This window comes from Pseudomonas sp. IT-P258, assembly GCF_949767825.1.
GTDB lineage: Bacteria > Pseudomonadota > Gammaproteobacteria > Pseudomonadales > Pseudomonadaceae > Aquipseudomonas > Aquipseudomonas monachiensis.
This window is the reverse complement of the sequence record NZ_CATKPU010000013.1, coordinates 56,837-168,710: the sequence shown is the minus strand read 5'-3', so window position 1 is coordinate 168,710 and position 111,874 is coordinate 56,837. Positions and strand designations below refer to the sequence as shown.

107 protein-coding genes and 1 pseudogene (2 of these 108 cut by a window edge) are annotated in these 111,874 nt (G+C 60.4%); 55 read left to right on the top strand and 53 right to left on the bottom strand.

The genetic code is table 11. The annotated features are described in order from the left end of the window. The 6 genes from ACM6G4_RS03265 to ACM6G4_RS03240 all read left to right on the top strand — a co-directional run. Window positions 1-611 carry the 3' portion of an ABC transporter substrate-binding protein gene (locus tag ACM6G4_RS03265; RefSeq protein ID WP_414913041.1) on the top strand. It extends 166 nt beyond the left edge of the window, so the window shows 611 of its 777 coding nt (coding positions 167-777); its start codon lies beyond the left edge, outside the window; it ends in the stop codon at window positions 609-611. Window positions 612-716: 105 nt separating this feature from the next. Beyond that, window positions 717-1,406 (top strand): ABC transporter permease, encoded by a 690-nt coding sequence (locus ACM6G4_RS03260; RefSeq protein WP_414913040.1) that lies wholly within the window; start codon window positions 717-719, stop codon window positions 1,404-1,406. 13 nt (window positions 1,407-1,419) lie between these two features. Beyond that, entirely contained in the window at window positions 1,420-2,118 is a 699-nt protein-coding gene (locus ACM6G4_RS03255; protein ID WP_046040453.1) for an ABC transporter permease, read from the top strand. Window positions 2,119-2,127: 9 nt separating this feature from the next. Continuing rightward, window positions 2,128-3,240, top strand: coding sequence for a succinylglutamate desuccinylase/aspartoacylase family protein (locus ACM6G4_RS03250; protein ID WP_056722968.1), 1,113 nt, complete (start codon window positions 2,128-2,130; stop codon window positions 3,238-3,240). 18 nt (window positions 3,241-3,258) lie between these two features. Beyond that, window positions 3,259-4,023, top strand: a complete 765-nt coding sequence (locus ACM6G4_RS03245) for an ABC transporter ATP-binding protein (protein WP_056722970.1) — start codon at window positions 3,259-3,261, stop codon at window positions 4,021-4,023. Window positions 4,024-4,150: 127 nt separating this feature from the next. Beyond that, window positions 4,151-5,059 carry a MurR/RpiR family transcriptional regulator gene (locus tag ACM6G4_RS03240; protein ID WP_046040448.1) on the top strand — a complete coding sequence of 303 codons (909 nt, stop codon included), beginning with the start codon at window positions 4,151-4,153 and terminating at the stop codon, window positions 5,057-5,059. Window positions 5,060-5,081: 22 nt separating this feature from the next. On the opposite strand, the gene ACM6G4_RS03235 is transcribed toward ACM6G4_RS03240, so the two are convergent. Further along, window positions 5,082-5,996 carry a universal stress protein gene (locus tag ACM6G4_RS03235; protein ID WP_414913039.1) on the bottom strand — a complete coding sequence of 305 codons (915 nt, stop codon included), beginning with the start codon at window positions 5,994-5,996 and terminating at the stop codon, window positions 5,082-5,084. A 340-nt stretch (window positions 5,997-6,336) separates the two neighbouring features. On the opposite strand from ACM6G4_RS03235, the gene ACM6G4_RS03230 reads away from it, so the two are divergent. Then, a complete protein-coding gene (locus ACM6G4_RS03230) occupies window positions 6,337-6,765 on the top strand; it encodes a potassium channel family protein (RefSeq protein ID WP_056722975.1) in 429 nt (142 codons plus the stop codon). 151 nt (window positions 6,766-6,916) lie between these two features. Then, window positions 6,917-7,663 carry a fumarate/nitrate reduction transcriptional regulator Fnr gene (fnr, locus tag ACM6G4_RS03225; RefSeq protein ID WP_056722977.1) on the top strand — a complete coding sequence of 249 codons (747 nt, stop codon included), beginning with the start codon at window positions 6,917-6,919 and terminating at the stop codon, window positions 7,661-7,663. A 33-nt stretch (window positions 7,664-7,696) separates the two neighbouring features. Here fnr and ACM6G4_RS03220 read toward each other — a convergent pair whose 3' ends face one another. Further along, entirely contained in the window at window positions 7,697-8,596 is a 900-nt protein-coding gene (locus ACM6G4_RS03220) for a universal stress protein (RefSeq protein WP_056722979.1), read from the bottom strand. Window positions 8,597-8,786: 190 nt separating this feature from the next. Between ACM6G4_RS03220 and ACM6G4_RS03215 the strand changes: the two are divergent. Continuing rightward, window positions 8,787-8,908, top strand: a pseudogene (locus ACM6G4_RS03215) (GNAT family N-acetyltransferase); the annotation flags it as partial. Window positions 8,909-8,963: 55 nt separating this feature from the next. Here ACM6G4_RS03215 and ACM6G4_RS03210 read toward each other — a convergent pair. Both ACM6G4_RS03210 and ACM6G4_RS03205 read right to left on the bottom strand, forming a co-directional pair. Further along, window positions 8,964-9,887, bottom strand: coding sequence for a universal stress protein (locus tag ACM6G4_RS03210; RefSeq protein ID WP_414913038.1), 924 nt, complete (start codon window positions 9,885-9,887; stop codon window positions 8,964-8,966). A 46-nt stretch (window positions 9,888-9,933) separates the two neighbouring features. Next, window positions 9,934-10,158, bottom strand: coding sequence for a hypothetical protein (locus ACM6G4_RS03205; RefSeq protein WP_056722983.1), 225 nt, complete (start codon window positions 10,156-10,158; stop codon window positions 9,934-9,936). Between the two features lie 292 nt (window positions 10,159-10,450). Here ACM6G4_RS03205 and ACM6G4_RS03200 point away from each other — a divergent pair, with 292 nt between their 5' ends. Further along, window positions 10,451-11,377: a universal stress protein gene (locus ACM6G4_RS03200; RefSeq protein ID WP_414913037.1), complete on the top strand. Its 927-nt coding sequence runs from the start codon at window positions 10,451-10,453 to the stop codon at window positions 11,375-11,377. A gap of 66 nt (window positions 11,378-11,443) precedes the next feature. On the opposite strand, the gene ACM6G4_RS03195 is transcribed toward ACM6G4_RS03200, so the two are convergent. The 3 genes from ACM6G4_RS03195 to kynU all read right to left on the bottom strand — a co-directional run bounded on the left by ACM6G4_RS03195 (window position 11,444) and on the right by kynU (window position 15,605). Beyond that, window positions 11,444-12,853, bottom strand: a complete 1,410-nt coding sequence (locus ACM6G4_RS03195) for an amino acid permease (RefSeq protein WP_056722987.1) — start codon at window positions 12,851-12,853, stop codon at window positions 11,444-11,446. 85 nt (window positions 12,854-12,938) lie between these two features. Further along, complete coding sequence (locus tag ACM6G4_RS03190) at window positions 12,939-14,252, bottom strand: OprD family porin (RefSeq protein WP_414913036.1); 1,314 nt, start codon at window positions 14,250-14,252, stop codon at window positions 12,939-12,941. A 102-nt stretch (window positions 14,253-14,354) separates the two neighbouring features. Then, window positions 14,355-15,605: a kynureninase gene (gene kynU / locus ACM6G4_RS03185; RefSeq protein WP_414913035.1), complete on the bottom strand. Its 1,251-nt coding sequence runs from the start codon at window positions 15,603-15,605 to the stop codon at window positions 14,355-14,357. Between the two features lie 209 nt (window positions 15,606-15,814). Here kynU and ACM6G4_RS03180 point away from each other — a divergent pair, with 209 nt between their 5' ends. Then, on the top strand, window positions 15,815-16,288 hold the full coding sequence (locus ACM6G4_RS03180) for an Lrp/AsnC family transcriptional regulator (protein ID WP_056722993.1): 474 nt from the start codon (window positions 15,815-15,817) through the stop codon (window positions 16,286-16,288). Between the two features lie 15 nt (window positions 16,289-16,303). Here ACM6G4_RS03180 and ACM6G4_RS03175 read toward each other — a convergent pair whose 3' ends face one another. Beyond that, window positions 16,304-17,317 carry an AraC family transcriptional regulator gene (locus ACM6G4_RS03175; protein ID WP_056722997.1) on the bottom strand — a complete coding sequence of 338 codons (1,014 nt, stop codon included), beginning with the start codon at window positions 17,315-17,317 and terminating at the stop codon, window positions 16,304-16,306. Between the two features lie 458 nt (window positions 17,318-17,775). Between ACM6G4_RS03175 and antA the strand changes: the two genes are divergently transcribed. Genes antA through antC form a run of 3 tightly spaced genes read left to right on the top strand, consistent with a single transcriptional unit; the run spans window position 17,776 to window position 20,699 of the window. Further along, the gene (antA, locus tag ACM6G4_RS03170; protein WP_414913034.1) at window positions 17,776-19,167 is read left to right on the top strand and encodes an anthranilate 1,2-dioxygenase large subunit; all 1,392 of its coding nucleotides are present in this window, start codon (window positions 17,776-17,778) and stop codon (window positions 19,165-19,167) included. After that, entirely contained in the window at window positions 19,167-19,658 is a 492-nt protein-coding gene (antB, locus tag ACM6G4_RS03165) for an anthranilate 1,2-dioxygenase small subunit (protein ID WP_056723011.1), read from the top strand. Before antA ends, antB begins: the two co-directional genes overlap by 1 nt. An 18-nt stretch (window positions 19,659-19,676) precedes the next feature. Continuing rightward, window positions 19,677-20,699, top strand: coding sequence for an anthranilate 1,2-dioxygenase electron transfer component AntC (antC, locus tag ACM6G4_RS03160; protein WP_414913033.1), 1,023 nt, complete (start codon window positions 19,677-19,679; stop codon window positions 20,697-20,699). Window positions 20,700-20,737: 38 nt separating this feature from the next. On the opposite strand, the gene kynB is transcribed toward antC, so the two are convergent. Continuing rightward, window positions 20,738-21,400, bottom strand: coding sequence for an arylformamidase (kynB, locus tag ACM6G4_RS03155; protein WP_056723141.1), 663 nt, complete (start codon window positions 21,398-21,400; stop codon window positions 20,738-20,740). Window positions 21,401-21,668: 268 nt separating this feature from the next. After that, window positions 21,669-22,772 (bottom strand): hypothetical protein, encoded by a 1,104-nt coding sequence (locus ACM6G4_RS03150; protein ID WP_414913071.1) that lies wholly within the window; start codon window positions 22,770-22,772, stop codon window positions 21,669-21,671. 358 nt (window positions 22,773-23,130) lie between these two features. Between ACM6G4_RS03150 and ACM6G4_RS03145 the strand changes: the two genes are divergently transcribed. From ACM6G4_RS03145 to ACM6G4_RS03135, 3 genes are all read left to right on the top strand, one after another. Continuing rightward, a complete protein-coding gene (locus ACM6G4_RS03145; RefSeq protein ID WP_223542282.1) occupies window positions 23,131-23,616 on the top strand; it encodes an adenosine-specific kinase in 486 nt (161 codons plus the stop codon). A 322-nt stretch (window positions 23,617-23,938) separates the two neighbouring features. Next, on the top strand, window positions 23,939-24,748 hold the full coding sequence (locus ACM6G4_RS03140) for a glycosyltransferase (RefSeq protein ID WP_056723018.1): 810 nt from the start codon (window positions 23,939-23,941) through the stop codon (window positions 24,746-24,748). 83 nt (window positions 24,749-24,831) lie between these two features. Further along, window positions 24,832-25,635 (top strand): 2OG-Fe(II) oxygenase, encoded by an 804-nt coding sequence (locus ACM6G4_RS03135; RefSeq protein ID WP_409079312.1) that lies wholly within the window; start codon window positions 24,832-24,834, stop codon window positions 25,633-25,635. A 92-nt stretch (window positions 25,636-25,727) separates the two neighbouring features. On the opposite strand, the gene ACM6G4_RS03130 is transcribed toward ACM6G4_RS03135, so the two are convergent. From ACM6G4_RS03130 to ACM6G4_RS03110, 5 genes are all read right to left on the bottom strand, one after another. Further along, on the bottom strand, window positions 25,728-26,486 hold the full coding sequence (locus ACM6G4_RS03130) for a hypothetical protein (protein WP_414913032.1): 759 nt from the start codon (window positions 26,484-26,486) through the stop codon (window positions 25,728-25,730). Window positions 26,487-26,588: 102 nt separating this feature from the next. Further along, the gene (locus ACM6G4_RS03125; protein ID WP_414913031.1) at window positions 26,589-28,220 is read right to left on the bottom strand and encodes a DUF5666 domain-containing protein; all 1,632 of its coding nucleotides are present in this window, start codon (window positions 28,218-28,220) and stop codon (window positions 26,589-26,591) included. Beyond that, window positions 28,217-29,059 carry a DUF6502 family protein gene (locus ACM6G4_RS03120; RefSeq protein WP_414913030.1) on the bottom strand — a complete coding sequence of 281 codons (843 nt, stop codon included), beginning with the start codon at window positions 29,057-29,059 and terminating at the stop codon, window positions 28,217-28,219. The genes ACM6G4_RS03125 and ACM6G4_RS03120 overlap by 4 nt, the downstream gene beginning before the upstream one ends. A gap of 198 nt (window positions 29,060-29,257) precedes the next feature. Further along, on the bottom strand, window positions 29,258-29,830 hold the full coding sequence (locus ACM6G4_RS03115; RefSeq protein WP_056723030.1) for a hypothetical protein: 573 nt from the start codon (window positions 29,828-29,830) through the stop codon (window positions 29,258-29,260). A gap of 13 nt (window positions 29,831-29,843) precedes the next feature. Then, window positions 29,844-29,975 (bottom strand): hypothetical protein, encoded by a 132-nt coding sequence (locus tag ACM6G4_RS03110; protein WP_263291783.1) that lies wholly within the window; start codon window positions 29,973-29,975, stop codon window positions 29,844-29,846. 181 nt (window positions 29,976-30,156) lie between these two features. On the opposite strand from ACM6G4_RS03110, the gene ACM6G4_RS03105 reads away from it, so the two are divergent. Then, window positions 30,157-30,963 (top strand): glycosyltransferase family 2 protein, encoded by an 807-nt coding sequence (locus ACM6G4_RS03105; protein WP_414913029.1) that lies wholly within the window; start codon window positions 30,157-30,159, stop codon window positions 30,961-30,963. Window positions 30,964-31,038: 75 nt separating this feature from the next. Here the strand turns inward: ACM6G4_RS03105 and ACM6G4_RS03100 are convergent, their stop codons facing one another. The 3 genes from ACM6G4_RS03100 to mqo form a co-directional block, all read right to left on the bottom strand. Continuing rightward, complete coding sequence (locus tag ACM6G4_RS03100; protein WP_056723034.1) at window positions 31,039-31,686, bottom strand: c-type cytochrome; 648 nt, start codon at window positions 31,684-31,686, stop codon at window positions 31,039-31,041. 10 nt (window positions 31,687-31,696) lie between these two features. Continuing rightward, entirely contained in the window at window positions 31,697-32,956 is a 1,260-nt protein-coding gene (locus ACM6G4_RS03095; RefSeq protein WP_223542278.1) for a molybdopterin-dependent oxidoreductase, read from the bottom strand. Between the two features lie 306 nt (window positions 32,957-33,262). Then, complete coding sequence (gene mqo, locus ACM6G4_RS03090; RefSeq protein ID WP_414913028.1) at window positions 33,263-34,909, bottom strand: malate dehydrogenase (quinone); 1,647 nt, start codon at window positions 34,907-34,909, stop codon at window positions 33,263-33,265. Window positions 34,910-35,302: 393 nt separating this feature from the next. On the opposite strand from mqo, the gene ilvD reads away from it, so the two are divergent. Next, complete coding sequence (gene ilvD, locus ACM6G4_RS03085; protein ID WP_056723040.1) at window positions 35,303-36,985, top strand: dihydroxy-acid dehydratase; 1,683 nt, start codon at window positions 35,303-35,305, stop codon at window positions 36,983-36,985. An 83-nt stretch (window positions 36,986-37,068) separates the two neighbouring features. Here the strand turns inward: ilvD and ACM6G4_RS03080 are convergent, their stop codons facing one another. After that, on the bottom strand, window positions 37,069-37,719 hold the full coding sequence (locus ACM6G4_RS03080) for a DUF2238 domain-containing protein (RefSeq protein WP_056723042.1): 651 nt from the start codon (window positions 37,717-37,719) through the stop codon (window positions 37,069-37,071). Between the two features lie 157 nt (window positions 37,720-37,876). Between ACM6G4_RS03080 and ACM6G4_RS03075 the strand changes: the two genes are divergently transcribed. After that, window positions 37,877-38,308: a nuclear transport factor 2 family protein gene (locus ACM6G4_RS03075; RefSeq protein WP_223515445.1), complete on the top strand. Its 432-nt coding sequence runs from the start codon at window positions 37,877-37,879 to the stop codon at window positions 38,306-38,308. A 135-nt stretch (window positions 38,309-38,443) separates the two neighbouring features. Here ACM6G4_RS03075 and ACM6G4_RS03070 read toward each other — a convergent pair whose 3' ends face one another. Continuing rightward, window positions 38,444-39,259: a cupin domain-containing protein gene (locus tag ACM6G4_RS03070; RefSeq protein WP_414913027.1), complete on the bottom strand. Its 816-nt coding sequence runs from the start codon at window positions 39,257-39,259 to the stop codon at window positions 38,444-38,446. 133 nt (window positions 39,260-39,392) lie between these two features. Here ACM6G4_RS03070 and ACM6G4_RS03065 point away from each other — a divergent pair, with 133 nt between their 5' ends. Continuing rightward, a complete protein-coding gene (locus ACM6G4_RS03065) occupies window positions 39,393-39,911 on the top strand; it encodes a carboxymuconolactone decarboxylase family protein (protein ID WP_414913026.1) in 519 nt (172 codons plus the stop codon). Between the two features lie 100 nt (window positions 39,912-40,011). On the opposite strand, the gene ACM6G4_RS03060 is transcribed toward ACM6G4_RS03065, so the two are convergent. Both ACM6G4_RS03060 and ACM6G4_RS03055 read right to left on the bottom strand, forming a co-directional pair. Continuing rightward, the gene (locus ACM6G4_RS03060; protein ID WP_056723050.1) at window positions 40,012-41,100 is read right to left on the bottom strand and encodes a polyamine ABC transporter substrate-binding protein; all 1,089 of its coding nucleotides are present in this window, start codon (window positions 41,098-41,100) and stop codon (window positions 40,012-40,014) included. A 54-nt stretch (window positions 41,101-41,154) separates the two neighbouring features. After that, a complete protein-coding gene (locus tag ACM6G4_RS03055) occupies window positions 41,155-42,456 on the bottom strand; it encodes an NAD(P)/FAD-dependent oxidoreductase (protein ID WP_414913025.1) in 1,302 nt (433 codons plus the stop codon). A 160-nt stretch (window positions 42,457-42,616) separates the two neighbouring features. Here ACM6G4_RS03055 and ACM6G4_RS03050 point away from each other — a divergent pair, with 160 nt between their 5' ends. After that, window positions 42,617-43,516: a LysR substrate-binding domain-containing protein gene (locus tag ACM6G4_RS03050; protein WP_414913024.1), complete on the top strand. Its 900-nt coding sequence runs from the start codon at window positions 42,617-42,619 to the stop codon at window positions 43,514-43,516. Window positions 43,517-43,637: 121 nt separating this feature from the next. On the opposite strand, the gene ACM6G4_RS03045 is transcribed toward ACM6G4_RS03050, so the two are convergent. The 3 genes from ACM6G4_RS03045 to ACM6G4_RS03035 are packed head-to-tail and all read right to left on the bottom strand — an operon-like array spanning window position 43,638 to window position 46,611. After that, entirely contained in the window at window positions 43,638-45,146 is a 1,509-nt protein-coding gene (locus ACM6G4_RS03045) for a tripartite tricarboxylate transporter permease (protein ID WP_414913023.1), read from the bottom strand. Window positions 45,147-45,161: 15 nt separating this feature from the next. After that, window positions 45,162-45,644, bottom strand: coding sequence for a tripartite tricarboxylate transporter TctB family protein (locus tag ACM6G4_RS03040; protein ID WP_414913022.1), 483 nt, complete (start codon window positions 45,642-45,644; stop codon window positions 45,162-45,164). 1 nt (window position 45,645) lies between these two features. Continuing rightward, the gene (locus ACM6G4_RS03035; RefSeq protein ID WP_414913021.1) at window positions 45,646-46,611 is read right to left on the bottom strand and encodes a Bug family tripartite tricarboxylate transporter substrate binding protein; all 966 of its coding nucleotides are present in this window, start codon (window positions 46,609-46,611) and stop codon (window positions 45,646-45,648) included. A 312-nt stretch (window positions 46,612-46,923) separates the two neighbouring features. Here ACM6G4_RS03035 and ACM6G4_RS03030 point away from each other — a divergent pair, with 312 nt between their 5' ends. After that, window positions 46,924-49,329, top strand: a complete 2,406-nt coding sequence (locus ACM6G4_RS03030; RefSeq protein ID WP_414913020.1) for a DUF3772 domain-containing protein — start codon at window positions 46,924-46,926, stop codon at window positions 49,327-49,329. A 105-nt stretch (window positions 49,330-49,434) separates the two neighbouring features. Here the strand turns inward: ACM6G4_RS03030 and ACM6G4_RS03025 are convergent, their stop codons facing one another. From ACM6G4_RS03025 to feaR (ACM6G4_RS03010), 4 genes are all read right to left on the bottom strand, one after another. Continuing rightward, entirely contained in the window at window positions 49,435-50,925 is a 1,491-nt protein-coding gene (locus ACM6G4_RS03025; protein ID WP_414913019.1) for an aldehyde dehydrogenase family protein, read from the bottom strand. A 48-nt stretch (window positions 50,926-50,973) separates the two neighbouring features. Beyond that, window positions 50,974-51,363, bottom strand: a complete 390-nt coding sequence (locus tag ACM6G4_RS03020) for a c-type cytochrome (RefSeq protein WP_414913018.1) — start codon at window positions 51,361-51,363, stop codon at window positions 50,974-50,976. 328 nt (window positions 51,364-51,691) lie between these two features. Then, entirely contained in the window at window positions 51,692-52,024 is a 333-nt protein-coding gene (locus tag ACM6G4_RS03015; protein ID WP_223542451.1) for a hypothetical protein, read from the bottom strand. Window positions 52,025-52,478: 454 nt separating this feature from the next. Next, window positions 52,479-53,387 carry a transcriptional regulator FeaR gene (gene feaR, locus ACM6G4_RS03010; RefSeq protein WP_056723069.1) on the bottom strand — a complete coding sequence of 303 codons (909 nt, stop codon included), beginning with the start codon at window positions 53,385-53,387 and terminating at the stop codon, window positions 52,479-52,481. 281 nt (window positions 53,388-53,668) lie between these two features. Between feaR (ACM6G4_RS03010) and ACM6G4_RS03005 the strand changes: the two genes are divergently transcribed. After that, a complete protein-coding gene (locus tag ACM6G4_RS03005; RefSeq protein ID WP_414913017.1) occupies window positions 53,669-54,991 on the top strand; it encodes a hypothetical protein in 1,323 nt (440 codons plus the stop codon). 239 nt (window positions 54,992-55,230) lie between these two features. Here ACM6G4_RS03005 and ACM6G4_RS03000 read toward each other — a convergent pair whose 3' ends face one another. Together ACM6G4_RS03000 and hpaC are read right to left on the bottom strand one after the other, a co-directional pair. Next, window positions 55,231-55,482: a DUF6124 family protein gene (locus ACM6G4_RS03000; RefSeq protein WP_414913016.1), complete on the bottom strand. Its 252-nt coding sequence runs from the start codon at window positions 55,480-55,482 to the stop codon at window positions 55,231-55,233. Between the two features lie 176 nt (window positions 55,483-55,658). Then, entirely contained in the window at window positions 55,659-56,168 is a 510-nt protein-coding gene (hpaC, locus tag ACM6G4_RS02995; protein ID WP_414913015.1) for a 4-hydroxyphenylacetate 3-monooxygenase, reductase component, read from the bottom strand. 259 nt (window positions 56,169-56,427) lie between these two features. On the opposite strand from hpaC, the gene ACM6G4_RS02990 reads away from it, so the two are divergent. Continuing rightward, entirely contained in the window at window positions 56,428-57,057 is a 630-nt protein-coding gene (locus tag ACM6G4_RS02990; protein WP_008046301.1) for a response regulator transcription factor, read from the top strand. Window positions 57,058-57,209: 152 nt separating this feature from the next. Here the strand turns inward: ACM6G4_RS02990 and feaR (ACM6G4_RS02985) are convergent, their stop codons facing one another. From feaR (ACM6G4_RS02985) to ACM6G4_RS02945, 9 genes are all read right to left on the bottom strand, one after another. Next, entirely contained in the window at window positions 57,210-58,130 is a 921-nt protein-coding gene (gene feaR / locus ACM6G4_RS02985) for a transcriptional regulator FeaR (RefSeq protein ID WP_414913014.1), read from the bottom strand. Window positions 58,131-58,282: 152 nt separating this feature from the next. Beyond that, window positions 58,283-59,233, bottom strand: a complete 951-nt coding sequence (locus ACM6G4_RS02980) for a PDR/VanB family oxidoreductase (protein WP_414913013.1) — start codon at window positions 59,231-59,233, stop codon at window positions 58,283-58,285. 156 nt (window positions 59,234-59,389) lie between these two features. Beyond that, complete coding sequence (locus tag ACM6G4_RS02975) at window positions 59,390-60,130, bottom strand: SDR family NAD(P)-dependent oxidoreductase (RefSeq protein ID WP_414913012.1); 741 nt, start codon at window positions 60,128-60,130, stop codon at window positions 59,390-59,392. Window positions 60,131-60,140: 10 nt separating this feature from the next. Further along, window positions 60,141-60,641 (bottom strand): aromatic-ring-hydroxylating dioxygenase subunit beta, encoded by a 501-nt coding sequence (locus ACM6G4_RS02970; protein ID WP_223542136.1) that lies wholly within the window; start codon window positions 60,639-60,641, stop codon window positions 60,141-60,143. Further along, window positions 60,638-61,921: an aromatic ring-hydroxylating oxygenase subunit alpha gene (locus ACM6G4_RS02965; protein WP_409079421.1), complete on the bottom strand. Its 1,284-nt coding sequence runs from the start codon at window positions 61,919-61,921 to the stop codon at window positions 60,638-60,640. The genes ACM6G4_RS02970 and ACM6G4_RS02965 overlap by 4 nt, the downstream gene beginning before the upstream one ends. Window positions 61,922-61,944: 23 nt before the next feature. Next, complete coding sequence (locus tag ACM6G4_RS02960; protein WP_414913011.1) at window positions 61,945-63,093, bottom strand: amidase; 1,149 nt, start codon at window positions 63,091-63,093, stop codon at window positions 61,945-61,947. Beyond that, a complete protein-coding gene (locus ACM6G4_RS02955) occupies window positions 63,090-63,560 on the bottom strand; it encodes a nuclear transport factor 2 family protein (protein WP_223542134.1) in 471 nt (156 codons plus the stop codon). The genes ACM6G4_RS02960 and ACM6G4_RS02955 overlap by 4 nt, the downstream gene beginning before the upstream one ends. Before the next feature lie 3 nt (window positions 63,561-63,563). Next, window positions 63,564-63,935, bottom strand: a complete 372-nt coding sequence (locus ACM6G4_RS02950; RefSeq protein WP_056723091.1) for a hypothetical protein — start codon at window positions 63,933-63,935, stop codon at window positions 63,564-63,566. 31 nt (window positions 63,936-63,966) lie between these two features. After that, window positions 63,967-65,130 (bottom strand): acyl-CoA dehydrogenase family protein, encoded by a 1,164-nt coding sequence (locus ACM6G4_RS02945; protein WP_056723093.1) that lies wholly within the window; start codon window positions 65,128-65,130, stop codon window positions 63,967-63,969. 321 nt (window positions 65,131-65,451) lie between these two features. On the opposite strand from ACM6G4_RS02945, the gene ACM6G4_RS02940 reads away from it, so the two are divergent. The 7 genes from ACM6G4_RS02940 (at window position 65,452) to ACM6G4_RS02910 (ending at window position 71,437) form a co-directional block, all read left to right on the top strand. Further along, window positions 65,452-66,933, top strand: a complete 1,482-nt coding sequence (locus ACM6G4_RS02940; RefSeq protein WP_414913010.1) for an ATP-binding protein — start codon at window positions 65,452-65,454, stop codon at window positions 66,931-66,933. 223 nt (window positions 66,934-67,156) lie between these two features. After that, window positions 67,157-68,305 (top strand): amine dehydrogenase large subunit, encoded by a 1,149-nt coding sequence (locus ACM6G4_RS02935; RefSeq protein WP_414913009.1) that lies wholly within the window; start codon window positions 67,157-67,159, stop codon window positions 68,303-68,305. Between the two features lie 11 nt (window positions 68,306-68,316). Next, window positions 68,317-68,856 (top strand): MauE/DoxX family redox-associated membrane protein, encoded by a 540-nt coding sequence (locus ACM6G4_RS02930; RefSeq protein ID WP_414913008.1) that lies wholly within the window; start codon window positions 68,317-68,319, stop codon window positions 68,854-68,856. A gap of 5 nt (window positions 68,857-68,861) precedes the next feature. Continuing rightward, the gene (mauD, locus tag ACM6G4_RS02925) at window positions 68,862-69,488 is read left to right on the top strand and encodes a methylamine dehydrogenase accessory protein MauD (RefSeq protein ID WP_056723101.1); all 627 of its coding nucleotides are present in this window, start codon (window positions 68,862-68,864) and stop codon (window positions 69,486-69,488) included. Between the two features lie 18 nt (window positions 69,489-69,506). Next, entirely contained in the window at window positions 69,507-70,028 is a 522-nt protein-coding gene (locus tag ACM6G4_RS02920; protein WP_008050506.1) for a methylamine dehydrogenase light chain, read from the top strand. Between the two features lie 103 nt (window positions 70,029-70,131). Continuing rightward, window positions 70,132-70,653: a cytochrome C gene (locus ACM6G4_RS02915; RefSeq protein ID WP_414913007.1), complete on the top strand. Its 522-nt coding sequence runs from the start codon at window positions 70,132-70,134 to the stop codon at window positions 70,651-70,653. 112 nt (window positions 70,654-70,765) lie between these two features. Beyond that, complete coding sequence (locus tag ACM6G4_RS02910) at window positions 70,766-71,437, top strand: class I SAM-dependent methyltransferase (protein ID WP_414913006.1); 672 nt, start codon at window positions 70,766-70,768, stop codon at window positions 71,435-71,437. A gap of 163 nt (window positions 71,438-71,600) precedes the next feature. On the opposite strand, the gene metE is transcribed toward ACM6G4_RS02910, so the two are convergent. Then, window positions 71,601-73,889, bottom strand: a complete 2,289-nt coding sequence (gene metE, locus ACM6G4_RS02905; protein ID WP_414913005.1) for a 5-methyltetrahydropteroyltriglutamate--homocysteine S-methyltransferase — start codon at window positions 73,887-73,889, stop codon at window positions 71,601-71,603. A gap of 298 nt (window positions 73,890-74,187) precedes the next feature. Between metE and ACM6G4_RS02900 the strand changes: the two genes are divergently transcribed. The 5 genes from ACM6G4_RS02900 to ACM6G4_RS02880 all read left to right on the top strand — a co-directional run bounded on the left by ACM6G4_RS02900 (window position 74,188) and on the right by ACM6G4_RS02880 (window position 78,217). Next, complete coding sequence (locus ACM6G4_RS02900; protein ID WP_056723108.1) at window positions 74,188-75,225, top strand: FecCD family ABC transporter permease; 1,038 nt, start codon at window positions 74,188-74,190, stop codon at window positions 75,223-75,225. Continuing rightward, window positions 75,225-75,992: a heme ABC transporter ATP-binding protein gene (locus ACM6G4_RS02895; RefSeq protein WP_056723110.1), complete on the top strand. Its 768-nt coding sequence runs from the start codon at window positions 75,225-75,227 to the stop codon at window positions 75,990-75,992. Before ACM6G4_RS02900 ends, ACM6G4_RS02895 begins: the two co-directional genes overlap by 1 nt. A gap of 18 nt (window positions 75,993-76,010) precedes the next feature. Beyond that, window positions 76,011-76,895 carry a ChaN family lipoprotein gene (locus ACM6G4_RS02890; protein WP_414913004.1) on the top strand — a complete coding sequence of 295 codons (885 nt, stop codon included), beginning with the start codon at window positions 76,011-76,013 and terminating at the stop codon, window positions 76,893-76,895. A gap of 205 nt (window positions 76,896-77,100) precedes the next feature. Beyond that, window positions 77,101-77,706 (top strand): SCO family protein, encoded by a 606-nt coding sequence (locus tag ACM6G4_RS02885; RefSeq protein WP_056723114.1) that lies wholly within the window; start codon window positions 77,101-77,103, stop codon window positions 77,704-77,706. Window position 77,707: 1 nt separating this feature from the next. After that, a complete protein-coding gene (locus tag ACM6G4_RS02880) occupies window positions 77,708-78,217 on the top strand; it encodes a copper chaperone PCu(A)C (protein WP_414913003.1) in 510 nt (169 codons plus the stop codon). Window positions 78,218-78,334: 117 nt separating this feature from the next. Here the strand turns inward: ACM6G4_RS02880 and ACM6G4_RS02875 are convergent, their stop codons facing one another. Together ACM6G4_RS02875 and ACM6G4_RS02870 are read right to left on the bottom strand one after the other, a co-directional pair. Beyond that, window positions 78,335-78,751: an organic hydroperoxide resistance protein gene (locus ACM6G4_RS02875; RefSeq protein WP_046040328.1), complete on the bottom strand. Its 417-nt coding sequence runs from the start codon at window positions 78,749-78,751 to the stop codon at window positions 78,335-78,337. 121 nt (window positions 78,752-78,872) lie between these two features. After that, window positions 78,873-79,202: a hypothetical protein gene (locus ACM6G4_RS02870; RefSeq protein WP_056723118.1), complete on the bottom strand. Its 330-nt coding sequence runs from the start codon at window positions 79,200-79,202 to the stop codon at window positions 78,873-78,875. Between the two features lie 184 nt (window positions 79,203-79,386). On the opposite strand from ACM6G4_RS02870, the gene potE reads away from it, so the two are divergent. The 6 genes from potE to ACM6G4_RS02840 all read left to right on the top strand — a co-directional run bounded on the left by potE (window position 79,387) and on the right by ACM6G4_RS02840 (window position 86,519). Then, window positions 79,387-80,796: a putrescine-ornithine antiporter gene (gene potE, locus ACM6G4_RS02865; RefSeq protein ID WP_056723119.1), complete on the top strand. Its 1,410-nt coding sequence runs from the start codon at window positions 79,387-79,389 to the stop codon at window positions 80,794-80,796. Next, window positions 80,793-83,078: an Orn/Lys/Arg decarboxylase N-terminal domain-containing protein gene (locus ACM6G4_RS02860; RefSeq protein WP_056723121.1), complete on the top strand. Its 2,286-nt coding sequence runs from the start codon at window positions 80,793-80,795 to the stop codon at window positions 83,076-83,078. Before potE ends, ACM6G4_RS02860 begins: the two co-directional genes overlap by 4 nt. 125 nt (window positions 83,079-83,203) lie before the next feature. Next, window positions 83,204-83,605: a hypothetical protein gene (locus tag ACM6G4_RS02855; protein WP_056723123.1), complete on the top strand. Its 402-nt coding sequence runs from the start codon at window positions 83,204-83,206 to the stop codon at window positions 83,603-83,605. Beyond that, entirely contained in the window at window positions 83,605-84,144 is a 540-nt protein-coding gene (locus tag ACM6G4_RS02850) for an HD domain-containing protein (RefSeq protein ID WP_056723124.1), read from the top strand. The genes ACM6G4_RS02855 and ACM6G4_RS02850 overlap by 1 nt, the downstream gene beginning before the upstream one ends. Before the next feature lie 381 nt (window positions 84,145-84,525). Beyond that, window positions 84,526-85,794, top strand: coding sequence for an OmpP1/FadL family transporter (locus tag ACM6G4_RS02845; protein WP_414913002.1), 1,269 nt, complete (start codon window positions 84,526-84,528; stop codon window positions 85,792-85,794). A 50-nt stretch (window positions 85,795-85,844) separates the two neighbouring features. Continuing rightward, window positions 85,845-86,519 carry a DUF3313 domain-containing protein gene (locus ACM6G4_RS02840; protein WP_414913001.1) on the top strand — a complete coding sequence of 225 codons (675 nt, stop codon included), beginning with the start codon at window positions 85,845-85,847 and terminating at the stop codon, window positions 86,517-86,519. 148 nt (window positions 86,520-86,667) lie between these two features. Here the strand turns inward: ACM6G4_RS02840 and ligD are convergent, their stop codons facing one another. Together ligD and ACM6G4_RS02830 are read right to left on the bottom strand one after the other, a co-directional pair. Next, window positions 86,668-88,704, bottom strand: coding sequence for a DNA ligase D (gene ligD, locus ACM6G4_RS02835; RefSeq protein ID WP_414913000.1), 2,037 nt, complete (start codon window positions 88,702-88,704; stop codon window positions 86,668-86,670). A gap of 207 nt (window positions 88,705-88,911) precedes the next feature. After that, entirely contained in the window at window positions 88,912-89,640 is a 729-nt protein-coding gene (locus ACM6G4_RS02830; RefSeq protein WP_409079412.1) for a tellurite resistance TerB family protein, read from the bottom strand. A 258-nt stretch (window positions 89,641-89,898) separates the two neighbouring features. On the opposite strand from ACM6G4_RS02830, the gene pcsA reads away from it, so the two are divergent. Together pcsA and ACM6G4_RS02820 are read left to right on the top strand one after the other, a co-directional pair. Next, a complete protein-coding gene (gene pcsA, locus ACM6G4_RS02825) occupies window positions 89,899-90,621 on the top strand; it encodes a phosphatidylcholine synthase (protein WP_414912999.1) in 723 nt (240 codons plus the stop codon). 2 nt (window positions 90,622-90,623) lie between these two features. Then, window positions 90,624-91,010 (top strand): DUF488 domain-containing protein, encoded by a 387-nt coding sequence (locus ACM6G4_RS02820; protein ID WP_414912998.1) that lies wholly within the window; start codon window positions 90,624-90,626, stop codon window positions 91,008-91,010. 129 nt (window positions 91,011-91,139) lie between these two features. Here the strand turns inward: ACM6G4_RS02820 and ACM6G4_RS02815 are convergent, their stop codons facing one another. Both ACM6G4_RS02815 and ACM6G4_RS02810 read right to left on the bottom strand, forming a co-directional pair. Continuing rightward, entirely contained in the window at window positions 91,140-91,952 is an 813-nt protein-coding gene (locus ACM6G4_RS02815) for a class I SAM-dependent methyltransferase (RefSeq protein ID WP_414912997.1), read from the bottom strand. Between the two features lie 44 nt (window positions 91,953-91,996). Next, complete coding sequence (locus ACM6G4_RS02810) at window positions 91,997-92,266, bottom strand: DUF4242 domain-containing protein (protein ID WP_056723667.1); 270 nt, start codon at window positions 92,264-92,266, stop codon at window positions 91,997-91,999. Between the two features lie 179 nt (window positions 92,267-92,445). Here ACM6G4_RS02810 and ACM6G4_RS02805 point away from each other — a divergent pair, with 179 nt between their 5' ends. Next, window positions 92,446-93,438: an AraC family transcriptional regulator gene (locus ACM6G4_RS02805; protein WP_223542435.1), complete on the top strand. Its 993-nt coding sequence runs from the start codon at window positions 92,446-92,448 to the stop codon at window positions 93,436-93,438. Between the two features lie 9 nt (window positions 93,439-93,447). Here the strand turns inward: ACM6G4_RS02805 and ACM6G4_RS02800 are convergent, their stop codons facing one another. From ACM6G4_RS02800 to ACM6G4_RS02790, 3 genes are all read right to left on the bottom strand, one after another. Next, a complete protein-coding gene (locus ACM6G4_RS02800; RefSeq protein WP_414912996.1) occupies window positions 93,448-94,665 on the bottom strand; it encodes a cytochrome c biogenesis protein DipZ in 1,218 nt (405 codons plus the stop codon). A gap of 160 nt (window positions 94,666-94,825) precedes the next feature. Beyond that, complete coding sequence (locus ACM6G4_RS02795) at window positions 94,826-95,038, bottom strand: hypothetical protein (RefSeq protein ID WP_414912995.1); 213 nt, start codon at window positions 95,036-95,038, stop codon at window positions 94,826-94,828. 48 nt (window positions 95,039-95,086) lie between these two features. Then, the gene (locus tag ACM6G4_RS02790) at window positions 95,087-95,350 is read right to left on the bottom strand and encodes a DUF2790 domain-containing protein (RefSeq protein ID WP_223542438.1); all 264 of its coding nucleotides are present in this window, start codon (window positions 95,348-95,350) and stop codon (window positions 95,087-95,089) included. Window positions 95,351-95,647: 297 nt separating this feature from the next. Between ACM6G4_RS02790 and ACM6G4_RS02785 the strand changes: the two genes are divergently transcribed. The 4 genes from ACM6G4_RS02785 (at window position 95,648) to ACM6G4_RS02770 (ending at window position 101,064) form a co-directional block, all read left to right on the top strand. Continuing rightward, the gene (locus tag ACM6G4_RS02785) at window positions 95,648-96,388 is read left to right on the top strand and encodes a response regulator (protein WP_056723657.1); all 741 of its coding nucleotides are present in this window, start codon (window positions 95,648-95,650) and stop codon (window positions 96,386-96,388) included. Continuing rightward, the gene (locus ACM6G4_RS02780; protein WP_414912994.1) at window positions 96,385-97,701 is read left to right on the top strand and encodes an ATP-binding protein; all 1,317 of its coding nucleotides are present in this window, start codon (window positions 96,385-96,387) and stop codon (window positions 97,699-97,701) included. The genes ACM6G4_RS02785 and ACM6G4_RS02780 overlap by 4 nt, the downstream gene beginning before the upstream one ends. Window positions 97,702-97,900: 199 nt before the next feature. Next, entirely contained in the window at window positions 97,901-100,021 is a 2,121-nt protein-coding gene (locus ACM6G4_RS02775) for a hypothetical protein (RefSeq protein WP_414912993.1), read from the top strand. Beyond that, the gene (locus ACM6G4_RS02770; protein ID WP_414912992.1) at window positions 100,018-101,064 is read left to right on the top strand and encodes an NAD(P)/FAD-dependent oxidoreductase; all 1,047 of its coding nucleotides are present in this window, start codon (window positions 100,018-100,020) and stop codon (window positions 101,062-101,064) included. The genes ACM6G4_RS02775 and ACM6G4_RS02770 overlap by 4 nt, the downstream gene beginning before the upstream one ends. Before the next feature lie 1,102 nt (window positions 101,065-102,166). Here the strand turns inward: ACM6G4_RS02770 and ACM6G4_RS02765 are convergent. Then, complete coding sequence (locus ACM6G4_RS02765) at window positions 102,167-102,922, bottom strand: DUF2063 domain-containing protein (RefSeq protein ID WP_413966572.1); 756 nt, start codon at window positions 102,920-102,922, stop codon at window positions 102,167-102,169. A 3-nt stretch (window positions 102,923-102,925) separates the two neighbouring features. Next, window positions 102,926-103,756, bottom strand: a complete 831-nt coding sequence (locus tag ACM6G4_RS02760) for a DUF692 domain-containing protein (RefSeq protein ID WP_414912991.1) — start codon at window positions 103,754-103,756, stop codon at window positions 102,926-102,928. Between the two features lie 512 nt (window positions 103,757-104,268). On the opposite strand from ACM6G4_RS02760, the gene ACM6G4_RS02755 reads away from it, so the two are divergent. The 5 genes from ACM6G4_RS02755 to ACM6G4_RS02735 all read left to right on the top strand — a co-directional run bounded on the left by ACM6G4_RS02755 (window position 104,269) and on the right by ACM6G4_RS02735 (window position 110,955). Further along, window positions 104,269-106,872 carry a pesticin C-terminus-like muramidase gene (locus ACM6G4_RS02755; protein ID WP_414912990.1) on the top strand — a complete coding sequence of 868 codons (2,604 nt, stop codon included), beginning with the start codon at window positions 104,269-104,271 and terminating at the stop codon, window positions 106,870-106,872. Continuing rightward, window positions 106,869-107,390: a hypothetical protein gene (locus ACM6G4_RS02750; protein ID WP_414912989.1), complete on the top strand. Its 522-nt coding sequence runs from the start codon at window positions 106,869-106,871 to the stop codon at window positions 107,388-107,390. The genes ACM6G4_RS02755 and ACM6G4_RS02750 overlap by 4 nt, the downstream gene beginning before the upstream one ends. A gap of 105 nt (window positions 107,391-107,495) precedes the next feature. After that, on the top strand, window positions 107,496-108,734 hold the full coding sequence (locus ACM6G4_RS02745) for a hypothetical protein (protein WP_414912988.1): 1,239 nt from the start codon (window positions 107,496-107,498) through the stop codon (window positions 108,732-108,734). Window positions 108,735-108,946: 212 nt separating this feature from the next. Next, window positions 108,947-109,993, top strand: coding sequence for a class I SAM-dependent methyltransferase (locus ACM6G4_RS02740; protein WP_056723650.1), 1,047 nt, complete (start codon window positions 108,947-108,949; stop codon window positions 109,991-109,993). A 119-nt stretch (window positions 109,994-110,112) separates the two neighbouring features. Next, a complete protein-coding gene (locus tag ACM6G4_RS02735; protein WP_223542549.1) occupies window positions 110,113-110,955 on the top strand; it encodes an NAD-dependent protein deacetylase in 843 nt (280 codons plus the stop codon). Between the two features lie 114 nt (window positions 110,956-111,069). Here ACM6G4_RS02735 and ACM6G4_RS02730 read toward each other — a convergent pair whose 3' ends face one another. Further along, on the bottom strand, window positions 111,070-111,874 hold the 3' portion of the coding sequence (locus ACM6G4_RS02730; RefSeq protein ID WP_056723646.1) for a LysR family transcriptional regulator. 98 nt of this gene lie beyond the right edge of the window; 805 of the gene's 903 nt are visible here — the last part of the coding sequence; its start codon lies off the right edge, out of view; the stop codon is at window positions 111,070-111,072.

Below are 111,874 nucleotides of genomic sequence, written 5' to 3'. Positions count from 1 at the left end.
CCTTGTGCGAAGAAATGAAGGTCAAGTGCGAGTGGGTCATTCAGGAGTTCGACGGCATGATCCCGTCGCTCAAAGTGCGCAAGATCGATGCCGTGCTGTCGTCGATGTCGATCACCGAAGACCGGATGAAGTCCGTGGACTTCAGCAAAAAGTACTACCACACGCCGGGCAAGTTCGCGATGAAGGCCGGCAACGTGATCAATGACCCCCTGGTGGACCTCAAGGGCAAGAAAGTCGGCGTGCAACGCTCCTCGACTTACGATCGCTTTGCCACCGAGCAACTGGAAAAAGCCGGCGTCGTCGTGGTGCGCTACGGCTCACAGAATGAAGCCTTCCTCGATCTCGCCTCGGGTCGTCTGGACGCCACCCTCGCCGACATCGTCAACACCGATGAGAGCTTCATCAAGACACCCGCCGGCCAGGGCTTCGCACTCACGGGGCCCGACATCAACGACCCGAAGTATTTTGGCCGGGGCGCCGGGATCGCCGTGCGCAAGGGCGACAGTGTCAACGTTGCGCGCCTGAGTGCCGCGATTGACGCCATTCGCGCCAATGGCAAGTACCAACAAGTGATGGCCAGGTACTTCGCGTTCGATATCTACGGCGAGTAAGCCTTACCCCTGCCCCACTGACCCCAGCCCCGGCGCCGGCCCTGCGCAGGCACCTGTCGGGGCTTGTCTTGCGCGCCTCGCGGCGCTCGCTTGAGGAACTTCATCATGCTTCACGGCTACGGATCGAGCATTCTCGATGGCGCCTGGCTGACCATAAACCTGGCCCTGACGTCCATGTCCATGGCGATTGCCCTGGGCCTGATCGGCGCGGCCTTGCGCTTGTCACCGTTCAAATGGCTGGCCCTGCTCGGGGAAAGCTACACCACCCTGATTCGCGGCATTCCAGACCTGGTGCTGATCCTGCTGATCTTCTACGGCGGCCAGGATCTGGTGAACCGCATTGCCCTGGCGCTCGGTTACACCCGCTATATCGACATCAACCCCTTTATTGCCGGCGTCTGCACCATGGGCTTCATTTTTGGCGCCTACCTCTCGGAAACCTTTCGTGGCGCCTTCATGGCGATCCCCAAGGGTCAGGCCGAGGCTGGCGTGGCCTATGGCATGGGCGGTGCGCAGGTGTTCTGGCGAATCCTGGTGCCGCAGATGATTCGCTTCGCCATCCCCGGGTTCACCAACAATTGGCTGGTGCTGACCAAATCCACTGCGCTGATCTCCGTGATCGGCTTGCAGGACATGATGTTCAAAGCCAAGAACGCAGCGGATGCCACACACGAGCCATTTACGTTTTTCCTCGCGGTGGCAGCGCTGTACCTGATGCTCACCAGCCTGTCCTTGCTGGTGCTGCGCTATCTGGAAAAACACTACTCGGTCGGCATCAAAGCCGCCGAATTGTGAGGGGGAGCCACCCATGATTCTCGACTACAACCTGATCTGGGAAAACCTGCCGCTGTACTTCAATGGCGCCTTGTTGACCCTCAAAGTCCTGCTCATTTCCCTGGCGCTGGGTCTGGTATTGGCGATGCCACTGGCGCTGATGCGAGTGTCGCGATCGCCGCTGATCAACTTCCCGGCCTGGCTCTATACCTACGTGATTCGCGGTACGCCGATGCTCGTGCAATTGTTCCTGATCTACTACGGCCTGGCGCAGTTCGAAGCGGTGCGCCAAAGCGTGCTCTGGCCTTACCTGTCCAGCGCCACCTTTTGCGCCTGCCTGGCCTTCGCGATCAACACCAGCGCCTATAGCGCCGAGCTGCTGGCCGGCAGTCTGAAAGCCACCCACCCTGGCGAGATCGAAGCCGCCAGGGCCATGGGCATGTCACGCCTGACCCTGTATCGCCGCATTCTCATGCCATCGGCCTTGCGCCGGGCATTGCCGCAATACAGCAACGAAGTGCTGATGATGCTGCAAACCACCAGCCTGGCCTCCATCGTCACCCTCGTCGATATCACCGGGGCCGCGCGCACGGTCAGCTCACGCTTCTATCTACCGTTCGAGGCGTTCATCACCGCCGGCCTCATCTACCTCGCACTGACCTTCATCCTGGTGCGCCTGTTCAAGCTGGCCGAGCGCCGCTGGCTGGCGTACCTGGCACCGCGCAAGCACTAAGGAGCTGCTATGGAGCACATCCAATACCTGTTGCCGTGGAGTGCCTCGGGCACCGAGCGAACGCTGTCACTGTTTCGTTTTGGCAGCGGACCGCGCAAGGCCTACATCCAGGCGTCACTGCATGCCGACGAATTGCCGGGGATGCGCGTTGCCGTCGAGCTCAAGCGTCGTCTTCTGGAACTGGAAACCCAAGGCCGCCTGAGCGGGGTGATCGAGTTGGTGCCCATGGCCAATCCGATCGGTATCGCCCAGATGTTCCAGGCCACCCATCAGGGGCGCTTCGAGTTCTCCAGCGGCAAGAATTTCAATCGCGACTTCCCGGTGTTGGTCGATGCCATTGCGCCGCTGCTGGAAGGCCGATTGGGCGACGATGCCGATGCCAACATCGCACTCATCCGCCGCGCCATGATCGATGCCCTGGCCGCCATGCCCGCACCGACCTCGGAACTCGACGGCCTGCGCCGCCTGTTGCTGCAGCATGCCTGTGACGCCGATGTGGTGCTGGACCTGCACTGCGATTTCGAATCGATCATGTTGATGTATGCGATGCCACAAATCTGGCCACGCTTGCAATCACTGGCCGCTCGCCTCGGCGCGGGGGTCACGTTATTGGCCGAAGATGCGGGCGGCAGTGCCTTCGACGAAGCCTGCGCCATTGCATGGTTACGCCTGGCCGAGCTGTTTCCCGAAGCCAATATTCCCCTGGCGTGTGCGGCCACCACCATCGAATTGCGGGGCATGGCAGACACCGAACGCGAGCAATGCCTCGACAGTGCCCAAGCCATTCTCGGGTATCTCGCCGAACAAGGCCTGATCAGCGGTGAATGGCCAGCGGCACCGCCGAGCCATTGCCAGGCCATGCCATTCGCCGGCGCGCAGTACGCCTGTGCGCCCCACCCGGGTGTGGTGAGTTTTCTGCAACCGCTGGGCGCCCGGGTCAAGGTCGGCGATCCGCTATTCGAAGTCATCGACCCGCTGACCGACCGCCATAGCGTGGTGAGCGCCAGCACCGACGGCATTCTCTATGCCCGCGAACGGCTGCGCTTTGCCCAGCCAGGATTGTGGCTGGCCAAGGTTGCAGGCGTTACCCCCATTCGCCAGGGTCGCTTGCTCAGCGACTGACTCCAGAGAGTTCAAACCATGTACAAACTTGAAGTTCGAGACCTGCATAAAAGCTACGGCGCGCATCAGGTGCTCAAGGGCGTTTCCCTGCAGGCACAGGCCGGTGACGTGATCAGCATCATCGGCTCCAGCGGCTCTGGCAAAAGTACGTTCCTGCGCTGCATCAACCTGCTGGAGCAACCCAATGCGGGCAATATCGTGCTCAATGGCGAACCGCTCAAGCTGGTGGCCAACAAGCTCGGCGGGCTGAAGGCGGCCGAACCCAAACAGTTGCAACGCATGCGTTCGCAACTATCGATGGTGTTTCAGCACTTCAACCTGTGGTCACATATGAGCGCTCTGGAAAACGTCATGGAAGCGCCAGTGCATGTGCTGGGCCTGGGCAAGAAAGAGGCACGGGAAAAGGCCGAGCACTACCTGGACAAAGTCGGTGTGGCGCACCGCATGAACGCCTGGCCGGCGCATATGTCCGGTGGCGAGCAGCAGCGCGTGGCCATTGCCCGCGCACTGGCGATGGAACCGCAAGTGATGCTGTTCGATGAGCCGACGTCGGCCCTCGACCCCGAACTGGTCGGCGAAGTGCTTAAAGTCATGCAGGATCTGGCCCAGGAAGGCCGCACCATGGTGGTGGTGACTCACGAAATGGGCTTTGCCCGCGAGGTTTCGAACCAACTGGTGTTCCTGCACAAGGGCATGGTCGAAGAGCGCGGCGACCCGCGTGAAGTGCTGGTCAACCCGCAGTCCGAACGCCTCCGGCAGTTTCTGGCCGGGAGCCTGAAGTAACGCCGCCCTCCACCCATGCACTGCTCGGTGCTGCCCAGACAAGGTTGCCTTCGGATACACTCCGGCCAACCTTGTCAGGGCATCAGGCACAGCCCTTCTCTCACCTTCAGGAAATGTTGAGCCGGATATGCCCACCCCATCGAAAGACACCACTGTCTATGCCGCGCCGGTCATGCGCAAACTGACGGAAATCGTTTCCGATCTGCCGCCGTCACTGCGCAAGGTCGCGGACTTTATCCTGCGTCACCCGCTCAAGGCCGCGACGCTGACCATCGAGGAGATGGCGCACGAAACATTGACCTCACCCGCCGCCGTCAACCGTCTGGCCAAAGCCCTGGACCTCGGTGGCTACAGCGGCATGAAGGCCGAGCTGGTCGCAACGTTGCAGCAGATGGTGTCGCCGGTCGACAAGCTGCGCAACGAACTTGCCCATCGCCCCGGCGGCGCGTTTGGCCTGCATGAACAACTGCAGAGCGCCAGCAGCAACCTGGCCACTGCGGCGAGCAACAACCACGCCGACACCTTCGAAGCATTCGTCACTCGCCTGATCAAAGCGCGCAAAATCTACATCCTGGGCTTTGGCAACAGTGTCTACTTCGCCGGCCTCGCCGCCTCGACCCTGATGCCCTTCTGTGCGGACGCCACTGCCATCAGCATGGAGGGCGGCAACGAAAACGCCGCTTACCGTCTGGCCGCGATCACCGACCAGGACGTGCTGCTGGCGATCGCCCTGCCGCGCTACTCCCTCGACACCCTGCAACTGGCACGCTTCGCCAATGAACGCGGCGCATCGGTGCTGGCAATTACCGACTCACCCGCCTCGCCGCTCACCGGCATTGCCCAGCACACGCTGTTTGCGCCTTGCGATCACCCGGTGCTGACCAGTTCCAACATCGCCGTACTGGCCTTGATCGAAGGCTTGGTCGCCGGCGTGATGGCGCGCAATAAAGAAGCGGTCAAACTGGCAACCGAACTGACTGAAAGCGTGATGTCGTACCTGCACATCCCTGCCAGCGGCAAACCTGCGAAAAAGTGAGTACCTGGCGCCACTGGCAGCATCAGGCCAGGGGCTTGACGAACATCAAACTGCACTGCGCATTGGTCAACACCTGCTCAGCAGTGCTGCCCAGGAACATGTCGCTCCCGCGGTGATGATACGCAGTGCCCAAGACCAACAAGTCAAAAGCATTGTGTTGCGCAAATTGCCTGATCACTTTGTGGGGTAGACCGGTCAGAAGATGCCGTCGTTCTTCTTCTATGCCATAACGATCGGCAAGCGCCTCGAAGGCCTCCTCCTGGGCATCGATGACCGCTTCTTTCAAGCTACCGCCCAGGCTCAATGTCGGTACGCTCATTTTCGTATCGCCTACCACCGCCCAGCTGTTGACACTAAGCACATGCAAGGCGGCACCCGATGACGCCGCCAGTGTCGAGGCTACGTCGACAATCCGGTCGTTCAGCCCTTGGCTCAGCTCCTCCAGATGAGACAAATCCATGGCGGCGAGAATCTTCAAGGGTGTGGAGTTCTTGCCCTCGGCCACCAGGTGCAGGTGGGCAGGACAATCACGCAGTAACAGCAAGTCCACGGGCTGGTGGAACGCACGGCCGAGTGCCGATACATAGTGGAAGTCCTTGATGACCAGATCCGGATGGAAGTCATTCACATACTCAAGCACATGAGCCGGGCTCGATTTGCTCCAGACCACTTCCGTGGTCACCTGCAGTCCCACGCACTTTTGAATTCGGCCTTGCTGCTCAAGCCATTGGCGATGCACTTGCAAATAGCCTTCTCGTGCCTGGGCCATCGCTTGATGGTCAAACAAACCGGCCAACGCCAGCGCCGGGACATAATCGAACGCCACGATGTGCAAACATGCGCCCGTTGCACAGGCCAATGCATGAGCTCGCTCAAATGCCGGAGTACGGACCATTTCCGCGGGTGCGATCAACAAGATTCGCTTAAGTTTAAGCATCATATACCTCGTACTTGCAGCACCTCACGGTCACGACTGCAATCCCGGCTCCTGTCGGACTGCATGCCATCTCTCAATACTTGCCGGGTGCTTTATCGGCGGACTCCAGGCGGGCATCGACTTCCTGCGCGTGTCCTGTTGATCGAGTATCTGGCGTGAGAACCTGTACTCCTCTGATATTTGTCAAACATGAGTGCGCTTTCCTTTGGCGCACAGATAACTTGCCATCGACAGAAGGATTGTTGATAAAGCTCAAAGCTTTTTTGTTGCGCTGGCGTAGAACACACTATGCGGGCACTCACGGTCCATCGTGGACAACCAGTCAGAACGAGGTACTGCCATGCTGGCAGTTACATTGATCAATACGTTGGTGGTCATCATAGTCGTCGTCATTCACTACGAATGCCTGTTGCGTCTGAACGACTGGCTTCCCCGACTCAATCTTTGGAGTCGTTTCAGAATTGTGGTGGGCGTGTTCGGTGCCCTGGTGGCCCATGCACTCGAGGTCTGGTGTTTTGCACTGGTTTATTACCTGATGGTCCACTCTGAAAAGTGGGGCAGTTTGCAGGGAAATTTCGACGGTTCACTGATGGACTGCGTGTACTTTTCCTTCACCACTTACACGACAATCGGCTTTGGCGATATCTCGCCGGTGGGCAATCTCAAATACCTGACGGGGCTGCAAGCGCTGACGGGGCTTGTTCTGATTACCTGGACGGCTTCGTTTCTGTTTCTCGAAATGCAGAAATACTGGAAAAGCAGCAGATAAATCGCCTTGAGCAGCAGGTCGCCCTTGAGTATCACCCGCAGTACAAAAGTGATTCCCAATTACTCATTCAGTCGCGCCAATGTCCGAGAAAAATCAGCATCGGCCCCCATGGAGTCTAAGCTCTACGCATCAATACCGGACATACCAGAACATGTCTGAAATCAAACTGTCGGCCGTCCATTCTCTCAAGACGGCCTGTTCAAACTGTAGCGTAATGGAGCTATGCCTGCCCCTTGGCCTGACCGGTCAGGAGGTCGCGCGCCTGGACAGACTGATCGTTCAAAGGGTCAAGGTTAAAAAAGGCGCCACACTCTACCGGGCCGGCGACCCGCTGCGTTCGCTGTTTGCCGTTCGTATTGGTTCATTCAAGACCAGTGTGCTTTCAATCGATGGTCGCGAGCAGACCACCGGATTCCATATGCCCGGTGAGATGCTCGGCCTGGACGCTATCAGTAACGAGTTGCACGCTTGCAGTGCTTTTGCCCTGGAGGACAGTGAAGTCTGTCCTGTCCACTTCTCTCAACTGGAGAAACTCGCCCAGGAATTGCCTTCACTGCAGCACAGCCTGAACAAAATCCTCAGCCGTGAAATCGTGCGTGATCATGACATGTTGATGATGCTGGGCAACATGAACTCGGATGAGCGCCTGGCGGCGTTCCTGCTGAATCTGTCCCAGCGCTTGAGCTTGCGAGGTTATTCATCGAGCAACTTTGTGCTGAAAATGCGCCGTGAGGAAATTGGTTCTTACCTGGGCCTGCGACTGGAAACCATTTGCCGGGGGATTGCACATCTGCGCGATCAAGGACTGGTGGAGGTGTCCGGTCGAGACGTCAGGATTCATGATATGGAAGGGCTTAAACAGCTGATTGCAGGCTGTAATCGCCCTCCCCTGTGCTAGGTGCTGCCAATCGGCGCTTGACGAACATGAGGCTCACTGCCTGACAGCCAGAATGCTACCTGGTACAGAGTACAGCGCCCGTTCCGTGTTACTGCCAATCAACTGGTCGATTCCGACCCGATGCACAGTGCCCATCACCACTACATCCGCCAGATACGCCTCGACAAACTCTCGAATGGCCGGCACCGGCGGGCCCATGACGAAATGCCGACGCTCCGGTGGCACGTTGTAGCGATCCGCCAGATTGACAAACGCCAGGTGCAAGGACGAACGCAGATCCTCGATGAAGTCCCCGGCCCATCCACCACTGACCAGCGGTGCATCACCATTGAAAGCCGGCGACAAGTCATAGGCGTAAAGCAGATGCAAGGGGGCATCACATTGCAGGGCCAACGCATTGGCGGTCTGGATGATGGTGTCGTTCAGGCCGCTGATTTGCGTTGAAGGATCGAACGGATCCACTGCCGCTACAACACGGTGCGGCAAGCCGTAGCGGGTCTGGTTCACCAGGAGCACGGGGATCGGGCATTCGCGCAGCAGGTGGCAATCGAGCGGGGTGATGAATACTCGCTTGAGCACTGGCTCCAGAGTCACATCCTTGATCAACAGATCGGGATCGAGGTCGGCGACAGTCTTCAGAATGTCCAGCAACGGGTGGGTCGTGAAAACCACCTCGACCGTCACTTGCAGCCCCTGGTCGCTCAACCGTTCAACTTCATCGGCCACCCAACGGCGATAGCGCCGCAAATAACGTTGCTGCCCTGCATCGTCGGTTTTCTCCTCCCACAAATGCACCATCGGCACCGGCTCGACAAAAGCCCGCACGTCGAGTGCGGCACCGCTGGCCCTGGCCAGTGCGACGGCACGCAACGTGGCAGGGGACTGGTGCAGGGTTTGATCGGCGATCAGCAGTAAACGTTGATATTGCCCCATCACACACCTCGGCTCAGCTCCGGTCTTGAAGTACCGGCAATGCTCAAGACTGCGTCCGAACCCTCACCCCCTGCTTGATTTTAATCAAACACAAGCGAATGAACACCGCCATGACAGGTTCCTGATCCAGATCAGATAAAAGCACGGCCACCGGCGTAAAAAAGACCTGAGCCGCACGCTTGCATCAATCCAGATGGACTCGGTGGACGCCTCCAGCAATGCGCCGATGCGCGAACTGGCCCGATACCTGGGTTTCGACACACACACAATGATCCGGATGACAGTCGGCAGGTCATTCACCGGCTTTACCTGAAAAAAATCCCCCCGCGAGAGTCTGGCCAACAGCTTGTCGCGGGGCGAATGATCTTCAGGACTGCAGCATCCTGCCCGGTTTGATTGCCAGCACGCTGCAAGGTGCCCGATGCAGGAGTTGCTCAGCGGTACTTCCCGGCAGCTTGCTCAACCCGTTGTGCTGCACGGTCCCCATCACAATGACGTCCGTGTGGTGCCCGGTGGCAAATTCGCAAATACTCGGGATCGGCGCACCTTCAATGAAATGGCGACACGCCGGTGGCACCCCGTGGCGCTCGGCCAAAGCTGAAAACGCTTCGCGCTCAGCCGTTCCCAGGGCTTCATAAATCCCGGTGGCCAGAGGCAACGCGCCAAAGCCCATATCCTGGACATACGCGGCCGTCCAGTCATACACGTGCGCCAGCTCAAGCCGGGCCTCGCAGACTGACGCCAGTTTCTTCGCGGCAGCGACAATCCGATCGTTGAACACCAGGTCCTGCTCTTCGCTGCGCAATACATCGACGATGACCAAAATGTTGTGCGGCTGCGGGTTGCGGTCGTCAGTCACCAGATGCACCGGCACCGGACAATCGCGCAGCAATTGCCAGTCCAGCGCCGAGAAGAACACCCGTTTCAAGGCAGACTCCTGTTGAGCACCCTTGATGATCAGCGCCAAGGGCATCTCGCTGACAAAATGCACGATCTCTGCATAAGGAGCCTGTACCCACGCGACCTCACTGGTGACCTTCACGCCGTGCATGCTCAACCTTTCAGCTTGCTGCACAAGCCACTGTCGATGGGCTTGAAGGTAGCCCTCCCTGGCCGCGCTTATTTGTTCGGGGGCGAACAGACCGGCTACCGCCAGGGCCTGAAAATAATCGAATGCCACGATATGCAGGGGCAATTGCATGGCGCGAGCCAACGCGCCGGCGCGATCGAATGCCGGTGTCTGGTTCATGGTCGGGGGGGCGATCAACAGTACATGCTGAGCATTAGACATAGGACACCTCGGTACCCGGGTATATGGACAGGCGTGGTCGGTATCGTCACTCCACGAGGTCGAAACGAACCTCCTGTTCCCGGGCCGGGACAGTTCGACAGCTTGCCGCCGAGCGGACAGTCACTGGCCAGACATGAGGTGCCTCGATACGTGCCTTGAGTTGGCCGACAAAGCTACTGGCAGCTTCCTGGCTATTGAAATTGACTTCCAGGGCATCCAGGTGCACAACCCAGCAATGGGGAACCCGTTGCTCGGTAATATCAATGTTCATCGTCAACCTCCGTTAAAGCTGGAGACATGCTTTAACTTCAAAGTGTAATTGCGACCTTCATGACCCTGCTCTCGAGACTGCACCGGGCTGGCAGGCGAAGGTTTGACAATGGTCAACAAATCCGTGTTTGGACCTGCCGTGCCCACCGCACGTCGGGAGCGTATTCCGGTCAAGCGACTGCTTGATAAAGATCAAACTCATCTCTGTGCGTCGTCTCAAGATCCAGGCAAGGTGTTCCTGCCTGAATGCAGCCTCTCAAATGAGCAGACGCAATCGCCACGGGAGATTTGTCATGTCCGAGCCATCAAGATTCATGCTGGTCGTCTCACCGCTCATGAAAAACAGCCCGGCCTTCGACCGGGCTGCCGCCCTGGCCAAGGCCTCGGGAGCTGCACTGCACATCGTTGCGTTTGATTACCTGGAAGGCCTGGTGACCGCGGGTCTGGTGAACGAGCAGGCGCGCGAAGAACTCCGTTTGGGCTATGTCGAACGCCACCAGCAATGGCTCGAAGAACAGGCCCGGCCGTTACGCAAGATCGGCGTGCACGTCACGACCGAAGTGGTCTGGGTCAATACCCCGTTGCAGGAAATCCTGATTCATCTTGAAGAAGCCAAAATGGCTGTTCTGATCAAGGAACTGGAACACGAGTCGCTGCTGTCGCGGCTGATGTTCACCCCCCTCGATATTCATCTGCTACGCGAGTGCCCGGTGCCTCTGCATTTTGTCAGCCAGATGCATCACGCACTGCCGCGCAGGATCGTTGCCGCCGTCGACCCTTTCCATCGTGATGGCCAGTACGAAGGTTTCAACGACAGGATTTTGCGCGAAGCGTCGAAACTGGCGAGCACCTGCAACGCCCAACTCGATGTCGTCTATGCCCATGACCTGTCTTCGATCAGTGCCGACGAATTTGGCTTTAGCAATGGCTCGGCGTTTTTCTCTTCAAGCAAAGCCAAGACCCTGTTCGACATGCAGGGCGAGGCCTTCGGCGAGTTGGCCGAGCGCAACGGCATCCCGCCGCAGAACCAGCACATGATCATGGGCGACCCGGCCAGGGTGCTGTGCAGCTTCGTCGATGCCTATGACATCGACGTGATTGTCATGGGCCGCGTGGGGCATCGCGCGATGGAGCGTTTGATCGGCAGTACCGTGGAACACCTGCTTTACAAAATGCCGTGCAGCATCTGGGTGGTTTCCCCCGAAGAACTCGAGGGATGACACCCCGGGAAATAAAGGCGATGGGAGAACGAGTATTAAGTGCGCCGCCCCGGCACGACCCTCAGGCTAGAGTCTGGCTTGCGCACTCAGCGCCGCAACGCCCCTGGTCTTGCGGAAGAAAACACCGTAGACAATCGACAGCACCAGCAGGAACGGCACGCCGAACACCAGGGTCATCTTGAAGGCTTCAGTGAAGTAGGTCGTGATCATCACGGCCCCCATCAGCACCAGCCCCAGCAATGTGCTGTAGGGAAACAGGCGCATGCGGAACGACAGTTTGCGGTTGCCGTTGCGTTCGTGAAAACGACGGAAACAGAAGTGTGTGAGGAAGATCATGAACCAGGTAAAGATCGCGCCGAACATCGAGATCGCCATCATCAAGGTGAACGAACTTTCCGGGTACAGGATGTTGAGCAAGGTCGCCAGGGCGATACCCGAGCTGGAGAGCAACAGCGCGTTCAGCGGGATCCCGGTCTTGCTCAATACCCCCATGGATTTTGGCGCGTAGCCGGCGCGGGACAGGCTGAACATCATGCGCGTGGTGATGTACAACTGGCTGTTCATCGCTGACAACGCCGCGATCAGGATCACGAAATTCATCACGCCGGTGGCGCCGGGAATGCCGATGGCTTGCATCACCGTGACGAACGGACTCTGGGCATGGCCAGCCTGGACCCAAGGCACGATCGCCAGCATCAACGCCAGGGTCAGCAGGTAGAACACCACCAGGCGCACGATAGTCCCGCGGAAGGCTTTCTTCACCGCTTGTTCCGGGTCTTTTGCCTCACCGGCCGCCACCGCGATCATCTCCACGCTCAGGTAGCTGAAGATCGACACGATCACCGCGATCCACATCCCTTGCAGACCATTGGGGAAAAAGCCGCCGTGAGCCGTGTAATTGTGCACGCCGTATTGCGGATTGCCGGAACCGAACACCACGTACACCGCCAGGATGATGAAACCGACAATCGCGCCGATCTTGATGGTCGAGAACCAGTACTCGAAGGTGCCGAAGGTCTTCACGCTGATGGCATTGAGCACGATCAGCACGCTGGAGAACGAGACGATCCATATCCACTCCGGCACGTTGGCGAACCAGTACTTCATGTACATCGCCACCGCCGTCACTTCCGTGCCCACCGCCAGCACAATCGCCGCCCAGTAGGCATAGCGCACCAGGAACCCGGCCAGCGGGCTGACATAAAATTCGGCGTAGGCACCGAACGAACCCGAGGTCGAATGGGCCACGGTCATTTCCGCCAGGCAGCCCATCAGCAGCAAGGTGATGATTGCGCCGATGGCATAGCTGAGCAATACGCTCGGCCCGGCATAGCCGATGGCATAGGCGCTGCCCATGAACAGCCCGGTGCCGATTGCACCGCCAATGGCGATCATGCTCATTTGCCCCGACGTCAACTGACGCCGCAGGCCGTGTTCACGCTTGGATATCGTTTCGAAACCGGAGTTATCGGTCATTTTTATGTCCTCTGGATTTTGTCTTTCTTGAAGAGCACGTCGTGGGTTTAACAGTGGGGATCAGCCACGCACAGCAGGACACGGATCAGAAAATGCTCAGTGGATACTCGATGATCACCCGGACTTCGTTGTTGTCCGTGGTATCGGCGCGGGCGACCTGCGCGGTGGAACGCACACTGGCCTGACGCACGCGGATTGAAAGGTCCCGGGCCTTGCCCGACTGCACGACATAGCGCGCCTCGATGTCGCGCTCCCAGCGCTTGCCGTCATCGCCGTATCGTCCGTAGGCGCCATTGGGGCCACCGTCATAATGGCTGTCATCGATGTGGTCACCACTGACGTAGCGGGACATGAAGCTCAGGCCTGGCACGCCGAAAGGCGCCATGTCCAGGTCATAACGCAGTTGCCAGGAGCGTTCGTTGGGGGCGTTGAAGTCGAGGACCTGAATCGAGTTGGCGAGGAAAATCGAGGTACCCGGTTGCTGATCGAACCCCAGGTAATCGAACGGCTCGTCGCCATCGACCCGCTGGTACGCCAAGGTCAACCGATGGGCACCGAACCTGTACGCGGTGGACAGCGACCAGGTGGTGTTGTCGATCCTGCCGGCCAGGCTCTGGCCGCTGTCGTTGGTGCGGTAGATGTTGAAATCCAGGTTCAGCGACTGGCCTTCACCAAGGGCATGGGTGTAGTTGGCGTTGCCGTAGTACTGGCGCCAGATGTCGGTGAACTGTGAACCGTAGAGGCTGACACTCAGTTGATCGCTCAGGGCGTAGCTGCCGCCCAGATAATCGACACTGCGGGTTTCCACGCCGGCGTACAGCGCTTTGAGCGCGCCATTGACATTGGTCGAATTACTGTCGTTGCCGGCGGTGAAATGACCGATGTCCAGTTGCAATGCCTTGAGTTCATTGCTGGTCAGTTGAAAGCCGGTGGCACTGCTGGTGAACAGTCGCGCATTGCCGGTGCCGAACACCGGGTTGAGCGGGGTCAGGTTGCCGTACTTGAGTTCGGTCCGGGAAATCCGCGCCTTCACCGCGCCACCCGCTTCGGAGTACTCATCCTCGGGGCGGCCATCGGCATCGACCGGCAGCAAACCCGTACCCGTGCGTCCCTTGCCACTGTCGAGCTTGAGGCCCAACTGCGCGTAGGCATCGACCCCGAAACCCACCGTTCCCTGGGTGTAGCCGGAGCGGTAATCGAGCATGATCCCGTGGGCCCACTCATCCCGATAGTTCTGCCCGCCCGGGTTGTTGAGGTTATTGCGGTAGAAATAGAAGTTACGGTTAGTCAGGGTCAGGCTGCTGTCTTCGACAAATCCGTTGTCGGAGGCGGCACAGGCCATTTGGCCAAGGCAACTGGAGATGGCGAGCGGCAAGGCGGGCCAGAGGGACAGTTTCATTCTGCGTGCTCCTTATTATTGTGATTGCAGAACTGGTTATTGCCGGCGGCCGAAGCCCTGCCGCCGAGAAACTCCTGCGGCAGGAATCGGATGTCGGAGGGTTCAGGTCACGCTGTGGCGAACCTGGAATTGCGCTTGTGACCAAGTGTTCCGGTCGAGGATCTCGCCGAGGATTTGTACCGCGTCCCAGACTTCGGTGAAGGTCGTGTACAGCGGGGTGAAACCGAAACGCATGATGCGCGGTTCACGGTAGTCACCAATCACGCCCCGCTCGATCAGGGCCTGGATCACCGCATAACCTTGCGGATGTTCGAAGCTGACGTGGCTGCCGCGCCTGGCGTGCTCACGGGGTGTGATCAACTTCAGTTCGTGGGCCGCGCAACGCTGCTCGACCAATTCGATGAACAGGTCCGTCAGGGCCAGGGATTTGCAGCGCAAGCTGGCCATGTCGGTCTGGGCGAACACATCCAGGCCGCACTCGACCATCGCCAATGAGGTAATCGGCTGGGTGCCGCACAGGTAGCGGGCGATACCGCTGCTCGGCTCGTAATGCGACTCCATGGCGAACTGCCGTGAATGGCCGAACCAGCCGGACAACGGCTGCGGCACCAGATCGCACAACCGCGGCGAAACCCAGACAAAGGCCTGGGAGCCCGGCCCGCCATTGAGGTACTTGTAGGTGCAGCCGATGGCGTAGTCGGCACCCGCCTGGTGCAGATCAACCGGCACCGCGCCAGCGGAATGGGCCAGGTCCCAGATGGCCAGCGCACCACATTCGTGGGTCAGCGCGGTCAGGGCCTGCATGTCGTGCATATAGCCGGTCTTGTAATTGACGTGGGTGAGCATGACCACCGCCGTGTCCTGGTCAATCGCATGCGGCAACGCTTCAGGACTGTCGACCAGGCGCAGGGTGTAACCCTGTTGCAGCATCTGCGCGAGGCCTTCGGCGATGTACAGGTCGGTGGGGAAGTTGCTCGATTCGCTGACGATCACTCGCCGCTGCGGCGACCTGGTGGCCTGTACGCGCAAGGCAGCGCTCAGCACTTTGAACAGGTTGATCGAGGTGGTATCGGTCACCACCACTTCACCCTCCCCCGCGCCGATCAGACCCGCCAGGCGATTGCCCAAACGCTCGGACAGCTCGCGCCAGCCGGCGCTGTTCCAGCTGCGAATCAAGCCATTGCCCCATTCCTCGGCGACCACCGCTTGCGCCCGCGCCAATGCAGCGACCGGCCGCGCGCCCAGGGAATTGCCATCGAGATAAATAACGCCCTCGGGGAGCGCAAACTGCTGGCGCAGGGGTGCCAGAGCGTCCTGGGCATCAAGCGCCAGGCAACTGTTTCTTGTCGTCATCGGGTGTCCTGTTTTTTGTTATGCGACGCCATCCGGGCAGGTTGCATCAGCCGGTTCCGGCGCCCTGAATAAAGGCGATTCGCTTGCCTTTCGGTGGAGAGATAATGAACGAACCTTTGAAGAATTTTCGTGCAAAGTAACCGGCCATGTAGTAGTTATTTCGCAGAATATTCGAATCAAGCCCCAATAAACGCGGATTTATTCAAACCATGAATCTCGACTCGACAGACCTGCGGATCCTGCATCAATTGCAACAGGATGGCCGTATCAGCAATCAGGAATTGGCAGAGAAAGTCGCCCTGTCACCCTCGGCTTGCCTGCGACGTTTACGCCTGCTGGAAAGCGAGGGAATCATCACCGGCTATCGCGCGGTGCTGAATGCCGAGCGGCTGGGCATTGAGCTGGAAGCGATCGTCCATGTGTCGTTGCGACAGGACGTGGAGGACTGGCACGAGACCTTTATCAAGAAGGTTCAGCAGTGGCCGGAGGTGGTCACCGCGTATGTCATTACCGGGGCGAGCAACTATGTGTTGCGGGTCCAGGCCCGCAACCTCAAGCACTTCTCGGATTTCATCGTCAATCACCTCAACCGCACCGCCGGCGTCACCGACATACGTTCGGAAATCGTCCTGCAAAAAATCAAGGAGCGCGAGCAGTTGCTTGATCTGGTGTTACGCAAGTAAGGCCGGGGCGGCCCGTCAAAGCCCCTGCTGGCGTCGGGCTTCGTTGCGCTGCAAGGTCATGCTCGGGGTTTCGTCGAACAGCTTGCGGTACTCGGTGGAAAAACGCCCCAGGTGCATGAAGCCCCAGCCCATGGCGATCCCGGAAATACTACGCACCGTGCCGTGCTCGAGGATCTCCTGGCGCACGGCGTTCAAGCGATACTTTTTCAGGTAGGCCATCGGCGACAGGGCGAAGTATTTCTTGAACGCGTCGAACAACTTGAAGCGCGAAACGCCGGCGGCGGCTTCGATGTCCTCCAGATGCAACGCTTCCCGGGCGTTGTCGTGGATGTATTGCCGGGCCCTGACCAGGTAGTGCGGCAACTTCACCCCCAGCGCGTCCCGCAGTTCTTGTGAGTAGTTGTTTGGCTGGGCCAGGATCAAACCTTTGATCAGCGAGCTTTCAATGTCCCGGGTGAAGGCCACCTGCTCGAAGAGTTCACTGCTGCGCTCCATCTCGTCGATGAAATAACGCGCCATGCGCCACCACGACGCCGACGGCCCATCGATCGCATCCATCACCGGTTCGAAGCGCAGCGGCGCATCCAGGGGCCGTTGCAACATCCCCTCCAGCGCCTCGCTCATCGCCACTCGGGTAATCACCACCTGGACCTTGCGACAGTCACCGGAAATCGCCAGCAGCTGGTTTTCATTGGGGGAAATGATGACCCCTTGATCGCGGTCCGACCTGACCACGCTGCCATCCTTGCTCAGCTCCTGTTCGCCCACCAGCGGCAAGCTCAGGCTGTAGCTGCGAAAGTGCTCGGCGTCCTCGATGTCGATGGTGACATCGGTACCGTATTCGATGGTGCCCAAGGTGGTGGCCATCGACTTGAACATGTTGGCGTTGTGATGAAAGCGGATCCGCTCGGGGTTCGCGCTCACCAGCCGATGGGGCCCGCAGATACCGGACATCCAGCTTCTGGCGGCCTCCAGGTCATCGCTGTCGACACGAATGTCGCGAAATTGCGGATCGACGTTGTTGCTCATCAAGGTGCACTCAAGGTTTTTTTTCAGCGCGCTCTGACGGCGCGTATACGGTTTGCAAAGGCAAGTTCCAAGCCACTAGAAGACGGCGCTGACCCAGTGGATAGCAATCGCCAATTAAGTGGATAACACGACTATCAAATCGCATTCGCGGCCTCGCAAAACAGTACCTGATTGCTGCAGACAGGTGCAGCCGTCCATCGCTTGATGCGTGGTTTGGGTAGTTGCTGCCCAGCCCATCACACGCTGTTGTTACCCGGCGCGCGCGCGATCGCCAGCATCGCAGCCTGCGGCAGCTCCTACAATTACACGCGTCCGATGTAGGAGCTGCCGAAGGCTGCGATCTTTTGGGAACCCACCAATTTTACGGACTGCCTTCGCCCACAAAGCGGATAGACCCAGGCACACCCCACTCCCTCTAATGACGTACCGATTAGCCCCAATAAAAACAGGTACACCTCATGAGTGGCGAAAGAAACGTCGAGCAATGGAAAACGTTCATCGAAAGCTGCCTGGACTTCCGCCCCGTAGAAGGCGTATTCCGCATTGCCCGGGACATGTTCACCGAGCCGCAGTTGTTCGATCTGGAAATGGAGATGATCTTCGAGAAGAACTGGATCTACGCCTGCCACGAAAGCGAACTGGCCAACAACCACGACTTCGTGACTATGCGCGCCGGCCGCCAGCCGATGATCATCACCCGTGACGGTGACGGTCAGCTCAATGCACTGATCAACGCCTGCCAGCATCGCGGCACGACGCTGACCCGCGTCGGCAAGGGCAACCAGTCGACCTTCACCTGCCCCTTCCATGCCTGGTGCTACAAAAGCGATGGCCGCCTGGTCAAGGTCAAGGCGCCGGGCGAGTACCCGGAAGGCTTCGACAAAGCCACCCGCGGCCTGAAAAAGGCGCGTATCCAGAGCTACAAGGGATTCGTCTTCATCAGCCTTGATGTGCAGGCCGACAACAGCCTGGAAGACTTCCTCGGCGATGCCAAAGTGTTCTTTGACATGATGGTTGCCCAGTCGCCGACCGGTGAGCTGGAAGTGCTGCCCGGCAAGTCGGCCTACACCTACGACGGCAACTGGAAACTGCAGAACGAAAACGGCCTCGACGGTTATCACGTCAGCACAGTGCACTACAACTACGTGGCCACGGTGCAGCATCGCCAGCAGGTCAACAGCGAGAACGGCAGCGCCGCCAGCGGCACCCTCGACTACAGCAAGCTCGGCGCCGGCGACGCCAATACCGATGATGGCTGGTTCGCGTTCGATAACGGACACAGCCTGCTGTTCAGCGACATGCCAAACCCGTCGGTACGCTCCGGCTACGCGACCATCATGCCGCGACTGATCGAAGAACACGGCCAGCAAAAGGCCGAGTGGATGATGCATCGCCTGCGCAACCTGAACATCTATCCGAGCCTGTTTTTCCTCGATCAGATCAGCTCGCAATTGCGCATCATCCGCCCGGTGGCGTGGAACAAGACCGAAATCATCAGCCAGTGCCTGGGGGTCAAGAACGAGTCGGACGCCGACCGCGAAAACCGCATTCGCCAGTTCGAGGATTTCTTCAACGTCTCGGGCCTGGGCACACCGGATGACCTGGTGGAGTTCCGTGAAGCCCAGCGTGGTTTCCAGGCACGCCTGGAGCGCTGGAGCGACATATCCCGCGGCAGTCACCGCTGGGCCAGCGGCGCCACGCCCAACAGCGAGGCGATCGGCATTGCCCCGGCCATGACCGGCACTGAATTCACCCACGAAGGGCTGTACGTCAACCAGCACAGCAACTGGCAGAAATTCCTGCTGGACGGTCTGGACGCCAAATCCCTGAAACTCCGTGAGGTGCAATGATGAATGCGCAATTGCAGTACCAGATCGAACAGTTTTTCTATCGTAAATCCGAACTGTGCGACGCCCAGGACTGGGATGCCTACCTCCAGCTGTTTGCCGGACACAGCGAGTTCCACTTGCCGCAATGGGACTCCGAACACGTCTACACCCGTGACCCCAAGCGCGAAATGTCGCTGATCTACTACCCCAACCGTTCAGGCCTGGAAGACCGTGTGTTCCGCCTGCGTACGGGCAAGTCCGCGTCCTCGACGCCGATGCCGCGCACCCTGCATCAGATCAGCAACGTGCGAATCGGCGAGCTTGCAAATGGCGAGCTGGAGGTGCGCCTGAACTGGCACACGCTGTACTACCGCCTGGCCACGGCCGAGCAGTTTTTCGGCCGCGCGACCTATCACCTCAAGCCCCACGCCGATAGCTGGCTGATCACCCGCAAGCATGTGTTGCTGCTCAACGACACCATCAACTCGGTACTCGACTTCTACCACCTGTGAATCCAAGGAGACCGGGGCATGAACCATAAGGTCGCGTTCAGCTTTGCCGACGGCAAAACGCTGTTCTTTCCCGTACAACCCAACGAAATCCTGCTCGACGCTGCCTTGCGCAATGGCATCAACATTCCCCTGGATTGCCGCGAAGGTGTCTGCGGAACCTGCCAGGGGCGATGCGAATCAGGCGATTACAGCCAGGACTATGTGGATGAGGAAGCCCTCTCCAGCCAGGACCTGCAACAACGCAAAATGCTCACCTGCCAGACACGGGTCAAATCCGACGCGGCGTTCTACTTCGACTTCGCATCCAGCCTGTGCAACGCCGCCGGCCCCGATCAACTCAGGGCAACAGTCACCGATGTCAAACAGGTCTCGGCCAGCACGGCGATCCTGCATCTGAACCTGGGCAATGCGGGGCAATCGCTGGATTACCTGCCCGGACAGTACGCCCGGCTGTTGATTCCGGGAACCGAAAACAAGCGCTCCTACTCGTTCGCCAATCGGCCGAGCGCCAGCAATGAGCTGCAGTTTCTGATTCGCCTGCTTCCCGATGGCGTAATGAGCAACTACATCCGCGAACGCTGCCAGGTGGGGGACGAAATTGCCCTGGAGGCACCGCTGGGGGCGTTTTATCTGCGACACGTCGCCAGGCCGTTGATCCTGGTGGCCGGTGGCACCGGTCTTTCGGCATTGCTGGGCATGCTCGACGAACTCGCCGAACGCGGCTGCGAGCAACCCGTGCACTTGTACTACGGCGTGCGCGATGCGGCCGATTTGTGCGAACAGGCGCGTATCCAGGCGTATGAACAACGCATCCCTGGGTTTCGCTACACCGAGGTGGTCAGCGAACCGTCGTCGCACTGGACCGGCAAGCGCGGCTACATTGCCGAACACTTCGACGTCGCGGAACTGCGCGATGGCCAGGTCGATATGTACGTCTGTGGGCCGCCGCCTATGGTGGAGTCGATCAAGACCTGGCTGCTGGCACAGGCACTGGACAACGTGCAGCTGTACTACGAGAAATTCACCGAGAGTAATGCCTGACACCGCTCACCCGAAGGGGGCGCCAGGCTGGCGCCCCTTCAGATCTGATGAATGGGTTGTGAAGTACTCAACGGCCGCAAAATCGCCCTGACCGGACTGGCATCCAGATGAGCGAACCGCAGCGGCAAGGCGATCAGTTCATAATCGCCCTCCGGGACCTCGTCCAGCACGATGCCTTCCAGGATCGCCATGTGATGGCGGGCCACGGCGCCGTGGGAGTCCATGGTCCTGGATTGCTGCGGGTCCAGTGACGGCGTATCGATCCCGATCAAGCGCACGCCAAGGCTCGCCAGCAGGTCGATGGTTTCCTTGGCAACCGCCGTGAAATTCGAATCCCAGGTCGTCAGCGGTGCCTGTCGATAGGTTCGCAGCAGCACACGCTCGGGCACATTGTGCAAACGCCCTTCCAGTTGCCCCGGCTGCACCAGCTCGCCGCTGTCCAGACAATGCAAAACGCGGCAAGGCCCGATATAGACGTCCAACCCGACCTCGCCAATCGCCGCGCCGTCGGCGCTGTAATGCAGCGGTGCATCGACGTGGGCGCCGGTATGGGGCGACAGGGTGATGCGTCCGACATTCACCGGACACTCGGGACCGTAGGTCCAGACACGCTCCTCCTGGAAGGGCGTGTCACCCGGCCAGGTCGGTGTCTCGCTACTCAAGGGTGGACTGATGTCCCACAACGCTGTGTTTTTTGTCATCGCCATGCTCACGGTGGTTTCCGGGAGAAATGATACGAGCGACAGGCGTGAAGATTCGTGCAAAAAACCCGGAGCAACGCACGGGATTTCGCATAAACCACTATGAATGAGCGGTATTGCGGCAGGAAATTTCAAAGACACGAAGTCGAAAAAAAGTCGCAAGCCCCGTGATTCTTCAGGGCTTGCGACGCTTTGACGATACGTCCCTCAAACGCCCGGGACGTAATCTACGGGTATGCCCGTGGTGTTCGCCATCGAACGTGCGGGCCTAGTTCTCTACCTCAACCGTGTCGAAATCCGGCGCGTCCGGGGCATCCGGCGCATCCGCTACATCCTCTCTGGCAGCCTTCGCCTTGGCTTTGTCAGCCTCTTTGACTGCCTTGTCAGCCTCTCTGGCTACGTTCGCCTTGGCCTTGGCTGCGTCCCTGGCAGCATCTGCGTCGGCCTTGGCTGCGTCTCTGGCAGCATCCGCGTCGGCCTTGGCGGCGTCACGGGCTGCATCCGCGGCGGCACGTGCAGCGTCTCTGGCTGCATCTGCATCTGCGCGCGGTACGCCAGCAGCTCTTGCGGCATCCCGGGCGGCATCCGCCTCAGCTCTGGCGGCGTCCCGGGCTGCATCTGCATCAGCCTTGGCCGCGTCCCGAGCTGCGTCTGCATCAGCCTTGGCCGCGTCTCTGGCTACATCAGCGTCATTTCTGGCAACGCCCCTGTCTTCCGCGGCTTCCCTGGCAGCGTCCCTGGCGTCTTCCGCGGCTTCCCTTGCAGCGTCACCGGCGTCTTCTGCAGCTTCCCTGGCTGCATCTGCGGCGTTATCCGCGTCGTTGTCATCATCGTTGTCACGCGCGTCTTTGTCTTTTGCTTTGCCTGGGCCTCTATTTCCGGCCATTCCACCATGGTCATCGTCGTTGTCATGCGCTTTGCCCGGGCCTTTGTTCCCGGCTACACCACCATGGTCAGCGTCGCCGCGCCCCGGACCTCCACGACCGTCACCGTCATGGCCTGTTGCACCATGACCGCCACCCTCTCCTCCATGGCCGCCGCCGTCGCCACCGTGACCACCGCCTCCAGAACCTCCACTACCGGAGCCACCGCCACCGTGGCCGCCTCCGCCGCCGTCACCACCGTGACCGCCGCCTCCGGAACCACCGCCACCACCGGAGCCACCGCCACCGCCGTGACCACCCCCGCCGGAACCGCCGGAACCGCCGCCACCGCCGTGACCGCCACCGCCTCCACCGCTACCACCACCGCCGCTGCCGCCATCTTTGGCATACACGCTGGAGAAACTACTGATGTAATCGGGCACCAGGACAGTCGATGCCGACAGGACCCCGCCTATTGCCAGAGCCAACAAACATTTCTTGAGCAGCATGATGCACCTCCGTTTGGAGTTGCGTTTTCACCTCCGTATCGAACGCAATGTCCAGTGAGTTCCCGGCCGCCCATTGGAGCGGCCCGCCAACCGGCACGGCCATAAATCTGCAGCAACAATGAACCACTGCGGTTTCCGTACGATCCCTCGGAGCCAGCTGGAATCTTTGCGTGGGAAATATTCCCACACCACTTAGATTAGCCCTGTCAGCCCAAGTGTCAACGACCGGGTATCCGGTCCGGGGCATGCGTTGAGCAGTCGGCCAAAAGCAGAAAGAGGACGCGGCAATAGCAAATGAGTGGCTATGCTTGGTTTGTTGCCAGGCTCTCCTGGCAACCCGTGAAAGGAGGCGTTTGAAATGCAACTCATCACGTTGAAAATCGAAAAGCCGGATGTGACGAACTTCATTCTGGGACAGACGCACTTCATCAAGTCCGTCGAGGACATCCACGAAGCGCTGGTCAATACCGTGCCAGGGATCCAGTTTGGCATGGCCTTTTGTGAAGCCTCCGGCAAATGCCTGGTGCGATGGTCCGGCACCGATAACTCAATGATTGAACTTGCACAAAAGAATGCGAAAGCCATCGCCGCAGGCCATAGCTTCATCATTTTCCTGGGCGACGGTTTCTATCCGTTGAACGTGTTGAACACCATCAAAATGGTTCCAGAGGTATGCCGTATTTTTTGTGCAACAGCCAATCCAACCGAAGTGATCCTCGCTGAAACGCAGCAAGGGCGAGCAATCCTGGGCGTAGTGGATGGCTTTTGTGCCAACGACATCGAAGGCGATGAAGACATCCTGTGGCGCAAGAACTTGCTGCGCCAGATTGGCTACAAGCAGTGAGTTGCAGAACGAACCCCACCCACGCTCAACCGGCGCATGGTATTCGGCGCATGACGCCCTGTTTGGGAGGCTGGCCTGAGCAGCCCCCTGATGTAACGAATCAAGTCAAAATGTTTACCTGCAGGGCAGATCCTTATACGATGAAGTCCGTTTCTACTGCTCTCCATCGGGCCTGAGCAGTCCGTGGTTACTATGCATGAGAATGCGACTTAACAAATTGTGCTCTAAGGCCATGCAAGATTTTGCGCGGCAAACAAGCAAAAAACGTATAAAAGTTCATTCATTCATACAGTCAAATAAAATAACATTGAGCACCTGAACGATGAACAACCCTGATTTACTGACTGAAAGCCCCAAAGCCTTCAGCATAGTTATAGTAAATTACAAAACACCAGAAATCACCAAGATATGCCTGGACTTATTACACCAGCATTTTGGCAGCAACAGCGTTCCAGTATGGGTAGTTGATAACTATTCCGCCGACGAGAGCACTGAGTATTTACGAACTCTTGACTGGATCAACTTGATCGAGCGCTCTATTTCCGAACCAGAAGCGGGACATATTGCGCATGGCAAGGCACTTGACCTTGTCTTGGAGCGAATAGACACCGATTATTTATTCCTGATGCACACCGATACATTTGTTTTCGACAAAAATGTATTTTCGATGATGCTGAATAAATGCCTGAAAAATCCAAACGTCGTGGCCGTCGGTTGTGTCGAGCAAATAAACCGCGGAACCATGAGAACTGCGTGGCGCTTTAGCTCACGACTATTCAAGCATCACTTCAGACGCCTGAAAATCTCCATGGGATTGCGTTCAAGAGAACCAAAGCCGTACAAAGAAGTCTATTTGAAAAGCTTCTGCACATTGTGGAATTGCAAACTTGTAAAACAGCACAACATGCACTTTTCGATGGATGATCGCGTGCCTGGCTATACTCTTCAGGACCGCATGACCGCGCTGGGTTATATCGTAGAGATGATATCGCCGCGTAAAATCTTCAGTTATCTGGATCACATTCAGGCCGGCACTGTTGCAGCGGCTGGTGGCTATGATAAAACTCATAGACGAACCAAAATGTACAACAACATCCTTAAGCGTCTGAACAAGGATGACAGAACAAATTAAGCTACGAACAGACGCAACGAGCAGTGCATTCAACATTGCTCCAAGTCACCCACAAGTCTTTATATCAAGTTACTGGAGCGGTAATGGCACCCATCACTCAAGCACTACCTATCACCCTGTCCCCGGAGCTTGATTTCGACCAAAATGCCGCCAGCGCCCTTGGTGCCTCGTTGACCGACCGCTATGTTCAGGCTACGCCATTTCCGCACATAGTCATCGATAACTTCTTGCACGAAGACCTGATTGCGAGCATCTGCTCGCACTTCCCGGTCGAACCAACCAACAATGAAATGCTCTACGAGCGCGGCTATAAAGGTCAACGCAAACGTCAAATCAGTCCCAACGAATGTGACCCTTTTTTGAAGACTGTTTTCAATGCGTTTAACTCGGCCCCCATGTTGCAGTTTCTTGAAAAGCTCACAGGCATCGAAGGACTGATACCTGACCCCTACTTTAGCGGTGGTGGCCTGCACGAAACGAAAAGCGGTGGTTTCCTGGGGGTACACTCGGACTTCCGGCTCAACAAAAAACTTAATGTCGAGCGCAGACTGAATATCATCATTTATCTGAATGAAGACTGGCAGGAGGAATACGGCGGCAACCTGGAACTTTGGGATGTCGGCATGAAGAACTGCCTTAAAAAAGTACTGCCCATTTACAATCGCTGCGTCATTTTCAACACAGACAAAGACAGCAATCATGGGCACCCGGAGCCTTTAACGACTCCAGAGCACATTACCCGCAGGTCTATCGCGCTTTATTACTATACCGCGGGAACCATGGCGATCGATCCGACACAAAGAAACAAGACCCACTACAAACCAAGGCCCAAGGATCGTTTAAGCCTGAAGTACTACATTAATAAACTGATCAGGAAGAAAAACTGAACTGCAAAATGCCCGGGAGCGGACAATGACGTCATACCGCTGACCATCAGGAACTGTCCCGGTATGCCGGTACGGCGGATAACGGGCAGGAATCAGAAAGCGTGGCTGAGCAACAGTCCGGCCTCGCCGTCCGGGCTGGCGTCGGAAAAACCCTTGACGGCATACAACTGAAACTTCCACTCCTGATTGAGCTTGTGCGTAAGGAAGAGTGTGAGTTCCTTGATTTCGTCGCCGGTGGAAACAACTTTTTGCCGCCAGTCGTAGGACACACCCGCCGTGGTGCGCGCGAACACGGGCATGGCGAAGCCCAGGCCGGCGAATATCGGGTTGTCGAAGTCGGAGCCCGACGGGTCGCCGAACTTTTTCCAGCCCAGGGTCGCGAACCCGGTCACGGGACCGAAGGCTTTGGCGACATCGACCTGGGCGGAATAGTCGGTTTTGCCGGTGCCCAGGCACTCGTCTTCATCGGCGGTGGGCAACTTGACCTTGCCGATCAGGTCCACGAACAGCCCGCCAACGCTGCCGTCAAGCACGGCATAGTCGGCACCGGCAACGGTGTCGCCCAGACCGCTTTCCACCTTGCCGCAACCGCCGGGCAGCGGTTCGCCGCCAGGGCCGACCGAAGGATTGGTGATGCGTAGCCAGGGCACGGTGAGCTTGTAGGTCATGGGACCGGTTTCGTATCTGCCCACCAGCGGGACGTACCAGGTTTCGGACGTAGTACCGGTGCCATAGTCGCCCCGGGAGTAGTCGGTTCCGATCGAGGTCGTGAAGGTATCGGCCAAGGCCGGCAAGGCCGGCAAGGCCAGGCTGGCAAGCCAACCGACGAGCAGGATGCGCTTGGGATCCATGTTCACCTCGTGTCTGGCGTCATCGAAGTTCACACGCATGTTTTGTTGCGTGACTTACCCAGACTAGTTACTTATGACGAAAGTGCATCATGGCTGCGCTGCTTAACCCGACCTGCCGGAGTGATCGATTTTTTCAGCTGGCTCCACTTTCTCGACTTTTTCTGGCCGATCAACTTTTTCGATCTTCTCAACTTTTTCCGGCCGATCGACTTTCTCAACCTTCTCTGGCCGATCAACCTTCTCGACTTTCTCCGGACGTTCTACCTTCTCTACTTTCTCTACCCGCTCTACCCTCTCCACTTTCTCGACTTTACCGGATTGATCGACCTTCTCGACTCGCTCTGACTTGCCAGACTTGTCCACATCAACGCGCTCTATCTTGTCGCCACCGCCATGACTGTCACCGCCCCCGTGGCGGGTATCGTCGATGACACTGCCTGTACTCTCGGAGCGGCCGCTCCTGTCACTACCCGAGTTCCCCGAACCCCGCGAACTGCCGGAATTGCCGGAGTCTCCTGAGCCACTTGAGCCACTTGAGCCACTTGAGCCGTTCGAGTTGCCCGAGCCACTTGAGTCGTCGGTGTCTTGCTCGCTGGAACCGAGTCGTCCGTGCCGGTTGCTGGCGGGCGAATCGGAGCGCTCGCGAGGCAATTCGATCCGCGTTGCCTGCACCTCCCGCGCGCCGGTGAACACGCCGTTGATCCGCACGCGTCGATCCAGACCCAGCTGCGAAGCCTGCACACCGACAAACACGGTGTCGTGCGCCAGCGTCACATTAAAGCCGCCCACCACCAGATGGCGGTCCTGCCGGCCCTGTACCAGCCCCTCGATCACCGCATTGTGTGCCCGGCCAATGAAAGGCAGGCTCGGATCGGGGCGGCTTTGGTTCACGTCCAGCTCGCGACCGGACCAGTGGCCGCGCACCAGCATTTCCTGCGCCGGGCCTGGGTGATTGCTGAGCTTGAGCCCCTGGAGATAGCCGCTGCGATCCACCGGGCCGATGGCACTGGCCTCCTTGAGGCCGGGCGCCCGATCGATGCGACTAGCCACCACTTCGCCACGAGCATCGCGCAGCCCGCTGACCCGTACGGGATCACCCGGGCGCAGACCGGCAGCGACCTGGGCACCCTTGGCCAGGCGTACCGGCTGCCCCATGACACGCATGGGCATGGAATCGCGCGGCAGCGCTGTCAAAGGACCTTCGTAGGCGTGCAGGATAGAAATGCGTCCGGCCTCCAGACCGCGCCGGGAGTTGAACGCTTGCACGGCAACCACTTGGCCTATCGCCAGGCGGGTACTGGAACTGGCGATACCGTTCTCGCTGACAGGAACGTTGTTGTTGAAGTGCACTTCCACGCCATTGACGCAGATCGAGGCGAACCCGGTGATGGTGCCGACAATGCCGGTGCCACCGACTCCTCCGTTATCGTCGCTGATGCCTGTCCCCCCCACGCCGCCTGCAACGGCCCCGGTGCCGCCAATGCCGCCAGGGCGTTTTTTCAACGGTGCGCCGGTACCACCGACTCCACCGTTGTCGGCGTCGATCCCGGTACCGCCCATGCCGCCAGGCGCTGCGCCCGTACCGCCGGTGCCCCCTGGTGCCTGGATAACCGGCACTTCGCTGGTGCCCGCGTCATTCTGGCTGACACAGGCTGGGGCGGCTTGCAGCACAATCGCAAACCCGAGGCCCAGAACGAGGGCGATTGCACGAATCAGGCGCAATTTGACGGTCATGATTCAGGAGCTTTTGGTGAATTGGGATCGGAAGCTTCAGTGTAGAAGTACAGGCCGACCGTGATGCGCTGGCGCGGCTCAAGGCTGGGCAGGTCCCGGAATTCCAGTTCGGCGGCGAGTCGGTTGAAGCTCAACAGGGCCTGCATTCCCTCGCTGGCCACGGCCTCGCGCAACGCCTCGACGCTCATCGGGGCCAATGCATCATAGTGGACACTGCGTTCAAAAAAGGCCGGGCCTTCGCTGCTCAGGTTGTGTACCGCAGCGCAGGCATGATCATGCAGATTATGCCCCAGGTAAGCCGCTTTCTCATCGAAGCCCTTTTGTGGCACGAAGGCCTGGGCTTCAAGGTGCACGCGCTCTCTTTCGTCGAGGCGCACGATCCCCAGGCGCAGCCACTCGTCCAACACCACCCGTGCCCTGATATCCGTGCTGACCTTCGCCACCAGGGCGTCAAAGGAACGGTCGCCACCGACACTGGCCAATCGAGGCAGTGGCTGTGGCTGGCCGGCGTCGTTGCAAAAGGGCGCGCTGGCCCAGGCGTTGACCAGTTGCGCACCGAACGTGATGTTTTCCGGAAGCGTGGAAGCAGCCGGATCGCCGGTATTGCGCAGGCGCCGTACATCCTTGCGATGCACACCGGTGAGCAGGCTGATGCGGCTGTCGCTCGGCGCCTTCTCGCCCAGGCGAAACTCACGGTCCGCCACTTCGACGAAAACCTCCTTGAGCAGGTCGGCAAACACCAGGTAGGTGACGCCTTTGCGCAGCATCAGGCGCACCAGCGGCTGCATGACATGCCGCAAGGCTTTGAGGAGCGAGGTGGGCAGCGTGGATGATTGCATTCAGCGAATTCCTGGGTAGATAACCCCAGTATAGCCGCGTGGGAAATAATCCCATGAATTTACAAAGCGCGGTGCCAACGCAATACCCGTTGCAATCCGGGAACATCTTGGGAGAAGCCTGAATTTCATGCGCGGGAATTATTCCCGCGCAATGAAGCTAGCCCGAGTTTACAGGGATGAAATACGCTCTGTCGGGCGCTACCCCGGTACCGAGGATTTTTGCGCACCGACACTGCCCGCCCTGCCGGCGACTGCCAGTGCCACACAACAAGCCAGTAACGAGAATGCGGCGAATGCGCCCATCACATGCAGGTAAGGCAACACGTGATTCCAGGCTCGAGCCACCCCCAGGAAAGCGGCGAACAGCCAACCGCTCATGGAAAGCGCCCCCAACAGGGCGAGTCGCGTGCGGCCTGCACTGCGCAGTGCGACGAAGGGAGCCTTTTGCAGCAGTGGGAAGCCGACTCGATGCAACAGTGCACCGTTGAGGCTCAACAGTGCGACGACCGTCACCTTGGCCCAGAGTTTCTGATTGAGCAGATACGCCTCGCCTTCATAGAGATAACCCTGAAGCACCAGCAACAGCCCGCTTGCCCATAGAGCCAGCAATGCGAGGCTGACAATTTTCTGGGTTTCATCGAGGTATTCAAGCCTCGCCTGGTCCAGTAATTCCTTGCGCCAACTCCAAAGCTTGTGATCCGCCTGCAACACCCTCCCCAGGGCAATACACGTAGCGAGCAGATGACCGTACACGAGAAGCATTTTGAGCATTGCCTTGACCTTATTATTGTTTTGGCGCGGCGTTCCCTGCTTCGCTGACTTGAAAACGAATGATACAAATTTGCAATTGCGCTTTCAAGACAAAAGCCAAATAACATTTGGCAGCACCAACCGCCATACGACTTTCGTCGAACATGAAGCCGGTCATTCCCGTGGCGGATAATCGCCCGCTACACCCGCAGCGGCGAGGTGCGCACGGGCTCGTTCGAGGCGTCAGGCAGCGATAGCCAGCGTCTGTGTCGTGCAGGTGAAATTAAGCTTGGGCTAAGGTTGTCTCGTTAGTCTTCGACACTTTCGGGTAGTCGAGCATTTCGAAGATGGGCAGTGTCGATACAAGCGCCAAACCTCCGTTCAGCATCGTTCTGGTTAATTACAAAACCCCCGAGCTCACCAGGATCTGCCTGGAGCTGTTGCAGGAGCCTGCACAAAAATCAGGTATTGCGGTCTGGGTGGTCGATAACGGTTCGGCGGACGCCAGCGTCGAGTATTTGCGCTCACTGGACTGGATCAACCTGATCGAGCGCGATGCCCCCGCCAAAGAACCGGGGCACATCGCCCATGGCAAAGCGCTGGACATGGCGCTGGCCAGAATCAATACCGACTACCTGTTCCTGATGCACACCGACACGTTCATCTTCGATGCAAACGTCTTTGCGATGATGATGGACTACTGCACCAAGGATCAAAACGTCATCGCGGTCGGTTGCACCGAGCAACTCAACCGCGGACTGCCAAGGACCGTGTGGCGCTTCACTTCACGCCTGTTCAAGCACCACTACCGACGCCTGAAGCAATCGCTGGGCCTGCGCTCGAAAGACCCGAAGCCCTACCGGGAAACCCACTTGAAAAGCTTTTGCACGTTATGGAATGGCAGGCTGATCAAGCAGCGCGGTTTGCATTTTCAGATCGATGACCGTGTGCCCGGTTATGAGCTGCAAGACCGCGTGATCGGGCTTGGCTACAAAGTCGTGTTTCTTTCGCCCGGCAAAATATTCAAGTACCTGGACCACGTCCAGGCCGGCACCGTCGCCGCTGCTGGCGGCTATGGCCAGAATCACCGGCGGACCAAGATGTACCAGGACATTCTCAAGCGCTTCGGTACAACCAACTCCTCAATGCCTTGAACAAGCCCGCGCCTACAAAAAAGCCCACTGACCGTCGCCGGTTCAGTGGGCTTTTCGCATCAGGCTTAGACTGACTTACTGTTGCAGGATAAAGGTCGCCAGGCTTTTCAGGTCGTCCGGGCTCAACTGCGCGTAAGGCGGCATGGGGACATCTCCCCACTTCCCGCTACCGCCGTGCTGGATGCTCGACATAATCCGGTCCATTGCCTGCGGGTCCCTGGCATATTTGGCCGCCACATCGCGGTAGGCGGGGCCCAGCACTTTGTGATCGATCGCGTGGCAGGACAGGCAGGCGTTGTTCTGCAGCAAGGCCTTGGCGTCGACTTTTGCCACGGACACCGCCGGGGTTTGGGGCGCCGGGGCGTTCGAGGCCGCCAGAACATCGGCATCATTGGCCTTCGCACTGCCGTAGGTCACCGCCAGGTAAGCGCCAATAACACTCACATCCTGGTCGCTGATCGGAGCGCCATACACGTGCTGCATCTTGCCCGCTTCGGCGGTCCATTGCGCCAGGCTCAGGCCCGGCGGCTGGAAATTGATGTAATCGGCCGAATGGCAGACGGAACACTTCTGCTGCGCCAACGGGTAGCCAGGCATCGAGCTGGGCTTGAACGCAGCCGTTTCAGGCGGCAGCGTGATCGATAGCGGCGCGGCGCCTGCCAGGGTCGTCAGGCAAACCTGAGCGGCGCACAGCAAGGCGGTCATGCATTTCACAAATTTCATGCGGTCCTCCTCAGGCGACGGTCACGTGGGTGGTTTCGATGACGTGGCGGCGGTAGCCCGCGGGGTTCCAGTCGGCTTGTAACGGCTGTGTCTCGCCAGCGCTGTTGCTCGCTCGCACCATCAACTGCGTGGCGCCCTTGCCGGTAAAGGTGATCGGCAGTGTCCACTCACGAAAGGAGAAACGACCAAGGTCTTGCCCGAGCGTGGATTCACGCCAGGTTTTTCCGCCGTCGATCGACACCTCCACCTTGTTGACCCCAACGCCCCCGTCGAACGCAATGCCCTTGAGCACCATGCTTTTATTCAGCGGCAATACATCGCCGTGTTTAACGCTGGTGATGAAACTGCGCACCGGCAATTTGGAAATCGGCAGGGTTTTCGCCGCCGTGGTGCCGGGGGCAATGCACAAGCATTCGTTATCCGGAAGCCGGTACCCCTTGGCCATGAAGAATCCGTCGTAGGTATGGTCGAGGACTTCGATCTCACTCAGGTGCTTGACCCAGTACGTACCGAAGTAGCCTGGCACCACCAGACGAATCGGGTAACCGTTGAGAAACGGCAGGTCGGTGCCATTCATCGACCAGGCGATCATCGGCTCGCCGTCCATGGCATGGCTGATGTCCAGCGCCTTGATAAACTCCGGCGTGCTCGGCAGCACAGGTTTATCGAGCCCACGGAAAGTCACTTGCCGGGCCTCGGCTTTTACCCCCGCCTTTTCCAGCACAGCCTTGAGCGGTACCCCCACCCACCGCGCATTACCCATGGAGCCATTACCCAACTGAGCACCGAACACGCGAGGCATCGAGAAGCCACGGCTGTTACCCGAACACTGATTGACGGCCACCACCTCTACCGGTGTGGCGAGGGCCTTGAGCTCGGCAAGGGAAAGCGACAGCGGCGTGTCGACCGAACCCTTGATCGTCAGGCGGTAGCTGTCCGGATCGATGCTGGTCGGGAAATTGGCCAGGTGGTAACGCACGAAAAAAGCGTCATTGGGCGTGATCGGCCCTTCATTGAAGACGGGGAATGGCGTCTCCAGATGCGGCGGCCGAGTGGTCACCAGGGTCAACGGACGTTTTTGCGGGTATTGCACCAGCGGCCGTGGGCCGGCGGCAAAGGTCACTTCCTCGGCGGATTCGCTGGCCGCTGCGGACTCGTCGGCTGCCCTGGCCAGGCTTGCCAACGGCGAGGCCGCCAAAGCCAGGGTGAAAGCATCGCGCAAGACCCGTCGGCGGGTCGGCTGGCTATTGTCTACAAAACTGAACTTCATTCTGCGCTCTCTATGATTGTTTTATTGAGATGCAACTGACAGTCCCTCGTCAGGGTGAAGAGGCATCGGCCTGAAGGTGCCAGTGCGGTTTCGCTTTACGGTTCGACTTCGGAAAACAAACCAGTATCGTCACGTGCAAGCGGGCTGCTTCACATTGAGCGTCAGGGACTTTGCAATTGATGACAGGGGGTGGCGAAACGTTCGGCATAGAGAGGTTTTGTTTGAAACGATGTCTTTGTTGTCGCCCACAAAAAAACCCACTGACCGTTACCGGTTCAGTGGGCTTTTTTTGATCCGGCAGTCTAATTAGAGAGCCATATCACTCGCAGCACTAGCCTTCGGAGCCTTCGCATCCGTATCGACAGTCACTGGTTTCACAGCCGGCGCGATCACCGCGGGTGGCGGAGTCAGTTCCAGCACCTTGGCGGTGTAGGCCCACTCCTCAGCGACTTTCTCAGGGCTGGCGTTCAGCTGGGTGCCGTAGCTCGGTACGATCTGGTGCAGTTTTGCCTGCCAGTCAGGGGTCGCGACCTTGTCCTTGAACACTTTCTGCAGCACGGTCAGCATGATCGGTGCGGCGGTCGATGCGCCTGGGGAGGCGCCCAGCAGGCCGGCGATGCTGCCGTCCTGGGAAGCGACGATTTCGGTGCCCAGTTTCAGCACGCCACCGGCGGCTTCGTCACGCTTGATGATCTGCACGCGCTGGCCGGCTTGCCACAGGCGCCAGTCTTCAGCCTTGGCGTTCGGGAAGTATTCCTTCAGGGCGTTGAGGCGGTCTTCGTCAGACAGCATCAGCTGGCCTGCCAGGTACTCCACCAGCGGGTATTCCTTGATGCCGACCTTGGTCATTGGCCACACGTTGTGGGTGGTCGTGGTGGTCAGCAGGTCCAGGTACGAACCTTCTTTGAGGAACTTGGTGCTGAAGGTCGCGAACGGGCCAAACAGGATCACGCGCTTGCCGTCCAGCACGCGGGTGTCCAGGTGCGGAACCGACATCGGCGGTGCGCCAACGGAGGCTTTGCCGTAGGCCTTGGCCAGGTGTTGCTCGGCGATGGTCGGGTTCTCGGTCACCAGGAACGAGCCGCCTACCGGGAAGCCAGCGTATTCCCTGGCTTCAGGAATGCCGGACTTCTGCAGCAGGTGCAGGGCACCGCCGCCGGCGCCGATGAACACGAACCTGGCGTCGGTTTCGGTCTTGCTGCCGTCTTTGAGGTTCTTGTAGCTGACGCGCCAGCTGCCGTCTTCGTTCCTGGTGATGTCCTGTACTTCGCTGGACAGCTTCAAGTCGAACTTCGGCGTGGTTTGCAGGTGTGCAACGAACTGGCGGGTGATTTCGCCGAAGTTTACGTCGGTACCCAGCGGGCTCCAGGTGGCCGCGATTTTCTGGCTCGGGTCACGCCCTTCCATCATCAGCGGTACCCACTGCTTGATCACGGCCGGGTCTTCGGAGTACTGCATGCCGGCGAACAGCGGGCTCGCTTGCAGGGCTTCGTAGCGTTTTTTCAGGAACTTGATGTTGTCATCGCCCCACACGAAGCTCATGTGCGGCGTGGAGTTGATGAACGAACGCGGGTTCTTCAGCACGCCTTGCTGAACCTGCCAGGCCCAGAACTGACGGGAGATCTGGAACGCTTCGTTGATTTCAACGGCCTTCGGGATCGAAACCTTGCCGTTCTCGTCTTCCGGGGTGTAGTTCAGCTCGGCCAGGGCGGAGTGACCGGTACCGGCGTTGTTCCAGCCGTTGGAGCTTTCCTGGGCGACGCCGTCGAGGCGCTCGATCATTTGCATCGAGGTGCCGGGTTCCAGCTCGTTGAGCCACACACCCAGGGTCGCGCTCATGATGCCGCCACCGATCAGCAGCACATCGACTTTCTTGGCTTCTTCCGCGTGGACGGCAGACATCCCCATCGACAAAGCCAGCCCCAGCAGGGCCGTGTTCACTTTTTTAAACATCTGTAGCACCTATGATAAAACGCCATCCGCCCTTCCATCCTCATGCGCACTGCCCCGTATTTCACGGCAGTCACGGGTGCGGCACTCAAGGATTGCAGGGTGGGCACACAAGGCCGATGAACCGCATCGACCCCACTTTAATGTCCCTTCTGAACTGACTTCTTATCTTTATTGGCTTCAGCTACTTGAGCGACAGTGATTCCGTCGGCACGTCTCAAGGACACGCAAACTGAACAGGTCAAACCAAGTTGTCGCCAAGAATATCACGACAAGGCTTACCCGCGCGTCTGTTCCCGACCGGTTAGTCCGGGCCCGGGCGCCCGGCCTTCTATACTCATCCTGTTTTTTCCCAACGCGTGTGTGAGCAACAGCCATCAGCGACAGGAGCCAGTCATGAGCGACAAAGACGATCTGCGCAAGTACTCCTCTCAAGTGATCGACGGCGTGGAGGCCGCACCGGCACGCGCCATGTTGCGGGCCGTGGGCTTTACCGATGCAGACTTCACCAAGCCGCAGATCGGCATCGCCTCGACCTGGGCCATGGTCACGCCCTGCAACATGCACATCGACAAGCTGGCGCTCGAAGCCGAAAAAGGCGCGAATGCCGCCGGGGCCAAGGGCGTGATCTTCAACACCATCACCATTTCCGATGGCATCGCCAACGGCACCGAAGGCATGAAGTATTCCCTGGTGTCCCGCGAGGTGATCGCCGACTCCATCGAAGTGGTCACCGGTTGCGAGGGTTTCGATGGCCTGGTGACCATCGGCGGCTGCGACAAGAACATGCCGGGCTGCCTGATCGGCATGGCGCGACTCAATCGCCCGTCGATCTTTGTCTATGGCGGCACCATCCAGCCGGGTGCCGGCCACACCGACATCATTTCCGTGTTCGAGGCCGTGGGCCAGCACGCGCGGGGCGACATCAGCGAGATCCAGGTCAAGCAGATCGAGGAAGTGGCGATTCCCGGCCCCGGTTCCTGTGGCGGCATGTACACCGCCAACACCATGGCCTCAGCCATTGAAGCCTTGGGCATGAGCCTGCCCGGTTCCAGCTCCCAGGACGCCATCGGCGGCGACAAGGCTTCGGACAGCTTCCGCGCCGGCCAGCAGGTGATGGAGCTGCTCAAGCTCGACCTCAAGCCTCGCGACATCATGACCCGCAAAGCCTTCGAGAACGCCATTCGCGTGGTGATCGCCCTCGCCGGCTCGACCAACGCCGTGCTGCATCTGCTGGCCATGGCCAATGCGGTGGACGTCGAGCTGACCCTGGATGACTTCGTTGAGTTGGGCAAGGTTTCCCCGGTGGTCGCCGACCTGCGCCCCAGCGGTCAATACATGATGAGCGAACTGGTGGCCATCGGCGGCATTCAACCGCTGATGAAGCGCATGCTCGACGCCGGCATGCTGCACGGCGATGTGCTGACCGTCACCGGCCAGACCCTGGCGCAAAACCTGGCCAGCGTGCCCGACTACCCCGCCGGCCAGGACGTGATCCGGCCTTTCGACCAGCCGATCAAGAAGGACTCTCACCTGGTCATTCTGCGCGGCAACCTCTCGCCCACCGGCGCCGTGGCCAAGATCACCGGCAAGGAAGGCCTGCGTTTCGAAGGCACGGCCCGGGTCTATCACGGCGAGGAAGGTGCGCTGGCCGGCATTCTCAATGGCGAAGTGCAGCCCGGCGATGTCATCGTGATCCGCTACGAAGGGCCCAAGGGCGGCCCGGGCATGCGCGAAATGCTCTCGCCGACCTCCGCGGTCATGGGCAAGGGCCTCGGCAAGGAGGTGGCGCTGATCACCGACGGGCGTTTTTCCGGTGGTTCCCACGGTTTCGTGGTCGGGCATATCACGCCGGAAGCCTTTGAAGGCGGGCCGATTGCGCTGGTCGAGAATGGCGACAGGATCATCATCGATGCGCAAACCCGGCAGATCACGGTGGATGTCTCCGATGCCGTGCTGGCCGAGCGCAAGTCGCGTTGGGTGCGGCCGCCATCCAAGTACACGCGCGGGGTGTTGGCCAAGTATGCGAAGACGGTGTCCAGTGCTTCGGAGGGGGCTGTGACGGATAAGTACCTGTAAGGTTTGAGTCTGGCGCTGTTTGGTCTAATGCCATCGCGAGCAGGCGGCCTGTCAGGCAACCTCTACTTCAAAGCCTGAACCGATCACCTTGCAGTCGTCATTGCTTGCTTTTGCACCCTGTCGCGCAAGGACACCGGCAACAGGCTGACAAACGCCCCGGCAACCGCGATGGCCATGTCCTTTTGCGAATCCCACGGATCGTTTTGCGCGCCGACGAAGGCCTTCGCCGTGTCATTGCCCAGGAAGGCACCGCCAACCCACTCCACCAGTTCATACAAGGCGGATGTCGACAGCATGATGTTCAGGGTCACGAAAAACAGCCAGAACCCGCGCAGCGGCGTCAGTCGCCGCAGCACTTCGCGCACCGGATAAGCCAGCAGCAACCCGTAGCTCAGATGCACCAGGCGGTCGTAGTGATTGCGGTGTGTACCTGCCGCCCGGTCAAAACTGAAGCCCAACCACGCCGAAGACCAGTGATCGTAAGGCACCAGGGAATAGGTGTAATGGGCGCCCAATTCATGCACGCACAGAAACGCAAACACCAGCGTGATGGACATCGCCGACAAGCGGAACCGACGAGATACCGCCACCAAAGTCCCCACCAGCAACAGCACCAGCAGGTTCTCCAGCGCCCAGTCCACCCGACTGCGGGGAGAAAAACCCGACGCCACGACCACCAGCACAAACACCATGAGCAACGTCAGGTCGAACCGTATACGCGGATCAGGCTGCATGGCGCACTACCTCGAAGTCAGGGCATCGCCCTTTTAACTTCGAGGCAAGGGCACCAGGCAAGTTCGCTTTTTTCCTCTGCCTCATGATAAGTTGTACGATGACTGATGAGTGCTCATCCAGTCATCGCGCTATCCCTACAACAACAAGGAAACACCCATGAAAAAAGCAAAAGTGCTGATCGGTTTTCTGTGCCTGTTCAGCGGCTACGTCGCCGCCACCCCGGCCGCCGCGGACAAGGATGTGGCCCAGGCGGTCGACCACCTGACCCAGGCCATGCTGCACAAAGACATCCCGGAACTGAACGCCTTGACCGCCGAGAACCTGACCTACGGGCATTCCAGCGGCAAGATCCAGGACAAGCAGGCCTTCATCGCCGACATCGAAACCGGCAAAAGCGCGTTCAAGACCCTTGAGATGCAGAACCAGACCATAACCGTCTCCGGCGATGTCGCGCTGGTTCGTCACCACTTCTCGGCGCAAGCGCTCAAAGGCACCGAAGTGGTGCCGACGGAAATCGAAAACTTCCAGATCTGGCAAAAGCAGGACGGTAAATGGCTGTTGGTGGGACGGCAGGCGTTCAAGTTCTGATGCCCGCGTAAAGAAGCCGCACCGCCGGACCTGTGGGAGCGAGCTTGCTCGCGATGAGGGCGTATCAGTCGACATCATGGTGTCTGACACACCGCTATCGCGAGCAAGCTCGCTCCCACAAGGTTTTCAGGTGAATCAACTACCTTTCCACTCCCTGGGACTGAGCCCGGTTTTACGCCGAAACGCCCGGGCCAGCGCCGAGGGGCTCTCATAACCAACTTCCTCGGCAATCAGCGCAATCGGCCGGCCCTCGCGCAGGCGTTTCTGGGCCAGGCTGATGCGCCAGCTCACCAGGTAATCCACCGGCGTCTGCCCGACGACCCGGCGAAAATGCTCGGCGAAACTGGCCCGCGACATGTTGGCGGCAACCGAGAGTTCGGCCACGCTCCAGGCCTTGGCCGGGGCTTGATGCATCAGGCTCAGGGGCCGCGCCAGGCGCGCATCGGCGAGGCCGGCCAGCATGCCCGGTTGCTGGCCTGTGGTGCTCAGGATGTGCCGCAGCAACAGAATCACCAGCAGCTCGAACAGACGATCCATCACCGCTTCGCGCCCGCAAGTACCGTCGAACGCCTCGTTGAACAGCCATTCCAGGGTCCCGGCCAGGGTCGGGATTTCATCGAGCCTGAGCACCAGATAATCCGGCAGCGCCGCCGCCAGGGCATTGCCCGCACCGCCGTCGAAATCCAGGGTCGCGCACACCAGCTGCGTGCCGGACGACTCAGACGCAAACAGGCGATGTCGATAGGGCCGGGGGAAAAAGATCAGGCTCGGTTCGGTCAGTTGCAGGTCCGGCTGATCGCCCATCTTGAGCAGTAACTCGCCCGCTTGAAGCAGGTGCAAATGACCGCTGGCCTGTTGTCCGTCGTAGGCGGCGGTGCCGCAGAACGTACCGCTATGGAAAGTGCCGGCAGTGACGCCGAAGTGTGTGAGCAACGTAGACAAGCGATCCATGACAGGCTCCCGGAAGCAGTTCTGGACGATCTGTCGCATATCCTCGACGATTCGCACCCAAAACACCAGGCACTCTCCCTAACATCAGCTCCGTAGCCAGCGCATACCGCGCTTCACACCACGGAGTATCACCATGACCCGCATTACCCCGATCAGCCTGGAACACGCCACCGACGCCACCCGCCCGCTGCTGGAAGGCGTGCAGAAGAAAATCGGTTTTCTGCCCAATCTCTTCAAAGTACTGGCCCATGCCCCAGCGGTGCTAGCCTCGTATCTGCAAAACTCAGCCGCACTGAGCAAGACATCCCTGAGCGCCACGGAAAAGGAAGCGGTGTTCCTTGCCACCTCGCAGGTCAACGGTTGCGACTACTGCCTGGCGGCTCACACGCTGTTCGGCGGCAAGGCCGGGCTGTCGAAGCAGGACATCCTCAGCGCACGACACGGCGAGCTCAACGCCATTGCCGCCCTCGCCCGCCAGATCACCGAAAGCCGTGGTCACCTGACCGTCGAGCAGCTCGCCGCTGCCCGTAGCGCCGGTATCGACGACAGCAAGATCATCGAAGTGATCGCCCATGTGGCTTCGCAGACATTGACCAACTACCTGAACAATGCTGTGCTGACCGACATCGACTTCCCGGCCATCGACGCCTGAATGAATCGTTGACTCAGGCAAACGAGTAACCGTGGCGAGGGAGCTTGCTCCCTCGCCACAGGTGCAGTGTCACATCTGATTGACCGGAATCACCAATCGGTCAGGTATTGGTTTTCAGCTTGGTCCACAACCGCGTGCTCAACCGTGCAATGGCCGCGGGCAAGTCCTCGACGGTAAACAGCTTGTCCATCACGCTCTTGGGCGGATAGATCGCCAGGTCCTGCTTCACCGCCGGGTCGACGAAGGCATCCGCCGCACTGTTGGGGTTGGCGTAGTGGATGCTGTTGCTGATGTTGGCAATCACCTTCGGCTCCAGCAGGTAGTTCATGTAGGCGTAGCCGTTCTTCTCGTGTGGCGCGCTCTTGGGCATGACCACCATGTCCAGCCACAAGGTGGAACCCTCGTCCGGGATCGAGTAGGCAATGTCGATCCCGTTTTTCGCCTCCCTGGCACTCGCGGCGGCCTGCACGATGTCGCCGTTGAAACCGATCACCGCGCAGACGTTGCCGTTGGCCAGGTCGCTGATGTACTTGGACGCGTGGAAATACTGGACGTAAGGCCGGATTTTCAGCAGCGCCTGCTCGGCTTTCTTGTAGTCGGCCGGCTCATGGCTGTGGGGTGGCAGGCCCAGGTAATTGAGGGTGATCGGCAGGATCTGCGTCGGGTTGTCAATGATCGCCACCCCACACTCGCTGAGCTTCTTGATGTTGTTTTCGTCGAAGAACAGGCTCCAGGACCGGGTGACGTCGGTATTGCCGAAGATCGCCTTGATCTTCTCGACGTTGTAGCCGATGCCCGCCGTGCCCCACATGTAGGGGTAGCCGTACTGGTTGCCCGGATCGTTGACCTCAAGCTTTTTCATCAGCGCCGGGTCGAGGTTTTTCCAGTTGGGCAACTGGCTCCTGTCGAGTTTCTGGATGGCCCCGGCCTTGATCAGGCGTGACAGGAAGTGGTTCGACGGGCTGACCACGTCATACCCGGTGTTGCCGGTCATCAGCTTCGATTCCAGCACTTCGTTGCTGTCGTGGATGTCGTAGGTTGCCTTGATCCCGGTGTCCCGGGTGAAATTGGCCAGGGTGTCATCGGCGATGTAGCCGTTCCAGTTGGAAATGTTGACGGTTTCGTCGGCATGGGTGACGGCGGAAAATGTCGAGATCAGGGCCACAAGGGAAAGCGTATTGACGCGCATGTTGAATCACCTTCGATGGGAAGTGCTTTTGTTCTTGTTGTGAAACGGGTGTTTTCAGATTTCGCTTCTGGCCCGGACCGCTTCCACGCGCATACGCAGCATGGCACCGATGTCGAGCAAGGGTTTGGGCGGCAGCCAGCCGGGTTGTGCCCGTTGCATGACCGACCGCATCAGCGGCGACTCACGACCCGAGGCCAGCTCCGCCAGCAAGCGGCCCCACAGCGTGCCCCGCGCCACGCCGGAACCATTGCACCCGGCCACGGCAAACACGCCCTCCTCGACTTTGCCGAAATACGGTTGCCCGGAACGCGAAGCGCTGAGATGTCCGGTCCAGGTGTATTCGATGTCCTGCTCGCCGAGCATCGGGAAACGTCGTTGCAACCCCAGCACATGGTGCTGGCGGCGAGTCGACAATTCGCTCAATGACAAATCCCTCGAGCGGTACTCCGCGGTGTTGCGGATCATCACCCGGCGATCCGGGGTCAGGCGCACCGTGGCCCCGAGCGGACGGGTCGACAGCACGCCCCAGGACGCTGGCGCACCCAGGGTTTGAAACTCTTGATCGCTGAGGGGGCGCGTGAGGCTGGCACTGAGTTCCATCGCGAATGTGCCACTGTCCTCGATGCCTGCGCGGGGGATAAAGGCGTTAAGGCAGACCAATACCTGTTTGGCCTCGACACAGCCGTTTTGGCCCCTGGCGCGAATCCGGCCGTTACCCAGGCGCTCAAGGCCTGTGATATCGGTGTTCTCGTAGACCGTCACTTTCGGCGGCAGGGCATCGAGCAAGCCCCTCACGTACTTCGCAGGTTGCAGCAGCGCATTGCCGTTGCCGCACCAGATCGCGGCGCGGTAGTGCCGGCTGCCGAGTTTCTCGAGCAACGACTCGCCTTGCAGAAACTGCGCACTGGCGCCCACGGCACGCAGGGTCTGCAGCTTGACCTCGACCTGGGTCAGTTTGCGTGGATCGCTGACGGCGAAGAAATAGCCCGACTCCCTGAAGTCGCATTCGATGCCATGGCGGGCTATCTGCTTACGGACCTCGTCGGCAGCCGCGCGGCCGATGGACGTATCTACCTGATACCCGGCGAATCCGTCACTGCCCACCAACTCGCCAGCGGCAGGATGCTCATGGGCCACCACAAAACCGGAATTGCGCGCCGATGCCCCCTGCGCAGCCCGCTGCCGGTCCACGACCACGATGCGTGCCTGGGGGTGCATTTGCGCCAGGGCGTGCGCGGCACTGAGGCCGGTGATGCCGGCACCGATTACCAGCCAGTCGGCCTGCTGCGTGCCTTTGAGCGGCTCGCGCAGGGGTGAACTCCCCGCTTGCGCAATCCAGCCACAGATATTTTCCATGCGTCACCTCGTTTTCTTGTTCTGCGAACCGTCTCGATCCAAAGCATTGCATGCAGGATTTGCATAAATGGTTTTCGAGGACGGCGGCGATGACTAGAATCTAGAGGCTCAAAACCCGGGCAACCAACGTTATTAAATCATCGAGGCATTCTGAAAACGCATGGACAAAATTCGCCACGTGCCCTCACTGCAGGGCTTGCAAGCCCTGGTCGAGGTCGCCGGGTCGGGCAGCTTCACCCAGGCGGCGCAAAAGCTCTGCCTGACCCAAAGCGCCGTGAGCCGACAGATCCAGCAACTGGAGGGCCACTTTGGCGTGGCGCTGTTTGTCAGGAGCAGCCGCAGCCTTCAGCTGACCGCCGAGGGCGAACAGGTACTGGCCAGCGCGCGCAGCATCCTCGAACAGTTGCGCACCCTCGAAGACCGGCTCGCGCCGCAAAAGCGCCCGTTCCGCATTCGCATGCACGTGTCACTGGCGGTGCGCTGGTTGTTGCCCAGGTTGAGCGAGTTCTACCGGCATCACCCGGACGTATCCCTGGCAATCGAAACCGTGGCCACTGAAGTGGTCGAGCCGGCCAGTGACAGCGACGCCTACATTCTCTATCTGCCCGAGCCGGCCACAGCGCCCGATTGCCTGACCTTGTTCGAAGAAGCGTTGGTGCCCGTATGTGCACCAGGGCTGGGCACCACCGATCGGCCATTGGCTTCGCTGGAGGATCTGTCGGGGTTCGCGTTGCTGCACCGTTCCTCCGATCAACATGACTGGCAGGTCTGGCTGTCAGCCCATGGCGGCAAGGCGCTGCATGACTATCGGCACATCCCCTTCAATCTCGACGAACTGGCGCTCGATGCCGCCGCCCGGGGCCTTGGCGTGGCGATGACCGACATGACCCTGGCGGGCGAGTCGATTCAACGGGGAGAACTGGTGATTCCGTTTGGTGAGCCGTTGAAGACCCAAGGGATTTACTCACTGTGCCTGCAACCATCGGCGGCATCGCATCCAGCCTGCGCACCCGTCATGCAATGGTTCACCGCGCAAACCACAACGCAGTCCGCCAAGTAGGCCCCAGAACCTGTGGGAGCGAGCTTGCTCGCGATGAGGGCGTGACAGTCGACATCACAGGTGTCTGACACTCCGCCATCGCGAGCAAGCTCGCTCCCACAGGAGTTGCGCATCGCAGGACTCAATCATCCTCATGCAACTTGATGCCGCGTTTATGCAGCACATGGGGCACCACCAGCACCAGCAGCGTCAGGGCGAGGAAGAACGCCGAGATCGGTTGCGTGAGGAACACCGTCCAGTCGCCCTCGCTGATGGACAAGGCGTTACGCAATTGTTTCTCCGCCATCGGCCCCAGCAGCATGCCGACGATCACCGGGGCGACGGGGAAGTCGAAACGGCGCATCAGCACCCCGCCCCAGCCAATGGCCAACATCAGGATCAGGTCGAAGGATGAGTGGCGCATGCCATACACGCCAATGGTGGCGAAGACCAGGATGCCGGCGTTCAGGTACGGCCGGGGGATTTGCAGCAGTTTGACCCACAGCCCCACCAGCGGCAGGTTCAACACCAGCAGGATCACGTTGCCGATGTACAGCGAGGCCACCAGCGTCCAGACCAGTTCCGCGGAGGTTTCGAACAGCATCGGCCCCGGTTGCAGGTTGTAGTTCTGGAATGCCGCCAGCAGGATCGCCGCGGTGGCGGACGTCGGGATGCCCAGGGTCAGCAACGGCACCAGAGACCCGGTCGCGCTGGCGTTGTTGGCCGCTTCCGGGCCGGCCACGCCTTCGATGGCGCCTTCGCCCTTGTTGGCGGAAAACTCCTTGGGATACTTGCTGAGTTTGCGTTCGGCGGAATAGGACAGGAAGGTCGGAATCTCGGCGCCACCGGCCGGAATCGAGCCAAACGGAAAACCGATCAGCGTGCCCCGAAGCCACGCAGGCACCGAGCGTTTCCAGTCGGCGCGGGTCATCCACAACGAGGTCAGGCGGTGCCGGCCTTCGTTTGATTCCGTTTGATAGAGCAGGCTGTACAAGGCCTCTCCCACCGCGAACAAACCGACCGCCACCAGCACCACTTCGATGCCGTCCACCAGTTCGGGAACACCCAATGTGTAGCGGGCAATGCCCGAGGTCGAGTCCAGGCCGATCAAACCGATGGTCAGCCCGACGCCCAGTGAGGCAAACCCGCGCAGCATGGAGGCGCCGAGCACCGCCGACACGGTGGTGAACGACAGCACCAGGATCGCGAAATACTCGGTCGGGCCGAAGTTCAGGGCCAGCCTGGCCACAATGGGCGCAAACAGCGTCAGCAAAATCGTGGCGATGGTGCCGGCGACGAACGAGCCGATCGCCGCCGTTGCCAGCGCGGGACCGGCCCGGCCGTTGCGCGCCATCAGGTTGCCTTCCAGGGCCGTGACCATGGAAGACGATTCGCCGGGTGTGTTGAGCAGGATCGAGGTGGTGGAGCCACCGAACTGCGCGCCGTAATAGATACCGGCGAACATGATCAGCGCGCCGGTGGGGTCGACCTTGGCGGTGATCGGCAACAGCAGGGCCACCGTCAGCGCCGGACCGATCCCCGGCAACACGCCGATGGCAGTGCCGAGCAGGCAGCCGATGAACCCCCACATCAGATTGATCGGCGTCAGCGCCGAGGAAAAACCCATCGCCAGGCTTGAAAGAATGTCCACGGTGTCGAGCTCCTTTCAAAGCCAGATGTTGATCAGCGACGGCAGGGAAACCCCCAGCCCGGCGTTGAACAGCCAGTAGATCGGCAGGGTCAAGGCAATGCCGATGGCCAGGTCCCGCACGGGATGACGGCTGCCGAACCCCCGCGCCGAACAGGCGAACAGCAACCCGGCTGCCAGCACAAACCCGATCAGGTTGATCAGCAGCGCCACCCCGACAAGCCCCGCCGTCACCCAGGCCGCACCGGCTTTTCCACCGGGCACCGTGGTGGCGTCATTATCCAGCTCGCGAAAACCGCCACTGACCGCCTGATACCCCAGCAGCAGTCCCACTGCACCGAGAAACGCCGCCACGACATAGGGATAGACGTACGCCGGGAGGATCACGAAGCCCATTTCCGGCGGAAACCTGTAGGCGCCGATCGCCAATACGACGCTGATGGCGATCAGGCCGATGCCGACCGCCAATTGCGTCGGTACCACTGCGCGCTGTGTGGCCATCTCAAAGCAGCCCGACCTTGACCAGCATGGCGCGCAACCGCACGTGTTCTTCCTCGACGAATTTGCCGAAGTCATCGCCAGTCAGCACGCTGGGCGTCCAGGCATTGGCCTGGATATTGTCCTGCCAGACCTTGCTGTTGGTGGCGGCCACGACCGCGTCTATCACCTCTTTACGCTGCTGCGGGGTAAGGCCCGCTGCACCATAAACGCCGCGCCAGTTGCCGATCGTCACGTCATAGCCGCTTTCCTTGAGGGTCGGTGCATCAATGCCGGGAACCCGCTCCGGCGCGCCGATGGCCAGGACACGAAACTGACCAGTCTTGATGTATTGGCCCAGCTCGGCATAACCGCCGGTGATCACCTTGAGCTGGCCGCCCAGCGCCTGGGCAACCACCTCGCCACCACCGCCAAAGGCCACGTAGTTGACCTTGTTGACCGGCACGTCCAGCTTGCCGGCCAGCTCGGCAATGCCAATGTGATCCACCGAGCCCTTGGAGCCGCCGCCCCAGGTGATGCTCGTTGGACTGGCCTTGAAGGCCTTGACCAGGTCATCGAGGGTCTTGTATTCAGACTCCTTGCGCACGGCGATCACGTTGTACTCGGTGAACAGCCGGGCAATGGGCGTCACATCCTTCAGGCTGATCTGCGGTTTATTCTGTTCGATGCCCGCGACCATGATCGCGCCGACCACCAGCAATGCGTTCGGGTCACCCTTGGTGCTGTTGGCAAATTGCGCCAGTCCCAGGGTCCCGCCCGCCCCACCCTTGTTCTCGAAAGTCACGGCCTTGGCCGTATTGGCCTCGACCATGGCCTTGCCCAGCACCCGGGCGGTCTGGTCGTAACCACCGCCCACGGAACCCGGGGCCATGAATTTCACGGTATCCAGCGCAAAGGCTGGTGCGACAAGCACGGCAGCGGTCAAGCCGGCGGCCATGCAGCGACTGAAACGACGGATCAAGGCGGACATGGGTATCTCCTGATTGCATTGTTTTTATAGGTGCCGCTTGCCCATCGAGGTGCACGATAAGCAGGGGCCTGCAAACAAGCTTAGGCCATGGTTCCGTGGGTTGATCTGTTTTGCTCAAACCACCCGCCAACGGCGCCGCAACCCGCTCAGGGATCGCCTCGCTAACCTGAACGCTGTCAGGCCAGCCACCGGCTACATGAGTCACACCCAGGCAAAAACCAGCCGGGGCCCTTCCGACAAAACAATGCTCTAGGGTGCGTGTCTTGACCTAACCTCATTGGCTAAGTGACTAACAACCCGTCGAGCTCGCCGATGCGCAATGTCTTGAAGTCAATGATTCACGTCGCCTTCGCGGTTCTGGCGGCAAGCCCGGGATGGCTGTTGGCGGGGGACATGGCCGACGCCCCGACTCCTGCACTGGCCCCCGCTCCCGCCCCCGCGGCCCCGATCATCAGCATCTCCGACGGCGAATTGCTGGGGGTGCAGAACCAGCTCAACAGCCTCAAGCAGCAGGTTTCCCAGGCCAGCAATTACACCCAATTGGAAAGCTCACAGGACCAGGTACAAGTACTGATCCAGGAGATTGAACGCCTGTCTACATCGCTGCTGCCTGGACAGGCGCAATTGCAGGCGCAACTCAACGTGCTGGGGCCAGTGCCGCTTGACGAGAACGCACAGGTGACGTCTGCCATCACCACCCAACGAGATGCCCTCGGCGAGCAAAAGGACAAGATCGACAGCCAACTCAAAACCCTGGCCGCGCTAAAAATAAGTGCCGCCGAACTGATCACCCAGATTGCCAGTATCCGGCGCAGCCTGCTGGAAGCGGAAGTGACCCAGCAGACCAGCAGCATCCTGAACCCGGGTTTCTGGTCGCCATTGTTCGCTCTGCCGATCGAGGACCGTCAGCGGTTCAGCGCCCTCATCGAGCAACTCGAGGCCACGCACCGGGCCGCCTGGCAACCCGGACAACGCGGGATCACGGCCGCCCTGCTGTTGCTGGCCCTGGTCATATGGACCGTGGGACGAAACCTCGCCGGCCGGGGCCTGGCGTGGCTGTGCTTTCATCGAATGCCTGCGGGCCGGTTGCGGCGCAGCTCCCTTGCGCTGGCGTCGGTGATCGCGACGCTACTGACCGCCGGCATCGCCCTGCAATTGCTGCACTTTGCCGGGACCCGGCAACAGCCTTACACCCCGCTGCTGGCCGACCTGGCGCAATACCTGGAAAAGCTGGCCTATACCTGCGTGCTGATCACCGGATTGAGCCGCGCGTTGTTATCCACCAAACATCCTTCATGGCGCCTGCCCGATATTGCCGACCCGGTGGCTCTGGCGATGGAGCCTTATCCGCGGTTGCTGGCCAGCCTGCTGCTGGTGCTGGTGACCCTGGTGCAGATGAGCAATGTCACCGGCATGAGCGCCGAAGTGGTGTTGTTCGGTCGGGGCATCGTGGCACTGGTCGCGGCACTGGTGATCGGTGCGCTGCTGTTGCGCGTCAGCAAGACACGCAGAGACCTGATCGTTGCCGGAGAAGCCCCCGAAGGCGTCACCACCTTCGCCGGTCTGATTTACACCTTCACCGGCGCGGCCGTGGTGGTGTCCCTGTTCGCCCTGCTGATCGGCTATGTGACGATGGCCCGGTTCATCACCTATGAACTGGTCTGGATATTCATCATCTTCGCCGGTTTCTACCTGCTGACACAGGTCTACCAGGACACCTGCGACTACCTTTTCTCGCCCCGGCAAGCCTCCGGCAAGGCGATCAAGCAGCTGTTGGGCATCGGCAATCCGCGCCTGGAGCAGATCTGCACCGTCATGTCCGGGGCTGGCCGCGCCATCCTGATGCTGATCGGCGTCATTGCCCTGTTCGTCGGCGGCGTGGGGACGACGCTCGGGCAACTGGTCACCGGCACCGTGGCCATTCTCGGTGGTGAGGGGCTGCGCAAGCTGAACATCGTCCCGGACAACCTGCTCAATGCCGTCCTCGCCCTGGTGATCGGCATCTACCTGATTCGCGCCTTCCGACGCTGGCTGGATAACGAGTTCCTGCCAAAAACCGAGATGGACCCGGGCATGTGCGCCTCGCTCAGCACCCTGTTTGCCAACATCGGTTACGCATCCGTGGTGCTACTCACACTGTCGTCGCTGGGGGTCAAGTGGACCAACCTGGCCTGGATTGTCAGTGCATTGTCGGTGGGCATCGGCTTCGGTCTCCAGGAGATCGTGAAGAACTTCATCTCCGGCCTGATCCTGCTCACCGAGCGTCCGGTGAAGGTCGGCGACCTGATCAGCATCAGCGGAGTCGAAGGCGATATACGACGGATCAACGTGCGGGCCACGGAAATCCAACTGGCCGACCGTTCGATCATGATCGTGCCCAACTCCCACCTGATTTCGCAGAACCTGCGCAACGTCACCCTCGGCGGCAGCGCCCAGGGCGTGGTGATACTCGAACTGATGTTCCCGCTGGATATCGACCCGGAGCTGGTGCAAAACCTGCTGATGGACACCTACACCGAGCATGAATCCATTCTGGATAAACCCGCGCCGTTTTTGCGTTTCAGTCAGCTGAAGCCTGAAGGCATCACCTTGACCATCACCGGTTATGTCGGCAGCCCACGCACGGTCGGCGCGATCAAAAGCGAGCTGCTGTTTGAAATACTCAAGCGGCTGGGGGCCGCCGGGATTGAACTGGCGAAATCGCCACCTGGCGCGTAACACCAATCCGTAGGAGCTGCCGAAGGCTGCGATCTTTTGATCTGATTTTTAAACCAGGATCAACAGATCGCAGCCTCGTGGCACTCGACAGCTCCTACAGGTATATCAATGGGCGATACACACCGACTTGAGCTCGGTGTAAGCCTCGATCACCGCACGCCCGAACTCACGGCCCATACCCGATTGCTTGACGCCACCGAACGGCATCGCCGGGTCGAGCAGCACGTGGGCGTTGACCCAGACCGTACCGGCTTCGATGCGTGGCACCAGGTTCATGGCTTTGCCCAGGTCGTTGGTCCACAGGCTGGCGGCCAAGCCGTAGCGGTTGTCGTTGGCCAGTTCGATCACGGCGTCTTCGTCGTCGAACGGCATCACGCCCAATACCGGGCCGAACACTTCTTCACGGGCCACGGCCATGCTGTGGTCGATGTCCGCCAGGATGGTCGGCTGCACGAAGAAGCCGTCGCCTTCCAGCAGCTCGCCGCCAGTCACCACCCGCGCACCTTGCTGGCGGGCCAGTTCGATGTGCTTGAGTACGCTTTGCTGTTGCTTGCGCGACACCAGCGGGTTGATGGCCGCGTCGCAATTCATGCCGGCGCCAATCGGCATCGAGGAGACGGCGGTGGCCAGGGCTTCGACGAATGGGTCGTGGATCGAGCGGTGCACGTAGAAGCGCGAGGCCGCCGCGCAGACCTGGCCGTTGTTCAGCAAGCCGCCGAGGATCGCACCCTGCACGGCTTTTTCGATGTCGGCATCGGCGAGCACGATCATCGGGTTCTTGCCGCCCAGTTCCAGGGAGAAGCGCGTCATGTTTTCCATGCACGCCGCGCCGACGCTCTTGCCCACGGCGGTGGAACCGGTGAACGACACTTTGCTCACCAACGGATGCGCGGTCAGCACGCCGCCAACGGAGGCGCCGCCACCGGTGACCACGTTGAATACGCCGGCCGGGATGCCGGCTTCCACAGCCAGTTCAGCCAGGCGCATGGCGGTCAGCGGGGTTTCCATGGCCGGCTTGATGATCACCGTGCAACCGGTGGCCAGGGCTGGCATCAGTTTCCAGGCGGCGATCAGCAGCGGGAAGTTCCACGGCACGATGCCGACCACCACGCCCACGGGCTCGCGCTTGGTGAACGCGGTGAACTTGGCGCCCGGTGGCAGCGGGATCGACACATCGAAAGTCTGGCCTTCGATCTTGGTCGCCCAGCCGGACATGTAGCGCATGAATTCCACGGTGGCGTTGAGGTCCAGCGCGCGGGCCATGTTGATCGACTTGCCCTGGCTCAGGGTTTCCAGCTGGGCCAGTTCTTCGGCGTGTTCTTCGACCAGGCGGGTGAAGTTCAGCAGGATGCGTTCACGGTCCGCCGGGCGCAGGCTCGACCACACACCGGACTTGAACGCCTTGTGGGACGACTGCACGGCGCGCTCGACGAGCTCCAGCGGTGCATCCAGGGTTTCGCACAGGGTTTGCCCGGTGGCCGGGTTGACCACGGCGATGCTGTCGCCCTCGGCAAGCACCCACTGGCCATCGATGAAGCAGCCGTGGCGACGTGCAAGGAATGCAGCAACCTGGGGCAGGATTTCAACGTTGCTCATAATTCACCTTTCATTCAGACGAGTTGTTCAGGCGCCAATCCGGCCTGATCAGTGTTGTTCTTTGAGGAAGCACGCGACCGCCTGGCGGTCGGCGGCGGAAGCCAGGCCCATGTAGGGCATGTAGGTACCCGGCACGAAGGCCTGGGGCTGGGTGATCAGTTGCGTGATGTTCTCGGCCTGCCAGTCGACGTCTTTGTCGCGCATGGCCTGTGAGTAGCTGAAGCCGGCCAGCGAGCCGGACTTGCGCCCGTACACACCAAACAGGTTCGGCCCCATCATGCCGGTCGTGCCCTTGCTCACCGCATGGCAGACGCTGCACTCGGTGGCAAACACTTCGCCGCCACGGCGCGTGTCCGGGGCACACTCAGCGGCAGACACCGCCTGGACCAGGGTGAAGGACAGCAAACCGATCAGGGGCACACGCAGCGAAGTGAACATAGGAAAACGACCTTGAAAATCCATGCACCCGCCAGCAGGCGAACGCCAATACTAAAAATGCCGAGGCAACGGTGCTTCGGCAGGTTGGTAGGGATTGTCGGCGGTCGTCGGCACGCAGGTTTTGCCCTGCGTGCCAGTTGTGTTGGCGGTTGTGCCAGATTGCGCGGGAGCTGCCGCAGGCTGCGATCTCTTGATCTTCATGCTCTCGATATCGTCGACAGCAAGATCAAAAGATCGCAGCCTGCGGCAGCTCCTACCGGAAGGTGCACTCAATTTATGCAGTGCAGATTTGCGAGACCAACACTTGTACTAGCCAATCAGGTGATGACTACTTGAGCTTTTTCAACTCTAAAAGCTCGTAATCCGCTTCCGGATTCAAGCCATACTCTGACAACACCTCATCAAATTCTGCCTTTGAAACATTCTTGTAGTTTTTTAGTTTGGCCAGAGCCACCGCTAAAGATGGTGAACGCATTATCGACCTGCCGCTCTTCGAAACCTCCACACTACTGGAGTCAAAATAAAGTATTTCGTAGCTTTGTATATTTAACATCATGAAGTCTCTTTGCAGGGTCAGGTATAGCATTCCTGCCACACCCACCGTCACATCCTCTGCCACTTTGTGCCCCAAGGCCTTCGGCAATACGCGGAGATGAGCCATATTCAAGCTCATCGTCAAAACAAGGAACGTCCCAAAAATTTTCGCATTTCATTTTTGATTACTCGCTATTAGAGAGAACGCCACCAAAATCAAGTGACGCATTTGCTTTTAATAACTTTCAAAACAGAGCGCAAGAAACGATTTCTTTTACACGTAGGAGATTTCACTCAATATAAAAGGAGGGTTCGCACAGGACATTCGGAATATTTTTTTGCTTATCAACATCGTAAAAGCATCATTACATCGATAAGTTTTTATAAGCTTTTAAAAACAAAATAAACGTTAACCACAAAGCGAACGATGCTGGCGTCGGCCTTCTGTAGGTCGGAGTAGGAAATTTCTTTCTTTTTCCAAAGTATCTTTTTTGAATTTGCATTTTAGCTTTTTAAAAAGGCGACGGACGGCAACCTTGCTGATCGGTTGCCATTGCGTGACGGGATCCTGACCGGACCACTCAATTCGTATACCGCTTCCGATACTCACCCGGCGAAACGCCAAACCGCGCCTTGAACGCCGTAGAGAAATAGCTCGAATCGTTAAAGCCCCACTCATAGCCCAGTGCACACAGCTTGCCCTCGCCCCGGGCATGGCGCAGTTGTTCGGCGCAAAGGTCGAGGCGACGGTTTTTCACGTATTGCGCCACCACCAGGCCGTGTCGGGAAAACAGCCGGTACAGGCCGCGCACGGAGACGCCCACCTGGGTCGCCAGCCATTCGGGGCACAGCGCCTCGTCACCAATGTGCTCATCGATAACGCGCAAGGCCTTGCGGAAGGTGCGCACCTGGGGTGAGTCGTCCAACTCGCTCGCCCCCATCGCCGGACGCAGCAGGCTGATCACCGCGTCCAGCGTCGCTTCGCTTTCTGTGTGACTGAGGCCTTGTTCCGTTGAACCGAGGATCAGGCGCTGGGCCAGCCCCGCCATCGGCGCCGACGCCTGAATGCGTTGCGCGGGTTTGACCGTGGTGAAGCGCAGCTGCTGCTCCACTCGCTCCCTGGGCAGTATCAATGACAACTGACGGGCGTTGTTGCGGTAGACAAAGTTGCTTGGGCGCGTGGAGTCGATCAGCGTGATATCCCCCGGCAACAGAGTGATGCAACTGCCCTGCTGCTCCATCACGGCTTCGCCGGCCAGCTGGAACGCCGCGTAATAATGCGAGTCTTCGCCCTGATCGATCTCATGCTGCGTGCGGAACAGTCGGGCCTGGGCCACGTCGACAAAACTCATCTTGAGCTCACCGCTGCGGTACTCATCGATCGAGCCCGCAAACTGCGTCCCCAACACATTGGCACCAAAGCGCCCGCACACCTGATTGACCTTGTCGAGCCATTGATCAAAGCGCTCGACCTGTTGTGCATTGCTCATCGCAGCCTCATCCATTGCATTAGTCGCTGCGAGGCGTCCTGCACTTTTCGTTCCTGTCGCTGGCCACCGCGAAATACCGCGGCGGCCATGCCCATCCGTGCGCGATTACTGCGCAGCGCCTGTTTTCGCGCACCAGGAACCGGCGTCGTGGCAACGCGCCATGCAATCTGGCATGCACAACCAACTAATTGGCAAACAGGGAAAAGGGCAAACAATGGCCGCGTCTTAGTATCCGGACAGACCGCAAACCTGCGCTCAAGAACAAGAACGGATGCCACACCATGCTCAAGTCCCCCTTGCTTCGTCTCTCGACGCTCGCGCTGATGATCAGTGCCGGCAATGCCGGTGCCTATGAACTCTACGCCGACGACGACAGCCATCTGAACGCTACCCTCGAAGCCGTGTTCGGCATTTTCCACAGCCAGGAAAACTACGCCCTGTCCGGTCGCCTGAGTGAAGGCAGCTCGTCGTGGCGCGAGGGCTACATCAAATACGGCTTGAGCTTCGATCAAGGCCTGGGCGGTGTGGGCACCGCGTACGGCGCGGGGAACATGCTCAGTTCCGGCACCTGGGGCGATGGCGATGCCGCAGGCTTCTCCGATGGCTCGGAACGCACCACCAAGTTCGAAGACGCCTACCTCGGCTGGCGCTCGGCCGATCTGTTCGGCGCGTTGGGCAGTGACGGTGTCGACCTGTCCTTCGGCCGACAGAACATTGTGGTCGGCGACGGCTTCCTGATCGACGGCGACGCGCTGAACATGGGCAAGGGCCTGGCCGACGGCGAATTCAACCGTGGCGGTGCCTACTACCTGGCGGCGCGCAAGGCCTTCGACGAAACCGCCGTATTGCGTCTGGGCGGCAAGGAAGGCTGGCGCAGCGACCTGATGTGGCTCAAATCCGACAACCGCGCCCAGGCCAAGACCGAAATGTACGTCGGCACCCTGGAGCACGTGGCCGAGGCCGGCACCGTCGGCCTGACCTTCATCAAGACCACCGATATCGATGAACAGTACGCCTCGCCGATCCAGCTCGAACGCGGCGGCATGAAGACCTACAGCCTGCGTGCGGCGGGCAACGCCGGGGTGAAAGACCTGTTCCTGTCCGGTGAATACGCCAAGCAGGACAAGCCTCACACCACCAGCGAAGACGCCTGGTACCTGGAAGCCGGCTGGACCTTCTCCAACGCAGTCTGGACACCGAGCGCCAGCTACCGCTACAGCCGCTTCTCGGAAGGCTACGACACCCTGTTCTACGGTTTCAGCCGTGGCTACGGCACCTGGTTCCAGGGTGAAGTGGCGGGCAACTACGCCGGGCCGTTCAACAGCAACTCGCGCATCCAGAACGTCACGATGAAGGTCTCGCCGCTGGAGAACCTCAACATCGGCGCAATGTACTTCAACTACGACACCATCGACCGCAACCTGGGCAACACCGATGGCCACGAAGTCGACCTGTATGCCGAATGGCACGTCAACGACCACCTGACCGTGATGCCACTGGTGGGCATCTACCAGCCGGACAAGAGCGCCGAAGACGGTGGTACCCAACTGGGTAACAACGACAAGAACGTCTACGCCCAGGTGGTGTTCGCCACCGGTTTCTGATTTCGGCCGAGGGGAACTTTCGTATCTGAGATTTGCAGTGCCTGATACACCGCCTTCGCGAGCAAGCCCGCTCCCACATTTGGATTTCTGCTGCACACAAAATCCGTGTACACCGCAGATCCCCTGTGGGAACGGGCTTGCTCGCGAAGAGGCCATCACATCCAACATCTCCACTGACTGACACTCCGCAATCGTCGGAACGCCGCCCGGAGCAAGCTCGCTCCCACAGTGTTTAGTGGTTAGCCGGGCCGATCGACCTGATCCAAAGCCCGATTCACCGCCAACTCCCCCAACATGATCACTTGCGCGATGCCCAGCAGGGTGTTGCGGTGCGTGCCTTCCAGGAATCCCGCCAGGTCATTGGCCATGACGTTCGCCGAGGCCAGCGATTCGCAGGCGTGGGCCAGCAGGGTTTCGGTGTCGATGTCGGGGTTGATGGTGAACAGCGTGGAGGGTTTGTGCGGGGTGGCCACTTGTAGGCAACGACGCAAGGCGCTGTAGCTTGCAGGAAGTGACGCCTACAGCTGTTAAACAACCCACCAATACACACCCAATCCGTAGGAGCTGCCGAAGGCTGCGATCTTTTGATTTTGCTTTTCTGTTAGATCGAGAAAAGCAAGATCAAAAGATCGCAGCCTTCGGCAGCTCCTACAAAAGAAGGTCTCAATCAAGCCGCGCTGGCATGCTCAACACGATGAAACAAGCGGTTGAAATACACCAGGCTGTCACGCGGTTCGCGCACGCCCACCTTCGTCAGTTCCACGAACATCACCGAATGCGAGCCCACTTCCTTGCACTCGCTGATCCGCCCTTCAAGCTGCACCAGGGCATCGCGCAGCACCGGCACATCGGCCGCGCCGTCGTCCCACAGGTCCCAGGCAAAACGTTCGTCCATCGGCACCTGGGTCATGCCGGCGAAATGCCGGGCCAGTTCTTCCTGCTCGCCACACAGCACGTTGACGCACAGGTGGCCATTGGTGCGGAACACGTCGTGGGTGGCGCTGTTGCGGTTGACGCACACCAGCACCGTAGGTGGCGAGTCGGTCACCGAGCACACGGCGCTGGCGGTGATGCCGCAACGACCGCCGGGGCCGTTGGTGGTGATGATGTTCACCGCGGCAGGCAGCTGCGCCATGGCGTTGCGAAAGTCGATTTGCTGCTGGCTCAGGTCGGCCATGTCGATGCCCCTTCCTTCAGGAGGGCCGCTGTCTTGCGGCCCGTAGGTGATGGAACAAGACTAAGGCTGCGGGCGCGGCGCAACCATTCTGACGATCCCCATGGCAGGGTTGGGTTTCCGCTAGTCGACTAGGTGGTTTCTTTATCGCAAGGGCCGGCCACAGTGGGTATTCTGCATACTGGTTCCAGAAAGATGAGCCAATGCGTGCCGCACGCTCCCGTGCGAAAACAATAATTAGAAAACTTTCGTGGCAGCCCCGATGGAAATCCGTAAACCGATTGTTTATATCGTTGACGACGACAAGGACCTGCGAACCTCACTGGCCTGGTTGCTGGAGTCGGTGAGTGTGCAGGCGCAGTGCTTTGCCGGCGCCGAAGAGTTCCTCAGCCAATACGACCCCAAGCAGCCCGCCTGCCTGGTGCTCGACGTGCGCATGCCGGAAACCAGTGGTTTCCAGCTGCAGGAAATCCTCAACCAGCGCGGCAGCACCCTGCCGACCATTTTCGTCTCGGCCCATGGCGACATTCCGATGTCGGTCACGGCGATGAAGAACGGCGCGCTGGATTTCGTCGAAAAGCCCTACAACCCGCAGCAGATGATCGACCGCATCCAGGCCGCGCTGAAGACCGCCGTGCACGCCCAGGCCGATCAGCAGCAGCGTCAGAACCTGCAAGGCAAGTTGGCACTGTTGACCAGCCGTGAGCGGGAAGTGTTGATGCTGGTGATCGATGGCAAGGCGAGCAAGGTGATCGCCCGGGAGCTGAACATCAGCGTGAAGACCGTTGATGTGCACCGTACCAAGATCAAGGAAAAGATGGGCGTGAGCAGTATCGCCATGCTGGTGCGCGAGGTGCTGCATTTGCCGGTGGATGAGCCGGCGCGGCACTGATCATTCTGTATTCGCCGTCAGGCCGCCATCGCGGGCAAGCCCGCTCCCACATTTTGATCTCGGCCGGACACAGACTTTGTGTTCACCGCAGATTCAATGTGGGAGCGGGCTTGCTCGCGAAGGGGCCGGCACATTCAACATCAATGGCGGATTCAGATCTGGCTATACCGCTTGCGATAAGCCCCTGGTGACACGCCAAAGCGCGATTTGAAGGCCGACGAGAAGTAGCTCGAATCCGAGAAGCCCCACGCATAACACAACGCCGACAGCTTCTGCTCGACATCGGCGCGGCGCAGGTTTTCGGCGCAGAAGTCCAGGCGGCGGTGCTTGATGTATTGCGCCACCACCAGGCCGCGCTTGGAGAACATCCGGTACAGGCCGCGCACGGAAATCCCGACTTCACGGGCAATCAGCTCGGGGCACAGTTCTTCGTCGCTCAGGTGCGCGTCGATGAAGGCGATGATCTTGCGAAATTGCCGCTCATGGGCGTCCGCACCGCAGTCGCGGGCGCTGATGCCCGGCAGCAACAGGCTGGCCAGGGCATCGAGCACGGCTTCGCTTTCCTGCATCTCCAGCCCGTCCTGCTGGCGGGTGTCCAGCACCAGCTTGCTGGCCATCGCCGCCAGGGGGCTGCCGGCCGCGATGCGCGTGGCGCAGTTGACGGCATTGAAGTGCGAACCGCGCTCGACCACCTGGCGCGGCAAAATCAGCGACAGCTGTCGGCAATCGTCGTTGTAGATCATGTCGCTCGGACGGCTGGCGTCGATCAGGGCGATGTCGCCACAGCCCAGTTGCGCGCGGTTGTCGCCCTGCTCCAGTTGCGAGCTGCCACGCAGCTGGAACACCGCGTAGTAGTGGCCGTCGCGGCTGGTGCTGACGTCCTTGCTGGTGCGGTACAAATGCACGTGCGCCATGTCGACCACACTCAGGTTGATCGCGCCGCTGCGAAATTCCGTCAGTTCGCCATAGAAATCGGAGTCCAGCGCCCGGGCATCGAAACGCCCACAGGCCTGGTTCACCTGGCTCAACCAACTTTCGAACGCCTCGTTGCGCACCGTCGATGCTGTAATCATGTCCGCAAAGCCTCACGTTTTTGTTGTTATTTTTCGACCGCTTCATCGAGCGGTTCGTCAAAACGGTTGTTTCTGTAGCCATCTCCTCCTTCGACGGCCGCCGGGCGCCCATTCAACAGGCTCCGGCCCAAGCTTTCCAGTGAACTTTCGGTTTAAAGGTCCAGTACCAGACGAGCGGAAAGTGCCCGTGATACACAGGCACAGATCTGCTTGTTGGAGGCCTTTTCCTTGTTCGACAGGCAGTTGTCGCGGTGCTCCGGCAAGCCGTCCAGCACCTCGACGATGCAGGTGCCGCAGATGCCTTCGCGGCACTCGGTGTCGATGTCGCAACCATGGGCCTGCAACACGTCGACCAGGCTGGCATTGGCCGGCACTTGCAGCACCACGCCGGAACTGGCCAGTTCCACTTCGAAGGTGCCCGCCGGGGCGCTGTTGGCGGCCGGGTCTGCGGCGAAGTGTTCCAGGTGAATGGCATCGTCCGAGCGACTGCGGGACGCCACTTCCACCACTTTGTTCATGAAAGGCGCCGGGCCGCAGGTGTAGACGTGGGCCGCAGCATTGGCGCGGTTCAGGCATTCGCTCAATGCGCCGTCCAGATCCGCAGGTTCAACGCCGTAGTGGAACTCCACGTTATCAGCAAAATTGGTCGCCAACAGCTCGGTAAACGCCGCGTACTGCGCCGAGCGGGCAAAATAATGCAGGCGATACGGCTGGCCGCTTTCCGCCAGTTTGTAGGCCATGCTCAGCAGCGGCGTGACGCCGATACCGGCGGCGAACAGCACGTGTTCGCTGGCCGTTTTATCGAGGCGAAACAGGTTGCGCGGCGCACCCATTTCCAGCTCCATGCCCTCTTCCACTTGCTCGTGCAGCGCCAGTGAACCGCCGCGCGACTGCGCTTCTTTCTTCACCGCCACCAGATACGCACGGCGATCCTGTGGCGGGCTGCACAGCGAATACTGGCGGGTCACCCCGGTCGGCCCGGTCAGGTCGACGTGGGCACCCGGTTCATAGGTGTCGAGCGGCTGGCCGTCACTGCGCACGAGGCGAAAGGAACGGATATCCAGCGCTTCGTCGACGATCCTTTCGATCTTCACCTTCATCATTGCATCACCTGAATACTGTTGTTTGTGTTAAACACGCTTGCTACCCCTGTAGGAGCTGCCGAAGGCTGCGATCTTTTAGAAGCAAGATCAAAAGATCGCAGCCTTCGGCAGCTCCTACGGGTTCATTTGTCCGGCCAAGAAATCCATGGTCAGCGCTCAGCGCATGAACAAGCCGCCGTTGACGTCCAGGCACGCGCCAGTCACGGAGGTCGCGTTATCGGCGATCAGCAGTAACACGTTGTCGGCGATGAACTCGGGATTACCGAGGGTGCCGGCCGGGATCATTTTCAGGATCTGTTCCAGTCGCTCCGGGGCCACGGTCTCGCGCACCACGGGCAAGTCCAGCGGGCCTGGCGAGATGCTGTTGACCGTCACGCCCTGGGGCGCCAGCTCGCGGGCGAAGACCTTGGTCAGGGTCGCCACGCCGCCCTTGGCCGCCGCGTAATGCGCGCCGGTGGCGGTGCCGCCGTTCTGTCCGGCCAGGGACGCGATGTTGACGATGCGCCCGAAGCCGCGCTCGGCGAAGTGCGCGCCGAACACCTGGCAGGCAACAAAGGTGCCGCGCAGGTTGATCGCCATCGACTCGTCGAACTCTTCCGGCGTGATGTCCATCAGCGCCGCGACTTTCGACACGCCGGCGTTGTTCACCAGAATGTCGGTGCCGCCCCACTGCTCAGTGAGCAGGTCGCGAGCACGCTGGAAGTCGGCTTTGCTGCGCACATCCAGCTCGATTGCCACGGCAGTAACGCCGCTGCCATCCAGCTCGGCAGCCAGTTGCTGCACGCCATCAAGACGCACATCGGCCAGGCCGACGCGATAACCCGCCGCGTGCAGACGGCGGGCGATGCACTCGCCCAGTCCGCGCGAGGCACCCGTTACAAGGGCTACTCGACTCATGATATTGCCCTCACAAAAGGAAGCCGAGCGCGCTCAGGCTGTCGGTGGAGTTGATCAGGCGCACCACTTTGCGCTCCAGGGTCGGCACGCCGTCGGTGAGTCGAATGCGGTGGTTCAGGTCGGCCACGAACGGCGTGTGCACGCCGCGCTTGTAGGCGTACAGCAACTGCGCCGAATTGACTTCGACGATGTCGCCGGCCGCTTCCACCAGACGGAAACGCGAGATCGTGCGGATGGTTTTCGCCGCGTCCACCGCCGACGGCGAGTAGCCGGCGGTCAGGCGTTCGATGCGCAGGTCACGCATGCGCGCATCGTCGTAGGCGTAGTTCAGGGTCGCTTCGAAGTCTTCGGTGTCCGGGTCGATCGGCACGATGTACTTGCCGCTTTCGCTCCACAAGGTCGCCCACTCGGCGTAGTTCTTGTGGTCGAGCAGTTCGGCTTCGCGCCAGATGAATTCGATGGCCTGGGCCAGGGGACCGGAAAAACCGTTCAGGGTGTCTTGATTGCTCATTGGCTCATCATCCTTTTCCACATGTCGTAGGCACCGCGCATGCCGCCTTCGTCGGTGGCGTGGCTGACCTTGTCGCCGTTTTCAGCGGTGATTTCGCGGTTCAGGCCGCGGTTGACCAGGATTGGCGCATCGACGCCGGCATACGAGCCGCGCTGCACGCGGTCCCAGGCTTCGGCATCGTCAGGGCTGCCGAAACCGAACGGGCCCTGGAAGTGTTCGTGGATGCGCATGCGTTCGCGGTTGGCAATTTCCGGGCCGCCGTCCATGCCAAGGGCCACGTGGCGGATCTCGGTTTCGCTGACCGACACCGGGCGCAGCACACGCAAGAACGACATCGACATCGCCACGTTGGGGAACAGGTTCAGGTTGAAACCGGCGCCGTGCAGCGAGCGCACGATGCGACGCACCTGATCGGCCGGCAGGGTTTTCGACAGTTCTTCAGTGACGTGAGCGAAGCGTTCCTGCAACTGTTCGGTGCCGTCGTCATGATCGAGATCGACGTGCTCCGGCACCATCACCATCACGCTGTGGCCGTTGCCCAGCGAATGGGTCACGGCTTGTTCGTCGGTCATGAACGAGAGCATTTCCGAGGTTTCTTCATCGACCGACGACATGAACGACTTGTGCACGATCGGGAAATGGTAACCGTCGGTGGTGTTTTCCAGCTGGATCTTCCAGTTGCCCTTGAAGCTGAACTTGTGTTCGCCCTGAGTCTTTATCGGGTAACCGGCGCCCTGTTTCATGAACAGGTCCATCCAGTGTTTCGCGCCGCCAAGGAAGTCTTCCAGCGGTTCGATCTCGTCGTTGTAGCTGGCGAAGACCATGCCGGCGTAGCTTTCGACGCGCAGGCTGGTCAGCGGCAATTCGGATTTCTCCAGGATGCCTTCGTAGCCATCCGGATACGGCAGCGCACGCAACTTGCCGTCCAGGCCGTAGGACCAGCTGTGGTACGGGCAGGTGAAACCGGTGGCGTTGCCCTTGTGCTTCTCGCACACGGTGGCGCCACGGTGGCGGCAACGATTTTCCAGCACGTTGATGTTGTTCTTCTTGTCGCGCACGACAATCACCGGGCGACGGCCGATGGTGGCGGTCTTGAAGTCGCCGCTGTTGCGCACTTCGCTTTCGTGGGCAACCCACACCCAGGTGCGGTAGAAAATCTTGTCCAGCTCGGCTTCGAACAGCGCCGGGTCGTTGTACAGCGAGACGTCGACGCGGTCGTGCCGGACCAGGTCTTCCGGGCTTTTCGACGATGCGATCAGCTGATATTCATGAGTGCTCATGCGGTTCTCCTCATGGCTTCTTTTTATGATTTTGATTTAGAGCCAGGCCGCTCACCGGCCATGCTCTGTTGCAGTTGCGCACCAAAGGCGCAGACCAGTTCGTCCTGACCCTTGCGGCCGACGATTTGCAGGCCGACCTTCAGCCCGCCGCAGTCGAGTTCCACCGGCACCGTCAGGGCCGGGTGGCCGCTGAGGTTGAAAGGCCGAACCAGCGGGGTCATGCCGGCCACGGCTTTGCTGCCGGCGCGGGCTTCGCTGAGGGTCGGCGGCAAGCTCGGCATTGTCGGCAGCAGCAATACGGCAAAGTCTTCCAGCGCCGCGTCCACCTGTTGGGTGAACGCTGTGCGCACGGCTTCGGCCTCAGCCAGTTCCTGGCGCGTGGTGCGGCTGGCCGCCAGCAAACGTGTTTCCACATCGGCGCCGATCAGGCCCTTGCCGGTCAGGTGACCGAACGCCGCCCAGTTTTCGAAATTGATCACGGTCAGGCCGGCGGCGAACGCCGCTTCGAATTCACTCAGGTGCAGGTTGCTGCGACGCCATCCGGCGCGGTCGGCGGCGGCTCCGAGACTTGCTTGCAGATGCGCATCGCAGGCCACCTCGAGAAAGCCGACCCTGGCGCCGTCACCTGGCAACCCTTGAGCGGTAAAGCCCGGGCAGATCACCTGCATCGCAGCGATTAGGTCCTCCATGCTTTTGGCGAACGGCCCGACGCAATCGAGGCTCGATTCCAGCGGATGGGCGCCGACACGGCTGACACGGCCATAAGTCGGCTTGAGCCCGGCAATCCCGCAGCAGGCTGCCGGCACACGCACCGAACCACCGGTATCAGTGCCGATGGCGATGTCCGCCAGGCCTGCCGCGACCGCCGAAGCCGAACCGCTGGACGAGCCGCCAGGAACGCGATCCGGCGCTTGCGGATTGATCGGTGTGCCAGTCCAGTCGTTGATGCCGGTCACGCCGAACGCCAGTTCATGCAAGTTGGTCTTGCCGACGATCTGCCAGCCAGCGTCGAGGATCGCATCGACCACTTCGGCGTTTTTCGTCGCCGCCGGTGCATCGGCGAAGGCGCGGCTGCCCGAGCGGGTCGGATGGCCGGCGATGTCGATGGAATCCTTGATGGCGACGCGCTTGCCGTTGCCACCGAGGAGGAATTCGCTGATGAAAGTACTCATGCATTCAGCTCCGTGTTGAACAGCCGTTGCGTACGGAAATGCGCGATCAGCCAGACGCCGTCGACACAACGAAAATCGATGTTCAGGCGCGTGCCGAACAACTCGTTGCGGCCATCGGCGTACGTCGAGATCTGCTGCATGATCCACTGCCCCTGCGCCGCCTTGCCGTCGACCACGATCGACTCGCTGGTGAGGTAATGCAGGTTCAGCTTGAAGTGGTCGGACGGCGGCAGATAACCGCCGACAAACGCCGCCACCGCTTCACGCCCCTGGTGCTGACCGAAGGTCTGTGCGGTCTGGGTGCCGAGGCCTTCCCAGATCGCATCCTCGGTGAACAGTTGCGCCAACTGACTCAGATGAATCGCCGCCCGCGGCACGTCGCACAGGTCCATGTAGCGCGCCATCAGGCGACGCACTGCGCTTTCCCCTTCGAGCGTCGCCAGACGCTGCAGCAAGGCCTCGTTCATGGCTTACACCTTGGCCGCATCAGGAATGGTCAGCGGGCGACCGATGCGCGCTTCGATCCTGGCGTAGCGCCACAGGCTGTACTGGCCGACCGGCGTGGTGCGGAACAGGTTGCAGGCGTCGATTACCGACTGGTGGCAGTCGACGTCGGCCATGATGTACACGGTCCAGGGCGAGGTGGTGGATGGGCCGACCATCAGGCGGTCGTCATCCATCGCGCCGAGCACGGTGATGCCGGGCATGGCGCCGAGGTCACCCATCATCTGGCTGAAGCCTTTCCACACGCTCAGGCCTTCGCCGGTGGGCAGGTCGAAAAAATTCTGGGTGATGCCGATGCAGAAGACGACGCGCAATGGTTCTTGGGTGGTTTGCGACATGGGTGCGATTCCTTGAAAAAGTAATGGGGATTCAGATGTAGCCCGGGAACGGCGGCACGCCGAGGAACACCGAGCCGGCGCCGTCGTACAGGCCTTCGCTGAGGAAGGCGTGCTGGGTCACCACCATCGAGTCGCGCAGGTAGCGTTGCAGCGGATGGCGCAGGTAAATGGCGGTGGTGCCGGCCAGGCTGTAGGCGCTCTGCACCACCTCGGCACCGGCCTGGGACACGTGAATCGCCGACAGGCGCAACAGGCTGGTCTGCTCCGGGGTGACCGGGTTGCCGGCCAGGATCGAGTTCCACACCTGTTCGGTGGCGTTGTAGAAGAAACCGCGGGCGGCGCTGAGCTTGGCTTCAGCCTTGGCGATCTCGATGCGCACGTAGGCGCGGTCGGACAATTTCGGCGCGCCGGTGATGCCGCTGCCGCCAGCCATGCGGCTGATTTCGTCCAGCGCTGCACGGGCCAGGCCGAGGTTGACCACCGCCAGTACTTGCGCGGCATAGGCGATCGACGGGTAGCGGAACAGCGGTTCGTCGATGGTCGCGGCTCCGCCACGGATGAACGTCCAGCGCTCATCAACGCGTTTATCGCTCACTCGCAGGTCATGGCTGCCGGTGCCCTTGAGACCGACCACTTCCCAGTTCTCGACGATGTCGACCTGCTCCGGGCGGAACACAGCGGTGCGCGGCTTGCCGCCGGCAGCGCCGATGCCAACGCCCAACAGGTCTGCGCCTTTACAGCCGCTGGCGAATTTCCAGGTGCCGTTGACCTGATACCCGCCTTCCACGGTCTCGGCCGGTTGCAAGGGGAACAGGCCGCCGGCGAATACCAGGTCAGGGCTTTCGGCGTAGAGCTCAGCCAGGGTTTCCCGTGGCAAGGCTGCCAGGTAGACACCGGCGCTGCCGAAGCTGGCCACCCAGCCCGCCGAGCCGTCGGCTTCGGAGATGCGCTCGATCATTTCCAGGAACAGCACCGGTGCCAGGGCGTCACCACCGAAGCATTTCGGCGTGGCGGCGCGAAAAATGCCCACCTGCTTGAAGCGCTCGATCATGTCCCGAGGCACGTGGGAGCCGGCGTCGAATTCTTCGCGACGCTGGCGAACCTCATCCAGCACTTGCTGGAATAGCTGACTCTCGACCATTGGCACGACCGGGGCGGACACAGGGTCTTGTTGCGCGACAGCTGAACGCAGCATGGGCTAGTTCTCCGTTTTGATTATTGTTAGTAGGCTCCGCTGCTCCCCTGCCTGTAGGAGCTGCCGCAGGCTGCGATCTTTTGATCCCGACAAATCAACATCAAAAGATCGCAGCCTTCGGCAGCTCCTACAGAGAAGATGTGTGGATGCCTTTGCATTGAGGTCCAGTGTAAAAACCGCGTCCTGGCACAACTATTGGTGCGTGCAACCCCCCCGCTAAAGAAAACCCCTAGCCCGCCACCGATTACCTCTGAGCGCATCCCGCTGTGCGAGCAGGTATAAAACGCCATACTGCAAATCTCTGCCGCCAGGGGCCGTGCGATGTACCAGCCAAAACCGAACGACTTTTATGCGCTGATCGAAGCCATGCCGCTGTGCATCATTCTTCATGACGCGCACACCAAGGAAATTCTCTGGGCCAACGCCGCTGCCCTGGCGGCGTTGGGCTTTACCCTGGATGAACTGACGCCGCTCAAGGCCCCGGACATGACCCGCGACGCCCCGAAGTACCGACGCTCGGTGGGCTTGCGCTGGCTGGAAGGCGCCGCGCGCACCGGGCAACGGGCCATCGAGTGGTGCTATCGCTCCAAGCAAGGGGTGGAGATTCTTTCCGAGGCGGTGGCGACCCTGGTGCACCTGGACGGTCGCGATGTGCTGATGGTGCAGTTCCGCGACATTTCCAAGGAAGACAAGGTCAAGCGCGACCTCAAGCGTTTCGAGAGCCGGCTCAAGGCCTTCATGCAGGACCTGGCCGAAGGCGTGGCGGTGCTCGGCCCCGAGGGTGATATCGGTTTTATCAGCGACTCCGGCGCGCACCTGCTCAACAGCGAAGTGCACCAGCTGATGGGCAAGAACTTCCTGGCCTGGTGCGACGACGCATCCGGCCAGCGCCTGCTGCACCAGCTTGCCCAGGAGAGACCGAAGCACGCGCCGTTCAACGTGCATTACAAAGTGCAGCGCCGCGATGGCGAGTGGCGCTGGCATGACGCAACGTGCCGCTACATCGAGATCGAGGACGATCTGGTCGGCCACCTGCTGCTGTTCCGCGACGTGACCGAACAGGTGCAGGCCGAAGAGGCGCGGCGGGTCAGCGAGCAGAAACTCGAATACCTGGCGCGCTACAACGCCATGGGTGAAATGGCCGTGGCGATTGCCCACGAGTTGAGCCAGCCATTGGCGGCGACCCGCAACTTTATTGAAGGCGCGGTGATTCGCCTGGGCAACGCCGGCGAAACCGATCAAGGCGTCGCCTGGGGCTTGCAGAGCGCCGTGCGGCAGATCGAACACGCCTCGGTGATCATCAAGAGCGTGCGCGATTACGTGGTCAAGCTGGAGCAGAGCGAAGAGCTGCTCGACCTTAATGAGCTACTGCGCGAAACCCGCTACTTCATCAGCCTGCGGGCCGATCCGAGCCGGGTGCGCGTGGAAATCGTCACCGCGCCCGAACCGCTGCGGGTGAGTTGCGAGAAGGTGCTGATCGGCCAGGTGATCCTCAACCTGGCCTTCAACGCCATCGAAGAAATGGCCGACCTGCCTACCGAACGACGCCTGTTGCGTATCCATGCCAGCCGCGAGAACGATGTGGCCCTGGTGCGCATTGAAGACAGCGGGCGCGGCATCCAGGCCCAGGCACAAGAGAAGCTGTTCGACGGCTTCTTCTCGTCCAAGGTCAGCGGCAACGGCATCGGCCTGGCGCTGTGCAAGAACATCATCGGCCGCCACCGTGGCGATATCTGGGCGCAAAACCTCGAGCCGTGCGGCGCTGTTTTCAGCTTCTCCCTTCCCCTCGCTTCCCTCGTCTAAAGCAAAAGATCGCAGCCTGCGGCAGCTCCTACGGGGACCTCATTGCCCTGTAGGAGCTGCCGCAGGCTGCGATCTTTTCGCTCTTCCATACGACTGGCACAGACACACAAACACTTGGCAGGCAGGGCAATTCTCGCGATCGCGGGGCACGGCAGAATCAAAGGGTAAAAATCTGCCAAAGCACCCGCGATCCGCGTTACCAACAATTCAGGAAGTTCCCCTTATGCGAACAAACAGGATCTCCGTACAGTCAGCGCTAGGCCTGAGCCTGCTTGTACTCGGTTTGAACAGTGCCCGCGCGGACTTGCCCGCCGGTACGATTGGCCAGACCGTTCTGGCGTTTCCACCCGAAGCTCACCGCGCGTTTGTCATCGACGTCGAGTTCGACAGCTTCGTGGCGGGCCGCGTGACCGTGGTCGATCCGGACCAGAAGCGCATCCTCGGCATGGTGCCGACCGGTTTCGCGGCGCCGTCGACCCTCAGTCACGACAAGAAAACCCTCTACAGTGCGGACATCTGGTATTCCCGTGGCACCCGCGGCACCCGCACCGACGTGCTCACCGCGTGGGACAGCTCGACCCTGTCGCCCGCCTGGGAAGTGCTGATTCCGAACAAGCGCGCCGAGTCGCTGACCCAGCGTTACTCGCTCAAGCCAAGCGGCGACGACAAATTCGTCTACGTCTACAACTTCACCCCGTCGACGTCGGTGACCGTGGTCGATACCCAGGCCAGGGCCGTTGCCACGGAAATCGCCATCCCCGGTTGCGTGCTCAACTACCCGATCGGCAACCGCCGCTTCGCCTCGCTGTGCGGCGACGGCAGCCTGCAGGTGGTGACCCTCAACGATCAGGGCCAGGAAACCGCGCGCAGCCGCACGCCGTTCTTTGATCCGAACGCGGAAAAACTGGTAGAGCGCGCGGTCAACGTCGGCGATACCTACTACTTCACCACCACGACCGGCACCGTACGCCCGGTGGATTTCGCTGGAGATGCGCCGAAAGTCCTGCCGTCCTGGTCGCTGGTTTCCGACGAGGAAAAGAAAGCCGGTTGGGCGCCGGGGGGCTGGCAGTTGATGGCCGTGGCACCAAAGCTGGACCGCCTGTACGTGCTGATGCACGACGCCCACGAACCGTTGAAGTGGGAAGACCCGAGCCCGTTGATCTGGGCGTTTGACCTCAAGACCCACAAGAAGGTGGCGACCCTGGAAGCCCCGGTTCCGGTGTGGAGTATGCAGGCCACTGGCGACGACAAGCCGTTGTTGCTTGGCACCGACGTGGAAGGCGGTTTGCAGATTTTCGATCTGAAGACCAACAAGCTCACCGGCAGCATGCCGAAAGTCGCCAAAACCGCGACTCAGGTCCTGAGCTACTAAGAGGTTCGGCCATGCACACAGATCCGATCTTCATCATTGCCAGCGCCATCGCCATCGCGGTGTTGCTGGCCAGCGCCGCGACCCACAAGTTGCGCGCGCCGGCCCGCTTCGTCCGGCAACTGGCGGACTATCAACTGCTACCCGAGGCGCTGGTGCGCCCGACGGCACGGCTGGTGCCGCTGCTGGAACTGGTCATCGCCTTTGCCCTGCTGGTGCCGGTCAGCCGTGATTATGCCGCGTTGAGCGCCGCCAGCCTGTTGGCGCTGTACGCCGCTGCCATCGGCATCAACCTGTGGCGCGGTCGCGCCGACATCGATTGCGGTTGTGCCAGCCCCGACCAGGCACAGCCGCTGCGCCCGGTGTTGCTGGCACGTAACAGCGCGCTGGTGCTACTGGCGCTGGTGGCCAGCGTGGCGCCGGTTGCCCGCGACCTCAACCTGTTCGATGGCTTCGTGACCCTGGCTGCGGCCGCCGTTGCGCTGCTCATCTACGCCGCGGCCGATGGCCTGCTGGCGAACTCCCCTCTTCTGCTCAAATTGATTGGTAGGTAATCGAAATGGAAGGCTTGATTGTTTCCAACGTTCTGCTCTGGGTGCTGCTGGTGGCCGTGGCATTTGTCGTCATGGGCCTGGTGCGGCAGATTGGCGTGCTGCACGGTCGCCTGGCGCCGGCCGGCGCGTTGATGGTCGACAAAGGCGTGGCGGTCAATGAACCCGCGCCGCAAGTCACTGCCAGCGACCGTCACGGTCGTCCGGTGAACTTCGGTTATGCCGGCGAGAAATCGCAACTGCTGTTCTTCCTCTCGCCGACCTGCCCGATCTGCAAGTCGCTGCTGCCGGCGATCAAGTCCATCGCCAAGGAACAGGCCGGCACGCTCGACGTGGTGTTCGTCAGCGACGGCGACATGGATGCCCAGCAAGCGCTGATCCGCGAACATAAACTCGAAGACACCACCTATGTGGTCGGCCCGGAAGTGGGTATGACCTACCAGATCGGCAAGCTGCCGTACGCCGCGTTGATCGACAAGGCCGGCACCCTGCGCGCCAAAGGTCTGGTCAACTCCCGCGAGCACCTGGACAGCCTGTTTGAAGTCGAGCACTTGAAGCACGCCACGCTGCAGCAGTACCTCAATGCCCAACCGCACACCCACGATCACGACCACAGCCACGGCCATAGCCACTGATAAGGCAGGGAGACCTTTATGAAACTGCTGGATCTGTTGTTTGAGCGTTCGTCCCGCCGTGTCGCCGACACCACGTCGCGTCGTAAATTGCTGGCACGCATGGGTTCGCTGATGGTGGCCGGTGCCGCCCTGCCCCTGCTGCTGCCGCTGGACCGCACCAGCAAGGCCCTGGCCGCGGAACCCGCGCAGGCCGGCGACCCGGGTGATCCAAACAGTTGCGACTACTGGCGCTACTGTTCCATCGATGGCTTTCTGTGCAGTTGCTGCGGCGGGTCGGTGACGTCCTGCCCACCGGGCACCGAAGCCTCGCAAGTGACCTGGATCGGCACCTGCCGCAACCCGGCCGACGGCAAGGACTACATCATTTCGTACAACGACTGCTGCGGTAAGCAAAGCTGCGCCCAATGCGCCTGCACCCGCAACGACAGTGAAGAACCGGCCTACCGCCCGTTCAACAACAACGATGTGAACTGGTGCCTGGCCGCCAAATCCCACATCTATCACTGCACCGTTTCGGTCATCCGCGGCGTCGCCGTTTAAAACAAACGCGCTTTCCGCCGGTTGTTCGCGCAATCGGCGGCTTTTTTATTTTGTCCGGCTGTTTTTTTAACTTTCGCCCGCAACAAGCAAAAGGTGCTCAGTCATGCGCAAGTTGCTACTCCTCGGTCTCGTCTGCGCCCTTGGCGCCCCGCTCGCCTATGCCCGGGCCATTCCCGACCCGAACCAGCATCACGCGCCGGGCAATGAATCACTGCAAACCCCGATTGCCCAGGCCGGTTACAGCGTCGGCGTGAACTACCAGCTGCAATGCGCCGGTTGCCACCTGGGCGACGGCACGGGTTCGGCCGCCAACGACACGCCACGGATGAAAGGCTTTGTCGGCAACTTCCTGAAAGTCCCCGGTGGCCGAGAATTCCTCGTGCGGGTGCCGGGCATGTCGCAGTCGGCGCTGAACAACGCGCAACTGGCGGACTTGCTCAACTGGCTGATGCGCAAAGACGGCATGGCGGGCGACAGTCTGCCGGCCGACTATCAGCCCTACACCACCGAAGAAGTCACAGAGTTACGGGCCAAGACCATGCTCAACCTGCCCGGCACCCGTAGCGAGTTGATCAAGGCCATGCGCGCCAAGGGCATCGCGATCGATGACGGGATGAACTACTGAGGACAGTCGGTCGTTGGTGCCGGGTAAAACCGGCTGAAAACAAACCAGCACAATGGACGATCGAAACCCTTGCCCTATCCTTTCATCCAACCCATCACGCCGGACATCGACCATGTCAGCCCCCGAAACCACCCTCCTCGACAGTTGGCACCACAACGCCCGGGCCTGGATCGACGCCATACGCTCGGGCACCATCGAAAGCCGCCAAAAGGTCACCGACCAGGCCATCGTGTTGGCGGTGCTGGGTCGCCAGCCCGAGCGTGTGCTCGACCTGGGTTGCGGCGAAGGCTGGTTGTTGCGTGCGCTGACAGCCCGGGGTATCGAGGCGGTCGGCGTGGATGGCGATGGGACGCTGGTGGCGGCGGCGCGGGCGGCGGGCGCTGCGCCGGTGCATTTGGCGAGTTATGAACAGTTGTTGGAAGCGAAAGTCGACATCGGCCGCGACTACAACCTGATCTGCGCCAACTTCGCCCTGCTGCACCAGGACATCATCCCCCTGCTCGCCGCCATGAACACCCTGCTCGCCCCTGGCGGCGCGCTGGTGATCCAGACGCTGCACCCGTGGGCGGCTGCGGCGGGCGATTATCAGGATGGCTGGCGGGAAGAGACATTCTCCACGTTCAAGGGGCAGTGGCAGCCCATGCCGTGGTATTTCCGTACCTTGTCCAGTTGGCACAATGCACTGGACATGGCGGGATTTACTCTTGCCAGCCTGCAGGAGCCACAGCACCCGCAAAGCCCCGTGCCGCAGTCATTACTGTTGGTGGCCGAGCCACGGCGCTGAGTGGTTTTAACAACGCACACAGTTATTGTGCCCGCCGAAAATCCCTGTGGGAGCGGCGGTGCGGCGATCCGACTTGCCCGCGAAGAGACCGGCACATTCGACATCGATGTCGCCTGACACACCGCCTTCGCGAGCAGGGCTCAGTGGTACACCCAATACAGCGTCAGGCCCATTCTTTACGTAGGTGGCGCGCAGCGTTGACCATGTGCACCAGCGCCGCTTCGGTTTCCGGCCAGCCGCGGGTCTTCAGGCCGCAGTCCGGGTTGACCCACAGGCGGTCGGCGGGAATGCGCTTGGCGGCCTTGCGCAGCAGGTTGGCCATTTCCGAGGAGTCCGGCACCCTTGGCGAGTGGATGTCGTAGACGCCCGGGCCGATTTCGTTGGGGTAGGCAAAGGCTTCGAACGCGTCCAGCAGTTCCATGTCCGAACGCGAGGTTTCGATGGTGATCACGTCGGCATCCATGGCGGCAATGGACTCGATCACATCGTTGAATTCGCTGTAGCACATGTGGGTGTGGATCTGGGTTTCGTCACGCACGCCGCAGGCGCACAGGCGGAACACTTCGGTCGCCCAGTCCAGGTAGTGCTGCCACTGCGCCTGGCGCAACGGCAGGCCTTCGCGGAACGCGGCCTCGTCGATCTGCACGATCTTGATCCCGGCGGTTTCAAGGTCCAGCACCTCGTCGCGAATGGCCAAAGCCAGTTGACGAGCCTGCACTTCGCGGCTCACGTCTTCACGGGGGAACGACCACATCAGCATGGTCACGGGACCGGTCAGCATGCCCTTCATCACCTTATCGGTGAGGCCCTGGGCGTAGCGGATCCACTCCACGGTCATGGCTTTCGGGCGGCTCAGGTCACCGTAGATCACCGCCGGTTTCACGCAGCGCGAACCGTAGCTCTGGACCCAACCGAAACGGGTGAACACGTAGCCGTCGATTTGCTCGGCGAAGTATTCGACCATGTCGTTGCGCTCGGCTTCACCGTGCACCAGCACGTCCAGGCCTAGCTGCTCCTGCACTTGCACGGCGTGACGAATCTCGCTGTGCATCGCCTCGGTATATTCGGCTTCGGTCAGCTTGCCTTGCTTGAACGACTGGCGAGCCAGACGGATCGACGCGGTTTGCGGGAACGAACCGATGGTGGTGGTCGGGAACAGGGGCAGGTTAAGGCCAGCGCGCTGTTTCTCGATACGCAGGGCAAACGGCGAATGACGCTGGCTGTCCTGGGCGGTGATGGCAGCAACCCGCGCCTGCACGGCCGGTTTATGAATGCGTGGCGATGCCGCACGGCTGGCCTGCACGGCGCGGCTGTGAGTCAGCGCTTGCAGCACCTTCGGCGCTTCCGGTTCGCTGACAGCCTGAGCCAGCACCGCGACTTCTTCACACTTCTGCACGGCAAACGCCAGCCAGCTTTTCAGTTCGGCATCGAGCTTGTCTTCACGCTCCAGATCAACCGGGCTGTGCAGCAGCGAACAGGATGGCGCGACCCACAGGCGATCACCCAGACGCTCGTGAGCATGTTGCAAGGTAGCCAACGTGTTTTCCAGATCGCAGCGCCAGACGTTACGGCCGTTGACCACGCCCAGCGACAGAACTTTGTAGGCCGGCAGGCGATCGAGGATGGTCGGGTACTGCTCAGGCGCACGCACCAGATCGATGTGCAGGCCATCCACCGGCAGGTTGGCGGCCAGGCCCAGGTTCTCTTCCAGCCCACCGAAGTAAGTGGCAACCAGCTTCTTCAATGGGTCACGCTGAATCAGGTTGTAGGCCCGCTCAAAGGCGTTCTTCCAGGCCTGTGGCAGGTCGAGCGCCAGGATCGGCTCGTCGATTTGCACCCATTCGACACCCTGTGCCGCCAGGCGCTGGAAGATCTGGCCGTACAGCGGCAGCAGGCGATCCAGCAGTTCCAGCTTGTCGAATTCGGCGCCCTTGGCCTTGCCCAGCCACAGGTAAGTCAGCGGGCCGATGATCACCGGCTTGACGTTATGCCCCAGTGCACGGGCTTCTTCGACTTCTTCGAACAACTGGTCCCAACCGAGCTGGAACTGCTGATCGGCGCTGAATTCAGGGACGAGGTAGTGATAGTTGGTGTCGAACCACTTGGTCATTTCCTGGGCGTGCGCGCCGCCGCAGCAGCTGTCGCTCACACCACGGGCCATGCCGAACAGGGTTTGCAGGCTGGCCTTGCCATCGTGCGGGCGGAAACGCTCCGGGATCACACCGAACATCAACGAATGGGTCAGGACCTGGTCGTACCAGGCGAAGTCGCCAACCGGCAGCAGCTCGATACCGGCGTTTTTCTGCAAGTCCCAGTGGGTCTTGCGCAGGTCGCGGCCCACGGTGCGCAGACCGGCTTCGTCGAGTTCGCCCTTCCAGAACGCCTCTTGAGCCTTTTTCAGTTCACGGTCGCGACCAATGCGCGGAAATCCAAGGGAATGGGCCACAGCCATGTCAAATAACTCCAATGCGTTCAATGGGGCCATTGTCGACAGTGCCAGCGAGTGAGACAAACTCATTTTAATCTTGATGATCACAAGTTCTCCTCATGATCGAAAACGCCATACATAAACACCTGATCTGGCGTGACCGAACCGTGGCGTGTGCGTAAGCCGGGCGTCGATGGCATCATCACCCGCTACGAACCCCTCTGATCGGCCAAGGAATAGTCCCGATGCGTATCAAGACACCGCCGGCCCGTGCCACGGCGTTCTACCCGGACGCCAAAGCGCGGACCGCCGGGATCAGCCCATGACGGCCATTTTTCGGCCGCGTCCGACGTTGATCTTTTTGCTGTTGTTGCTGGTTCTGGTGTTCTGGCTGTCCCTGGCCCTCGGGCCGGTCAGCCTGCCGCCGGGAGATACCTTGCTGGCCGGGATGCGTCTGCTGGGGTTGCCGCTCGAAGGTGGCGACACGCAGCAGGCGGAGTTGATCCTCGGGCAGATTCGTCTGCCGCGCAGCTTGCTCGGTATTGCCGTGGGTTCGGTCCTGGCGCTGTCCGGCGTGGCGATGCAGGGGTTGTTCCGCAATCCCTTGGCCGATCCGGGTCTGGTCGGTGTCTCCGGTGGTGCGGCGTTGGGTGCCGCCATCGCCATCGTCGGCGGCAGCCTGCTCGGTGGCTTGCCGCCGGCCATCGAACCTTATCTGCTGTCGGTGAGCGCCTTCGCCGGCGGCTTGATTGTCACGGCGCTGGTGTACCGCTTCGGTCGCCGCAACGGGCAGACCGACGTCGCCACCCTGCTCTTGGCGGGTGTGGCGATGACGGCCATGGCCGGTGCCGGGGTCGGGCTGTTCACCTACCTGGCCGACGACGCCACTTTGCGTACCCTGACGTTCTGGAACCTGGGCAGCCTCAACGGTGCCAGTTACCCACGCTTGTGGCCCCTGTTGATTGTCACCGTAGGCGTGGCGTTGTGGTTGCCCCGTCGCGCGGCGGCGCTCAATGCCATGCTGCTGGGTGAATCGGAAGCGCGTCACCTGGGTTTTGACATCGAGCGGATCAAGCTTGAGCTGGTGTTGTGCACGGCGCTCGGCGTCGGCGCGGCCGTCGCGGCGGCCGGGCTGATCGGTTTTATCGGTCTGGTGGTGCCGCATCTGATGCGCCTGCTGGTGGGTCCGGATCACCGGGTGTTGCTGCCCGCCTCGTTGCTGGCCGGTGCCAGCCTGTTGTTGCTGGCCGATCTGGCGGCGCGCCTGTTGTTGGCGCCGGCCGAACTGCCCATCGGCATCGTGACTGCACTGATCGGCGCTCCGTTCTTTCTATATCTGCTTGTGCGAGGGCGTTCCTGATGCTGCGGGCAAACAACTTGCTGGTACGTCGTGGCAACCGCACGGTACTGGCAAACATCGATATCGAGTTGCGCCCCGGTGAAGTGCTAGGCGTGCTGGGGCCGAACGGTGCCGGCAAAAGCACCCTGCTCGGGGCTTTGTGTGGTGAACTGGCGACCAGTGAAGGCAGGGTCAGCCTCGACGAACGTCCACTCGCCGACTGGCCGGGTCAGGAACGGGCCAAACGCCTGGCCGTGCTGCCGCAGAGTTCGAGCCTGAACTTTGCGTTTTCGGTCAATGAAGTCGTCGGCATGGGGCGCTTGCCCCACGCCAGCGGCCGCGTGCGTGATACCGAAATCGTCGCCGAGGCGCTCAAGACCGCCGATGCCCTTCATCTGGCCGGACGCAGCTACCTGGCCCTGTCGGGCGGTGAACGCCAGCGCGTGCATCTGGCGCGGGTGCTCGCTCAGCTCTGGCCAGGTGCCGAAGGGCAAACCCTGCTGCTCGATGAGCCGACATCGATGCTCGATCCACTGCACCAGCACACTATTTTGCAAGCCGTGCGCGACTTCGCCGAGCGTGGTGCCGCGGTGCTGGTGATCCTGCACGACCTCAACCTGGCCGCACGTTACTGCGATCAACTACTGTTGTTGCAACAGGGCCTGCCCCACGCCTACGGTCCACCGGCAGAGGTGCTGACCACCGAGGCGCTGGCGGCGGTGTATGGTCTGGAAGTGCTGATTCAGCAACACCCGGAACGTGGCCACCCGTTGATCATCGCGCGCTGAGACCCATAAGGAAAACCGATGCGCTTTGTGTTGCTCTGTGCATTCAGCCTGCTGGCTGCCTGCCAAACCCATCAGGTCACCCCACTGCCGGCGCCGATCGCCCCGCAAGGCCGTGATCACACCGACCTCGGGGTCATTCGCGAACTCGCCACGGGCCGTACGCTGACGCCACAACAACTGGTCGAACGCCTGGCCGCTGCGCCGCGTGTTCTGGTCGGCGAACAGCACGACAACCCGGACCACCACGCCCTGCAATTGTGGCTGCTGCGCGAACTGGCGGCGCAACGCCCACAAGGCAGTTTGTTGATGGAAATGCTCAATCCAGATCAACAGGCCAGGGTCGATGCCGCGCAAGCTGCGACCCGCGCGGGCCAGCCACCGATCGATGCGTTCAAGGCGCTGGCCTGGCAGGCCAATTGGGACTGGAGTGTTTATGGCGCACTCGTCACCTACGCGCTGCGGCAACCGTATCCGCTGCTGGCGGCGAACCTGGACCGCGCGCAGATCATGCAGATCTACAAACAGCGCCCGCTACTCACGGGGCAAGCATCCACCACTCAACAGGTGCAGGCGACCTTGCTGGAGGACATCCGCGAATCCCATTGCGGCCTGCTGCCCGAAGCGCAGATGCCGGCCATGCTCGCCGTGCAGCAGCAACGTGACCGGCGCATGGCCGAGCGCCTGATGGCCGCGCCGAAGCCTGCGTTGCTGCTGGCCGGTGCCTTCCACGTGCGCAAGGACCTGGGGGTGCCGCTGCACCTGAAGGACCTCGGTGCCGATGAAGGGAATGCAGTGCTGATCCTGGCCGAAGCGGGCAAGACCGTGACCGCCGAGAGTGCGGATTATGTCTGGTACACAGCCGCACAGCCGGAACAGGATCATTGCGCGAAGCTGCGTCGTTAAAACGACCCGACAGATTGCCCTGAACCTTTGTGGCGAGGGAGCACTTTTGCCCTGACGACGCGACACTATGTCACGCCTGTGCGCCGGTCCAATGGTCGTATCCGCACCTCCGGCACCGGCACAGTTTGTTAACATCCCCGCGATTTTTTCGTCTGTACAGTCATCACGCTGTCATTTCAGCCTGTTCAACAGGATGCTTTTTTTCATGAGTACTTTGTATACCCGCCGGACTGTCCTGCAAGGCATGGGCCTGTTGAGCCTGGGCCTGCTCGCCGGTTGCGACGACAGCAGCAAGCTGTCGTTCAACTACGGCAAGGACCTCAGCGACAAGATCATGGGGCGTAACTTCAAGCTCAAGAACCCAGAGGGCGAAACCCGGATGCTGGGCAGCTATCGCGGCCTGATGCCGATGGTGTTCTTCGGTTTCACCCAGTGCCCGGCCGTGTGCCCGACCACCCTGGCCCGCGCCGCACAGGCCAAGAAACTGATGGGCCGCGATGGCGAAAGGCTGCAGGTGGTCTTCATCACCCTCGACCCTGAACGCGACACGCCAGAGTTGCTCGACAAGTACGTCAAGGCTTTCGACCCGAGTTTCGAAGCCCTGTACGGCACGCTGGAAGAAACCGCCGCCACCGCCAAGGAATTCGGCGTGTTCTTTGAGAAAGTCCCAAGCGGCGATACCTATACCCTCTCCCATACCGCGACCAGCTATGTCTTCGACTCCCGGGGCAATCTGCGCCTGGGACTGTCCGCGTCCCTGACGGCCAAAGAGTGCGCAGAAGACCTGCTCACCGTGATGGAGGTTTGCTGAAATGAATGCCCCGCAGGCTAAAAACCGCTTCGTGCAACGCTGCAAGCAACTGGCACTGGGCCTGTCCCTGGTCGGCCTGGCCCTTCAGGTCTCGGCACAAACCCGGGTCGACGACGCCTGGGTCCGCGCCACCGTGGCCGGCCAGCCGTCGAGCGGCGCCTTCATGACCGTCACCGCCAGCAGCGACAGCAAGTTGCTGAGCGTGCAAACGCCGGTCGCCAAGCTGGTGCAGATTCATGAAATGAGCATGAAAGACGACGTGATGAAGATGCAGCAGGTGGACTCCGTGGCTCTGCCGGCCGGCAAGCCGGTGAGCTTCGATCCCAACGGCTATCACATCATGCTGATGAACCTCACAGGCCAGATCAAGGACGGCGACAAGGTGCCACTGACCCTGACCGTCGAAAACGCCAAGGGCGAGAAAGAGTCGATTCAGGTAGAAGCCGTTGCCAAAGCGATTAACACCATGGATCACGGCACGATGATGCATGATCACAGCAAGATGCATTGATTTTCTCGCAGTATCGCAACACAAAAAAGATCGCAGCCTGCGGCAGCTCCTACACCGATTCCGTAGGAGCTGCCGCAGGCTGCGATCTTTTTTTGATCAGGACCTTTTCACGTCAACTTAAACAAGCTTGAGCACCACATTGATGTTGTTGCGCGTGGCTTTCGAGTACGGGCAGTACTGGTGCCCGGTGTCGACGATTTTCTGTGCGGTTTCACGGTCCAGCCCCGGCAGGCTGACATTGAGCCGCGCCTGCAGCAGGTAGCCGCCTTCATTGGTGCCCAAGTCAACCTCGGCATCGACCGCCACATCCTTGGGCAGCGCCACTTTCATTTCCCTGGCTGCAACCTGCATGGCGCCGATGAAACAGGCTGACCACCCGGCAGCGAACAGTTGCTCGGGGTTGGTTCCGCCACCGCCCGCACCCGGCGACGACAGCTTCACGTCGAGGATCCCGTCGGAGCTGCGGGACGCGCCGTCACGCCCGCCCGTGGTGTGGGTTTGGGCGGTGTACAACACTTTATCGATCTGGCTCATGATGACCTCCTGATTGAGTTGTAAAAAACCGGTTTCACCCCATCGGGTCGCTGGGATGGTCAATCAATATAGTCGTCACAGCCCCGCACGGCGGTCGATCCGACCGACGCCCGCTTCTTCTTTATTTACGCGCCAACTTGTACCTGACGCAGTCCTCATAAAAGCTCTGGCGTACAGCAGCCGGTTTGAATCGCGACGGACTGTCATAAGTTTGCTCTGTAATGCCAAGAGCCATCATGCGCATCCAGCTTTTAGCGAACTTGTAGACCTGGATTTTCTGCCGGGCGGCATACAAGGAAACCCCTGAGAGCTTGAGTTCCTGTGCCCTTGCAGCGGTGCCCGCCCCCCAACTGCACATGTACTGATCTTTGGCGGCCAGTTCTTTTGCTTGAACCGAAGTGGCTATGCCCGCAACTACTAGCGGGACTAATGCGATCCATATCTTGCGCATTTCGACCTATCTAACCAATTGAAAACCAAGTAATTTTGTAGACAACTTTGAAACTTGGGGGCCAGCATCCTGCCTTTTTTGCAAATAAATGAAAAAGCCGGATGGGGGGTCGTCAATTTCTTGCGGGATTTCAAACCTTTGCTATAGCTAAGGTTCTCAATCGCCAACTAAGTGAGGCAACGGAATGTCAGTCGCAAAGAAAATGAGTGTGGGGCAACTGACAATGTTGACCGCCGTCAACATGTTGGGCTCAGGAATTATCCTGCTACCGACTAAACTCGCCGAAGTCGGTGCGATTTCTATCCTCTCCTGGCTGATAACGGCCACCGGCTCCCTCGCTCTGGCCTACGCCTTTGCGCGATGCGGGATGCTCAGCCGCAAGACCGGCGGCATGGGCGGTTATGCCGAATACACCTTCGGTAAAGCAGGTAACTACATCACCAACTACACCTACGGTCTCTCGCTGTTGATTGCCAACGTGGCGATCAGTATTACCGCCGTCGGCTACATCCAGGTGTTGTTCGGGATAAAGCTTGATTCGCTGCAAGTAGGCCTGGCCACTATTGCCCTGTTGTGGATCACCACTTTCGCCAACTTTGGCGGTGCCCGCATTACCGGCCGGATCGGCGCGGTCACGGTCTGGGGGGTGATTGCACCGGTGGTACTGGTATCCACGGTGGGCTGGTTCTGGTTCGACAGCAGCGTTTACGCCGCTGGATGGAACCCCCACGACAAGGGCTGGTTCGAAGCGGCAGGCGCCTCGGTGGCAATTACCCTGTGGGCATTCCTCGGCCTGGAATCGGCTTGCGCCAACACCGACGCGGTGGAAAACCCTGAGCGCAACGTACCGATTGCCGTGCTGGGCGGCACCCTGGGGGCGGCGGTGATCTACATCGTCTCCACCAACGTCATCTTCGGCATCGTCGGCAACGAAGAACTGGTCACGTCCACCGCGCCGTTCGGCCTGGTGTTCGCCAAGATGTTCACCCCAATGGTCGGCGATATCGTGATGGCGGCCATGGTGCTCGCCTGCATCGGTTCGCTGCTGGGTTGGCAGTTCACCATCGCCCAGGTGTACAAAAGCTCGGCCGACACCGGCTACTTCCTGCCGATCTTTGCCAAGGGCAACAAAGCGGGAACGCCGATTGTCGGCATGCTGGTGCTGCTGGCGGCACAGACCGCGCTGGCCCTGCTCACCATCAGCCCCGACCTGAGCAAGCAGTTCGACACCCTGGTCAACCTCGCGGTGGTCACCAACCTGGTGCCGTACATCCTGTCCATGGCCGCACTGATGACCATGCAGAAAGTCTCCAACGTGCCGGAAGGCAAGGCACTGGCCACCAACGTCATCGCCCTGATCGCGGCGGCCTACAGTTACCTGGCACTGTACAGTTCCGGTGAACAGGCACTGATGCTGGGCGGCGTGGCCACGATCGTTGGCTACACCCTGTTCGGCTTCGTCAACAACCGCCTGATCCGCCTCGAAGCACTCAACAACAGCGTACCGACGCAAACCGTCAGCGCGCAGCACCTCACTGCCGAGCCAGTGCCGGTGAACAATCTGAATACAGCCACTATGGAGGTTCAAGCATGACGGAATATAAACACTCGCTGGGCATGCTGGCGCTACTGGTCAGCAGCCCGCCGGACAAGCGAACGGTGTTTGGCCGCGCCCTGGACCAACTGGTCCAGGACGTAGAGGGACGTGGTGTCAGCGTACTGGCCTCGGAAAGCCTCACCGATGCCGCCTCGATCCTGCGCTCGGACCCTGCCATTCAATGCGTGCTGATCCGTTGGGAAATGGACACCAGCGAAGGCCACGCCGACTGCACCAAATTGCTGGTCAAGCTGCGCGAGCGCAACACCCGCGTGCCGGTGTTCCTGATCAGCGACCGTACCACCGCGTCGAGCATTCCGTTATTGGTCATGCAGCACGCCGACGACTTCATCTGGCTGCCCGAGGACACCTCCCGCTTCCTCAGCGGGCGCATCCTGGCGGCCATCGAGCGCTATCGCCAGGCCGCCCTGCCGCCGATGTTCGGCGCGCTGGTGAAGTTTGCCCGCAGCTATGAATACTCCTGGCACACCCCAGGCCATGCCGGCGGCACCGCGTTCCTGAAAAGCACAGCGGGTCGGGCCTTCTACGAGTTCTTCGGGGAAAACCTGCTGCGTTCCGACCTGTCGATCTCGGTGGGCGAACTCGGTTCGCTGCTCGATCACAGCGGCCCTATCGGCCAGGGCGAACGCTATGCCGCCAAGGTCTTTGGCGCCCACCGCACGTACTACGTGACCAACGGCTCGTCGATGTCCAACCGCGTCATCCTCATGGCCAGCGTCACGCGCAACCAGATCGCCCTGTGCGACCGCAATTGCCACAAGTCCGCCGAGCATGCGATGACCCTGTCCGGGGCGATTCCGACCTACCTGGTACCGACCCGCAACCGCTACGGCATCATCGGCCCGATCCTGCCGCAGACCCTGAGCGCCGAAGGCGTGAAAGCCGCCATCGCCGACAACCCGCTGGTCAAGCAAGGCATCGACCCGACGCCGGTGCACGCCATTGTCACCAACTCCACCTACGACGGCCTGACCTACAACGTCACCCGCGTCGAAGAACTGCTGGGTGAAAGCGTGGACCGCCTGCACTTCGACGAAGCCTGGTACGGTTATGCGCGTTTCAACCCGCTGTACAGCGGACGCCATGCCATGCACGGCGACCCGGCCGATCATGACAAGTCCGGGCCGACCGTGTTCGCCACCCAGTCGACTCACAAGCTGCTGGCCGCCCTGTCCCAGGCCTCGATGATCCACGTGCGTGACGGGCGTAACCCGATCGAACATGCGCGCTTCAACGAGTCGTACATGATGCACGCCTCGACCTCGCCGAACTACGCGATCATGGCGTCCTGCGACGTCAGCTCGGCGATGATGGAGGCACCGAGCGGGCAGATCCTCACCAACGAGTCGATTGAAGAAGCCATCAGCTTCCGCCAGGTGCTCTCGCGCATGCATAACGAGATGCTGAGCAAGGACGACTGGTTCTTCACCTGCTGGCAGCCGCCGACCGTACAGGTTGGCGCAGCGACCGTGCCGTTCCATGAGGTCGACCCGGCCACGCTGAAAACCGACCCGAACTGCTGGGTCCTGCACCCGAACGCGGTCTGGCACGGCTTCGGCGACATCGAAGACGGCTACTGCATGCTCGACCCGATCAAGGTCTCGGTGCTCAGCCCGGGCATGGGTGACGACGGCAACCTGCTCGCCTCCGGGATCCCCGCTTGCGTGGTCACGGCGTACCTGGGCCGTCAGGGTATCGTGGTCGAGAAAACCACCGACTTCACCATCCTGTTCCTGTTCTCCATCGGCATCACCAAAGGCAAGTGGGGCACGCTGCTCAACGCCCTGCTCGACTTCAAGCGTGACTACGACGACAACGCCGAGCTCGAGCTGTGCCTGCCCGACCTGTACAACGCCAACCAGCATCGTTATGCCGGCATGGGCCTGAAGGATCTGGCCAACGAAATCTTCGCCGCCATGAAGAAGCACAAGACCACCGCCAACATGTCCCAGGCCTTCGGCACCTTGCCAAAAGCCGAGTTCAGCCCGGTGGAGGCCTACGAAAAACTGGTGCGCAACGACATCGAGCTGGTGACGCTCAACGAAGCCGCCGGGCGTCTTGCCGCGACCGGTATCGTGCCGTATCCACCCGGCATCCCGCTGCTGATGCCGGGTGAGAACGCAGGGCCGGCGGACGGTCCGCTGCTGGCGTATCTCAAGGCACTGGAAGCCTTCGACAAATCCTTCCCCGGCTTCACCCATGACACCCACGGGATCGAAGTCGAAGATGGCGTTTATCGGATGCTGGTCTTGAAGTGAGGTAAGCGAGACTTTCATTAAACGCAGTACCCATGTGGGAGCAAGCTTGCTCCCACATTTTTAGATCGCCTTCACGTCAAATCCCTATGGGCAAACTCGATCACTGCGCTCTATGATTGATCCCCATGACCACCACTGCTGCGATCCGCTCACCCTGCCCGCCCGGCGCCTGCGACTGCGGGCGCGACCCGCTGCTGGAAACACCAGGGGCGGACCTGCGCATTCTGTTTCTGACCCGCAACGAAGAAAAACGCCTGATCGAGCGTCTGGAGAACCTGCAGAGCCTGAGCGATCTGGAGCACCTGCAACGGCGCATGCTCGAACAGTTGGGTATCCGCGTGCACATCGCCCCCGGTTTCAACGAAGTGCGCACCATGCGCGGCATCGGCATCCAGGTTGGCGAACTGCCGGGGCTGTGCCGCAAGACCCGCGCCAACATCCCCGCCGCCATTCGCCGGGCCATGGAAAAGCGCCCGGAGATCGCCTACGACCTGCTCAATGCCAACGACCTGTTGCGTGACGCCTGATGACACCTCTTCTCGAACTCCCCCTCACCGACGAGATTCTCACTTCGTTCGCCCTGGCCATCGGGGCCGACCTTCAGGGCTACCGCAACCATATTTACCGGGTGCTGAATTTCCATGGTGCCCTGCGTGGTGCCGAAGGCCTGCCCCCGGACGCGGTACAAATCGCGGCGGCGTTTCATGACCTGGGTATCTGGACCGATGACACTCTCGACTACCTGCCCCCGTCCATCGCCCTGGCCACCGAGTACCTCGACAACCGGCAACGACCGGAACTGAAAGATGAAGTCAGCGCGCTGATACTTGAGCATCACAAGCTGCGCCGGTATCGCGGTGTCTACGCCGACAGTGTCGAACCCTTCCGCCAGGCCGACCTGGTGGACGTATCCCTGGGCCTGGTGCGTTTCGGCTTGCCCCGCAGCTTCATCAAAACCGTGCAGGCGACCTTTCCCGATCACGGTTTCCACTCGATGCTGATCAAGCTTTCCGCCCGGCAGCTCATCCGCTCGCCGCTGCGGCCGCTGCCGATGTTTCGCTGGTAACACAAACGTCTGCCTTCCCCTCTGACGTCGCCATTGCCGGAAAGCCATTTCGCGGCAATGTGCCTGAAACACTAACTTTCTGACTATTCACTACTGGATATTTCGAAATTCAAACCTACGCTCTTCGCGGGGGGTAACGCATTTCAACAATTGGGTGACACCACCTGCAAAGTTCATCTGGACGGCTATGATCAAACTCTAATGATCACCGAAAAAGGTCCGTCGAACCGGTATGAAATCCTCTATTTGGGGAGAGCGCCCTGGGTGCATTAAAGCCAAAATCGCCGCGGCTCGGGCAGAGATGGCCAAATAACAGCCGAATCCACGGGTGGCTGGTGCAGTCCACCCGTATTCGAAATGGACAATTGCTGAGGGATTTCAATGCCAATAAAAACAGCTGCCCTGCCCACTTCTGCGCTTCTTGCCCTGTGCTGCCAACAAGCCTGGGCCGGTGGCATCATGCTCTATGAAATCGGCACCGATAACGCCGGCCTGGCCAACGCCGGTGCCGCCGCCCGTGCCCAAGGCCCCTCGACCATCGCCAGCAACCCGGCGGGCATGAGTTTTCTGCCGGGCACGCAAATCACCGGTGGCTTGCAGGTGCTGTACGGCGACCTGAGCTTCGACCGCGACTCCGGCACCAACACCCCGGGCACAGGCAGTGGCAATGCCCTCGATCCGATGCCCGGCGCCAGCTTCTTCATCAGCCATGAACTCGACGAGCACTGGAGCGTCGGTTTCGGTTCCTATGGTGACTTCGGCCTGGCGCTCAATTACGACAACGACTGGTCCGGCCGCTACTTCGCACAAAACTCCAGCCTGCTCGGCTTGTCACTGGTACCGAGCGTGGCGTATCGCTTCAACGAGCAGTGGTCGGTCGGCCTCGGCGTCAAGGCCATGTACGGCATGTTGCAGGCCGACACCGCCATCGACCGCTCCCCTTTCGGCTTCACTGACCGCGCTGACGGCCAATACAAGTATCAGGACAACACCTGGGGCTATGGCGCCAACGTCGGTGTGATCTACGCCCCGCAACCCGGCACGCGCATCGGCCTGACCTACACCAGCCAGGTCGACCTGGACTTCAAGGACCGGCTTGATGTGAAGGGCGACGGACGTCTGCTCGACAGAGTCAACAACACCAACACCGAACTGGACATGAAGGTGCCGCAAACCGTCACCCTGAGCCTGTTCCAGCAACTGGACCGACAATGGGCACTGCTGGCCTCGGCCAACTGGCAGGACTGGTCGGAATTCGGCGACATCGCCGTAGAGGTCGACACCACGGCGTTCGGATCGCAATCGAAGACCGTCGACGCCGGCTTCAAGGACACCTGGCACCTCTCCCTTGGCACGCAATACCAGGCCACCGAGCAGTGGTTGTGGAACTTCGGCGTGGCCTACGACAGCAGCGCCGTCTCGGACAGTAACCGCAGTGTAGTCCTGCCGATGAACGAATCCTGGCGTATTGCCACCGGAGCCACCTATGCTCTGGACAAGGACACCGATGTCAACGTCAGTTGGGCCATGGTCTGGCTCGGCGACATGCCGGTTGAGCAGACCAAATCCGTATCGGGCAATCGAGTATCCGGTCAATTCGACAATGCCTGGATTCAAGCCTTGAGCGGAAACATGACCTGGCGATTTTGATGTCTTGTAAACAAAAGAACGAAGATTTCTTCCAAGGAGTAAACACCACTATGAATCTGTCCCGAAAACTGCTCGTCGGCGCCACGCTGGCCAGTCTGCTGCTAGGCGGTTGCACCTCGAAAGTGACTGAGAAGGAGCAATACTCAGGCTTCCTGTCCAACTACAACAACCTGCAGGAAGTCGAAACGCCGAGCGGCGGTACCACAATGCGTTGGGTCAGCCCTTCGTGGAACCCGAATGCCTATGACACCGTGGTGTTTAATAAACTGGAGCTCTACCCTGCGCCAAAACCCGATGAGCGGGTCAACCAGCAAACGCTGACGGACATTCAGAACTACATGACCAACAAGGCCAAGGCCACCCTGGGTCAGAAGTATCGCGTAGTGACCAACACCTCATCCGCACCGGCGGGTTCGCGCCCCCTGATCATGCGTGCGGCAATTACCGGAGTGAACGCCGAAAACGAAGGCATGAAGTGGTATGAAGTGGTTCCCATCGCGGCCGTCGTCGGCGCAACCCAGGCCGCCACCGGCCACCGTGACCAGGACACCACCCTGTTCATCGAAGCCGAGTTCGTCGACGCCAGGAGCAACCAGACCGTGGCCAAAGTGGTGCGCAAGGTGTTCGGCACCGAACTGAAAAACGAAAGCCAGCAGATTACCGCCAAGGACTTCAAGGCGGCGATCGACAAACTGGGTACCGACTTCCAGGCATTCCTCAAGTAACACCTGCCTTTGTGGCGAGCGAGCTTGCTCGCGCCGGGCTGCGTAGCGGCCCCTGGACTGTCGGCAACGACATGTTTTGCGACTGCTGCGCAGTCGAGAGCGGGAGCAAGCTCCCTCGCCACAGAGGTTCCCCTCCTGACCCTTGCGGTCACTTCTTCATCCCCACCCGCCGGCGCATCTCGGCAGTGATCGCTTGTCGGGTTCCGGGCATCTGCGCCCACGGCCCATCCCCGACTTCAGCCAGACGCTCATGCACGTTGTGCAGGTTCCATTGATTGGCACCCTTGAGTTCGGCCACCTCTTCGCGCCAGATCGGCATCGACACCGGCAACCCTTCGCGGGTACGTACGGCGTAGGCGCAAATGGTGGTCGCCCCCAGGCCGTTGCGCAGGTAATCGATAAAGATCCGTCCGACCCGGTTCTTCGGTCCCGACACCGCCGAAAAACGCTCGGGCAACAGCTTGGCCATGTGGTTGACAATGGCATGGCTGAAATCCTTGACCTCGTCCCAACCGAGCTTGCGGGTCAACGGCACTACCACATGAATACCCTTGCCGCCGCTGGTTTTCAGAAACGCCTTGAGCCCCAGTTCATCCAGCACCGACAGCGTCAGTTGCGTGGCCTCGACCATGCGCTTCCATGGCAACGCCGGGTCCGGGTCAAGGTCGAGGACAAAACGGTCCGGCTTGTCGAGTTTGTCAGACGTCGCGTTCCAGGTATGCAGTTCCACGGTACTCATCTGCACCGCGCCAACCAGCGCCTCGGCATTGTCGATGAGCATCATCGGCTGGCCGGTGAGTTGTTTGTCCAGCATGGTGATGCCGGGGATCGCCAGGTGCTCGGCGTTTTTCTGAAAAAACAGCTCGCCGGCGATGCCGTCCGGGGCACGCACCAGCGCCACCGGACGATCCTTGAGTTCGGGCAGGATCCACTCGGCGACACTGGCGTAGTACTGCGCCAGTTGCAGTTTGGTCGTGCCGCTGGCGGGGTCGATCACCCGGTCCGGGTGAGTGATGCGGACCTTGCCGTCCTCCAGACCGATCTGTGAGGGGGCAGGCGCGGCTTTCTTTTGCGTGGCTGCGGGCTTTGCCGTGCCGGTTTTTTTCTCAGTGGAGGTTTTCACGGTACTCGCACGCTCCTCGGTGATGGCTCGGGCCGGTTTGTCCTTGCGCAGACCATGGAACACGGCATGGCGTACCGAGCCGTCCCTGGTCATTTCAGCGAAGGCCACTTCCGCCAGCAGCCTGGGTTTGAGCCAGTGCACATCCCTGGCCTGCGAACCGACGGGTGGGTTAACCACAGGCGGCTTTTTCACCTGCAACGGCTTGAGTTGTTCATGGAGGCTGCGCAAGGTCGCCTCGTTGAACCCGGTGCCGACCTTGCCGGCGTAGCGCAACTCGCCGCCATCGCGGTCATGCAGCCCCAGCAGCAATGCCCCGAAGGCATGGCGCGAGCCTTTCGGCTCGGTGAAGCCAACGATGATGAATTCCTGCCGTTGCTGGCATTTGAGCTTGATCCAGTCACTGCTGCGCCGGGAGAGATAGGGCGAACCCAGACGCTTGCCGATCAACCCTTCCATCCGCATCTGGCAGGCGCTGTCGAGCAAGGCCCGGGGCTCCTGGCCAAACGACTCGGAGAAGCGCAGCAGCGGATCTTTATTGGCCTTGAGCACGGCCGCCAGCGCGGCCCGACGCTCTTCGACCGACACCTCGCGCAGGTCCACGCCATTGAGGTACGGCAGGTCGAACAGGTAGTAGAGAATGCCGTCGCTGCGATCCTCTTCGAAGGCGTTTTGCAGCGCCTGAAAGTCCGGCACACCCTGTTCGTCCATCACCACCATTTCACCGTCGAGCCACGCTGATTCCAGGCCCAGCGCGGCCAGGGCCGTGGCCTGCCCCGGCAGTTTGTGGGTCCAGTCGTGGCCATTGCGGGTGATCAGCTTCACCTCGCCGTGGTCGATGCGGGCCATGATGCGGTAGCCGTCGAACTTGATTTCGTAGCTCCACGGGCCGTCGGGGATTTTTTCCACCAGCGTCGCCAACTCAGGCTTGAGCAACTCGGGTAGCCTGGCTTTGCGCGCACCGGTGAGGGGCGATGATGCTCCCGGGCGTGAGCGCTTGGCGGCGGCCCTGGAGGTCGCCGAAAAGTCACCCAGGCGGTTGTAATCATCGAGGTTGCGGGGCATGGCTTACCTGCTTCGCGCCAGGACGTCGAATGCAAACGTCTTCTAATCAAGCAGAGCCAGCGAGCGGCGCAATAATTCAATCAACGTTGAAAAAGCCCGGACGGACGGGCTTGTGGCGCGGGATACGGCCGGTGTTTGCGCAGGTTGACCGAGTCATCGTTCTTCGCGAGCAGGCTCGCGAAGCTTTACCAAGGCGGATGCACCCTTTCAGGCAGTACCCTTGGCCTGCTGTTCCAGATGCAATTGCAATAGCGGGTCGATCTGCAACGCCGCAGCCAGTTCATCCAGATAGTTGCGCTCGGCGTCCTGCTGGTCGTCCACCAGCATCACACTGGCCAGGTACATCTCCGAGGCCATGGCCGGGTCGGTGGCCGATTGCGCCACTTCATTAGGGTCCAGAGGCTTGGCGACCTCGTCGTCCAGCCATTGCTGCAATTGCGGATCGTCGGTGTGACGGCCGATTTCAGTGCTGATCATGTGCTTCTCGGCTTCGTCGATGCGGCCATCGGCCTTGGCCGCGGCGATCAATGCCCGCAGGATCCCATGGCTGTGCTCCTCGGCCTCCGGGCCGGCCAGCAAGTCCACGGTCCGTGGCGCTTCTTGCGGCGCCGACGCCTGACTGCGTTGCCAGGCCTGGTACGCCTGGAACGCCATCATGCCCAGGGACGCCAGCGCCGCATAATTAGTGCCGCCAGCGGAGCGACTTTGCGGTGCACCGCCCATCGGCGAACCACCACCGAGCAAGCCACCGAGCAAATCGCCCAACCCAGCGCCACCACCGCCACTGCCTGCACCAGCACCACCACCCAACAAGCCGCCGAGCAATCCACCCAGGTCGCCGAGCCCGCCTTGGGCCGACGAGCCACCGCCACCCTTTTGCGCCATCGAGCCCTGGCCGGCGCGCAGTAATTGTTCGAGCAGATCGCTGGTGTTCATGGCAGTTGTCCTCTTGAAGGGCGTTTATCCAGTCAGGCAACGATAGCCCCCGCCGGCGAATGTGCCAGCACCGTTGGGCTGACCCGCCCGCGCTACCGCGGATTGCTCCGGAGTATTTCCTGGCGGCGCAGCTAAGATTCATAGGTGGTGAACCTTATTCCCGCAAACCCGGTCGATACCTGCAACCCGACCCGGTTTGCCACCGCCCCCATACGCGGGGCGACAACTGGCTTGCTTCATTCACTGGAGAACGCCCCCGTGATTTCAACCCTGTACATCGCCAGGCTCAAAGCATGGGGCGCCCATGGCTTTACCGCCACTGGCGTGGTCACCGCTTTCCTCGCCACCCTGTCCCTGCTGGAGAACCAACCGACCCATTGCCTGCTGTGGCTGGGTGTCGCCCTGATCGTCGACGGACTGGACGGTGCGCTGGCACGCAAGGTCAACGTGCAGTCGGTGTTGCCGAGCTTCGATGGCTCGATCCTCGACCTGGTGATCGACTACCTGACGTACGTGTTTATCCCGGCACTGTTCATCTACCGCTACATTCCGTTGCCGGACTACACCCTGCTGCTGAGCGTGTCGCTGATTCTGGTGTCGTCGCTGTTCTGCTTCTGCAACGTCAACATGAAGAGCACCGACAACTACTTCCAGGGTTTCCCCGCCGCCTGGAACGTGGTCGCCCTGTGCCTGTACATCATCGCCCCGCCGCCGTGGATCACCTTCGTCACGGTCATCGGCCTGGCGCTGCTGACCGTGACCCGGATGAAATTCCTGCACCCGTTTCGCGTGCGCCGGTTCATGCCGATCAACATTGCGGTGACAGCCATCTGGTTGCTGTGCAGCCTGTCACTGGTGCTCAACCATCCACGGATCAATCCGTTGGTAATGGGCTTGTGGTTGCTGATGTCGGCGTACTTCCTGGGCATCTGCCTGTGGCGCACGGCGCTGGAGTGGTTCGACGAGTCGGGGCTCAAGTAGCCATGGCGGTCCATATCGTTCAACTCGGATCACCCCGTCGGCCTGACGAAGGCTTGCGCCTGGGCACGGTACGCCGCCCTCCACGCGGCGTACCGAAAACCGAATTCGCCCGTCGGGACTTTTATGATGTCTGGCAACCGCTGCTGTCGCCCAGTGCCGAGTTGGTGGCCGAGGCCAAGGCCGCACAGGATGCCAAGGCCTGGGAGGTGTTCCGGCGCAGGTTCAAGGCCGAGATGAGCCAGCCCGCTGCCAGTCAGATGCTGGACCTGCTGGCCGCGCTGTCCCACCAGACGTCCCTGGCCGTGGGTTGTTATTGCGAGGATGAAGCGCATTGTCACCGGTCGGTGTTGCGCGAGTTGCTGCAAGCCCGTGGTGCCCTAGTGATTTAGAGGCAATGACCAACACACAACTCCTATGGGAGCGGGCTTGCTCGCGAATGCGGTCTTTCAGTCGAAGATGCTGTGGCTGACACACCGCTTTCGCGAGCAAGCCCGCTCCCACATTGGACTTGTGGTAACTCAACGCCGCGTAATCACCACCTCCAGGTATTCACTCGGCACCACCAGCGACTTGTCGCCCGCCCGGTTCATCCGGTTGATCAGCTCGCTCAGGTCCCTCTCCAGTGCCTTGGCGCCATCCGCGGGCAGCGCGGCGAAGGCCTTGTGCACCGGCCCGTACCACTGGCGGAAGGTGTCGATGAAATGCGCCGCCGAGCGATAGCGGAAATTGAACGTGCGGCGTGTCACCTGAAGCAGGAATTCACGCTCGTCGAAATGCTCGCGCAGCCAGGCTTCGCTACCCCAGCGGGAGGGCGGACTGGCGCCCGGAGGGGGTGGCAGGTGTTGGCCCAGGGTCTTGAACATCTGGCCGACGAAACCTTCCGGCGTCCAGTTGGCCAGGCCGATCCGCCCGCCCGGGCGACAAACCCGCGCCAGTTCCGCGGCGGCCTTGGGCTGGTCTGGCGTGAACATCACGCCGAAGGTCGACAGCACGGCATCAAAACTGCCGTCGGCAAAGGGCAAGGCTTCGGCATCGGCGACCTGGAAGGAGACCTTCAGGCGTTCTGCCCGGGCCCGTTCTTCGCCGCGTTCGAGCAAGGCGGCGACATAGTCGGTGGACGTCACCTGGCAGCCACGGCGGGCAGCCGCGAGGGTTGCGTTGCCGTTACCAGCGGCTACGTCGAGCACGCGCTCATCGCACAACAGGTCGCAGGCTTCAGCCAGTTGCTCGCCGACGATCTGCAGGGTGGTGCCGATCACGGCGTAGTCACCGCTGGCCCAGGAGGCCATCTGGCGGTTTTTCAAGGCAGTCAGATCAATGGGTGTACTCATGGAAACGGTCTCTGGTTTGAAACACGAGTCGGGTCCGGTCGCGGTTACTCCGCCGTCGTCGGATCGATGATATTCATGACCTGGGAAATGCGGTTGGCGGGAAAACCACTGATCCTGGCGTGCTCCCGGATCTGCTCCTCGTTCGGCGAGATGTACACGCAGTAGAGTTTGTCACCGGTGACATAGCTCTGCAGCCACTGCACCTCTGGCAACTCACGCAACGCCTGGCAGGACTTTAGCGAAGCGGCTTTCAAATCCCTTTCCGACAATGCTCCGGCGCCCTGGATCTCGCGTTCAATCACGAACTTCGGCATGGCAACCTCTCTTTTCTTGTTCTGGGTAGCAGGGCCGGTATTGACCCCGTAGACAAACTATCGTCCTGACGGGCGCTGGCGTCCTGTCCGATCGTCGCCCAACCCTGCCCGATCGTCCGGAGATTCCACGTAGCGCGCAGGCGCGCTCACAATCAGGAACCTCCCACGGGGAAACCCCAATGGACGCTCTGTCACAGACCCTGCGTGTCGTGCACCTGGTCGGCGCGATCTTCATCAACGCCCGGTTCACCGCGCCCTGGTGCTACCAGTCGCCCAGCGCCGATACGGCGGCGCCGTTCCTGGAGCCCGATGCGGAACGGGTGGTGATCTTTCACCTGATCACCGAGGGTGAGTGCTACGTGGAATTGGGCGATGCCCCGCCGCTGCTGCTGAGTGCGGGCGACGTGGTGATCTTCCCCCAGGGCGATGCCCACCGCATGTGCTCCCGTCCCGGGTTGCCCCCGGCCACGGGTGCGCGACTGGATGCGGTGCTCGCGCGCCGCCCTCGGCAGTTGAGTTATGGCGGAGGTGGCGCGGTCACCCGGTTGGTGTGTGGTTACCTGGCGTGCGACACGCGCCTGGCGGGCATGTTGCTCAAGGGCTTGCCGGCCGTGGTGCGCGTCAATGTACGCGGTTCGGATGCCGGTATCTGGCTGGAATCCTCCGTGCGTTATGCCCTCGCCGAAGCCCGCTCGCCTCGCCCTGGCGGCGAAGGGGTATTGGCCAAACTGGCCGAAGTGCTGTTCATCGAAGTGTTGCGCCTGTACATGAACGAACAGGGCGAAGGCCGCACCGGCTGGCTGGCCGGCGTGCGCGACCGCATCGTCGGCGCCGCCCTCAACGCCTTGCACAAAAAGCCCTGCCACGCCTGGACGCTGGACGAACTGGCGCGCACCGCCAGCACCTCAAGATCGGTGTTGGCCGAACGCTTCCAGCAACTGGTGGGGGTGTCGCCGATGCAGTACCTGACGCAATGGCGCATGTTGCTCGCCGCCAACCTGTTACGCAGCAGCAACAGCTCATTGACGCGCATCGCCGAAGAAGTGGGTTACCAGACCGATACCGCTTTCAGCCGCGCCTTCCGTCGCGAGTTCGGTGCGCCACCGGCGGCGTGGCGGCGCGGTCAGGAGAAAAAAATCATGGCCCACGAGGCAAGACCTGTGAGCCATTGAACAAGCAAATTACGCCGTTGGCGCGCTTGCCTTGGCCTCCTCCAGCAACTGCTGAATCATCTTCTCCTGAGTGTCATAACTACCCTCACCGAAGTGGGTGTAACGCACCTGCCCCTTGGCATCGATCAGGTAGTGCGCCGGCCAGTACTGGTTGTCGAAGTTGCGCCAGATCGCGTAGTTGTTGTCGATCGCCACCGGGTAGGTGATGCCGTACTCCTTCACCTTGGCCCTGACGTTGTCGATGATGCGTTCAAAGCCGTATTCGGGCGTGTGCACGCCGATCACCACCAGCCCGTCCTTTTCGTACTTCTTCGCCCAGTCCTTCACGTACGGCAGGGTGTGCTTGCAGTTGATGCAGTCGAAGGTCCAGAAGTCCACCAGCACCACTTTGCCTTTAACGGCCTCGTTGCTCAGGGCCGGCGAGTTGAGCCAGTCCACCGCGCCGGACAGCGAGGGCATGGCACCCTGGGCATCGCCCATGGTGCTGTCGGCCTTGACCTTGCTGACCAGGTAATCGACGACTTTCGGCACGGCTTCCAGCACGTCTTTCTCCACACTGCTGACACCTTGCGATGAGGTGTTGACCAGCAACAGGTCATTGGCCCCCGTTGCAATCACCGCCGCACCGGACAGCACCGCAACCCCGGCGCCACGGCGCAACCAGCCAGTGACCGGAATCGACGGTTTCAAGCGATTGACCAGGCCGCGACCGGCAAAGATCAAGGTGCCCAGGGACAGCGCACTGCCCGCGCCATAGGCCACCAGCAACAGACTGGTGCCGGCGTTCGCGCCTCGCAGCATGGCGCTGGTGAGAATCACCCCGAGGATCGGCCCGGCGCAGGGTGCCCAGAGCAGCCCGGTGGCGACGCCGATCATGATCGACGCCAGCGGCCGGGACATCTTGCGCGAGTTCGGGTCGATGCGATTGCCCAGCAGCACGAAGGGCCGCGCCAGCCAGTCACCGACCCGGGCGGAAATCAGCGACAGGGCGAAAAGCACCATCACCACCAGCGCGACGTGGCGGCCGGTATTGCTGGCCTGGATCACCCACTCGCTGCTGACCACGGCCAGGCTGGAGACCAGGGCAAAGGTCAGGACCATGCCGCCGAGGGTCAGCAGGATCGAGGAACGTGTGCGGTCGGCCCCGGCAAACAGGAAGGGCACGACCGGCAGGATGCACGGGCTGAGGACGGTCAATATGCCGCCCAGGAAAGCGATGAGTAACATGGGATCACCTGATGCAGGTTATAGGGCGACACAGAGCCAGTGTGGGAGCGGGCTTGCTCCGGGCGGCGTTCCGACGAAGACGTACTTTCAGTTGATATCAATGTTGAATGTACTGGCCTCTTCGCGAGCAAGCCCGCTCCCACATTGGATTGGGGTGTTCTCAAGCCGTCTGCTCATCCAGCAACTGCCCTTGCGGCGTGCGGCTGGAACCGTCTTGCGCCAGGAAGCCCTGGGTATCCTTCTGCGCCACAGGCGTGAGCTGGAAGCAGGTGTTGCCGGCGCAGGCGCTTTGCTCGACAGTGGCGTTGGCATGGGCCGCCGCACCGGCGACGGAAAAGACGATGGCGGTCAGGTAGCGGGAAACGTTGTTCATGATGTCCTTCCTGTTTCAAATGGATCAGGCGGTGGTCGGGCGCGACACTCAGTTTTGCGAGTTGCAGTTGTCAGCGAATTTGCGGTAATCCAGCACTTGGGTCCTGGACTGGGAGTCGAGGTACGTCAGCTGCGCATTCACCACGCCGCAGGAAGGCGTAGCGTCCTCGGTCAGCGACAGCACTTTCCTGATGTCCAGTTGGGTGCCGTAGGTGTAGGTTCTGGGAGCGACATCGGCTTCGGCACGGGCCGACAAGGTGCAGATGTTCAGGGCGGCAAACAGGCAGGCGGCGTAGATGGCCTTGGTGTTCATGGCGGATTCCTCAGGGTTCGACAGGTCGTTGGGCCGAGGCGCTCTGGCTGGCCTCGATGGAACCCATTAAAAGCCTGTGAGGTATCTCGTCTGTGTCGGGAATCGGCGTGAATCAATCGCTGCGTATCAGAACGGCGCCTGGATACACAGGCATACAAAACCGCTGGAAATCGGCTTTTTTGCCTTCGTGTGTATCCGCAGGCAAGCCAGATACACTGCAATACAAAGGGTGGCAGGCGAGCCCGCCCAGGCTCTATAGACTGTGTGGCATTCCCCATTTACCAGAGGTTTGGCCCAATGGATCACGTTGATCACATCCTCATCGTTGACGATGACCGCGAAATCCGCGAACTGGTTGGCAACTACCTGAAGAAAAACGGCCTGCGCACCACGGTCGTGGCGGATGGACGGCAGATGCGCGCTTTTCTGGAAACCACTCCAGTGGACCTGATCGTGCTGGACATCATGATGCCAGGGGACGATGGCCTGCTGCTCTGCCGCGAATTGCGCGCCGGCAAGCACAAGGCCACGCCGGTGCTGATGCTCACCGCCCGCAACGATGAGACCGATCGCATCCTCGGCCTGGAAATGGGCGCCGACGACTACCTGGTCAAGCCATTCGCCGCCCGCGAACTGCTGGCGCGGATCAACGCGGTGCTGCGACGCACGCGCATGCTGCCGCCGAACCTGGTGGTGACCGAAGCCAGCCGCCTGTTGGCCTTCGGCCGTTGGCGCCTGGACACCTCGGCCCGTCACCTGCTCGATACAGACGGCACCATGGTGGCCCTGAGCGGTGCCGAATATCGATTATTGCGGGTGTTTCTCGACCATCCGCAGCGGGTGCTCAACCGCGATCAATTGCTCAACCTGACCCAGGGCCGCGACGCCGACCTGTTCGACCGTTCCATCGATCTGCTGGTCAGTCGCCTGCGCCAGCGCTTGCTCGACGACGCTCGCGAGCCGGCCTACATCAAGACCGTACGCAGCGAAGGCTATGTGTTTTCCCTGCCGGTGGAAATTCTGGGCGATCAATCATGACCCTGGCGCTGCATTGGCCGCGCACCCTGGCTTCGCGGCTGTCGCTGATTTTCCTGATCGGCCTGATCCTCGCCCAGGCGCTGTCCTTCGGTGTGCAGTACTACGAACGCTACGAGTCCTCGAAAAACACCATGCTCGGCAACCTGGAAACCGACGTTTCCACCTCCGTTGCCATCCTCGACCGCTTGCCCGTCGATGAGCGAGCCGCCTGGCTCAAACAACTGGAGCGGCGCAATTACAGTTACATGCTCAATGAGGGTTCGCCGGGCACGCCCATGCGCACCGACATGCCCGATGCGCCCATCGCCATTGCCTCGATCAAGGACGCCATCGGCCACGATTACCCGATGACCTTCACCGACATCCCCGGGCCGAAAAAACATTTCCAAGTGCACTTGAACCTGGCCGATGGCAGCCCGCTGACCATCGACGTCCGCCCGGCGATGGTGCCGTTGTCACCCTGGCTGCCCATCGTGTTGCTCGGGCAACTGGCGTTGATGCTGGCGTGCTCCTGGCTGGCGGTGAGAATCGCCATCCGCCCCCTCACCCGCCTCGCCGGTGCCGTGGAAACCCTGGACCCCAACGCGCACCCGGTACTCCTCGACGAAAGAGGCCCGAGCGAAGTCGCCCACGCTGCCAGGGCCTTCAACTCGATGCAGGCACGCATCGCGGCCTACTTGAAAGAACGCATGCAACTGCTCGCGGCAATCTCCCACGACCTGCAAACCCCGATCACCCGCATGAAACTGCGCGCCGAGTTCATGGACGACTCCAGTGAGAAAGACAAACTGTGGAACGACCTGGGCGAGATGGAACACCTGGTGCGCGAAGGCGTGGCCTACGCCCGCAGCATCCACGGCGCCACCGAAGAAAGCCGCCGCACCGACCTCGACTCGTTCCTCGACAGCCTGGTGTTCGACTATCAGGACGTGGGCAAGGATGTTCAGCTCACCGGCAAGAGTGCGGCCGTCATCGATATCCGCCCCCACGCCTTGCGCCGGGTGCTGGTCAACCTGACGGACAACGCATTGAAGTTTGCCGGTGCTGCTCAATTGCAGGTGGAAAAACGGGCCGATGGCAACCTCTCGATCAGGATCCTCGACCGTGGTCCGGGGATCGCCGAGGAGGAACTCAAGCAAGTGATGGAGCCGTTCTATCGCGTTGAGAATTCCCGCAACCGCAGCACCGGCGGCACCGGGCTGGGTCTGGCGATCGCCCAGCAACTGGCGGTCGCGATTGGAGGGTCGTTGACCTTGAGCAATCGTGAGGGTGGCGGGTTGTGTGCGGAGTTGAAGTTGCCGCTACTTCACTGAATTCCTCGCCGCCCTCTGTGGGATCTAATAACACCGAGGGCGGCCGACCATTGGTCACCACTGTCAGAACTGACAGTAGCCAGCACTCCCCGGGTTCCTGTGCAATGTCCGTCCACAGGATCAACGGGAAACCACGATGGACTTGCTCGAATCAGTGACCCAGGCGTGCACGCGACTGGCGCCTGGCGGCTGGCATTCGTTGTTGCTGCGCCATGGGCTGGACATCCTCGCAGTACCGCTCGACTCCGAGCTGATCAAGCCGCTGACCATCGACCGCAACCTTCCAGGCTTTGAGGGGTTTACCAGTGCCGGCAACCGGGCGATTGAGTCCAGCCAGCCCTCGCACAGCCTGCTGTATCACGCGCTGGCCTCGCCCGAGGTCACTCTCGACGAAGCCGGGCAGCCTCTGCAACTGTATCCGACACCTGCCGAAATTGAAGCGATTCTTGATTATGTCTATGGCGTAAACCCACCCACACTCGAAGACCTCCAGCGAAAAGCCGAGGGCGCACCGCTGGCGCTGGTGGTGTTTGCCAGCGAGTACCGTTGCGCCGGTGACACCGTGCACGGTGAACATGCCGACCTGTGTTTCTCCCGTACCGGCATCGCCCGCGTCGGCACCGTCGCCGCCCACTACGACGCCCAACGACGGTGCTTCCTGCCGTTCGTGGATGATGACGTGCACGGCATCAGGGTCATGCCTGTGCGTTACAGCGCTTACATCGCCATGCAACACAAGGGTAACGCCGCGCGCTTCGGGCCGATGGATTTTCAAGACGATGTTGATGCCGGTCTGGATTTCTGGGTGCCGCTGCACAAGCTGTTCGAGGGGACGCAGTGCCTGGCCGGGATGGACCTGACACTTGAGCTGGATAACTACCAGATCAACGAGAAGTTACGGTATGTCCACCGGTACTATGAGGGCACAGCCGGCTGGCAGGAGCCGGAAATCAGCCAGCCGCCGTTCGTCATCACTGACGGTTTGGCTGTTTGGGCTACGCAAGCAGATCTGGGGCCGGGTCTGCTGCTCCCGCAGCCCAAATCCCGACTGGTGGAGCTTGCCTATTACCAGGGCAAACCCTTGTCCTTCCAGGTGCCTCGCGGCACCTCCGGTATAGTGCATGCCCGGCATCAGGTGAGCAAAGATGGACAGATCAAGGATTTGAATGATCGCGAGGGAGTGGACGAAATCGTCAGGCAAGGTGGCTATCGCGCCCTGCATTACCATGACGGCATGGCCGATGGCTGGGTTCGGGCACACTGTCCGTCATTGGAAAATAGCCTGCCTTCGGTAGCAGCGTACTCAGTGATTGGTGCCCCGGATTTCTTTCCTTTGTGTAGCCAGCGCCAACTTATACGCTGGGCAAATACTGAGCCCAACCTGCCCACCCCCCCGGACATCTGGCATACCAAACTGGAGGCATTGTCGAATATTCGGTACTGCGCCAACCTGAGCCTGAAAGATCAACCCTTTTCGGCAGATGATCGCGGGGTCACGGCAATTGTGGCCTTGCCGCGTGAGGCAGGCTCCACGTCATCATCCGCAAACAGCGCCACGACCGTTGCCCGCCCTTCCTCCTTGCCTGATGCCGCCGCCGGAGTCTTTGGTCCCGGCTGGGAGTTGGGCAGGGTTTTCCAGCTTAGCGAGGATAATACTTCGCTGCACTTCTTAGCCGGGTACAAGTTGGCCAGCCCCTTCAGTGAAGATGTGCGAATTTGCGCAGCCCTTAGCTCTTTCTGGCCGGGTGTGGCGCCGGATTCGGCACGTACCTTTGAACCAAGGGGCAGCCTGCATACCATCATCCCGCTGACCGACCAGGAAATCGGCCAGACCGGCGGCCCGGCCTGGGATAACCAACGAGGGCCACGCCTGGTAGAGCAAGCAGAAGGTCGCTTCGTCCAATACCACGCCTACGAATACACCGACTACACCCAGGTGGCACTTGATGGAGGCTTCTCCCTGCAACTGACGGGCAACACCACCCTGCAAGATTACGAAGACCGGGTGCTGTCGATGAATCGTGTGTACAACGTGCTGGGAGTCGGGAGTAACAAACCCGAGCGCAATAAGTGGCCGATATTGTCATTTACCTTCGTGCATCGACCGGATGAGGAACTCGACACTGCCGAACAGGAGGCTGGCCTGCAACTGAGCGGCTGGGTGCATCGCTATCAGTTGTACGAGCGAGGACTCGACTCGACCCGGGATATCGACTTCAAACTGCGCAATGTAGAGATCCTGCACCAGGCGACCCTGTTGGTCAGCGCCGAAGCGATCCTGGTCAAACACGACGAATCGTCTTGGCAGATCGCCAAGTGAATCACTTGGATGTGCTGGTGGTCGGGGGTGGCCCGGCGGGAAGTGCTGCGGCAATCAGTTGCGCGCAGCGTGGACTGCGGGTGGCGCAGCTCGAGGGCCAGGGTTTTCCGCGGTTTCGTCCTGGCGAAAGCCTGCACCCGGGTATCGAACCTTTGTTGCAACAACTGGGGGTGGCCGATCAAGTGTGTAGCCAAGGGACGATTCGCTATCCCGGGCAATGGGTGCATTGGGACGACCCGCCTCGCTTCAGTGGTTTTGGCGAGGACCTTGCCGGTCCCTGGCTTGGCTTTCAGATTGCCAGGGCGCGATTGGACGCGGTATTGCTGCAACGGGCTGCGATGCTGGGCGTCAGGGTGCTGCAACCGTGCAAGGCCAGACGCCTGCTGACCCACAACCGGCGAGTGATTGGCCTGGAATCCGATTCAGGCCCCTTGTTCGCGTCCTACCTGATTGACGCCAGCGGGGCAACGGGTTGGCTGAGCCGGCAATTCTCGTTAAAGGTGCGTCGCCATTCGCCGCTGTTGATCGCCCGATACGGCTACCTCAAAGGCTGCATCGATCCCTATGAGCAAACTCCGCATCTGCGGGCCGACCCCGATGGCTGGACTTGGGTGGCCCGCGTGGAAGATCAGTTGCTGCACTGGACACGCCTGTGTTTTGGCAAAGAATCGAGCAGGTCCCGAACCGTGCCCGAACAGCTGCAACGGTTGCCATGCGCAGGTTCCATTCGCGGTGCCGATGTGTCCTGGCGCATCAGCGCGGCACTTGCAGGTGCAGGTTTTTTCACTGCTGGCGATGCGGCCAGCGTACTCGATCCGGCAGCTTCGCATGGCGTACTCAAGGCGCTGATGACCGGTATGCAAGCGGCGCAGGCAGTGTTCGACTGCCTCCAACAGCCTGATGTCCAATACAAGGCGCAGGCGCAGTACAGTCGCTGGGTCCGCGATTGGTTCGAGCGTGACCTGATGCAAATGCACCGCTTCTATGGCGCTCATCCTTGCCCGCCGGATTGGCTGGAGCACTCTGCTCGATCCGTGAGCTGACTCGTGAGGGTGGCGGGTTGTGTGCGGAACTGAAATTGCCGGTGTAGAAATTTTCGGTTCGGGGGCGAGGAATGCCAGGCCAGCTGTAAAGAATGGTCGGCTGGCAGGCCGCTATCGCGAGCAGGCTCGCACATTGGGTCCCCGGTTTTACGCGGGACTTGTGGCCACTGAAGATCCCTGTGGGAGATCCTTGTGGGAGCGAGCTTGCTCGCGATGGCTGAGTGTCAGGCGGCATGGATTTTTGAGGGTGTACATATCCGTTTCTGCGGTAACGGCGGCTTATGGTTCCGCCCTTACGGCGGGTTACTTGGAAGAGCCCCAAGTAACCAAGGGCTCTTGCCCCTGACGTTCGGTGCCTCGCTTAGGCTCGGCATGCCCTCGCTCCGGTCCTGCTCCGTGGGCCCGCCGCCATCGGCCATCCATGGCCGGCGGCGGCTAACCCGGCATCCATGCCGGGTTGCCCACTGCGCAGAACCTCCACTCGGCCTTACGAGGGGGCAAGAAGATCAAAAGCCAAAGCAAAAGCGAGGCGGCCTACCGGCCGGCCTGATCGCGGGGTTCGTTTGCCTGTGAGCATTGAGTCGGCTGGCAGGCCGTCTTCGCGAGCAGACTCGCTCCCACAGGTACTCAGTACATCCGCAAGATATTGGTCGGCTGGCAGGTCGTCATCGCGAGCAAGCTCGCTCCTACAGAAGAGCAAAGGCAGATCGGCGTACCCCCACGCTCTTCACCACTCATCAGGCCGAGCGTTAGCTCGCCTGCAGCTCTTGATCTTGATCCACCCGCCCCCTCGGCAGGCTGAGCGCAGGTGTTCATCCGGGGATGGGCGCGCAGCGCCGTTCGACGCAGTCGAACTCATTGCATGTAGGTCGAAGCGAAGCCGACCGGAGGGCAATGCCCCCGGATGAATACCGCAGCGAAGGAACCCCGAGCCTTAGCGAGGGGCCGTACGTAAGGGGCGAGACCTTTGGTTCCTTTGGGGCGTTTGCCAAAGGGACTCGCCGTAAGGGCGAAACCGCCAGCCGCCGTTACCGCAGCAACGGATATGTACTCAATCAACCAAGAACCTGGTCGGCCCAAAGGCCGCCAAGGTCAAAGCAGATCAAACACCCCCAACAACCCCCTCCCCATGCATCTGCCGCAACAACGCCAACCCACCCACCAGAAACCCCGAATCCCCCACCATCCCCGCCTCCACCGCCAATCCTTGCAACTGCTCATGCCCGGTCAACTCCGGAAACTCACGAATACGCAGCAACAACCGCCACGCCAACGGACTCAACTCAGAAAACCTCACACTCCAATCCTCGGCACGACGCACCAGCAACAAAGTCGGCTGAGCAGGTAAAACGTCCGGCTGATAATCCGGCCCCACCTGCTGCACCGGCCAGGCATAAGCCAACGGCCAGGCCAACGGCGACACCCCCAAGGGCCGATCCAGCAGCAACGCGGCATCACCGCCAACCAGAGGCTCGGCGTCGGATTGTTGCAAGGCCATTTCCACCCACTCGTAATGCGCCAGCTCCACCATGAACGGCGGCCACGGCCCATCGCTCAACGCCTGAGGCCCGGCCGCGAGAAACCCGACAAACTCCTCAGCAATCTCACCAAACTTCGGCGTGCGGGCGCGGTAGTCCCGCAGAAAAATCCGCACCAGCGAACGCCAGTGCTCATTGCCCAGAATCTTCACCAGCACCGGAAAAGTGCCACTGAGCAAGGACGACAGATTGGCAAACACCAGATCGCGATACACCTGCGCCCGGGCAGCGTCCATTTCGGCCGGTGGCGCGAAACGCTCGGGATCACGCAGGTATTGGCCCATGGTGCTTTGCTGCTGATGCAACGATTGCTTCTCCACGGTTCAAACCTCCTGTTGCAGCCGGCGAATGGTCTGCAATTCCGCCACCAGCTCCGCGAATACGGGAAAGTTGAAATCACGCTCCAGCAAGGTCGGTTGTGCGCCAAACCGGGCATAAGCCTGGGCCAGCAACGACCACACCGCCGGTTTGACCGAAGCACCATGGGTATCGATCTTCAAGGTATCGGACTCGTCGAAATGCCCGGCAATGTGCATCGCCACCACCCGGCCCGAATCGATGCCCGCGAGAAACGCCCGCGGATCGAAACCGTGGTTGATCGAGTTGACGTACACGTTGTTGACGTCCAGCAACAGGTCGCAATCGGCCTCGCGCAATACCGCATTGGTGAACGTCACCTCGTCCATGTCCTGTTGGGGAGCGGCATAGTAGGAGACGTTTTCCACCGCCAGGCGCCGGCCGAGGATGTCCTGGGCCTGACGGATACGCGCGGCGACGTGGTGCACCGCTTCTTCGGTGAACGGCAGCGGCAGCAGGTCGTACAGGTGACCGTCATCGCTGCAGTAACTCAGGTGTTCGCTGTACAGCGGCACGTTGTAGTGGTCGAGAAACCCCCGGACTTCCTGCAAGAACTCGACGTCCAGCGGCGACGGCCCGCCGAGGGACAGCGACAGGCCATGACAGGACAACGGATAGCGTTCGGCCAGGGCGCGCAATGCCGCACCGTGGGCACCGCCGATGCCGATCCAGTTTTCCGGTGCAACTTCCAGAAAGTTGAAATGGCCGGCCGGGGCCGCTTGCAGGTCTTTGAGTAAACCGCGACGCAGGCCAAGGCCTGCGCTGGCCTTGGCTACGGGGGGAATGGAGGTCTGCATGGTGTCGATCTCACAAGATATTCAACGACGCGAGCCGGCGCCCGCCTTGAGACACAGTTAATCGAAGGGGTGTATCGGGACTGTGTTCGGCTGGGGGCGGAATAAGAGGTCACTGTGTCAAAAAGGTTCTGGATACAGTGGGATACACACGATCTTTGCAGGTACTGCCGATATCTGTGGGAGCCAGCTCGCGAAGGGCCCTGCAAGCCTATACAGCGGTCCGAAGGAAGCCCTCTTCGAACAGCCCGACAGGATCAAAAAAGCGGGCCCCGCCTGGCATCTACCCAGCAAGAGAACTTCCTTACAGATCAAGAACACCTCAGATCCGGAATCCTCCTACGAGCTCCGCGAAAACGTCCTATTTAAAACCAAGTCCGCTTAGCCAAAGCTCCTGACCTTTGGCGCCAGCATGCAAATACGGCTCTACCTGACCGTCCCCGTACAGCCCAGGAGGGCGCGGCCATACGCACTGATTCCCCCCCTAGAGCTGTCACACAAGGAGTGAACACAGCATGCGCGACTTGCTCATCTGGTTTTTTGGCACCGAGTCTTCATTTGGTCGAAAGGCAGGATTAAATAGATCTGCCATGCAGATTCCCGCGGCCATTACCGAGGCGCCTGCTCTGCCTGAGGACTCTGAGCCAGCGGGGGCACTGCAACCACTGAAAAACTGGTGCCATCCGTTCAAGGACAGCCGTAACCCATTGGAGCAACTGACCCACCTGGCAAATGCCAATGCCGGTTACTACCCCCTCGGGCGCGGCGGGCTGTGGCACGGCGGTGTGCATTTCGACAGTGGCACCGCCGGTACCCTGAAACAATCCAGCGTGCACTGCCTCGCCGACGGCGAAGTGGTGGCCTACCGCATTGACACCCATTCACCGAAAACGACCTACATCGCCAACCAGCAGGCGTCCGAGAACTCCTTCTCGCGCAATTTCGTGCTGGTACGCCATCACTTGCAAGCACCCAGGATCGAGGGCAGCCCGAATACACCGCCGAGCCTGACTTTCTTCAGCTTGTACATGCACCTGCAGGACTGGGCGGTGTATCGGGATTCCACCCTCGCTCGCCCGGGCTTCTGGCCCGAACGCCCAACACATCGCGTCAAACAGGCCGTGAATGACCGCCTCCCTGAGCAACCTGAACAGCGAGGATTGAACGTGAGTCACAAATGGCATGGCCAAGCGATCGACCTTCTGCCTCGAGGCGCCGAGGTGACCATCAGTGGCACTGGGCAATTTCGCAAGCTGGAAAACACTTTGGGGCCGGCCGCCTTGCTCAATCCCGATGGTTCGATCAGGGGTTACATCGCTGCCAGAGTGCTCTGGGAACCGGACCGCAAAGAGACCCGAGTCCGGTCATCCGAGCCACGGGTCAACGTGCGCGCTGATCCGTTCATTGCTGCTGACAATGTAATTTTTTCGTTGCCGGTTGGAGCGGAGGTCACGGTCAGTGGCACAGGCGAATTTCGCAAACTCGAACACATTAACCAATATGTGCAATTCGACTCGCTGGAAAACGCCATCGAGCCTGAGGCAATTGATCAAGTAGTCGTGCTCGATACCCCCGTCGCAGTCGGGGCGGGCGATCTGATCGGCCATCTCGGCCTGTATCACGACAACGGCGCAGGCCAGTTGGAAGAAAAGCTGCACTTGGAAACCTTCAGCGGCGACGACGTTGAATTGTTTATCGAAGCCTGTCGGGACTGGGCTAAGCACCTGCCGGAAAAAGACAAAACCTGGCTCAAGCTGGCCGAGGGTACGCCCGTAGTTTCGCCGGAGGGCAATCTCACCGCGGGGCAATTGGAAGCAGCGAGGGCTTCCAGCCCGGTCAGCGCTGCCAACTTGCTCGTCCCCAAAACCCTGCTCGACAAATTGCCGGCTAGTCACAAACGGCAAATACCCGCGACCCCTACCCGCAATACATGTAACTGGTATCACCTGGAAGGACTGCTGCACGACGCCAATAACACTCCGCTACACGGCTGGGTGCGCGAAGAAATCGGAGTCACGCAATGGGTCAGTCCGTGGGCATGGGAAGGCTACGACTTCATCTACGAATACGACGTTCCCCAGGAGTTCCTGGCATCTTTCCTTCGTACCATGAAAAAACTGAGCGAGTCGCAACTTGAACGTTTCGGCCCAATGGCGGATGAGGGTGACACGGGGCCGTTGAAGAAGCGGTTGTACGACATTATCGACCGCAACGGCGATGGCCGGATAACGGCTGAAGAACTGCGAGCAGCACTCAGGCTGCCGGCCCACGCGCAGGCGATTTCGCAACTGATCGTTTGTTGTGACAGCGAGTGGTATTACAAGGAAGGCAAATGGGATCGGCTGGATGAGCTGCTCGGCCATAGCGGCTCGACTCCAAACTTGAATTGGTTTGAGGAGAAGCGGCGAATCAGGCAGTTGAGTTGGTGGAATGAGGTGGCGAAGCGGGGTGGGCTTCCGGGGCATGGGGAGGTGTATCACTTTCATCCCATAGGGTTGACTAGCCTTTTCGGCATTCATCGACGTCAAAACGATTTAATCGTCGAGCGAGGCCAAGTGACGTTCGATGCGGAAGGGAATGATATTCCGAACAGTCCTTATTTTAGTAGGCGATTGCATTGGCCGGGAGGTGCTTCGGGAGTGACGTTGGGGCGCGGTTATGACATGCGTCATCGGACACCGCAGTCGGTTGCATCAGACCTGATTGCCGCGGGAGTAGATACTATTTCCGTTGAAAAATTCTCTCGTGGTGCCGGCCTGTCAGGTCAAGCCGCTCGAGATTTCGTAAATTTGAATAGAGACGCATTTGGGGCTATCTCGCAAGCGGCGCAAAGAATTTTATTTGAAGATGTTGTGTACCCGCGATACGAAGTTGCGGCGCAGCGACAATACAACTCCGCTGCTGCGTCCAATATACCTAAATGGGAAAGTCTTGATAAGCGGGTGAGAGATATAGCTGTTGATCTTACATATCAACAAGGAAGCATTTGGAGTAGGCAGATGCCGTATATTTCGGAAAACAACCGAGACTCGTTAGCAAATTACATCCAAGACACTCAAGAGTTAACCCAGTATGAATCAGGTCGTAATAGAGCTAGGTATTTGAGGGCTAGAGAGTGAGGTCATTATTTTTTTCAGGGTTGTTAATTAAGTCGCTAGCTATCTTTTTTTCTTTTGCTGAGGCGGGAGATTTTTCTGATCAGGAAATATCAGGCGCAATTGTAGGAGCGGAAAAACAAACGTCTGTAAATGATTGGGTTGGGCTTTATCTCGAAAAAAGCGAGCTGTGCACGTCATTGGATGGCAGCGCAAACTGCACCGAAAAATTCAACGATTGTCTTAGCATAAGGGCAACTGCCCTGGGTTTTCAGGTGGAACTCAATAGTACACAAGCCTATCAGCATGTTTGCTCGTTTTCATGGGTGATGGAAGCGACTGGCTCAGAGCTTGTATATAAGTCTCAGGCTGGTCAGGTGCTGGTTAAGCGAAGAGGAAATTTTCTGGAAGTTGCTTCGGAAGGAATAGACCCGACCGTTCTTGGTTTAGGCGTATGCGGAGCGCACGCAGATATTGATGGGCTGCGATTTTCTATTGCAAGCAAGGTAAGCAAAAGCCAGCAATGTAGTTCACCAAAATGAACATTGAAACTGAGATTCCAAAAATATTACAACGATATCCGGAGGCAGATTTAAAAGCTCTGGCTATTGATAATTGCTCTAATGCCAGAGGAGCTTAGTATAGTAATGCCCATTAGACTTGATAAAATCCCCAGTCCTGCGCTACGTCCTGAACCACCACGTGCCTGGTTATGGTTCAGTCTGTTGGTATTGTTCTTGTTGCTGGGCATTGGAGGGGGAGTGATGTTTAGCGATGAAGCCTCTCTTCAGCGGCCTGCTGAGTTTTGGTTCCCGGCTATCGGTATTCCCTTCCTGGGCTGGTGCGTGCTGGGCTTCGGGCGTCTATTGTTTCACGTCGGCGAACATTCTGCTGCCGATGGCTGGGATGAGGCTCGCGAAAAGGACATGAGCCTTAGAGTCCGTCAGGGTCGACGCTCACAGCAAGTATTGGTTGCGAGCCTGTACACCGCACTTCGAGCTCCAGGGGAACCTCCGACTCAGCAACTTGATAAACTACTGGATGGCGTTACACCTTTAAAATCGCAGCCATCGAGACAGGGCGGAACAATATCGCGGCACACCCTCCTCTCCAGCGGTAGCGATGGAGATTCCAGGCGAACGCTGCTGCGTATATTGAAGTCAGTGCTCGCCGATTTGGCACCCATGTTGGCCCAACTATCCGACGATCAACCACTGGCTCTCTTACTGGAAATCGACACCGGCTTGCCGGAGGAGCAATGGCGTCGGGTGTGGCGAAGAGCCTGGCGCGAATCTGGTATTCGCCAATCCTCAACCTCCCTAGAGGTCGGTGGCTTGGCCGCGCTGGATCATTGGCTCGACCATCGTGTCCGCGATCAGGCGTTGTTACTGGTTGTCGCCCTGCAATTTGCTCCGCAACAACCTGAAGGCACGGCAGAAGTTGCTGTTGGGCTGTTATTTGGCAACCGACTTACGCAAGCAACTTTACCGCCCATCGCCTACCTTCACCGTCCGGAACAAGAGCGCAAACCGACCACCGATGATCTGTTTTATGCCACGCGCCAAGCCCTCGATTGGGTACCGGTGGATGCGAAATCAATTGAGCAGGTGTGGCGAGTGGGTATCGATTCGCAGCGACAGGCCGATATTGCAAGCGTAATGACTGGCGTTCCAATGGGGAGCACTAAACCAGGCGTATGCAACCTCGATGCATCGCTGGGCTTCCCAGGGTGCGCCTCACCTTGGATGGCGATTGCCGCTGCGACGCAAACAGTACAGCGTGGCACCGGGCCGCACTTCATTTTTAGTGGGCGCGATGCTACCGATGGTCTATGGGGCACGGTTTTGATGCCTGTAGTGGTCAATGAACTCAAGACGACTCGATAGGTGTTTCGACTCGACAAGGTTTTGTGTCGAACCAGAAACTGCCGCCACCAAGGACTTTCGTCGCGAGAAAAAGCAACACACAGCCCCCGGACTAAACTTACTGCACACAGGGCCCGCTTGGTGCCCTGTACATCCCCACGACCACCGCCCAGCGGCGAACGCCTCGCCAGACAATGCCTCTGGACCGTGATCCTGTTAAAGGAGCACACATGATGGACGAGGCCAGACTCAACGATTTCATGGGCAAACTGGTGAATGACATGGGCGGCGCGGCGATGCTCGCCAACGTCATCCTTGGCGAAGAGCTCGGCCTGTACCGGGCGATGGCCGACAGTCAGCCCATCACCCCCGAAACCCTTGCCGAGAAAACCGGCTGCAACACCCGCCTGCTGCGCGAATGGCTCAGCGCCCATGCAGCCTCCGGCTACATGGAACACCGTGACGGCCAGTTCCGGCTCCCCGAAGAGCAAGCCATGGCGTTGGCAAACGAAGACTCACCGGTTTATGTGGCGGGTGGGATTGGCGTGGTCGCGTCGTTTTTCCATGACAAGGACAAACTGGTCAGCGCCATGCGCGGCGACGGCGCCCTGCCTTGGGGCGATCACCACCCGTGCATGTTCAGCGGCACCGAACGCTTCTTCCGCCCCGGCTACAAAGCCCATCTGGTCGCCGAATGGTTGCCGGCCCTCGACGGCGTGGTGGCCAAACTGGAAGCCGGGGCCAAAGTGGCGGACATCGGCTGCGGCCATGGCGCCTCGACGGTGATCATGGCCCAGGCGTTTCCGGATTCGCGCTTCGTCGGCTTCGACTACCACGCACCGTCCGTCACCGTTGCCACCCAGCGGGCCGAAGAAGGGGGTGTATCCAGCCGGGCCAGGTTCTTCCAGGGCACGGCGAAAAGTTACCCCGGCAGCGATTACGACCTGATCTGCTACTTCGACTGCCTGCACGACATGGGCGACCCGGTGGGTGCGGCCAAACACGCCTATGAGTCGCTGAAGGACGACGGCACGGTGCTGCTGGTCGAGCCCTACGCCAACGACTTGCTCGACGACAACGTCAACCCGGTCGGACGCCTGTTCTACGCGGCATCGACCTTCATCTGCACGCCCAACTCGCTGTCCCAGGAAGTTGGCCTCGGCCTCGGTGCCCAGGCCGGTGAAGCACGCTTGCGCAAGGTGTTCAGCGAGGCCGGCTTCACTCGTTTTCGCCGGGCCACGGAAACGCCGTTCAACCTGATTCTGGAGGCGCGTAAATAATCCTCGCCGTCATCTGTAGGCGCGAGCTTGCTCCGGGCGGTCCGACGATGGTGTGTCAGCTATATTGATGTCGACTGACACTCCATCGCGAACAGGCTCGCTCCTACAGGTTTCCCGGCATGCTCGACCGCCAGACCCGTGACCAACTCGATCGCCTCCATCAGCTCATGGCGGATCAACCGTTTGCCGTGCTGACCGGGGCCGGTATCAGCACGTCCTCGGGCATCCCGGATTATCGCGACAGCCAGGGCGTGCGGCGTGGCCGACAGCCGATGATGTACCAGGAGTTTCTCTCGGCCCCGGAGTCCCGGCGGCGCTATTGGGCGCGGGCGATGCTCGGCTGGCCGAGGGTGCGAATGGCACAACCGAACGTGGCCCACGACACCCTCGCCCGCTTGCAAGGCACGCGGCAGATCAGCGGGTTGATCACCCAGAACGTTGACACCCTGCACGATCAGGCCGGCAGCCACGACGTGATCGAACTCCACGGCAGTCTGCACCGGGTGTTGTGCCTGGATTGCGGCCAGCGTAGTGAACGCGATTCGATCCAGCACCTGATGGAAACACAGAACCCGTACCTGGCCGGCGTCGACGCAGTGCAGGCGCCGGATGGCGACACCTTGCTCGACCCGGCCTTCGAGGCACGCTTCCAGGTCCCCCGCTGCCCACATTGCGCCGGGGAACGGATGAAGCCGGACGTGGTATTTTTTGGCGAGAACGTCGCACAGGCCACGGCGGCCAAGGCGATGGCCGCCGTCGAACAGGCTGCCGGGCTGTTGGTGATTGGCTCGTCGTTGATGGCCTACTCGGCGTTTCGCTTGTGTCGGGTGGTGGTGGACCAGGGCAAGCCGTTGATTGCGATCAACCTGGGCAAGACCCGGGCCGATGAGATGCTGGATTTGAAGATCGAGGGGTCGTGCGAGCGGTTGTTGCCAATATTGGCCGAACGCCTCTCTTCCTGATCAACACAGTACCCTGTGGGAGCGGGCTTGCTCGCGAAGAGGGCGGCACATCCAACATCTTTTTTGCCTGACCCACCGCTTTCGCGAGCAAGCCCGCTCCCACAGGTAATGTGATCAGTTCGTGGAGAAACGTTGCCCAAGGTTTTCCTCTTTGAGCACATCAAACAACGCCTGCGCCGCCGCCGACAACTCGCCGCCCGGCAACGTCAGCACCCCCAGCGCGCGCTCCACCACCGGGTCGCGCAAGGTGATGCAACGCGCCCCCAACTCACGCATCTGTCCGGCACACAAGGCCGGCACCGCGCTCACGCCCAGGCCACTGGCGACCATGCGCCCGACCGTCGCCAGTTGATGGCTTTCAAACTCCACCGGCAGCTTCATGCCGCGGGCCTGCAAGTGTTCTTCGAGCATCACCCGCACCGTCGACGGACGCTGCAAGGTAATGAACGGTTCCTTGAGCAGGGTCTGCCAGTCGATGTCATCGAGTTCGGCCAGCGCCGAATCCAGGGGCACCACCGCGACGAAGCGGTCGATGTACAACGGCGTGAACTGCAGCGACGAACTCTGGGTCGGCTCGAACGCCACCCCCAGTTCCACCTGGCGGTCCCGGACCATTTCCAGCACTTGCTCGTTGATCACGTCATTGACCGTCACGTTGACATTCGGATAACGGGCGCGGAAGGTCTTGAGGATCGGCGGCAGCAGGTTGCCGGCGAACGATGGCATCGCCGCCAGGGTCACGCGACCGCGCTGCAAGGTAAAGCGCTGGCGCAACTCATCCTCGGCATTGTCCCAGTCGGCGATCAACCGGCGCGCCAGCGGCACCAGGGATTCGCCTTCGGCGGTGAGCGCCACATTGCGCGTGGTGCGGGTGAACAAGCGCCCGCCCAGGCCCTCCTCCAGCGCCTTGATGGTCAGG

What these genes read in the sequence shown, in the direction of transcription:
- ACM6G4_RS02940 (WP_414913010.1), top strand. Translation starts at nt 65,452, where the DNA reads ATGTACCAGCCAAAACCGAACGACTTTTATGCGCTGATCGAAGCCATG.
- ACM6G4_RS03140 (WP_056723018.1), top strand. Translation starts at nt 23,939, where the DNA reads ATGAACAACCCTGATTTACTGACTGAAAGCCCCAAAGCCTTCAGCATA.
- ACM6G4_RS03190 (WP_414913036.1), bottom strand. Translation starts at nt 14,252, where the DNA reads ATGAAACTGTCCCTCTGGCCCGCCTTGCCGCTCGCCATCTCCAGTTGC.
- ACM6G4_RS02760 (WP_414912991.1), bottom strand. Translation starts at nt 103,756, where the DNA reads ATGCAGACCTCCATTCCCCCCGTAGCCAAGGCCAGCGCAGGCCTTGGC.
- ACM6G4_RS03220 (WP_056722979.1), bottom strand. Translation starts at nt 8,596, where the DNA reads ATGGGGCAATATCAACGTTTACTGCTGATCGCCGATCAAACCCTGCAC.
- ACM6G4_RS02910 (WP_414913006.1), top strand. Translation starts at nt 70,766, where the DNA reads ATGTCAGCCCCCGAAACCACCCTCCTCGACAGTTGGCACCACAACGCC.
- ACM6G4_RS02870 (WP_056723118.1), bottom strand. Translation starts at nt 79,202, where the DNA reads ATGCGCAAGATATGGATCGCATTAGTCCCGCTAGTAGTTGCGGGCATA.
- ACM6G4_RS03205 (WP_056722983.1), bottom strand. Translation starts at nt 10,158, where the DNA reads ATGAACATTGATATTACCGAGCAACGGGTTCCCCATTGCTGGGTTGTG.
- ACM6G4_RS03230 (WP_056722975.1), top strand. Translation starts at nt 6,337, where the DNA reads ATGCTGGCAGTTACATTGATCAATACGTTGGTGGTCATCATAGTCGTC.
- ACM6G4_RS03055 (WP_414913025.1), bottom strand. Translation starts at nt 42,456, where the DNA reads ATGGAAAATATCTGTGGCTGGATTGCGCAAGCGGGGAGTTCACCCCTG.
- ACM6G4_RS03005 (WP_414913017.1), top strand. Translation starts at nt 53,669, where the DNA reads ATGCTCAAGTCCCCCTTGCTTCGTCTCTCGACGCTCGCGCTGATGATC.
- ACM6G4_RS03150 (WP_414913071.1), bottom strand. Translation starts at nt 22,772, where the DNA reads ATGCTGCTCAAGAAATGTTTGTTGGCTCTGGCAATAGGCGGGGTCCTG.
- ACM6G4_RS03240 (WP_046040448.1), top strand. Translation starts at nt 4,151, where the DNA reads ATGCCCACCCCATCGAAAGACACCACTGTCTATGCCGCGCCGGTCATG.
- ACM6G4_RS02815 (WP_414912997.1), bottom strand. Translation starts at nt 91,952, where the DNA reads ATGAGTACACCCATTGATCTGACTGCCTTGAAAAACCGCCAGATGGCC.
- ilvD (WP_056723040.1), top strand. Translation starts at nt 35,303, where the DNA reads ATGAGCGACAAAGACGATCTGCGCAAGTACTCCTCTCAAGTGATCGAC.
- ACM6G4_RS02960 (WP_414913011.1), bottom strand. Translation starts at nt 63,093, where the DNA reads ATGAGTACTTTCATCAGCGAATTCCTCCTCGGTGGCAACGGCAAGCGC.
- ACM6G4_RS02790 (WP_223542438.1), bottom strand. Translation starts at nt 95,350, where the DNA reads ATGAACACCAAGGCCATCTACGCCGCCTGCCTGTTTGCCGCCCTGAAC.
- fnr (WP_056722977.1), top strand. Translation starts at nt 6,917, where the DNA reads ATGTCTGAAATCAAACTGTCGGCCGTCCATTCTCTCAAGACGGCCTGT.
- kynB (WP_056723141.1), bottom strand. Translation starts at nt 21,400, where the DNA reads ATGACAAAAAACACAGCGTTGTGGGACATCAGTCCACCCTTGAGTAGC.
- ACM6G4_RS03035 (WP_414913021.1), bottom strand. Translation starts at nt 46,611, where the DNA reads ATGTCCGCCTTGATCCGTCGTTTCAGTCGCTGCATGGCCGCCGGCTTG.
- ACM6G4_RS02895 (WP_056723110.1), top strand. Translation starts at nt 75,225, where the DNA reads ATGCTGCGGGCAAACAACTTGCTGGTACGTCGTGGCAACCGCACGGTA.
- ACM6G4_RS03255 (WP_046040453.1), top strand. Translation starts at nt 1,420, where the DNA reads ATGATTCTCGACTACAACCTGATCTGGGAAAACCTGCCGCTGTACTTC.
- kynU (WP_414913035.1), bottom strand. Translation starts at nt 15,605, where the DNA reads ATGACGACAAGAAACAGTTGCCTGGCGCTTGATGCCCAGGACGCTCTG.
- ACM6G4_RS02805 (WP_223542435.1), top strand. Translation starts at nt 92,446, where the DNA reads ATGGACGCTCTGTCACAGACCCTGCGTGTCGTGCACCTGGTCGGCGCG.
- ACM6G4_RS02950 (WP_056723091.1), bottom strand. Translation starts at nt 63,935, where the DNA reads ATGTCGCAAACCACCCAAGAACCATTGCGCGTCGTCTTCTGCATCGGC.
- ACM6G4_RS03015 (WP_223542451.1), bottom strand. Translation starts at nt 52,024, where the DNA reads ATGGCTCATCTCCGCGTATTGCCGAAGGCCTTGGGGCACAAAGTGGCA.
- ACM6G4_RS03050 (WP_414913024.1), top strand. Translation starts at nt 42,617, where the DNA reads ATGGACAAAATTCGCCACGTGCCCTCACTGCAGGGCTTGCAAGCCCTG.
- ACM6G4_RS03245 (WP_056722970.1), top strand. Translation starts at nt 3,259, where the DNA reads ATGTACAAACTTGAAGTTCGAGACCTGCATAAAAGCTACGGCGCGCAT.
- ACM6G4_RS02785 (WP_056723657.1), top strand. Translation starts at nt 95,648, where the DNA reads ATGGATCACGTTGATCACATCCTCATCGTTGACGATGACCGCGAAATC.
- ACM6G4_RS03070 (WP_414913027.1), bottom strand. Translation starts at nt 39,259, where the DNA reads ATGGATCGCTTGTCTACGTTGCTCACACACTTCGGCGTCACTGCCGGC.
- ACM6G4_RS03040 (WP_414913022.1), bottom strand. Translation starts at nt 45,644, where the DNA reads ATGGCCACACAGCGCGCAGTGGTACCGACGCAATTGGCGGTCGGCATC.
- ACM6G4_RS03120 (WP_414913030.1), bottom strand. Translation starts at nt 29,059, where the DNA reads ATGCAATCATCCACGCTGCCCACCTCGCTCCTCAAAGCCTTGCGGCAT.
- mqo (WP_414913028.1), bottom strand. Translation starts at nt 34,909, where the DNA reads ATGTTTAAAAAAGTGAACACGGCCCTGCTGGGGCTGGCTTTGTCGATG.
- ACM6G4_RS02930 (WP_414913008.1), top strand. Translation starts at nt 68,317, where the DNA reads ATGCACACAGATCCGATCTTCATCATTGCCAGCGCCATCGCCATCGCG.
- potE (WP_056723119.1), top strand. Translation starts at nt 79,387, where the DNA reads ATGTCAGTCGCAAAGAAAATGAGTGTGGGGCAACTGACAATGTTGACC.
- ACM6G4_RS03260 (WP_414913040.1), top strand. Translation starts at nt 717, where the DNA reads ATGCTTCACGGCTACGGATCGAGCATTCTCGATGGCGCCTGGCTGACC.
- ACM6G4_RS02875 (WP_046040328.1), bottom strand. Translation starts at nt 78,751, where the DNA reads ATGAGCCAGATCGATAAAGTGTTGTACACCGCCCAAACCCACACCACG.
- ACM6G4_RS03145 (WP_223542282.1), top strand. Translation starts at nt 23,131, where the DNA reads ATGCAACTCATCACGTTGAAAATCGAAAAGCCGGATGTGACGAACTTC.
- ACM6G4_RS03175 (WP_056722997.1), bottom strand. Translation starts at nt 17,317, where the DNA reads ATGAGCAACAACGTCGATCCGCAATTTCGCGACATTCGTGTCGACAGC.
- ACM6G4_RS02900 (WP_056723108.1), top strand. Translation starts at nt 74,188, where the DNA reads ATGACGGCCATTTTTCGGCCGCGTCCGACGTTGATCTTTTTGCTGTTG.
- ACM6G4_RS03065 (WP_414913026.1), top strand. Translation starts at nt 39,393, where the DNA reads ATGACCCGCATTACCCCGATCAGCCTGGAACACGCCACCGACGCCACC.
- ACM6G4_RS02810 (WP_056723667.1), bottom strand. Translation starts at nt 92,266, where the DNA reads ATGCCGAAGTTCGTGATTGAACGCGAGATCCAGGGCGCCGGAGCATTG.
- ACM6G4_RS03080 (WP_056723042.1), bottom strand. Translation starts at nt 37,719, where the DNA reads ATGCAGCCTGATCCGCGTATACGGTTCGACCTGACGTTGCTCATGGTG.
- ACM6G4_RS02980 (WP_414913013.1), bottom strand. Translation starts at nt 59,233, where the DNA reads ATGATGAAGGTGAAGATCGAAAGGATCGTCGACGAAGCGCTGGATATC.
- ACM6G4_RS02945 (WP_056723093.1), bottom strand. Translation starts at nt 65,130, where the DNA reads ATGCTGCGTTCAGCTGTCGCGCAACAAGACCCTGTGTCCGCCCCGGTC.
- ACM6G4_RS03135 (WP_409079312.1), top strand. Translation starts at nt 24,832, where the DNA reads ATGGCACCCATCACTCAAGCACTACCTATCACCCTGTCCCCGGAGCTT.
- ACM6G4_RS02915 (WP_414913007.1), top strand. Translation starts at nt 70,132, where the DNA reads ATGCGCAAGTTGCTACTCCTCGGTCTCGTCTGCGCCCTTGGCGCCCCG.
- ACM6G4_RS03020 (WP_414913018.1), bottom strand. Translation starts at nt 51,363, where the DNA reads ATGTTCACTTCGCTGCGTGTGCCCCTGATCGGTTTGCTGTCCTTCACC.
- ACM6G4_RS02795 (WP_414912995.1), bottom strand. Translation starts at nt 95,038, where the DNA reads ATGAACAACGTTTCCCGCTACCTGACCGCCATCGTCTTTTCCGTCGCC.
- ACM6G4_RS03200 (WP_414913037.1), top strand. Translation starts at nt 10,451, where the DNA reads ATGTCCGAGCCATCAAGATTCATGCTGGTCGTCTCACCGCTCATGAAA.
- ACM6G4_RS02855 (WP_056723123.1), top strand. Translation starts at nt 83,204, where the DNA reads ATGACCACCACTGCTGCGATCCGCTCACCCTGCCCGCCCGGCGCCTGC.
- ACM6G4_RS03180 (WP_056722993.1), top strand. Translation starts at nt 15,815, where the DNA reads ATGAATCTCGACTCGACAGACCTGCGGATCCTGCATCAATTGCAACAG.
- ACM6G4_RS03210 (WP_414913038.1), bottom strand. Translation starts at nt 9,887, where the DNA reads ATGTCTAATGCTCAGCATGTACTGTTGATCGCCCCCCCGACCATGAAC.
- ACM6G4_RS02755 (WP_414912990.1), top strand. Translation starts at nt 104,269, where the DNA reads ATGCGCGACTTGCTCATCTGGTTTTTTGGCACCGAGTCTTCATTTGGT.
- ACM6G4_RS03125 (WP_414913031.1), bottom strand. Translation starts at nt 28,220, where the DNA reads ATGACCGTCAAATTGCGCCTGATTCGTGCAATCGCCCTCGTTCTGGGC.
- ACM6G4_RS03105 (WP_414913029.1), top strand. Translation starts at nt 30,157, where the DNA reads ATGGGCAGTGTCGATACAAGCGCCAAACCTCCGTTCAGCATCGTTCTG.
- ACM6G4_RS02735 (WP_223542549.1), top strand. Translation starts at nt 110,113, where the DNA reads ATGCTCGACCGCCAGACCCGTGACCAACTCGATCGCCTCCATCAGCTC.
- metE (WP_414913005.1), bottom strand. Translation starts at nt 73,889, where the DNA reads ATGGCTGTGGCCCATTCCCTTGGATTTCCGCGCATTGGTCGCGACCGT.
- ACM6G4_RS03115 (WP_056723030.1), bottom strand. Translation starts at nt 29,830, where the DNA reads ATGCTCAAAATGCTTCTCGTGTACGGTCATCTGCTCGCTACGTGTATT.
- ACM6G4_RS02860 (WP_056723121.1), top strand. Translation starts at nt 80,793, where the DNA reads ATGACGGAATATAAACACTCGCTGGGCATGCTGGCGCTACTGGTCAGC.
- antB (WP_056723011.1), top strand. Translation starts at nt 19,167, where the DNA reads ATGAATGCGCAATTGCAGTACCAGATCGAACAGTTTTTCTATCGTAAA.
- ACM6G4_RS03235 (WP_414913039.1), bottom strand. Translation starts at nt 5,996, where the DNA reads ATGCTTAAACTTAAGCGAATCTTGTTGATCGCACCCGCGGAAATGGTC.
- ACM6G4_RS02920 (WP_008050506.1), top strand. Translation starts at nt 69,507, where the DNA reads ATGAAACTGCTGGATCTGTTGTTTGAGCGTTCGTCCCGCCGTGTCGCC.
- feaR (WP_414913014.1), bottom strand. Translation starts at nt 58,130, where the DNA reads ATGATTACAGCATCGACGGTGCGCAACGAGGCGTTCGAAAGTTGGTTG.
- ACM6G4_RS02845 (WP_414913002.1), top strand. Translation starts at nt 84,526, where the DNA reads ATGCCAATAAAAACAGCTGCCCTGCCCACTTCTGCGCTTCTTGCCCTG.
- antC (WP_414913033.1), top strand. Translation starts at nt 19,677, where the DNA reads ATGAACCATAAGGTCGCGTTCAGCTTTGCCGACGGCAAAACGCTGTTC.
- antA (WP_414913034.1), top strand. Translation starts at nt 17,776, where the DNA reads ATGAGTGGCGAAAGAAACGTCGAGCAATGGAAAACGTTCATCGAAAGC.
- ACM6G4_RS02970 (WP_223542136.1), bottom strand. Translation starts at nt 60,641, where the DNA reads ATGAGCAATCAAGACACCCTGAACGGTTTTTCCGGTCCCCTGGCCCAG.
- ACM6G4_RS02745 (WP_414912988.1), top strand. Translation starts at nt 107,496, where the DNA reads ATGCCCATTAGACTTGATAAAATCCCCAGTCCTGCGCTACGTCCTGAA.
- mauD (WP_056723101.1), top strand. Translation starts at nt 68,862, where the DNA reads ATGGAAGGCTTGATTGTTTCCAACGTTCTGCTCTGGGTGCTGCTGGTG.
- ACM6G4_RS03060 (WP_056723050.1), bottom strand. Translation starts at nt 41,100, where the DNA reads ATGCGCGTCAATACGCTTTCCCTTGTGGCCCTGATCTCGACATTTTCC.
- ACM6G4_RS03075 (WP_223515445.1), top strand. Translation starts at nt 37,877, where the DNA reads ATGAAAAAAGCAAAAGTGCTGATCGGTTTTCTGTGCCTGTTCAGCGGC.
- ACM6G4_RS02830 (WP_409079412.1), bottom strand. Translation starts at nt 89,640, where the DNA reads ATGAACACCAGCGATCTGCTCGAACAATTACTGCGCGCCGGCCAGGGC.
- ACM6G4_RS02935 (WP_414913009.1), top strand. Translation starts at nt 67,157, where the DNA reads ATGCGAACAAACAGGATCTCCGTACAGTCAGCGCTAGGCCTGAGCCTG.
- ACM6G4_RS02885 (WP_056723114.1), top strand. Translation starts at nt 77,101, where the DNA reads ATGAGTACTTTGTATACCCGCCGGACTGTCCTGCAAGGCATGGGCCTG.
- ACM6G4_RS03250 (WP_056722968.1), top strand. Translation starts at nt 2,128, where the DNA reads ATGGAGCACATCCAATACCTGTTGCCGTGGAGTGCCTCGGGCACCGAG.
- hpaC (WP_414913015.1), bottom strand. Translation starts at nt 56,168, where the DNA reads ATGGCCGACCTGAGCCAGCAGCAAATCGACTTTCGCAACGCCATGGCG.
- ACM6G4_RS02740 (WP_056723650.1), top strand. Translation starts at nt 108,947, where the DNA reads ATGGACGAGGCCAGACTCAACGATTTCATGGGCAAACTGGTGAATGAC.
- ACM6G4_RS03095 (WP_223542278.1), bottom strand. Translation starts at nt 32,956, where the DNA reads ATGAAGTTCAGTTTTGTAGACAATAGCCAGCCGACCCGCCGACGGGTC.
- ACM6G4_RS02820 (WP_414912998.1), top strand. Translation starts at nt 90,624, where the DNA reads ATGGCGGTCCATATCGTTCAACTCGGATCACCCCGTCGGCCTGACGAA.
- ACM6G4_RS03100 (WP_056723034.1), bottom strand. Translation starts at nt 31,686, where the DNA reads ATGAAATTTGTGAAATGCATGACCGCCTTGCTGTGCGCCGCTCAGGTT.
- ACM6G4_RS02780 (WP_414912994.1), top strand. Translation starts at nt 96,385, where the DNA reads ATGACCCTGGCGCTGCATTGGCCGCGCACCCTGGCTTCGCGGCTGTCG.
- ACM6G4_RS03130 (WP_414913032.1), bottom strand. Translation starts at nt 26,486, where the DNA reads ATGGATCCCAAGCGCATCCTGCTCGTCGGTTGGCTTGCCAGCCTGGCC.
- ACM6G4_RS02850 (WP_056723124.1), top strand. Translation starts at nt 83,605, where the DNA reads ATGACACCTCTTCTCGAACTCCCCCTCACCGACGAGATTCTCACTTCG.
- ACM6G4_RS03030 (WP_414913020.1), top strand. Translation starts at nt 46,924, where the DNA reads ATGCGCAATGTCTTGAAGTCAATGATTCACGTCGCCTTCGCGGTTCTG.
- ACM6G4_RS02800 (WP_414912996.1), bottom strand. Translation starts at nt 94,665, where the DNA reads ATGTTACTCATCGCTTTCCTGGGCGGCATATTGACCGTCCTCAGCCCG.
- ACM6G4_RS02880 (WP_414913003.1), top strand. Translation starts at nt 77,708, where the DNA reads ATGAATGCCCCGCAGGCTAAAAACCGCTTCGTGCAACGCTGCAAGCAA.
- ACM6G4_RS03110 (WP_263291783.1), bottom strand. Translation starts at nt 29,975, where the DNA reads ATGTTCGACGAAAGTCGTATGGCGGTTGGTGCTGCCAAATGTTATTTG.
- ACM6G4_RS02955 (WP_223542134.1), bottom strand. Translation starts at nt 63,560, where the DNA reads ATGAACGAGGCCTTGCTGCAGCGTCTGGCGACGCTCGAAGGGGAAAGC.
- ACM6G4_RS02975 (WP_414913012.1), bottom strand. Translation starts at nt 60,130, where the DNA reads ATGAGTCGAGTAGCCCTTGTAACGGGTGCCTCGCGCGGACTGGGCGAG.
- ACM6G4_RS02965 (WP_409079421.1), bottom strand. Translation starts at nt 61,921, where the DNA reads ATGAGCACTCATGAATATCAGCTGATCGCATCGTCGAAAAGCCCGGAA.
- ACM6G4_RS02840 (WP_414913001.1), top strand. Translation starts at nt 85,845, where the DNA reads ATGAATCTGTCCCGAAAACTGCTCGTCGGCGCCACGCTGGCCAGTCTG.
- feaR (WP_056723069.1), bottom strand. Translation starts at nt 53,387, where the DNA reads ATGAGCAATGCACAACAGGTCGAGCGCTTTGATCAATGGCTCGACAAG.
- ACM6G4_RS03195 (WP_056722987.1), bottom strand. Translation starts at nt 12,853, where the DNA reads ATGACCGATAACTCCGGTTTCGAAACGATATCCAAGCGTGAACACGGC.
- ACM6G4_RS03025 (WP_414913019.1), bottom strand. Translation starts at nt 50,925, where the DNA reads ATGAGCAACGTTGAAATCCTGCCCCAGGTTGCTGCATTCCTTGCACGT.
- ACM6G4_RS02990 (WP_008046301.1), top strand. Translation starts at nt 56,428, where the DNA reads ATGGAAATCCGTAAACCGATTGTTTATATCGTTGACGACGACAAGGAC.
- ACM6G4_RS02890 (WP_414913004.1), top strand. Translation starts at nt 76,011, where the DNA reads ATGCGCTTTGTGTTGCTCTGTGCATTCAGCCTGCTGGCTGCCTGCCAA.
- ligD (WP_414913000.1), bottom strand. Translation starts at nt 88,704, where the DNA reads ATGCCCCGCAACCTCGATGATTACAACCGCCTGGGTGACTTTTCGGCG.